The organism is Exiguobacterium sp. s124 (assembly GCF_018617485.1).
GTDB lineage: Bacteria > Bacillota > Bacilli > Exiguobacteriales > Exiguobacteriaceae > Exiguobacterium > Exiguobacterium aestuarii.
Genome location: NZ_JACSKH010000001.1, coordinates 170,149 through 284,730 on the forward strand (window position 1 = coordinate 170,149; position 114,582 = coordinate 284,730).

Consider the following 114,582-nt stretch of genomic DNA (forward strand, 5'->3'; position numbering starts at 1 on the left):
CATGACTGGCAACAACGGTCGTCTCGTGACAATCAATGCAGATGGTTGGGGCGAGTTCTTCGTCAACGGCGGCTCGGTTTCCATCTATACACAGCAATAAATCCATCAGGCTTGTCTCACCAAAATTGAGACAAGTCTTTTTTTCTGAATTTTCACCATATAAGTTTTATACGTGATATAATGACCTAGTGTTAATTCTTGATAGGGACGATTTCCGATCCATGAATTCACATTGAACAACGTCGGTTGTTGGTTTCATTTATATTTTTGCGTTGTGACGCTGTTGAATTCAAGGAGGTTGTGATGAGTAAAGAAAAGATTGCCCAATTAAGAAAGCACGTCTCGCCGTTTGAAAAGTCCGATATCCGGATTAGTGTGCGGCAGATGATCAATACGATTTTACCGTTTCTCGTATCGTGGTTTTTAGCGTATCAACTACTGAGTGTCTCCATCTTCCTGACATTGCCGTTCACGTTGATTGCGGCAGGATTTGTGGTGCGCATGTTTATCATCTTCCATGACTGTACGCACGGTTCGTTCTTTAAAAATAAGAAGGCGAACGCGATTGTTGGAACGATCACAGGAATCTTGACGCTATTCCCTTACGAGAAGTGGAAGCGAGAGCATGCGATTCATCATGCATCGAGTGGGAATTTGGATAAACGAGGTGTCGGGGACATCTGGGTCATGACGATTGAGGAGTACATCGAAGCCTCGAAATGGACGCGATTGCAGTATCGCCTGTATCGCCATCCGCTCGTTATGTTCGGTCTCGGGCCACTTTGGCTCATTCTCGTCACGAGTCGTTTCAACCGAAAGGACGCCCGGAAAAAAGAAAGACAAAACACGTATCTCATCAATATTTCGCTCGTCGTGTTATACGGCGCGTTGATTTATTTGGTCGGTTGGCAGGCCTTCCTGATTGTGCAGGGAACGACGATGTTCATCGCCGGTGTACTCGGGATTTGGTTATTCTATGTCCAGCATACGTTCGAAGATTCATACTTCGAGGATGAGCAGGAATGGGATTACGTGAAGGCGGCAATCGAAGGGAGCTCGTATTACGAGTTGCCGAAAGTGCTTCAATGGGTGACAGGGAATATTGGTTTCCATCACGTCCACCATTTGAGCCCCCGTGTCCCGAACTACCATTTGGAGAAGGCGCATACGTCAACACCGCCATTGCAGCGGGCGACAACGATCGGACTGTTTTCAAGTTTGAAATCGTTACGCTACAAATTGTACGATGCGAACAATAAAACATTCGTCACGTTCCGGGAAGTGCGTCATCTCTTGCGCCGAACGAACGCGGCATAAAAAAAGCTTGTCCCCGTCAAAAGGGACAAGCTTTTTAGCGTTTCCAGACCCATTCATCACTCTCATACTTTTTGACGAGCAAGTCAATTTCGGACTGTTGGTCTTCTGTGAAGACGAGCGGTTCGAACGTCAACGAGAAGGCGTCCTTGAAGCCGGTCTCGAACGCGGCGGCCACTTCGTCAAACGTGACGAAGCGCTGTAGCGTGTCATTCAAGGCGACGGCTTTCTCGCTGAATCGACTTTTGGCTTCACGCTTTTCGGATTCCTCCATCGCGAAACAGTCGAACAATACCTCATCGTCGACAGAAAGAGGAATGGATCCATGTTGAAGGACCGCCCCTTGATGACGCACTTGTGCGCTACCCGCAATCTTTTTCCCATCGACGGCCAATTCATAATAAGAGGCGGCATCGAAGCAGACAGCGGATTTCGGTTTGCGGAGCGCCTCGCGATCCTCTTCTGTCAACGGGACCGAGAATTCGGCGGGTACACCGAGCTCGTGGTAACCACGGCGGACCCCTTCCGTGAGCAAGCGATAGCTCTCGATGATATTTGTCGGCAGGGCCGGTGTCGATTCGGGCAAGATGACGCTATACGTCAACTCGTCCGCGTGCAATACAGCCCGTCCGCCTGTCAGGCGACGTACGACCGGGATGTTGTTCGCCGTGAGGGCGTCACGGTCCAAGTCACGTGTCGCCCGTTGGAAACGCCCGACGCTGATCGCATGAGGTGCCCATGAATAAAAACGGAGCGTCGGTTTGAGTTCTCCCTTCGCGACCCAATTGGCGATGGCTTCGTCAATCGCCATGTTTTCGGCCGGTGAAGTCGATTCGGTTCTAAGTAAGTGCCACGTCGTACCAGTCATAATCTCTCTTCTTTCTGTTAGTCGATTGGCAACATCGTGTGGCGACGTGCCTTGTGTACTTGTTCATCCGCATGGTAAGACGAACGGACGAGCGGACCTGCCTCACAATGTGAGAATCCTTTTGATAGCGCAATCTCTTTCAACTCAGCGAACTCGTCTGGATGATAGTAACGTTCCACCTCGAGGTGTTTCTTCGTCGGTTGTAAGTATTGTCCGAGTGTCAAGATGTCGACGTTGTGCGCACGGAGGTCATCCATCGCTTCAATCAATTCTTCTTTCGTCTCCCCGAGTCCGACCATGATCGACGACTTCGTCGGGATATCCGGATTCAACTCTTTGGAACGCTTCAAGAATTCGAGTGTGCGGTCATATGTCGCTTTGGCACGCACTCTCGGTGTGAGGCGGCGAACCGTCTCTAAGTTATGGTTCATGATGTCAGGACCCGCATCAATCAACGTTTGTAAGGCAGAGAAGTCACCCATCATGTCAGACGGAAGTACTTCGATGGATGTCTCCGGATTCATAGAACGGACGGCGCGAACCGTTTCCGCAAAGACCGTCGCCCCGTAATCGTTCAAATCATCGCGTGCGACGGCAGTGATGACGACGTGCTTCAAGTTCATGAGACGGACCGATTCGGCGACGCGCTTTGGTTCTTCCCAATCGAGCTCGTTCGGTTTACCTGTCGTGACAGCGCAAAAGCGGCAGGCACGTGTACAAATACTCCCTAGAATCATGAATGTCGCAGTCCGACGTACCGCCCAGCATTCATGAATGTTTGGACACTTGGCTTCCTCACATACCGTATGTAGATTTTTCTCGCGCATCATCTTCTTCAGACCGGTATACGTGTCATTCGTGTTCAATTTAATCTTTAGCCATTCCGGCTTTCGTTTCAGTTCCCCTCTTGCCACAATAATTTCCCCCTTTTTGAAAGTTAACCTGTATCGAATTGAGTTTACCAAAAAAAGAATCAAAAACGAACCACGGAAATTATTGGTTTTGCCAATACAGTTTTCTGTGTATCAAAACAGAAACATTATTTCAAAATGGTTACGCTTTCACGCGAGTGATTGTTTCTGAAAAGTGGAGTTGCTATACTGTTGTTGACCACCTGAATAAGAACCAAATGTAACTGATGCGATCAGGCATGGGGTGAACGAGCGTTGATGAGGCAACGCTTCTTCCTCCATGCCTTTTCGTTTGGGGGTCAGTCAAATTGGACGAAGGGGAGTGGGAACATGAACAAGGCATTGAACTGGACGGCAACTCTCGGATTGACGACGGCACTAGTGATCTCATCGGTTCCGGCAGCGGATGCGGTCGTGGCGGAAGGGACGCCGACGATGTCGATTGACCAGCGTGTCAATACGAAGCTAGAGTCGATGACGCTCGAACAAAAAATCGGGCAGATGATCATGCCGGACTTCCGGCTTTGGAACGGGGCGAACCATACATCTCTCGGACCGGAAGTGGCGCGTGTCATCGATCGTTTTGATCTCGGCGGCGTGATTCTGTTTGCGGAGAACGTGAAAGAGACGGAGCAAACGACGAAACTCGTTCACGATTTGCAGGAAGTCGTGAAGCAAGACGACAGCAACGACATTCCTCTCTTTGTCACGATTGACCAAGAGGGAGGCATCGTGACACGTCTCGGGACGGGGACGAACTTACCTGGGAATATGGCGATCGGCGCGACGCGAAACAGTCAATATGCATATGACGCTGGAAATATCATCGGTTCTGAACTACACGCACTCGGGGTAAACGTGAACTTCGGACCGGTACTTGACGTCAACAATAATCCAGGGAATCCGGTCATCGGTGTCCGTTCTTTCTCAAGTGACCCTGAACTAGTCGGTGAACTAGGTTCGGCGATGACGCAAGGCATTCAAGACCAAGGTGTCGCGGCGACGGCGAAGCATTTCCCGGGTCATGGGGATACGGCCGTCGACTCGCATTATGGGTTACCGGTTGTCGATAAGTCGCTCGACGAGTTGCGCGGTCTCGAGTTGCTCCCGTTTAAACGTGCCATCACGGAAGGGATCGATATGATTATGACGGCACACATCGGTATGCCACAAATCGAAGATGAGGTCGTCGAGTCGGATCGCGGCACGTTCCCGCTCCCGGCGACACTTTCGGACGACGTCATTACAGGAGTGCTTCGTGAGGAGCTCGGATATGATGGGATTGTTGTGACCGATGCGCTCAATATGCAAGCCATCACGGACAACTTTACGGAAGCAGAGGCAGTCATCAAGACGTTTGAGGCAGGCGTCGATATCGCGCTCATGCCGACGATTTTGCGTTCAGAGGCAGACGTGATCAAACTCGAAGCTATCTTTGAAGAAGTCATCCAAGCGGTGAAAGATGGCCGCCTATCTGAAAAGACTATTGATGAATCAGTCGAACGTATTTTGACATTGAAGGCAGAGCGTGGCATTTGGGGAGAGACAATCGATTCGACGACACTCGAGGCGAAGCTGACAGAAGCGAACGCCGTCGTAGGTAGTGCGGAGCATAAAGCGAAAGAACGGGAAATCGCGGAAGCGGCCGTCACCCTCGTGAAGAATGAGGACAAGACACTCCCGTTCAAACCGAAAAAAGGGGATACGGTGCTCGTCTTGTCACCAGCAAAAGATCAGACGGATAGCATGGTGAAGACAATCAAGTCGCTCGAGAAGAACGCCGGGAATATGAAAGACGTGAACGTCATCACGGCAAACTATTCGGCGTCAACGCCACACTTGGCGCAGAATCCGGCGCTACAGCAACAAGTTGAGGCAGCCGATTATATCATCGTCGGTTCGAACGTGAACAATAGCGCGAAATTGAAGCCAACGTCAGCTGACCATTACGTGCCGGCCGAAGTGTTCCGTTACGCGAACGAGACAGGGAAGAAGTCGGTCTTACTCAGCTTGCGCAACCCATACGATGTCGCCGTTCAGCCAGACGCTCCGGCGCAGCTCTTGATCTATGGGTTCAAAGGCGACCCGAACGGACCGGACTCAGAAGCAGGGAACTTGAAATCGGCCGGACCGAACTTGCCGGCGGGCATTCGTGCCATCTTCGGTGAAGTGAAGCCGCAAGGGACGTTGCCAGTAGACGTACCGAAATTTGTGGACGGTGTGTTCCAAGACGAGAACTATGCACAGTTTGGAGATGGATTTACGAACTGGAATCGCTAAATGAAAATGAGCTCACCCGATAGAGGGGAGCTCATTTTTTATGCCTCGAAGTAGGCGATGACGAGTAGACCTGGACCGGTATGGGCACCGATGGCAGAGCCGACAAGTGTTTTCGTGATGTGTTTCGGTTGGACATGCTCACGAACCATCTTCTCGAACTGTTCCGCTTTTTCTAGATCGTCACCGTGACCGATGAACAAGTGCCCGTTCTCGACGAGTGGCTTCGATTCCATCGTCCATTCGACCATGCGACGCATAACTTTTTTGTGACCACGTACTTTTTCAATCGGCACGAGCTTTCCGTCCTCGACCGTCAGTAACGGCAGAATCGTCAACAAATCACCGATGAAAGCACTCGCTTTCGAGACACGTCCGCCGCGCATCAAGTATTCGAGTGACTCGACCGTGAACAAGTGACGGATCTTTCCGACGAGCGAAGCGGCATACGCGACCGTCTCTTCGTACGTATGGTCTTGCCCGTACTCCGCGACCGTCTTGACGAACAATGCTTGTCCGACCGAAGCCGTTCGCGTATCGAGAATCTCAAAGGTGCTGTCTGGATACTCCTCTTTGAGCATCTCCCCGACCATGACAGCCGTTTGGTATGTACCGGAGAGTTCTCCGGAAAATGCGAGATATAAAAACGGGATTTCGGCTTCAAGGTGTTGACGGAAACAATGCTCGATTCGCGACGCCTCGATTTGGAACGTCTTCGGCGTCTTGCCTTGACGCATTGCGTCGTACACGTCTTTCGCTTGAATCGTCTCTCCATCTAAAAACTCTTCGTTGTCGATGATGACACCAAGCGGTAAAATCTCAAGACCGTATTCGATGATTTGATCGTGGGTCAAATCGGCCCCGGTGTCTGTGATCAGTTTAAACATTGGATGAATCACTCCTCTGTTAATTGTTGTTCAATCTCGCGTAATGGTTCATTCCGTTTCCACATCCGGTCAAGTTGACTCACGAGTGTCGTTTGTTCTTCAGCCGTCAGTGACGCGTTTTGGAGTGTGCTGACTGTGGAAAGAACGCGGTAGGCCCGTGTGAGGACGTCCTGAACCGTAAGGGGGATACCGAGCAAGTCTTCAAGCGACGCCATCGTTTCCGGTACAATGGTAGGGTACGTAAATTTGGTCGTTTCCCCTTGAATCGCCAAGTCATAGAAGTCGCGGATGATTTCAGCACGTGCGCTGCCACTCTTCCTGACGCTCAAGTAAATTTGAACGGCGACGCCGCCACGGACGCGTCGTTGCGAAATACCGGCGAACTTTTTACCGTCAATCGACAAGTCGAAACTTCCCGGACAATAGGAGCCGACGACTTCCCCTGGGACGATGTCGTTCGTGACGTCTTGGAACATCTGTTGGATGAGTGAGGTCATGGCCTCATAGCCGCTGTCGATTTGAATCCCGTCTTTCTCGGGTAAGATTAAAGATAAGTTGAGGACATCATCGTCTAGGACGACGGCGAGTCCGCCTGAGTTTCGGACGACCGGTCGAAAGCCACGCTCATGTAAATACCGGACCCCATCTTTTAAATGAGGCAACCTTGCATCTTGAATTCCGAGTACAATCGTATCGGTGTGCACCCATGCGCGCAAGACGGCGCCTAGTTGTTGGGTGGAAGCACACAACGTATCATCAGTCGCAAACGATTGTTCCGCTTGAAACATCGGGCCGAGGCTCGATTGGTCGATCACACGATAGCTCGGTTGGTTTAATAATGGATGGATCATATACTTAATTCCTTTTCACAAATAATTTTCCTTCTCATTATAGCATGGAGGGAACGATTCGTTTGAAGTCGAATCTAGAACATAACGAAACGTAGGAGGGCATGTCATGTACTCGTCACGAGGACAATTATCTGGATCGAAAGTGTTTAAAGATCCGGTACACCGTTATATTTACGTCTACGATCATCTGATTTGGGAACTGATTAACACGAAAGAGTTTCAGCGCTTGCGTCGCATCAAACAACTTGGAACGTCCTTTTTAACGTTCCACGGCGCGGAGCACACCCGCTTCCATCATTCTCTCGGCGTATATGAGATTGCGCGCCAATTGATCGACCAGTTCCAACAATATCCGGAATGGGATGACCGCGACCGTGAATTACTGCTAGCAGCGGCGCTCTTGCACGATGTGGGTCATGGACCATTCTCGCACGCGTTCGAACATGTCTTCTCGGTTCGACATGAAGTGTGGACCGAGCGAATCATTCTAGGAGATACCGAGGTCAATCAAGTGTTGTCCGAGATGGGTGTCGGGTTCGCGGAAGAAGTGGCCGCCATCATCAATAAGACGCACCCGAACCGCTTGATCGTCAATATGCTCAGTTCGCAGCTTGATGTCGATCGGATGGATTATTTGCTCAGAGATGCGCACTTTGCGGGCGTCAGTTACGGGAAGTTTGATTTAGAACGTATGTTGCGCGTCCTCAGACCGGATGAAGACCAAGTCGTCGTCAAACAGTCGGGGATGCATACGATCGAAGATTACATCATGCGCCGCTATCAGATGTATTGGCAAGTGTACCTTCATCCGGCGACACGTTCGAGTGATCTTCTCTTAAAAGCGATTCTCGAGCGGGCACAGGAACTGTATGAGAGCGGGTATCCGTTTAAGATGACACCGAAGCACTTCTTACCGATTTTCGAACAAAACGGCATGTCACTTGACCAATATTTGAAGTTGGACGAGACGGTCGTCTACTTCTATTTCCAAGAGTGGATGGAAGAAGATGACGCGATTCTAGCCGATTTATCGAGCCGCTTCGTGAATCGGCGTTTATTGAAATATAAAAACTTCCCGGAGGCGAACCGCGTCCGCTATATGGAACGGTTACGTCAAACAATGGACGAGATCGGATTACCGCCCAAATACTATTTACTCGAAGATCAGCTGAGTCAATTGCCGTACGATTTATATAAAGGACAGGGCAAATATGAAGGCATTTATCTTCAGATGAATGATGGGGAGCGGAAAGAGATTTCGGAAGTGTCCATGCTCGTCCAATCGATTTTGAACTCGAGACAATCCGATGAAAAAATTTATTATCCAGAAGATGTGTTACTGAACTTAAGGGAGCATGCGAATGAGAAATCGTGGCTCTTGTCGACATTGAAATCCGAATAACCCGCAAAGGGGCGTGACACGATGGAGATTGCGACATTGATTGGTGGAATCGGGATTTTTTTGCTCGGGATGACGTTACTCACAGATACGCTCAAAAAGTGGGCCGGTACACGACTGCGTCATCGGTTGAACCAATTCACTGATGGCTCGCTGTCGGGTGCGACACTTGGGGCGACGCTGACAGCCTTATTCCAGTCCTCTACCGTGACGACGTTGATGACGATCGGCTTTGTGAGCGCGGGTCTGATTACGTTCACGCAAGCTTTGCCACTTGTCATCGGGGCGAACGTAGGTAGCGCGACGACCGGATGGATCATCGCCATCCTTGGCTATAACGTAGACGTACGTCAATTATTCTTGCCACTCATCGGAATCGGAATGGCGTTTCGTCTCTCTGCTCCACGTTTTCGCCGAGTCGGGCTTCTATTCGTCAGTATCGGTCTCATTTTTGTCGGGATTGGGACGCTACAGGATGCCATGGGGGATGCGGTGACGTTCTCGTTCGGACCAGTCGGGTCGATGAGTATCACTCAACAAGCACTCCTCATTGGAATCGGTTTTGTGATGACCGTTGTCCTCCAGTCGTCGACAATCGGGCTCGTCTTAACGATGACCGCCCTTGCGACAGCTGCGATCACACTTCCACAAGCCGCTTACTTGGTACTCGGTCAAAGTGCTGGAACGAGTCTCGTCGTGGCACTCGGTTCAATTGGGGGCTGGAAGTCGGCTAGACGTATCGTGTTAGGCCACGCCATCTACCATGTGTCAATCGTTCTCATCGGATGGCTGACGTTCCCGATTCTCTTTTTTGTCGTCAATCGAGTAGCCGATTGGTTCAACTGGAACGACCTGTTACGCCTCGCCTTATTTCATACGACATTCCATGTGTTAGGGGCGCTTTTGTTTTTACCGCTTTATCAACCGTTTGCAAGACGTCTCTTAAAGTGGATTCCGAGCCGCTCAGAAAAATTGACACGCCTGCTCGACAAGAACATGTCTCAACTCCCGACCGTCGCTCTTGAGGCGGCGCGGCGGTCCCTACTCGAAATCGAACGCTATTTAGGAAACGAGACCGAGTTGCTCGTTCGAGAGGGACGTCTCCGTGAAGATGAGTTGACGCTCGTCGATAAGACGCTGAGCGATGTACGTGTCTTTTTGAGTACGATTCGTCTCGACGATGTCGGGAAGCAGAACGATTACGGGCAACATTTGTCCTTGTTGCATACGATTGATCACCTCGAGCGGTGGTTATACGTGTTGCGAGAAGTCGAGCCGGTCCAGTCACTGCGGGACACCGATTTTTTGGCGGCACGTGAACTCGTGTTGCACGAACTCGACCTTGTGCATCAATTGAACCATCATACGCCACCGGAAGACTCGAAGATGTGGAAGCAGGCATCGAAACAGCTGGCGGAGTATCGGAAGGCGCATCGCTCGGAGCTGTTAGAAGAAACGGCTGCGAATCAGCTAGAGATGGAGCAGACGATTCAAAAAGTACAAGTGCTACTCTGGCTCGACCGCATCGGTTACCACATTTGGCGGGCGACGCGTCACTTGATTAAGCCGACCGTACCGAGTGAACGGTTCGAAATGAACCGAGAAGACTGAAGGAAAATGGAGGAATGAGAATGGCAACATGGGTGACTCACTTTCGAATCGCGGAGGAGATTCTCGAGACGGATTCCGCGTTTGAACGCATACCTTTTTTAGTAGGGAATATCGGTCCAGACTGTGGGCTGGTCGGAGCGGATGGACGTCCAGAACCGCCGAAAACGATCACACATTTCAAAACCGAGAACGGAATATCTGCTGACCTGTTCAAACAGACATATTTAGATGGGAACACATCAAAATCTGATGCGGTATGGTCTTATTTGGTAGGCTATTATTTTCATCTGGTCACAGACGAGTATTGGGTGCGGTTGACCCGTGCGAAAAAAGAAGAGCCGATTGTACGAGCAATCGTCGGGACACCAGACTATACCCGTTTAGTCAAAACGGACTGGTATGGAATCGACTTTGAATATCTGGCAAAACATCCGAATCATATCTTTTGGACGGACTTCCGCCACATCCATGGATTCGAAGACGTGTTACCGTTTTTCCCTCAAGGACAGACGGCGCAACAAATTCAAAACATCACATCCTTTTATGAGACGCACCCGTTCGACCCACATCATGAATATGTATATATGTCACCTGAAGAGGTTGATTCTTTCGTCGAGGAAGTGCTGGATGGTCTAAAAACGAAGATTCAAGAAGTTCAACGTATACATAGTTGACGTGGTGCTTAGATGAAAAACGGACTCCGATTCAAGGAGTCCGTTCGTCACTTATTTTTTGTCCGCGTGCATGACGCCGGCTTGCCCGTAGTGCGTCGCATCCATCTCTTCGATGAAGACGGTGATGTTTTCTTTCGGGGCATTCGTCGTCTCGGAGACGGCATCCGTCACTTTTTCGATCAATGCGCGTTTTTGTTCCACGGTCCGGCCCGGGAGCATTTTTACCGTTACGTAAGGCATGGTCATTCCTCCTTAGATGAAGTCTCTTTCATTGTAGTGAATCCCCTTCCTCTAGAAAAGAAAATTCTCATCTACCGAGAAACGTGAGCTCATTTTTACCGGATTTGGGGTAATAAACAAGACAGAGCGAATGTAGGAGGAATCGAGATGAAGTGGAAAGGGAGACAACAGAGCCGGAACGTCGAGGATCGGCGGGGACGTAGTATCGGAGGAAAAGGAATTGCCGGGGTCGGGGGTGGTCTCGGATTAATTCTCGTCATCGTCTTCACGTTATTGAACGGAGGAAACCCGACCGACCTCGTCAATAATATCGGACTCGGTGAGCCTCAATCCGAAGGAACATACACCGGGACAGCACGAGAAGAAGAGATGGCGGACTTCGTTGCGGTCGTCTTGAAAGATACGGAAGAAGTATGGACGGACATTTTTGCGGAGAACGGCATGACGTATCAAGAACCAACGCTCGTCCTGTTTTCGGGACAAGTCGAATCCGCTTGTGGAATAGCCGGGTCAGCGGTCGGTCCCTTTTATTGTCCGGGCGACCAAAAGCTGTACATCGATTTAAGTTTTTATGACGAGTTGAGTCAACGCTTCAATGCGCCCGGTGATTTTGCGATGGCGTATGTCGTCGCCCATGAGGTCGGGCATCATGTCCAGACGCTTCTTGGGACGACGGAAGACATCATGCCGCTACGTAACGAGATGAGCGAGACGGAATTCAATCGCTATCTCGTCCGTTTCGAGTTACAGGCAGATTACTACGCGGGCGTATGGGCGCATCATGCGCAAGGACTTGGTTATCTTGAAGCAGGGGACGTCGAAGAGGCGATGAATGCGGCCCATCAAATTGGTGACGACACGTTGCAACGACAGGCTCGCGGTTACGTGACCCCTGATTCGTTCACGCACGGGACGTCCGAACAGCGGATGCGTTGGTTCGAAAGAGGCTTTGAGAACGGGTCGATTCAAGGTGGCGATACGTTCAATACGAACAACTTATAGGTCGGGCGTGCGCTCGACCTTTTTTAGCCGATTGGAATATGAGGAAAGAATCCGCTATCATAAAGGAACAACAGTTGCAGGAAGGGGATGACCCGATGGAATCCTTACTTACGAAAATCGATTTAGCAAAAGACGATATGACAGCGGTTGAAAAGAAAATCGCGGACTATATTTTGTCCCATTCAACGCTCATTCCAAATATGACGACGAAAGAGCTTGCCCAAAAGACGGATGTGTCTGAGGCGAGTATCGTCCGTTTCGCCCGAGTGATTGGAATTGATAGCTTTAAAGCGTTTAAACTCGCACTCGTGAAAGACTTGGCGGTCACCGAGACGACACTGACGGACTTCAACGTTCTCCAGCAAAAGGATACGCCATATGATTCGTTTCAAAAAGTCATTCATGTAAATAAAACAGCTATCGAAGCGTGCGCCGAAGCGATGGATAAACGGGAACTCGAACATGCGATCGACTTGTTCGCACGTGCGAATCGTGTCGTCTTTTATGGGGTCGGAGGATCATCGACCGCGGCCATCGATGCGCATTATAAATTCACGAAACTCGGGTATGCGGCTACGACGTCACCTGACTTTCATTACATGTTGTCGTTGATTCCGCATTTAGGAAAATCGGATGTCTTCGTCGCCATCAGCACGTCGGGACGGACGAAAGATGTGCTCGAACTTGTTCGTTTCGCTAAGAAGAAACGTGTGCCCGTCATCGCCATCACGAACTTGGACAAGTCCCCACTTTACCGGGAAGCGGACGTGCGACTTTGCACGCCGAACGTCGAGAGTGATTTCCGAATCGCGAGCATCGCCTCTCGGATGACGCAACTGACGATTGTCGATACGTTATACATGGGTCTCCTTCACCGTAAAGGAGAAGGGTTGATCGATCGCTATGCCGAAGCACGAGATGAGATGGTGAAGTTACGCCGATGATTCAACCGTATACGAAAGACGACCGATCGGAGTTGGAAGACTTTTTGATGCGGCAACACACCTTCGCTCTCTTGAATGGACAGTCCATTCAGGAATTTCGTGATGAGAATGTGGCAGATTTTGAAGAAGACGGTACCGTCAGTCTGATTGATCGTGAAGATGGTCAGATTGTCGCAATCGCGGACCTGTTGAAACGACATCCGGTGGACGGCTCGCTTTGGCTCGGACTGTTTGTCGTCGATGAAATCCTTCACGGGACAGGCTTGGCGCAAACGTTGTATGAACAACTCGAAGAACATTTTATGCGTCCGTATCAGACGGTATTTCGGTTAGGTGTCCTTCCGGATAACATTCGCGCCCGTCGGTTTTGGGAACGGAACGGCTATGTATACGAGAAGGATTCTGTCACGAACAAAGGGGTACGCGTTCACGTCCTGAAGAAACAACTCATTCGAACGGAGTGAGTTTTTCTTTCACCCAATTATGAAATTTAGTTTCATTTAATTTTAATAATAAATTGACTTTAAATTTCAATATAGTACGATGAAATCATAGAGAAGAAAGGATGATGGCGATGCTAGAGAAATTGGCTACAGAAAGACGGAATGAACGAACGATGTATCTAGACGAGATGTCGATTGAGGAACGATTGACGATCATGAACAGCGAGGACCGACAAGTTCCGCAAGTGATTCAAGATCAGATTCCAGTCATCGCGCAAGTCGTAGAGCATGTCATCGCATCCTTTCGTAAAGGCGGTCGCTTGATTTATATCGGGGCAGGCACGAGCGGTCGATTAGGGATTTTAGACGCTGCCGAGTGTGTGCCGACGTTCGGGGTGTCCCCGAATCAGGTCATCGGGTTGATCGCTGGCGGCGAACGAGCGCTCATTCAAGCGGTCGAGGGAGCGGAAGACAGTAAGGAATTGGCAGTCAACGATTTGAAAGCGCTTCAATTGACGGAGGACGACACGGTCATCGGCATTGCAGCGAGCGGACGGACGCCTTATGTGGTCGGTGGTCTCGATTATGCACGCGAAATCGGTGCGACAACGGCAGCCATTTCCTGTAATCAGGACGCGATCATCAGCCGACATGCGGATTATCCGATTGAAGTCGAGACCGGACCAGAAGTATTGACAGGTTCGACGAGATTGAAGGCAGGAACGGCCCAAAAACTTGTCCTCAACATGATTTCGACGACGTCGATGATTGGAGTAGGAAAAGTGTATCAAAACTTGATGGTCGATGTGCAACCAACGAACGAAAAGTTAGAAGTACGTGCCAAACGGATGATCGCAGAAGCGACAGGGGTCGACATGGAGACGGCCGCGCGTTATTTTGAGTCATCCAAAGGACATGTCAAAACGGCGATCGTTATGATTTTAGCGGACGTCTCTTACGAGGAGGCCGTCGAACGATTAGAGCGTGCGAACGGATTTGTCCGCGAGTCGCTATAAGGGGGAAAATCGAGATGAAGAAAGAAGAGGTTTTAGCACGGGATATCCTCGCACATGTCGGGGGGAAAGAGAACATTCGTCAACTCGCGCACTGTATGACGCGTGTCCGATTATCATTAAAAGATCCAACGAAAGCCGATCTTGACGCTTTGAAGAAAATTGATGGCGTCATGGGGGTCATCGATGATGAGACGTTACAAATCGTCGTCGGTCCAGGAACGGTGAATCGGGTCGCGGATTATATGAGTCATGAGACTGGTCTCGCGATTGGGGAAGAATCGGTGGATGCGAACTTGACGTTAGAAGAGCGCGCAGCGGTCGAACGTCAAAAAGTAAAAGAGAAGCAAAAGTCACCATTTAAACGCTTCCTTCGACGACTCGGGAACATCTTTATTCCGCTCATTCCGGGTCTCGTCGCTTCAGGAATTATCAACGGCGCGGCAAACTTTGCGGTCAACGCTGGTGTCGACCGAACAGAGACGTGGATGCAGATTCTACTCGTGCTCGGGAGCACGGTCTTCGCGTACTTAGCCATCCTTGTCGGGTGGAACACGGCGAAAGAGTTCGGGGGAACACCGGTGCTCGGGGCGATTGCTGGGGGGATTTTGTTCAATCCGCTCCTCGCAGACATCGTGATTTACGGGGAACCGCTCGTCGTCGGACGTGGTGGATTGTTCGGTGTCATTTTTGCCGGTTGGCTCATGACCTATATCGAGAAACACATTCGTCGCTTCATGCCAGTATCGATTGATATTATTTTTACACCACTCTTCACGGTTCTCATCGTCGGGTTTACGGCACTTTATGCAATCATGCCGGTCGCAGGCGTGTTGTCGGACGGCATCATGCGAGGCATCAATGCGACGCTTGAATTTGGAGGACCTGTCGCTGGAGCACTTTTGGCCGGTTTCTTCTTACCGCTCGTCATGGTCGGGTTACACCATGGCTTGACGCCAATCCATTTAGAATTGTTAAACACCGTCGGGACGACTGCGCTCCTTCCAATCTTGGCGATGGCAGGTGCCGGTCAAGTCGGTGCTGCTCTCGCCATCTTCGTGAAGACAAGCAACCCACGTCTCCGTAATATTATCAAAGGGGCGATCCCGGTCGGCTTCCTTGGAATCGGCGAACCGCTCCTTTACGGGGTCACGCTTCCGCTCGGACGTCCGTTCTTGACGGCATGTCTCGGGGCAGCAGTCGGTGGCGCCTTCCAGGCAACGATGAAGACGGCCGCACTCGGAATTGGCGTATCGGGTCTATCCCTTACGCCGCTGATTGACGACGGGATGTACTTGACGTACGTCGCCGGTCTATTGATTTCCTATACGGCAGGTTTCCTGTTTACTTATTTCTTCGGCTTCAAAGAAGAGATGGCAGACGGGATTTGACAAACAAAGATGGCTCGGTCGAGTCATCTTTTTCTATACGTTTTGTGAGGAGGGAAATAGATGAGAGGGATTTCCGTTTACTTAAGTGAGGAATTGACGCCTGCGTCCATTGATTGGATTGAACGCATGCGAGAGAGCGGATTTACGAGCATCTTCACGTCGCTTCATATTCCGGAAGACGATTCGACGTTATATACAGAACGGCTCCAGCAGTTAGGAGCGTTGGCAAAACGGCTTGAGATGGAACTCGTGGCAGATATCGCCCCGTCGTCTCTACAGGCGCTCGGGAAAGATTGGGATGATGCCCATACATTGTTAGAGTGGGGAGTTACGGGATTACGTGTCGATTATGGAGTCACACCGAAACAAGTGGCAGACTTGTCACGACATATGATGGTCGCACTCAATGCCAGTACGCTCACGGAAGTAGAACTTGATCAGATGTTGCAACATGGATTACTACGTGAGAATGTTGAAGCGTGGCATAATTTTTACCCGCGACCTGAGACGGGGCTCGACCGTCTTTGGTTTGACGAGAGAAATGCGTGGTTACATGCGCAAGGAATCAAGGTACAAGCGTTCATCCCTGGAGATGAACAATTACGCGGTCCCCTCCATGAGACGCTGCCGACACTTGAGGCTCACCGCCATCAGTCCCCCCTTTCGTGTTATATCGATTTAAAAGCCACGGTTGACCGGATTTTGATTGGCGACCCGTGCGTGTCAGAGCAGACGATGCGACAGTTTCAGGCGTATGAGGAAGGGGTAATCGTCCTGCGCGCCACTTCCGAGCATCGTGTCAAATCACTCCCGACACTCCATACGAATCGGATGGACCCGGCCCGGGACGTCCTCCGTTCGGTCGAATCGAGAGCATACGGACGACCGGGAGATCAACTGATTCAACCGCAAAAAACAGAAGGAAGACCGTTTGGAAGCATTACAATCGACAACGATCGTTACGGGCGTTATGCAGGGGAACTGCAAGTGACGAAGCGAGATTTGCCCGCGGATGAACGGGTCAATGTCATCGGTCGGGTCATCGAAATGGACCGTCCGCTCGTTCAATACATCGGACCAGGTGGACGATTCCAAATTGACTGGACGTGACTCAGGATTGCCACCATCCTATATCATTGTGTACAGTAGAGAGGGAGGGTGGAACATGAAAGACATTAATTTTAATATCATTTCAGACGATGCGACGGACGGACACGGCGGTTTTGGTGTCGGTTCGCTTAGCTTAAATAACATGTCCCCGGTCATCATTGACGTCGAGGCAGGCACAGCGACGATTGATATGGGCGCCATGCACGCCAAGTCAGCCATTGAGAAGCGCATCAAGTTTTTGACGGACCAAGAGGCGGTACCGAACGGGAAACCATACTGGATCGTGTGGGTGACGGTCGGTCGGAAACCGGAAGGCTTTTACTATGGTGGCGTCGCGGCATGTGACATGTTGGTAGATGTCGAAGCGAGACGAGGCTATAAACTATTGCCTTATCACGTCAATCAAATGGACAAATCGTTGAAGGGTCGGATTTTAATCGACATGATGGACGCTCCGTCCCGCAGCGTATTGGCGAATTTCTTACAAGAATATCGTCCAGAAATTTGGACGAACTCGACTGAACTTCATGCAGAGCTCGAGCGCTTAGGTGCCGAGTAAAAAGATTGGACGATTTTTTCGTCTCCAATCTTTTTTGTTTCGCATTTTTGGGAGTAACAGGAAATTATGTAACTGAAGAGATATTCATTTGTAATTGTATGAAAATTCAGTATTATGATATACTGACTACATTGTGAAAAAAAGAAAGGGTGATACGATGAGCGAAACGAAAAAAATCTTAATCGGTCTCGCGCTAGGTGTTGTAGTTGGTCTCGGATTGGCGGGATTGCCGGATTCAATTTATGAGATTGTGAATCCGTATATTTTATCTCCGGTAGGAACGGTCTTTTTGAATCTGATTAAAATGTTAGTCGTGCCGATTGTCTTCTTCTCGATTATTTTAGGCGTCATGGGTCTCGGGGACCCGAAAGAGCTAGGTCGAGTCGGGACGAAGTCGATTTTGTTCTTCTTAGCGACGACAGCACTCGCGATTATGTTAGCGATGGGCGTCGCATCTGTTTTACAACCAGGGGAGCGTGGGGACTTCCAAACAACAGGTCTTGAATTTGAATCAACAGCGACTGAGGAATCGTCAAATATCGTACAGACATTCGTCAATATGATTCCGACGAACCCGATTACGGCACTCGCTGAAGGAAATATGCTTCAAATCATCGTCTTTGCGGCATTGATTGGATTCGCATTGATTGCCCTTGGGGACAAAGCGAAGACATGGCGTCAATTCGTCAAACAAGGCGACCGCATCATGATGTACTTGATTCATCTCGTCATGAAGCTCGCTCCATACGGCGCGTTCGCATTGATTGCTTCGGCAATCGGAGGCATCGGTCTCGATGCGGTCGTCGCGATGGCATGGTATATGATTGCCGTCGTTTTGACACTCTTCTTACACGCCACGATTGTATACGGAGCAGCCGTTTACTTCATCGGGAAGATGAGTCCGGTGTTCTTCTTCAAGAACTTCTATGAAGCGATGACGTTTGCGTTCTCGACATCTTCGTCGAATGCGACGCTTCCGGTATCGATGGAAGTCGCACAGAAGAAACTCGGTGTACCACGTTCGATTTCGTCGTTCGTGCAACCACTCGGGGCAACGGTCAATATGGACGGGACAGCGATCATGCAAGGTGTCGCAACCATCTTCATCGCGCAAGTGTTCGCCTCTGACTTAACAATGACTCAATTGTTGACGGTCGTCATTACGGCGGTCCTCGCTTCGATCGGGACAGCGGGTGTACCAGGAGTCGGGCTTGTCATGCTTGCCCTCGTCCTTCAGTCAGTCAACTTGCCAGTAGAAGGAATCGCCCTCATCATTGGGGTCGACCGTATTCTTGATATGCTTCGCACATCTGTCAACATCACGGGGGATGCGGCATGTGCGGTTGTCGTTTCAAAATTAGAAGAAAAACATCTACCACCAGTCGACGAAGACTCGTGGGATGAAGCAGGTGCAACCTCTTCATCATCGCTATGATATAGTAAAGGACCATGACAACGCGTCATGGTCCTTATTTTGTAGATAGAAAGAGTGATGGTTATGGAATGGGAACTGATCCCGCTCCCTTTATTTTTAATAATGAGTATTTTACTCAATAGTGTGATTGCAGTAGCCGGAGTTTTACCGAGTGCCTTTTTAACGGCAATCAACGTGAGTGTCCTCGGTCTCGTACCTGGTATTCTCGTCTCGATTGTCGGTGAGGCGGTAGGCGCCATCGTCAGTTTCATTCTTTACCGAAAAGCGCTGCATCGTTATACGTCCCCGGACGGCGGCCGGTTTCAGCGTCTCCGAGAGGCAACAGGGGCCGAGGCATGGTTTCTCGTCCTGGGCATGCGTCTCATGCCGTTCGTGCCGTCTGGTCTCGTCACGTTATCGGCAGCGTTCAGTCGTATGACTCTCGCTTCATTCGCGGTCGCAAGTACGATTGGGAAAGTGCCTGCCCTCATCATGGAAGGATTTGCGGTGACGGCAGCGATGCAATTGACGATCGGGTGGCAGCTGTTCTTGGTCGGTCTCGTCGGGATTGCTTACCTCGTCTGGCGAATGCGTCAGAGAAGGGGCGAAAAGATATGACAAAACGCCTCGACAAATCGTTTACCGGTCGTTTTTTTCCGCAACACGGCCCAGTCAATTAAAATGGACTCCTCAAAATCTTTTAAAAAGGCTTCGTGAAGTTGCTGAATCGACGTCGTATTGAATTGAGCGATCATCATCTCGTGATTGAGAAACATGCTCCGAAAGTCGAAGTTGGCTGACCCGACAAGGGCGACTTTCCCATCAATCAAGAGTGTTTTCGCATGGATGAAATGGCGATTGTATTTATAAATTTTGATGTTCCGTTTCAGCAACTGTTCAAAATAATACTCACTCGCATGGAAGCTGAACCATTCGTCTCCTTTTCCTGGGACGACGATTCGTACATCGATTCCACTTCGCCCTGCGACTTCGAGAATCGCCAACAGTTCAGGCGGAGGTACAAGGTATGGGGTGGTGAGCCAAATCGACTCTTTTGCCTCCATGAGTAGACGCATCAATCCATCGCGGATGGTCACATCTTTTCCCGGTGACGTGACCCAAAGTTGCGTCGCTCCGTTTTGCCCTTTCGGTTCATTTACAAAGTATTGAGAGAGATGCTCTTCGTCTGCGAAGAGATCCCATGTCTCATCAATGGTCCCTTGACCTGCATATAGCCAGTTCTCGACAAAGAGCTGCTGAAGTTCTCGGACGAGCGGACCTTCGAGGCGTAGGTGGGTGTCACGCCAGAAACCGAGTTTCTCATTTTTCCCAAGATACTCATCCCCGACGTTCAACCCGCCTGTGAGCGCGATTCGTCCATCCACGACAATCAATTTTTGGTGGTTGCGGAAATTGGCATTGAAGACGAGATAAGGGTGTAGGACCGGGTCGAACGCTTGGACGTGGACACGGGACTCCCGTAACGGTTGAATAAAATCTTCCCCGATTTCTTGGCTACCGAGTCCGTCATATAAAAAGCGAACGATGACGTTCTCATTCGATTTTTGGATGAGTGCATCTCGTACCTTTAAGGAAATCTCGTCGGTTCTAAATAAATAGTATTGAATGTGGATATGGTCGGTCGCGCTGTTGATGGCGTCTAACAACGCCTCGAATTTTTCTTCGCCGTTGACGAGGAGAGTCGTCGACGTGTGAGCGTCCGCACCGCTTGCTCCTAATTTTTCGAGTGTACGTGTCAGCGGATAAGTAGATACGAGATCGGGAGAAGTCTCGATTTTTTCACTTTCAATCGCTTGCCTTAGCATCCGGATTTCTGACGAGGTTCGTTTAAAGCGTCGATGGCGACGCGGCGTACGACCGAACATGACCCATGCCAACACACCGATGAACGGTATAAAGAATACGGTCAATAACCAGGCGAGCTTCCCTTGGGGCTGTACTTGGTCAAATAATATCTGCCAACCGACGACGAGCGGTGCGACGATTGCGATTCCGATTAATACGGGAATGAGGACATCGAGCCAAAACAAGAGACCGACGAGCAAGATGACGCTGATGATCATGATGATGAGTTGAATGACGCGACGTTTCAAAGGAAACACCACCTTTCTATAAATGATGAAAACGAGGGGGAATTCCCCTCGTTTTTTAGTATACGCTGTTCAAGACAGCGTTGATTTCGTCCGCGTAACGAACGAAGAAGTATACATTCACTGCGAGAGAGAACAAGACGAGGAAGAGACCGAACTGTGCTTTAACCCGATTCCGATTCCAATAGTAGAAGACGGACAAGAGCACCGCCAGTCCTACGAATAGAGCGATGACTTCAACGATTCCCCAGACGATATCCTTGGATAAAAACATGTCGACGATTGTCATGACGACGTAGATGAAGACGACAATCCCCATAATCACGACTAAAATAGCTAAAATGATGCTAATCCAATCCGAACTAACTGCGTCAATTAGGTTTTCAATGGCCATTTCGTATTCGCTCACAACCGTTCCTCCTTTCGACAGATTGCATAACTATACATTCATTACCCTTTTTTTCATTTCTAAAATCAGGCTTTCACTGGCGAATGGATGAATGAGGGAAGTGGAATTTTAGAAACAATTGCCACGACCGCAAATACATAGAGCCAACTGTTCGGCGGGAAGAAGAGAACGAGTAGCACGATGATGGCTAGCGGTTGTCGCATCGCCGTCGCAAGCAAGGCGCTCGACGTCAGAACGACCGAAAATGTCATATCGATTTCAAATAAGAGGCTGAAAAAATAGCCAAGCGTGAACGAAGAAAAGAGAAGCGGATAAATATGTCCACCACGCCAACCGGTCGCGAGACAGAAGGCCGTAAAGAGAAGTTTCAAAACGCTGTAGAGAAGAAGGGTGTACAGCGGGATGAGTTGCCAGTCTTCTGCATATTCGAGAATCGTTTCTTCTCCAGAGAAGAGGAGATCAGGATATAGGAGAGCCATTCCCCCAATCCCGATACCACCGAGTGTGGTGAGCAATAAGATTGGGATGTTTGAAAAGAGTCGCATCAATGCGTGTTCACTGATTAAATAAAGCCAACCGAGAAGCATGCCGCCAAGAACCATCAGTAACATCGTCCAATCGAGTTGGACACTTTCAATCGCGGGAAATTTAATGATGAACGGTGGACGTTCGTCAAGTTGGTTGAGTAAATAAAACGTCCCGATTCCAGCAAGTGTCGCAAGCAGGTTCAGCATTGGTTGTTTCTTCTGCTCGGTCTCCTCTGCCGCGATTGCTCCAAAGAGCGGCGCATTGAAGACAATCCCGAGAACGACCGCGTGTCCGACTTCTTGCAATTCCGCTAATTCTTGACGGACATGACGAATGCGCTCCGAGAACCACGTTGTGAGCCCGCCGACGATCCCGACGAGCGCTGCCTCAGGACCGAGGCTTGCACCTCCGATGAGCACGAGAAGGGCGGTCAACGTCGTGAAGCCTATTAAACGATAGTCAATCCGGCCAGTTCCTTTTCGTTCTTCTAACACTTCGGGCATGAGACGTGGCATTCGACCGTACCGGCGCTGCAATAGACCGATGCATATACCGGCGATGACCGGGACAAGAAACACATAAAAAGGAAAATCAAATTGTTCGGGTACCGTATGCCATACAACATGAATCCCTTTATACACGACAGATAAGAAAATCCAACTGATTAAACCAATCAAGACCCCAAGTACGATGGCATAACCACTGACAATCCATGATTTCATGTACATCTCCACCTCTTTCGTTCGCATCAATCTTCTATAATATGCTATCTCCTGAACACCTATGACCGAAACCTAAAAATCAATGAAATCCGACAGAAGTGGGGAATAGGTTCTGTTCACCATGGAAAGTAAAAAAGTGCAGGCTTCCGACGAAGTCGATGCCCACACTTGGAATAAAGAAACGGGTTCATGCTGTTTTGATGGCGTGCTCTTTCGCAGGAGCTGGTTTTCCGAAGAAATAACCTTGCGCCAAATCGAATCCGAGCTCACGGCACACATCGGCTTCTTCGATGCGCTCGACACCTTCGGCGAGGAGCGTGATGCCCATCGTGTTTGTCAAAGCACGTACTTTTTTGAGGAACTCCCGCTTCTCAGCATCCTCGTCACAAAATGAAACATACGAACGGTCAATTTTGACATAGTCGGGCTCGAGTCGTTTCAACATATCAATGGTCGAGAAGCCTGCACCGACATCGTCTAATGCAACTTGCATCCCCCGTTTTTTATATGTAGAAAATACGTGCTGTAAATGATCGACGTCATGTACCTTCTCCGTCTCCACGACTTCAAAGATGAAGCGGTCCGGACTTAGTTCATATCGGTCGATGATGTCGAACGTATGCTGGAGGCAATAGTCCGGGTTGTAAATCGTTGAGGGTAAGAAGTTGATGAATGTCTTTTGGTGAGGGGCAACGACTTCGTATGTCGCTTTAATCGCCTCAGCACGAGCCCGCTGATCGAGCTTCGAATGAAGACCGAAACGGTTTGCCGTCCGGAATAAATCATAAGGCGAGATGTTGGCACCGCTACGGAGAAGTGCTTCGTATCCGAACGTTTCCGTAGAATCGAGGAAGATGATGGGCTGGAGATGACTCTCAAACGTGCCGTGCTGAATCTGTTCAATGATATGCCGATTGGCAAGCTGATCCTTTAACACTTCGACCTCAAGCGGCGGGGTCTGACGGTTCGATGCAGGATCAACACAGTAGACCATTCCGTTTGCTTGTGTGAGAAGTGCATCTAGTTCTTCAAACGATGTATACGGGTATTCCTGGAATGTCGTGACGAGTGTCCCTTGAGCAATTAAAGGAATTGTTGTATTACAAGAAGCGCAGGGTGACCACATACTATTCCACCTTTCCATTTAAAATTGGTTCATTCAGTATATCGGTCACGTCTCACAAAAAACTCACATTCGGGAATCATTCTTCAAAAAAATCGTGCAAAATGGGTACAGGTTTTGTATACTTCCTATCGTATGATTAAGAAGCGCCTCAAAACGCCACTCGCATACGAACAACTTTTTGAACAGAAAGGGGTTCTATCGATGGACCAAAAATTAAAATTATGGTTTACGGAGCACCAAACAGAAGATTACGGGATTACGTTCCGTGTAAACCACGTTTATGAGAGCGAACAAACGGAGTTTCAACGACTAGAAATGGTCGAAACGGACGAGTTCGGAACGATGTTGTTACTTGACGGGATGGTCATGACGACGGATAAGGACGAATTCGTCTATCACGAGATGGTCGCACACGTCCCACTTTTCACACACCCGAATCCTAAGCATGTGCTAGTAGTCGGTGGGGGAGACGGCGGTGTCATCCGTGAAATCATGAAACACCCATCAGTTGAAAAAGCGGTTCTCGTTGATATCGACGGGAAAGTCATTGAATATTCGAAGAAATACTTGCCGAACATTGCCGGTGAACTTGATAACCCACGTGTTGAAGTCATCGTCGGTGACGGTTTCATGCATATCGCCAAGTCAGAGAACGAGTACGACGTCATCATGGTCGACTCGACAGAACCGGTCGGACCAGCAGCGAACCTCTTCACAAAAGGATTCTATGCAGGCATTTCGAAAGCGCTCAAAGAAGATGGCATCTTTGTCGCACAAACGGACAACCCATGGTTCACGCCAGAACTCATCCAAACGGTTCAACGTGACGTGAAGGAAATCTTCCCAATCACGAAACTATACACGGCGAACGTACCGACTTACCCGAGCGGCATGTGGACGTTCACGATCGGTTCGAAGAAGTACGATCCGGAACAAGTATCGGCTGAGCGTTTCCATGACATCGAAACAAAATACTACACGCCGAAGCTTCATAACGCGGCATTCGTCCTTCCGAAATTCGTGGAGGATTTGACAAAATGATCAAACGCTTTGATGAAGCATACTCAGGTAAAGTATTTATCGCCAGTCTCCCAGAGGTGACAGAGGCGAAGACGGTTCTTTATGGGATGCCGATGGACTGGACGGTCAGTTTCCGTCCGGGCTCGCGTTTCGGTCCGAACCGGATTCGTGAAGTATCAATCGGACTTGAGGAATACAGCCCGTATTTAGACGGTGATTTGGCAGATGCAGCGGTGTACGATGCGGGAGATATTCCACTTCCGTTCGGGAACGCACCAAAGTCGCTCGACATGATCGAGGCGTTCGTCAAAGATATCGTCAAAGCAGGCAAGTTCCCACTCGGAATGGGTGGCGAGCACCTCGTCACATGGCCGATCATCAAGGCGATGCATGACGTGTACGGTGACGACTTCGTCATCATCCACTTAGATGCACATACCGACCTTCGGGATGAGTATGAAGGCGAGCCTCTCTCACACTCGACTCCGCTTAAAAAAGCGGCGAACTTGATTGGACCATCGAACTGTTACTCGTTCGGAATCCGTTCAGGGATGAAAGAAGAGTTTGAGTGGGCGCGTGAAGTTGGTTACAACATGCATCAATTTGAGGTCATCGAGCCACTCAAACGCGTCTTACCGACGCTCGCAGGGAAAAAAGTATATGTCACGATCGATATCGACGTCCTCGACCCGTCAGCAGCACCAGGGACAGGCACACAAGAAATCGGTGGCATCTCGACGAAAGAATTGCTAGAAGCGGTACACGCGATCGCGAATGCAGACCTCGACATCATCGGTGCAGACCTTGTCGAAGTATCACCGGCGTACGATCAGTCGGATATGACAGCCATCGCGGCAGCAAAAATTCTTCGTGAGATGATGATTGGATTCGTGAAATAAATGCGGAAAAAAGGTCAGCTGGAAATGGAACTGAGCGCCCGGATCACCCAATGGGAGAAAGAATACTTGGGTCGCGGGTCATTGACGTGTAAGGCAGACCTGCTTCGGGACCTGGCCATCGTCACGCTCCAAGGGGTGTTGACGCCGGCTGAGTATGACTTGGCCACCAAGTCGGCAGGTCGCGAGCAACTGAAAAAGTACCGCAACAATCTCGTCGAATCGGGGCGCAGTCAACTTGAAACGATCGTCGGGCAAGTGCTCGGTCGTTCCATTGTCTCGCTCCACACGGACATCAGTACGAAAACGGGGGAGCGTCTCATCGTCTTTCGCTTAGATGCACCTTGGGATCAAACCGATTGACAACGAATCGTCGACTTTTTAAAATAAAAGGCAGAGACGTGAGCGGAGCGAATGGACGAGTCACTATGAAGCGTGCTTTCGAGATCTTCTTACGGAGCTACTGACTAATTTAATTAACCGACAGTTGTCGGCTAGACGGAGCGATTATTCGAGCCGTCGGCATACAGCGCACGCCTTCTTTAGGTGTGCGCTTTTTTGTCGCCAAGGAGGAAAACATATGGAATTGTTTGTATTTCTATTGACGAGCGCTCCCGTCCTTCTATTTGTGACGGGTGTAATCGCCGCAGTCGGGAAATCGAATTTGAAGATTCCTGACTCGCTGAGCACGACGCTCAACATTTACTTACTACTCGCCATTGGATTAAAAGGGGGGATGGGACTCGCCTCGGTATCGCTAGAAGACATCGCCTTACCACTGACCGTCACACTGTTGATTGGCATATTGTTACCGCTCCTCGCGTTTCTTGCAGGAGGTCTCCTGAAGTTCACTTTCCATGAACGAATCGCCATGGCTGCGACGTTCGGATCCGTCTCGCTCGTAACTTATGTGGCCGCATCGACGCAACTCGAGCGACTCGGGATTGGGTATGAACCGTTCATGACGACATTGGTCGTCGTGCTCGAAATCCCAGGATTGATTGTGGCGTTACTGTTGTATAACCAAACACAGGTGATGGGGATCACGGCCACGTCGGGCAAGACGAACTCACTGTCTGTCCTTCGGGATAGCTTATTTTCAAAGAGCATCCTGCTCATGCTTGCAGGTCTTGTTGTCGGACTCGTAACACCAGACGCGACGCCGCTCAAACCATTCTTTGTCGACTTGTTCCCGGGCGTATTGCTCCTCTTTTTACTCGGTTTAGGGGTAAAAGTGGGACAACAATTGAAGACGGTACCGTCATATGGACTGAAATTCGTCGCCATGGGAATGCTGTTCCCATTGATTGGGGCATTGGTTGGCTTTTTAGCGGCGGGTGTCGCTGGTCTTTCGGAAGGAGGAACAATTCTCCTCATGACACTAGCAGCGAGCGGTTCATACATCGCAGCTCCTGCGATGCTACAAGCATCGGTCCCGGAAGCAAAACCGTCCTTTTATTTGACCCTTTCCCTTGCGGTCACGTTCCCGTTCAACTTATTGATTGGTATCCCACTGTATATCGCAATCGTTACATGAATAAGCGCCGACTCAAAAGAGTCGGCGCTTATTTTGCGTTCGTTTTACATCATTGCGTCACTTTTTGCGATTCCATGCATTTGAGAGCGGCCGTCCAGCTTCCAAAGAGGACGTTGATGGTCGATGTACTCGGTACGTTTCGACCTTCCGCCCATTTTCGATAATGAAGGATGCTGAAGTGGGGCAATTCTTTTTTCGCAAGCCGGAGGGCTTCAATCACATCTTCCTCATCCCATTTTCGTTTTGGAGGAGCGATATCTAACACGAAAAGAGCATAGCTCCAAGAACCATACTTTCGAGCGATAGTCGCCACGGTCGGATAGCCGCGTTCTTGCGCCCAAACAGCATAATGTTGGGACGTGAGGCGTTCGAGTTCTTCCGAAGCTTCGATCAATGCTTGGATGATACGTTCCTCACTATTTTTAGCAGCGGTTGTTTGAAGTTTGGCTTCGCGGAGTGCATTCGACCATGAACCAAAACGACTGCTGATGAGTGTGAGAGATGGCGAACGTGTCACTTTTGACCATTCTCGGTACGTTTGACTCGTGAATAGCGTGAGTTCTTCTGCAGCTTTGTTTAACGCACGTAGAATATCTTCGTCTGAATAATAATGAAACGAAAGCTTGATTTGTGCTGCAACAAGGGCTTCGCGCCACGAACCAAATTGGTGAATGACGGTGGAAAGGGAAGGGACATTTTTGTCATGAGACCAAACACTGTATTGTTTGGAGTCAAGTTCTGCGTATTCTTGGGCAGCCAATTGCAAAGCTTGTACGATTTGAGGTCGTGTCCATTTTTTCATCTTGGTGTCTCTCCTTTTGTGTGAACGCTCACGGGCGTCTCAGAAGGTCTCTTGGTGTGAATGAACATGTATGTTGTCAGATTGGTCGTACAGAAGTGAAGCAGCGATGCGTGACGGGTACCTCCTTTTTGATCAAAAACATAGTTGTCAACAACATCCAATTTTATTTGGTATGTTCTTTCCATTCCCGCTCGGGCGAAAATTATTCATTATGTGAAAGAAAAGATGAGAATAACTTTGTGAACTTAGTTGTTACAGCGATTTCATTAATAACAAAAAGCTCGCATTATCCTTAAATTTGTTACAACGACTCGGGTAGTTTACTAGCATCAACGCTTTCTTCGCACACCACACCCAACACGATCAATCAACTAGACATTTGGAGGTGCAATACACGATGGCTACACTCGTCAACGTATATCGAAGAAATCGCAGAAACTTATTATTTTTCTGCGTCGATATCGCAATCGTCTCAATCGTCTTATATATGACGTTTGACATTTTATTTTCGAAAGTGATGCCGTATACCGCAACAACATATGATCTGTTGCTGATGGTATCGATTAAGATGATTAGCTTTATGCTCGTCGGAGCACTTTTGAAAATTCATCGAATCGATTGGCGTTACGCTTCAATCCATGAAATGAAACAAGTAACCATTGCGTTGATCAGTAGCGACCTGATTCTATTCGCCTACAATCAGTTTCAATTCGGACGTGGACTTGGCGTCATGATTGCGGTGCAAGGACTGCTAGCATTTAACCTGATTTTATTCACGCGTTTTTTGGCCCGACATCACGTCCTGTATACGTTCAAACCACATGCTGCTCCCCAAGGACGGAAAACACTGATTATCGGAGCCGGGAACTCCGGACAGCTCATCGTTCGCGAGTTAAAAGAATATCGGACGAACGTACTTCATGTAGTTGGGATTCTCGACGACGATCCGATGCTCGCCTCTTTATATGTACACGGTGTTCCGATTCTCGGAACGACAGAAGATTTAGAACGAATTATTGAGGAGCAAGGAATCGAGGTCGTGATTTTCTCTATCCCGAGCTTGGCGCACGCGAGACGAATCGAGTTGTTGAAGCGGATTGAAAAGACCGGGGTGGAATCACACGCACTGCCGATGTTATCTGAACTGGCGACCGGAAATGTTTCGATCAATGAAATTCGCGAAGTAAAGATCGAGGATTTGTTGGGACGAGAACCTGTACAACTTGATATTTCAGGCATCTCGAAACACGTGGAAGGGGCCACAGTCCTCGTGACAGGAGCGGGAGGTTCGATCGGTTCGGAACTGTGTCGTCAATTGATTAAGTTCAAACCGGCTGAGATGATTCTTCTCGGACATGGTGAAAACAGCATTTATTTAATCGAAAAAGAATTGAACGGATTGGGGCTTGAGACGAAACTGCATCCAGTCATCGGAGATGTGCAAGACCTAGAACGACTCGAACACGTCTTTCAAACGTATCGCCCAGAAATCGTCTACCACGCGGCAGCTCATAAACACGTTCCATTAATGCAAGACAACCCACTCGAAGCAGTCAAAAATAACATTTATGGCACGAAGAATATGGTCGATGTGGCCTCGAAATATCGGGTCGACCGATTCGTGATGGTCTCGACCGATAAAGCGGTCAATCCGACGAACGTCATGGGGTCAACGAAGCGAATCGCAGAGATGATCGTCCAAGAAAAAGCGCGTTCAAGCGATACGATCTTCGCAGTCGTTCGATTCGGAAACGTTCTCGGCAGTCGTGGTTCGGTCGTCCCTCTCTTCAAGGAACAGATTGCCCAAGGAGGACCGGTCACCGTAACAGATTCGGAGATGACACGTTATTTCATGACGATTCCAGAAGCGAGTCGACTCGTCATTCAAGCGAGTGTATTATCCCGAGGCGGGGAAATCTTTGTCCTCGATATGGGAGAACCGGTCAAAATCATCGACTTAGCGAAGAAGATGATTGAACTCAGTGGCTTTACGATTGAGCAAATCCCAATCGAAGTGACGGGAATCCGACCGGGGGAGAAATTATACGAAGAATTGTTAGCCACAAATGAATTAGATCCAGATGCCAACATCTTCCCGAAAATTTTTGTTGGTTGTACGCGTCCTTTCACATCGGTCGCTCCGATTTTACGGTTAATCGAACACTTTCGACCGAACGGTCCAGCATTGACGGACGCTTTACTGTTCGTTGCGAACAGTGACGACATTGATCGCGATCTGCAACGAATTTTTGCAAGTGGATTTGAATTTATCCCGGCTCGGCAAGTGCATATCCGTGTCGCCGATGGAAATTAAGGGGGGAGTGCAATGGATCGTGTCATGGTGATCGGTGTGTCCACGTTCAAGGGATTTCATCTTGCTCGACGACTATTAAAAGAAGGATACGAAGTGATTGGCATTGATGACGAAGGAGAAGCGAAAACGCAACTCGCGAGACAGCGGCTATACGTCTTGTCTCACCCATTGTTCCACCTCATTCGAACAGATGTCTTCCATAAACCACATATGCGCCAAATTGCAACGATGTATGAACCGAATCATATCATTCTATGCAGTGGGTCTTCTAGCACAAATCAGGAGCGAAAAATCGAACGTTACGAGCAAGTGAAGCAACTCGTCATGAATCAAAAAAGTCGAGTACCGATTCAATCATTCATTACGTTCGACCTTCCTGTTGAACAGACTCGTCACTCATCATCAGCTCTTCACCTCATTACAGAGGATGTCTACGGACCTTGGGATGATCCGACGACACTTTTTTCAAAAGCGGTACTCGCTGTCGATCAAGGTCATCGTATGGTCGGATACTATGCAACAGATATTGTAAAAGCTTCTTATATCGATGATGTGGTTGAAACCGTCGTTCGAGTCATCAAATTGATTCAGTCGGGATTGTCGCTTGTTGGACAGTTCCGAATTGACGCCTCCGATTATGTACATGTCCAGACACTATTAGCTGAAATTGGGCATCAGCTACATCGACCCGTCCATATATCTCTTCCGATGCGTGAATATGTCTTCCAAGAAACCGATTTACCTACGCTAGAAGCGATGATTGGATTTCGACCTCTAACCCCACTGCACGAAGGATTGCGACAGACCATTCAATGGTATGACGCCTATCAAACCATGATGAAGGAGGACATGAGCACATGAATATTTTATTATCGAAACCGCACATGTCCGGACGAGAGATGGCATATGTGGAAGAAGCGTTCTCAAGTAATTGGATTGCGCCACTCGGTCCGAACGTCAACGCTTTTGAAGAAGAACTTGGAAAATATGTCGATCATCCGTATACACTCGCGACGAGTTCTGGCACAGCGGCACTCCACCTCGCTCTATTGACGATAGGAATCGAAAGAGGGGACGTCATCTTTTGTCAATCGCTCACATTCGTCGCTTCGGTCAATCCGATTCTGTATGTTGGGGCGACCCCGGTATTCATCGATTCAGAACAAGAGACGTGGAACATGTCACCGGAAGCATTGCGAAAAGCACTTGTCCAAGCCGCTACAAAAGGGAAGTTGCCGAAAGCAGTCATCGTCGTCCATCTATACGGGGTGGTCGCGAAAATTGGCGAGATTCGTCACATTTGCCAAGAGTTTGGGGTGCCCTTGATTGAAGACGCTGCGGAATCACTCGGAGCGACTTGGCAAGGCCAGATGACCGGTACAATCGGTGACATCGGATTCTATTCGTTCAATGGGAACAAAATCATCACGACGTCAGGCGGAGGGATGCTTTTGCTCAGCTCTGACAGTCAACGCCAATATGCGTTGAAACTGGCAACGCAGGCAAGGGAAAACGTCTTACATTATGAGCATGAAGAAGTTGGTTACAACTATCGCTTGAGCAACGTGTCGGCGGGAATTGGCCGAGGGCAGCTTGAGGTCATCGAACAACGAGTCCGGGCACGGCGCAACGTCTTTCGTCGGTATGAACAAATGTTTTCAACGATCGATGTCACGTATCAACAAGAAATTCCATTCTCTCGTGCGAATCGTTGGTTGACCGCCATGCAAATCGGACGAGACATCGCCAGCCGTGATCAGTTGATTCAACGGTTAGGCGATGCAGGGATTGAATCACGGCCAGTCTGGAAGCCGATGCATCTACAGCCCCTCTATCGAGATGCAGAATACGTCACGGTGGACAAAGAAGACGTGAGTCGTCATTTATTTGAAAATGGTATTTGCTTGCCGTCGAGTTCGAGCTTGACGATTGGTGAACAACAGAAAGTGATTCAAGCCGTGCTAGATACACGCCATTTCGTGAAAGAAAAAAGCGTGTAAGGAGGATATGAAATGAAAACGGAAGCAGAGATCATTCAAGCGCTTCAAACCGCAGCATCTCTGACTCCATCTCTCACGGTGACACAATATCAACGATGGAGCCAAGGACAAAATGCTCCCACGTTTCTTGACATTTTATCTGTATATGGGACATGGACGAATGCCCTGAAGGCATCGGGATTGTTAGAAATAAGACGTTATGAATCCCAGGATATGATTCAGGCACTTCGGCTTGCATCGGTAGAAGAAGGAAGGCTAACGAGTGCTCAATATCGGCGATGGGCATCCGGAAGAAGCGTTCCTTCATTAGGCGATATTATTAACCATTTCGGGTCGTGGAGTCTCGCCGTTAAAGCGGTCGAGCGTTTAGAAGAGGAACATTTCACCGTACAACCCTCAAAAGACAAGGCGGAGATTGTACAAGCGTTATATGAAGCCTACCGAGTATTAACACCTTTCAATGCGATTACGTATCAAAAGTGGGCTAAACGTTTTAATAAACCGAGCGTTGCAAAAGTATCGAGACGATTTGGTTCTTGGAAACGAGCGTTATGCGAACTAGGGATTCATGAAATGACGGATCAAAAGTGATCAATGGAGGGATCGAGAGATGACTAGACCGATTGTACTCATGATTAGTGACCATCATACATCCACTTTCGTCTATCACGCTATCCGCGATTTAGGCGTGACACATGTCATACAAGAAGACGGTCCCATCGAACTTCGACCGCAGTCGCTCAAACAATGGATGACTCATCTATATATTCGATGGGCGACACCGCTTATGAAATGGACGAGTCAAGCGCGTATTCGAGAAGTGAGAGAGCGTTATCCATTACAGGATTCTCCGATTCCTCCTCATCACCTCATCCATGTCTCATCCTTGAACGATGACAAAACGCTCATGTGGCTCGAACGACTTGCACCGAAGCTGCTGGTAATTCATGAGACCGGACCAATTGAGCCAAGTCGATTGAATCAATGGACATGTCCAATCGTCACAATCCGTCCATCAACGGCGGAAGGGCAGCTACAAGCCTACTGGGCGATTCAATCCCAACCTTCGTTCTGTGAGGCGACGCTCGAACAGTGGACAGCACAAGGATGGAGTATCCTCGATCGCGCGGTCATCTATAAAGGTGGGACCGACAATTTTGCCACCTATCCTTATCTACAACTCACTACGGTCTTACCAATGTTGCGCCGATACATTCAAACGATGAACAGATCATTACCCGATCGTCGACAAATAAAAGTCCAAGCTTGAGGCTTGGACTTAACTGTTGGCGATACAATAATATTGGATGGCATCGTTATAATACGATGCAAGACCTGGTTCGAAGCGGTCATAATAGGCGGTGAATCGCTCATCCGCTACATACATCTGTCCGAGTCCGCTGAACATGTCGAGCGAGCAATCATAAAAGTGAGTGTGGATGAACAGATGATTGTCTCTGACGACCGATTGAACGCGGTCATCTTCAATTGCGACTTGTGAACGAAACAAATCGACGAGTGGTGCAATCAAATCGAGTTGCATCTGATTCATACGTTCCCAGTCTGCTTTCGAGCGCTTCGCAGCTCGTTCTTGCGCAGTTTCGTAAGCGGAACTGTCTCCCCAACGCTCAATTACCTCGTCTTGATGTTTTGACTCATGTGCTTGAATCTCTTCATAAGATAATCCCTCGAATAATGACATGTCTTCCATTGGAATCCCTCCTTTGAGTGAGGTGAGGGTCGTTTTCGCCGTCTCCGCGAGCTGGGCGAAGTAGGCTGCTTTTTGTTGCAACGCCTCGACATGTTCGTTCAATACTTCGACTCGATCAAACGCCGATGCATCGAGCAACTGTCCGATTTGATCGAGCGGAACGTCTAGTGTTCGATACAGTAAGATAAGCTGTAGACGCTCGGCATCACGTGACGTATAACGGCGGTAGCCATTGTCGTCACGCATGGGGACGAGCAATCCAATCGAGTCGTAATGGCGAAGCGTCCGTGTTGTCGTTCCGGCGAGTGACGCAAGTTGTTGAATCGTATACATCCCTTCACCTCCTTAGAACAAGCGTAAAGGTTGACGTCACGTCAAAGTCAAGCCTGTTTTTCAAACAATGAAAATCCGTTCCGTTCTCCGATATAGCGGAAGCCGAATTGAGGATAGTACCCATTCAAGAACGTGTTGTCTGCGACGCAATCCAATCGAACGGTCGAAGCAGTGTGGGAGAGTGCATATTCCATCAAACGCTCTCCAATCCGTTCTCCTTTGATGCTCGAGTCCGTGACGAGTCGGTGCAAATAGACGGCACCGTCCGCGTCATTCCATAGATTATGATCCCAATCGGTCGGTGGAATCAGACTGACCGCACCGACGACTTGGTGGTCACGTTCATACACAAACACAGTCCCTTTCGTTAAATCGTGTCGCACATAATCCGAGCGACTCGGCTCTAAATATTTGACCCATTGCGACTTCCCGGCTGCCTGAAACTCTTTCGCTTTCCTTACAATCAATTGGTCGATGGCAGAAAAATCATCAAGTGTAGCGAATCGAAACATGATGAAGCACCTCGCTTTCATTTCTTTTCAAAATCGTGTAGGGTACACGTTGAGTATGCTGATGAAACATCTTTGTATCATCGAATGTTTTTTGGTAAGATAAATTTATTGCATCGTGCAAACGATTGCGCTAATGATATAAAGTTCACAGCACGAATAAGATGATTATATATGATGAGCAGTGAGTTTTGGGATAAGGAGTATCTAGATCACATGCAACTTTTACAACGAGAACAACAAACACAAACGCTTAAACGCAACTGGTGGAAAGAAGCCGTCGCCTATCAAATTTACCCGCGTAGCTTTTATGACGCGAACGGAGACGGAATCGGAGACATTCAAGGAATCATTGATAAGCTCGACTATTTGAAAGACCTTGGCATTGACGTCATCTGGATTTGCCCGATGTACAAATCGCCAAACGATGATAACGGTTATGACATTAGTGACTATCAAGACATCATGGACGAATTCGGTACGATGGAAGACTTCGACCGTTTATTGGACGAGGTGCATCAGCGCGGTATGAAACTGTTGCTCGACCTCGTCGTCAACCATACGTCGGATGAGCACCCTTGGTTCATTGAATCGAAGAGCTCTAAAGACAATCCGAAACGGGACTGGTACATCTGGCGTGACGGCAAACCGGACGGATCGAAGCCGAACAACTGGGAGTCAATCTTTGGCGGCTCGGCTTGGGAATTCGATGAAGCGACGGAGCAATACTACTTGCACGTCTTCTCGAAGAAACAACCGGACCTCAACTGGGAAAATCCTGAGATGCGCACAGCTGTGTACGACATGATCAACTGGTGGCTTGAAAAAGGAATCGACGGGTTCCGCGTGGATGCGATCAGCCATATTCGGAAAAACCCGACGTTCGCCGACTTACCGAACCCGAACGACCTCGATTTCGTACCTTCGTTCGAGATGCACATGAACGTAGATGGGATTCACGATTATTTAGAAGAACTTCGTGACGAGACGTTCAATAAACATGACATCATGACAGTCGGTGAAGCGAACGGTGTATCACCTGACGATGCACACCTTTGGGTCGGTGAAAAAGAAGGGAAGATGAACATGGTCTTCCAATTCGAACACATGGACCTTTGGAGTGAAGATGCTGATTCGAAACTTGATGTCGTCCACTTGAAAAACGTGTTGACGAAATGGCAAAAGGGTCTCGAAGCCGACGGATGGAACGCACTTTACGTTGAAAACCATGACCAGACACGTACTGTCTCGAAATGGGGAGACGACGAGCGTTACTGGAAAGAGAGCGCGAAATCGATTGCGATGATGTACTTCCTCATGCAAGGAACGCCGTTCATCTATCAAGGTCAAGAAATCGGGATGACGAACGTCAAGTTCGATTCAATCGACCAATATGACGACATCGCGACACGCAATCGCTACTATATCGGTGTCGAGCAAGGGAAGAGTCATGACGAGATGATGCGCATCACGTGGAACTCATCACGCGATAACACCCGCACACCGATGCAATGGAGTGATGCTCCGAATGCCGGTTTCACGTTCGCAGAGAAACCTTGGGTCGGCATCAACCCGAACTATACGGACATTAACGTCGAATCACAGCTTGAAGATGAGGACTCCATCTTTAACTTCTATAAAGAGATGATTCAACTTCGTAAAGACGATGAGACGTTTGTATACGGGGCGTATGATGTCGTCTTACCGGATCACCCGGAAGTCTATGCGTATACGCGTACGCTCGGTGACACGCAGTACCTTGTCGTCACGAACTTGACGGCGAAAGAGACGATGTTTGATATGGACCAGACACTTCGTGCAAAAGATGTCGTCTTGAGCAACATGCCGATTGAAGGCGATGTTGAATCGACGCTCCTTCACTTGAAGCCGTTCGAAGGTCGCGTATATAAAATGAGCTAATTTTTCAGGACTCCAAGGCCGTGGGCGAAAATTCGTCTACGGTCTTTTTGTGCGAATAAAGGAGATGACAAGGAAGGATGAGAATGCTTTAAAGGGATTCACGGAGAGGGAAAATCAAAATGAAACTATTGCTGACTTCCGCAGGCATCAAAAATGAAAGCATCAAGCAGGCACTTTTGGAGTTATTGGACAAGCCAATTGAAGAGTGTACGGCACTTTGTATCCCGACAGCCATCTATGCGTTGAACGGGGGAACGCAGCACGCATGGAACTTTTTCAAGGGGGATTTCTCGACACCAATGTGTGAGTTGGGTTGGAAGTCGATCGGGGTGCTCGAACTGAGCGCGCTCCCGAGCATCGATGAATCGGTATGGAGACCGACATTTGAACGGGCGGACGTGTTATTGGTGAATGGTGGCGATCCGCTGTTTTTACATCACTGGATGAAACAGTCCGGGGTGGAGGCATTACTCCCATCTTGGGAAGGTGTCTATGTTGGATTGAGCGCAGGTAGCATGGTGATGACGCCACGAATCGGAGAAGCATTTGTCGGATGGCGTTCATCTGATGAGCAGAGCGATGAGACGTTAGGGTTTGTTGACTTCTCGATTTTTCCACACCTCGACCACGAGATGTTACCGGAGAATACGTCACGAGATGCGGCAGAATGGGCGGAAGCGTTACAGGCACCCGCTTATGCGATCGACGACGAGACCGCGATTCGTGTAAATGAAGGGAAGGTCGATGTGATTTCGGAAGGAAAATGGAAGAAGTTTTTCTGACTGTATAAAAGCAATAGGAGGGAGGTATGAGAGGTTGAACCGATTTACTCATCAACGAAACACAAGTCGAATCATCGTACGACCGTTAGAGAAGCAGGATTATGCCGCATGGTTAAGTGGCTTCACAAATCGTCTTGTTTCGCAACATGAGTATGATCCTGGGAAATTAAACATGAGCGACTGTACGTCCGTTTGGTTTGACCAGCTAGTCGACAATCATCAGTCACTTGCGCTTGAAGACCAGGCACATGTCTTCGCCGTTTTCCGACTCGACGATGGGACACACCTTGGTATGGTAGATTTTTCTACTCTTGCGCGAGATGCGTTTCAATGGGGAAGGGTCGGGTATACGATTCATAATCAGCATTGGGGTCAGGGGTATGGCACCGAAGCAGTCGACCTAGCGATGCGCATCGCTTTTGACGACTTGAACTTTCAACGGATCGAGGCACATATCAATCTCGACAATGAGGCGTCTGTTCGTCTCGCGGAACGTGTCGGCATGTCTTACGAGTGCACGAGAGAAGGATTCATCTATGAGAATGATGAGTGGGTAGACCATCTCGTCTATGTCAAAACGAAGCACCGTCGATAGAACGACTCCTACTAGATATGGTACGATGAGTTGACGGAAAGGGGGATGAGCATGGCGATTGAACCACTTCGCGTGCGTGTCCAGCAAACAACACGGATGAGTGACATCCCGGAGCCAATCGAACTATCGGCTGACGGCATATACTATCCATTGAAGACTGGCTTTATTTTAATGTTTGACCAACAACAAGAGGACGGACCAGTCCCGACGACAATCAAGTACACCCCGGAACGATTGGCGCTCATCTGTAAAGGACCGATTGAGATGAACCATTCCTTCATCGAAGGTCGCTTCACGCAAAGCTTATATAAGAATGCCTATATGTCGATGACGATGGCGACGACGACATCACGCCTCGATGTGTCAGAAGAATCGTGTACGTTCGTATACGAATTGTCCATGAATGAAGAAGATGTAGGTATATACGAAGTACATGTCACATGGACATTTGAAGGAGGAGAGGGCGCATGAACTTTACAGAACGCGTAAACAAGATTGAAGAGATGTTGAATGAAGACTGGTTTGAGATGCTTGAAACGAACGAAGAAGAGTATGAAGAGTGGCGAGGTCGCCTCGAAGATCATGCCGAACAAGTCATCACACATTATGACCAGGAGAACGGTGTCGATGTCAATTCAGTCGATAAACTGCTTCAATTGAACGATGAGTTCCCGCTCCTATACGGAGAGGACACCGTTCGCCTGTATATCGCACTCATTGAGGCACGCCCAGAAGACAAAGCGGTCTACGATCGGTACGTCGATTACTTGGCAGCCATCAGCGATGCATCGCACGAACAGTTTTTACATTTCCACACGCTCGTCGAAGCAGGACGGTTGGAGGAAGCGAGACAACTCGCTCCACACATGCCACAACGTCTCGGACTCGAAGAGTAAGTATATCAAAAGTGTCATCTGAACAGGATGGCACTTTTTTTCATGCCTGAAAGGGGGACAAGATTCGAACAGGACGTCCATTTTTATTCGATGATCTGTTCTCTAAGATGAAGGAACAAGGAAATCAATCAGAGAACGCGAATGGAAATGGGTAAAGGGGGAATTGTGGTGTTAAGACTAATCAAAACATCTGTCGAACAAAAAGAACAGATTCTTTCATTTTTACAGGAATGGTACGAACGAGATGAGCGAATCGTTCCGACCTCAGTCGACCGTGAAACGACGGACTTCGAGGCATACGTCAACACGTTACGTCAGAAAGAGTTACGTGAGAATATAGAGGAAGGCTGGGTCCCGAGTACGACGTATTGGCTCACGGACGGCGAAGAGCTTTTAGGCGCGGCGAACATTCGTCACGAGTTGAACGAATCACTCTTAAAAATCGGTGGCCATGTCGGATACGGGGTGAAACCGAGCGCGCGTGGGCGAGGACTCGCCACACTTCAACTAAAACTTGCGCTTGAGAAAGTGAAAGAGCTTGGAATCGAGCGTGCACTCATTACGTGTAATCGGACAAACGTCGCTTCCCGTCAAGTCATTTTAAACAACGGGGGTGTCGCGGACACACCATATACGGAAGAAGATGGGACGATCGTCGAACGGTTTTGGATTGACTTGAGAGGATGAAGATGAGATGGCGAACTGGATCATCATCTATTTGGCGTTGATTAATTTCTTCGGCATTTATTTGTTTCGGGAAGAGACCGTGCCCTCTAAGAAATGGTTCTCATTCTCGAGCGGAATCGCCATCACGTATTTCTTCATGTATCTTTTGCCCTCCCTGAATAAACGCCAGGACACGCTTCGTGTCGATTGGTTGAACCTGGCCTTGCCGTCAGAGATTTACATCGTCAGTCTCATTGGGTTCACGCTGTTCTACGGTACGATGCGGTTCGTTCGAACCCCTCACTTCCAAGATGAGGCGGTCGATCGGGCCGTTTCGTATTGGCTCCAGGTGACGCTTCTCACGGCGTACATGACATTTTCAGCGTATGTGGTGACAGCCGACTCGGTGACGTTCGTCTCGAGAAGCTTCTATGCGACGGCACTCGGTGTGCACTTCTTGGCGCTCGGGCATGACTTGAACCGCCACTATGGCGAACGCTATATGCGACAGGGACGATATTTGTTGAGCGGCGGGATTTTATTCGGAGGTTTCGTTTCGCGTTGGATTGACTTGGCCCCACACGTCGAAGCACTCTGTTTTGCGTTCGTAGCCGGGGCGATGATTCTCAATATCGTGAAGTTTGAACTGCCGTCCGACCGAAATCTACACTTTCGAACATTCGTTTTGGCCGTGTGCAGTTATGGTGGATTATTGCTCATCTTGAAACATCTTCTAAACTTCTGACGAGAACTTCACAAAAATGAATGACTGTTCATTCATCATTTGATATACTGAATTCAAGATTGAATCCGTTTTCATAAGGGGGAGTTTTGGGGATGTCTACATTTTTAATCGTCAACTGGATTCTATTCTTGCTCGTCCTCGGCTATGGTGTGTATTTATTCGCTACGCTGGTTCATCAGCGCTATACATTCATCAAGCTCGGGAAGAAGGCAGAATGGAGCCAAACGAACAAAGAACGACTCGAACAGGTCATGATCAACGTGTTCGGTCAAAAAAAATTGTTGAAGGATAAGAAGAGTGGCGCAATTCACGTCATGATGTTTTATGGCTTCATCCTCGTCCAATTCGGGGCGATTGATTTTATTTGGAAAGGACTAGCGGTCGGAACACGTTTCCCGCACATCCCGCTCGGTCCGCTCTATCCAATCTTCACGTTCATGCAAGAAATCGTCATGCTCATGATTCTCGTCGCGGTCGTTTGGGGATTCTACCGTCGTTACGTCGAGAAGCTCGTGCGCTTAAAACGAAACTTTTTAGCTGGTCTTGCCCTCATCTTCATCGGCGGGTTGATGGTTTCCGTCTTGTTCGGGAACGGGTTTTACCTCGTCTATAAAGAAGAGCTTCCGATGTGGGGTGAGCCGGTCGCAACACTCATCGGTTCAGCGTTTGCTTGGGTACCTGGGTCGGTCGCTTTCGCATTGTTCGTCGTCTTTTGGTGGATGCACCTCTTGTTCTTGCTCAGTTTCATGGTCTACATCCCACAAGGAAAGCACGCGCACTTGATTGCTGGAACACTCAACGTCTGGCTCGGGCGCACGCACAAAGTCGGTCGCTTGGCACCTGTTGATTTTTCGGCGATGGAAGAAGCGGAAGAGTCAGATGAAGAGATTGTGTTTGGGGTCAACAAGATTGAAGACTTTAACCAGAAGCAGCTCGTCGACTTGTACGCTTGTGTTGAGTGTGGACGTTGTACGAATGTGTGTCCGGCAACCGGTACGGGTAAGATGTTGTCGCCGATGGACTTGATCGTCAAACTACGCGACCATATGAATATGAAAGGTGCGGCGGTCACAAGAAAATCACCTTGGGCACCAGCGCTTATGTTCCAAAACACGCAAGGCGCCGAGATTGCAGCTGCGGCGCAAGAAGGTCACATGCTCGTCGCAGACGAGTTGATCGGGAACGTCATCACGGAAGAAGAAATCTGGGCGTGTACGACTTGCCGCAACTGTGAAGACCAATGTCCGGTCATGAACGAACACGTCGATAAAATCATCGATCTTCGTCGTTACCTCGTCATGATGGAAGGGAAGATGGACCCTGAGGCACAGCGCACGGTCGCAAACATCGAGCGTCAAGGAAACCCGTGGGGAATGAACCGGAAAGAACGCGAGAACTGGCGTAAGGATACAGAACTCATCATCCCGACAGCGAAAGAGAAGAAAAAAGCAGGCGAAGAATTCGAATATCTCTTCTGGGTCGGTGCGATGGGTTCATACGACAGCCGTAGCCAAAAAGTCGCGCAAAGCTTTGCGAGCGTGTTGAACAAGGCGGGCGTCTCATTCGCTATTCTCGGCAATGAAGAGAAAAACTCAGGAGACACACCACGTCGAATCGGGAACGAGTTGCTCTTCCAAGAACTCGCCGAAGCAAACATCAAATTGTTTGAGAAGTATGGGGTGACGAAAATCGTCACAGTCGACCCACACGCATACAACACATTTAAAAATGAGTATCCAGACTTTGGACTCGATGGTGTGAAAGTGTATCACCATACGGAGTTGCTCGCCGAGTTGCTCGACACAGGTCGCATCCAACCGGATCTTCAAGTGAATGAGCGTGTCGTTTACCACGATTCTTGCTACCTCGGTCGTTACAATGGCATTTATGACGCACCGCGATTCGTCCTCGAACGCATACCGGGTGTCGAACTCGTCGAAGCGACACGTAACCGTGAAAACGGTATGTGCTGTGGAGCGGGTGGAGGTCTCATGTGGCAGGAAGAAAAAGTCGGGACACGTGTCAACGTGGCTCGGACGGAACAACTGCTTGAGACGAAACCGACCGTCATCGGTTCGGCGTGTCCGTACTGCTTGACGATGTTGTCTGATGGAACGAAGGCGAAAGAAGTCGATGAGACGGTCGGCACGTTTGACGTCGTCGAATTGCTCGATCGCTCGCTGAAAGCCATCGAGATACCAGAACCGGTTGTACAATAATACAGAAAGGCACGGTCCGCGGACCGTGCCTTGTTTGTTTACTGCATCTCAGAGGTCGATAGTAGGGAAGAGGTCAAGTGAGATAACCCTTGTGTCGTCTCGTTGATCGATGAAATGGTCTCAACCATCTGACTGAGGTCTTGTTTATTTCGTTCGAAGGAAAGGACGTATTGACCCATCTCTTCTTGAACGGTCGAAAAACCAGATTTGACGGCATTCAGTTGACGCATCGCTTCATCATTCGTTTGATGCATTTGTCCCATTTGATCGAGGAGTGCTGCAATATTCGTCTCGTTTTCATGAATGAGTACATTGATTTGACTGCTCAGTTGTTTCGCGTTTTCCGCCAGTGTGCGTACTTCGGTGGCGACGACGGCGAATCCTTTGCCGTGTTCTCCTGCACGAGCTGCTTCAATCGAGGCGTTCAAGGCGAGCAAGTTCGTTTGGTTGGCGATTTGTTCGATGCTCTTAGTCATGCTGACGATTTCTTGAGAACCATTTTTTAGAGCGGTGATGCGATCGAGCGAAGTGTCGACGTAGGTGGCCGACTGTTTGAATTCGACTTCCATCTGTTCGATTTGTTCGCCGTTCGTGTGCGTCAACGTCATCAAATGACGGCTCATCTTTTCCGTTTGCTCGGTTTCCGCAAGAACTTGGTGCGCGCGATCACTCGTTTCAGACATCGCTTGTCCCGTTTGCTCCATCGTGGTGGCGACTTCTGAACTGACGCGTGAGACATCGCTTAAAAGCGCGGCACGGGATTGGTTCGCAGACTCGAGTTCGTCGAGACGGGCATTGACGTATTGTTCGGTGACGATTTGCGCATCTAAGTTCATCGCGTGCGATAACGCCAAAAGAGATTCTGTCAAAGTAGCCGGGTCATGTTGATACGTCTCGACGACTTTCGGCACGAGGAGTGTGTTAAAAGCAGAATATGTCGCGAGGAACCAGACGACAGGGACCGCGAAGTGGTGGTGCGTTTGCCCCATCCGTTTCCGCATCGCTAAAAATTTGTCATCGATGTTCCCGGTCAATAAACTACGGAAATAATCGGCGAATACGTTTTTCAAACGCTCTCTCGTTGATGAGGCGTTTGCGATTCGAACCATTTCGGGTTGAAGCATCAAGTGGTCGAGTACGTTTTCTAGTACATCGTCAAGTACTGACTCGACGAGTGGAGCCATATCTTGCAGTCGTTTTACTTGAGAGGCCGTATACCCCATATAGTGAGCACGTCCGCTCAAACTCGAGTCAGCTGGTTTAGCGATTGTTTGGATTTCAGGAAAACCGGTAGTTGCGACGAAGTGATTGGATGTTGTCTTGCGAAAAAGTGCCATGTATTGTTCTCCTTCTCTTTTATATCTAAATTAATGTTCTCTTCTATATCGGCAAAAGATTGAAGAAACTGAGAAGTTAATGTGTTGTGAAAAAGGTTCATAGACGAATGGAACTGGGAAAGGATGATTGAGGACAGAATATCCAATCTCAATGTAAGGAGTGTGTCCCATGAAAAACATGGTTGTCCTATTGACGATTGTCAGTGCCCTGAGTAGCCAAATTCTTCCGCAAATCTTGTTTTTGTCCATTATGGCAGTCGAAGAAGGAGTCGGACGATTGATTCCATTCCTCATCTTTTACGTATCGAGCATGTCAGGTCTTTTATTGTGGGTGTATGTTATCGGACGACGGGGTTCAAAGGATACATTTCTCATTGCCTTGTCTGTGCTCGTCGTCGGTCTCGTTTGCTTTGTGCTTCCCTTTGACAGCGCCATTGAATGGAGCGCATTCTTGGTCGGCGTTGGCTCGATTGGGGTCGGTACAATCATGACGACCATTCTCTCGCAATTGAACGAGCTGAAGCCTGCAGAAGATTCGGAGTCAAAAGAAGAGGGTGGCAGTTCGTGGCCGTTGGTTCTTATGTTAGTCGGTTGGATTGCGGTGTTCTCGTATGCGTTGACGCAGTCGTACAATCTTGCCATTGCCCTGTTCCTAGTGAGTCTCATTTTGCCGTGGCTGTTCGTACGAAAGTTACCGCTCCAAAAATCTGCGACATGGCAGTTTGATACGCGTTCCTTTCTCCTTGCATTTATCGCGGTCACCGTCTTTACATTGATTAGTCGCCTGCTTAGTCTCTTAGAAGGGGCGCGTGGCTATATCGAAGTGTTTGGCTTAATGATCATTTTGCTCGTCTATGTCGGTTGGTTACTGTTGCAAAAGCGGGTTCGTGATTTTATCGGCGCAAGTCGTACCCGGCAGGTTCAATTATTATCGTTTGTGATTGGGTTGTTCGGTGGCTGGACGTTAATCGGAGCCGTCTTTGTCAGTCTTGCTCTATATTCGTTCCAAGTTCTCATCTTTTATGTGTTCGTTCCATTTTTAGCCGGTGTCATCGGTTGGATTTTATTTAGTCGCATCTTTGATTTTGCGCGCCATCCGTACATCGTCTTGTTCCTATCCTCGCTCTTCTTTTTCGTTGGCTTTATCGAGCCACTTGCTTTCATACCGGTATTGTTTGTCAGTGGTTATACGCAGACGATGTATTCGAGTGTCAGTCATACGTATTTGTTTGACCAGTATGGGGAAAACCAAGAGTTCGCGTCGTTACTGCTACAGCTGTGGAAACGATTTGGCATGGTCGTGGCATATTCATTCTTAATGATTGGGTTGCTCGGTTATGGTTTGTACGTCGGTCAAACGGTCAACGAAGAATTGTCGTTCCAGATTCCACGCGCGTGGATGTTTGGTGTCTTAGGGATGACATGGGTGTTTAATATCGGATTGATCAGTCTGTACTGGTTCCGCACTAAAACCGAGACATCACATGAATCATAATTTCCTCTAGCTTTTTTACATCGCTTTTGTTTATAATGAGGAGTGATGTTTAACTAGTGACGGAAAAGGAGTGTCCTTTAATGAATAAATCGTTGATTGATTTCGTTTATGAACTTCTCCAAGAAACTGGCGAGCAGCCTGTTTCTTTTGATGAGATTCGCGAAAAAATCAAGCAAAACTATACGTTTGCGAGTGAAGACGAAGAACTCGAGAAAATCGCACAACTTTACACCGATTTGAACATCGACGGGTTGTTCGTCAATTTGGGAGCAAACCGTTGGGCGCTTCGCGTATGGTACCCATTCGACAAGTCGGATGAAGATCTCGTCATCGAAGCACGTCAACGTGGTGAGCTTGACGAGTTCGAAGAAGAGTTTGAAGAAGCAGACGAAGGCATCGTCGATATCGAAGATGACTTGGATGTATTCGCAAAAGTAGAAGATTACGATTCATCTGAATTTGACGATGAGGACGAAGAAGAAAAAGTAGAAGGCCTTGACGACTTCAAGGACGATGACTTGGACGACGACCTCGATCTCGAAGACGAGGATGATTTATAAGAGACCGCAAAAAGCCGGGCATCGCGCCCGGCTAGGCGTGTCTCTTTTTCTTTTTTAGTCGTTTTCATCGACTTGAAAAAAAGAAAAAATAATATCTTGACGACTGTATCGTCTCTGGCGTAAATTAGTCATGGGCTAGTTTAGCACGTAACGATGCAGCAAAAGTGTCCTCCATTCACGGGGGCACTTTTGCTTTTTTTGTTTTTTCGTTTCCCGATGGTTGGTATTCAAGAGAGGAGAAAGAAACATGACAAAGTACATTTTCGTAACAGGCGGGGTAGTATCTTCGCTCGGTAAAGGGATCACGGCAGCTTCACTCGCGCGTCTACTCAAAAATCGAGGACTCAACGTCACGATTCAGAAGTTTGACCCATACATCAACATTGACCCAGGTACGATGAGCCCATATCAACACGGAGAAGTATTCGTCACAGATGATGGTGCTGAGACTGACCTTGACCTCGGACACTATGAGCGTTTCATCGACATCAACTTGTCGCAAAACGCGAACGTCACATCAGGGCGCATTTATTCGACTGTCTTGAAGAAAGAGCGTCGTGGAGACTATAACGGTGGAACGGTTCAGGTCATTCCTCATATCACGAACGAAATCAAAGACCGTGTCTTCCGTGCAGGACGCGAGACGAACGCCGATGTCGTTATCACGGAGATTGGTGGAACAGTCGGGGATATCGAATCCCTTCCGTTCATCGAAGCGATTCGCCAAGTGAAGAATGACATCGGGAAAGAGAACGTCATGTACGTCCACTGTACACTCGTTCCTTACCTTCGTGCCGCAGGTGAAATGAAGACAAAACCGACACAGCACAGTGTCAAAGAGCTTCGCAGTTACGGGATTCAACCGGACATCATCGTCCTTCGTACTGAGCACGATATCCCAGAAGACATGCGTGAGAAAATCGCACTCTTCTGTGATACGCGCAAAGAGGCGGTCATCGAGGCGCAAGACGCATCGACACTTTATGAAGTACCACTCAACCTTCAAAAACAAGGAATGGACCAACTCGTCAACGACTACTTCGGTTTCAATTCACCGGCTGCTGACATGACGGCGTGGAAAGAACTCGTCCACACGGTCACACACCTTGAGAAGAAAGTGAAAATCGCACTCGTCGGGAAATATGTCGAATTGCGTGATGCGTATATCTCGGTCGCGGAAGCACTCAAACATGCGGGTTATGCGTTCAATGCGGATATCGACATCGACTGGATCAACGCGGAAGACGTGACGACTGAAAACGTCTCGGACATCCTCGGCGATGCGGACGGAATCCTCGTCCCAGGTGGATTCGGTGAGCGTGGAATCGAAGGGAAGATTGAAGCGACACGTTTCGCTCGTGAAAACAACGTCCCATTCTTCGGGATCTGTCTCGGGATGCAACTCGCGACGGTCGAGTTTGCCCGTAACGTCTTGAAGTTGGACGGCGCGCACACGGCTGAAATCGATCCATCGACTCCGTATCCGATCATCGACCTTCTTCCAGAACAAAAGGACATCGAAGACCTTGGGGGTACACTCCGTCTCGGACTCTACCCATGTAAACTTGAAAAAGGGACGAAAGCACATGCGGCTTACGATCAAGAGCTCGTGTACGAGCGCCATCGTCACCGCTATGAGTTCAACAACGAATATCGTGAAGCGTTCGAAGCAGAAGGCTTCAAGTTCTCAGGTACGAGCCCAGACGGTCGTCTTGTGGAAATCATTGAGATTCCAGAACACAAGTGGTTCGTGGCATCACAGTTCCACCCTGAGCTCATCTCACGTCCAGAACGTCCACAACGTCTATTCCATGACTTCATCCAAGCTTCACTTGGAGAATAATGAATTGAAAGCCACGACCCATTACGGGTTGTGGCTTTTTTCTACGCCAAAAGCATGAGAGGGAAGGTGCCTTTGGCATGATACATCACCTTCACTTTGTGGGTACACTAGAAGTAGAACGGGGAGAGGGCGATGGCTTATGAAAGAACGACATTCGATTTATCTAGGGTATGGGCTGGGGCTTATCGCGCTCAGTCTGTTGCCGTTCGTCGTCTTGCCTTCCCTCTTATTGCCGTACCAACTTGGATGGACAGGCGTTGTCTTACTCGCGCTCTCAGTCGGGCTCCTTCGGTCGATTCGCGACGGCTCCAACATGATCTTGAAGCAGATGTGGAAAATCACGTTCTCTCTCTTCTTGATCTTCGTTCTCGTCTATTATGTCTCGTTTGGACTCGTTCTTTATGACACATATGGGTTGGATCGCCTATTAGAACAGTATGAACGGCAAGCGGTATGGGTATTCGCAGCATTCAGTTTTTTACAACCGATTGCGTTACCCGTCCCGGAAGCGGTCAGTGTGCCGATCGGGAGCGTCGCTCTCGGACCGTTTCGTGCCGCTTTAGTCGGGAGTGTGTCGACCACGCTTGGCATCTTTGTCATGTATGGTCTGGCCCGATTCGGCCGTGAGCGAATCATTCGTTGGGTCGATGAGGAGAAGTTAAAGACATATGACCGATATGTCGAAAAGTATGGTCTTGGCATCTTGCTCGTCTTGTTCATTATTCCGATTTTACCGGATGAGGTCATCTGTCTGGCCGCAGGGTTTAGTCGCGTTCCGTTCCCGCGCTTTGCGGGGATTGCGTTCGGCGCAAAAATCGTCACATCGTTCGGACTCGCTTATTCTGTCTCGATTGGGCAATTGTTTATGACGGGCTCGAGTCCGATTGCCATCGTCTCAGTCATGGCAAGTTTGATCGTGTTGATTCTCGCGTTCATTTGGCGCAAACGGAAAAAAGGAGATTCAAACGGTACGCAAGAATAAGGTAAGGACGCTATATAGAAAGGAAGACAAGATGAGACAAGATCAAGAAGTGGTCATTCGACCGATTGAAGAGCAAGACTTATCACGACTATGGGAATTGATTTATCGAGAGGCGACACCGGAATGGAAACAATGGGATGCGCCTTACTTTGAACATAAGGCGATGTCTTATGAGGAATTTCAGCAAATCGAACGGTCGTTTATCCAGAAGGAAGACATGTGGGTCATTGAAGTGAATGGAACGGTATATGGGACCGTTTCTTACTATTTTGAAGATGCCGGACGAGAGTGGCTCGAGATAGGCATCATCTTGCATCAGCCAGACCGCTGGAATCGAGGAGTCGGGACGCGTGCCCTTCGCTTATGGAGCGAGCATTTATTTGAGACGTTACCTGTCGTCCGTGTCGGCTTGACGACGTGGTCCGGGAATGAGCGAATGATGCGAGTCGCTGAAAAAGTGGGAATGCAGCTCGAAGGTCGAATCCGTCAAGTGCGTGTCGTGAACGGGAAGCGCTATGATTCGATTCGGATGGGCATGTTACGAGAAGAGTGGAACGAAAAAACGTTGAGGATCTGAACCTCAACGTTTTTTCTTATGGTGTGATTGACGATACTGTAGGGGAGTCATGTCTTTATATGCTTTAAATGTACTGATAAACGTTGTACATGAAGAGAAACAATACGATTTCGCTATGGAACAAATGGGCGATGAGGTCGCGATTAAATCGTTCATCGAAGCCTCAATCCGACGTCTACGAATGCGTTCTGCAATTGTTTCACCCGTCTCTTGCTTGAACAAAGAAGATAAATAATTGTTAGACAACCCAACTCCAATCGCTACACTTGATAGAGATAAAGAAGAGTCGGTCAAGTGTTCTTCAATCAGTTGAATGGCAGACAAGACGCGATGATCGGAAGAAACTTGTGGTGAAATAAATGACATCATCTTAGCCAATGACTCAGTAATGACAGGGATCGCATAGACGAAATCGAGTGGTGTGTGCAATTCATCGACCAGTTTCAGCAATGCACTCGTGTATGAAAGTGATGTCTGAACATTTAAATTGGAAGCAGGAACAAGGCGACTTACATGATAGGTGAGTCCTCGAAAGTAAAGTCGAATTCCGTGATACTCATCAATCATAGGATGCTTTAACAAATCAAGTGTCAATGTCTCTAACAGTGTATTGGCTAAACGGAGTTGATTACTTTGAAGAGCTCGTATAATTTGCTCATCCAGTTCGTAAAAATTGTCTATATAGCTTTGGTCTGTGAAATGTCTCATCTCTCTCGAGAGATGAGTTAAAAACTGTTGTCGGATTCGATTTTCCATATAACGGTTCACTTCTTTCCTTGCGGGTAGAAGCGATCAAGAATGCTTATTTAGAAGCATGTCGTTTCGTTAGCTGTTTTAGCTCCGCGATTTCTTTAGCAAGTGCTCGTTCATGTGATTCAGAAGAAGTTTGCATCTGTTGCTGAATGGCCTGTTTTTGTTGTCGAAATGCATCTGTTCTTTGCTTAGAATGTTTTTGGTACTGACGGTGTTGTTCATGGTGTAAATTAAAATCTACTGGTTGATCGGCCATAAGATAGAATGCCCCTTTCAACAAAAAATCAAACAGACTGACCCAACGCATCGTCAATACTAGATTAAAATTGTGTGATAAATGTGAAAAGTGGAATACATAAAAATTAGAAGGAAAAACAAATAAAAATGTGGCGAATATGTGTCCAAAATGTGTCCGTGGAAATGAAAAAACGACAGACATAAAAAGTGTCTGTCGTACAACGAAGCATTATTTTACTTTTTGATCTTTAATCGGGAACCAACCGGCACGAGTCGTGATTGCATTCCAGAGTGGGGCTGGCACGGCGAGTTCGGCTTGTTTATCCAAGTCGAGTTCTGTCTCGATTTCGTCTTCGCGGTCTGTTTTCACCTTCTCGAGCCATTCTGGGTCGATGATGAGTTCGCGACCGAGCGCGGCGAGGTCGACAACGTCGAGTGCATCTTCCACTTGCCCAGGACGTTGGAGCTGTCCGACCCCGATGAGTGGGATAGCGCCGTTGATCCGTTTGGCAATCCGATCGATGGAACGCTCTGTGACGTTTTCGTCACGCATCGAAGCTGTGTTGAAGTTCCAAAGAGAAGCGTGAATATAATCGACGCCTTCTTCTAAAATCATATCAAGCAGGACATCTGTGTCATCAAGTGTGATTCCTGGCTCTTCAATCTCTTCTGGTGAGAAGCGATAACCGATTAAGAAGTCTTCTGCATCTGCTGCGGCTTCTTTGACACGGCGAATGACTTCGCGTGGGAACGTCAAACGACCATGGACATCACCGCCGAAGCGATCTTCACGGCGATTCGAGTGTGGTGAGAAGAATTGTTGAATCAAGTATGTGTTCGCTCCGTGAATCTCGACTCCGTCAAACCCGGCTTCGATAGCGCGACGAGTCGCTTCACCGAACGCATCGATGATGGCTTCGACTTCTGACGTCTCGAGCGCACGTGGTGTGACGGCGCCTTCACGAACAGGTGCGACCGCACTTGCGCTCACTGGTTGTTCGTTCGGGACGAGTTCAGGTGGCGACATACGTCCTGCGTGGAAAATTTGAAGAATGGCTTTTGCGCCTTCTGCTTTTAAACTTTCCGCCAATTGACGAAGACCTGTGATGAATTTGTCATCATTGACCCCGAATGCGTTCGGGAATCCTTTCCCGTCTTCTGTCACGTACGCGCAAGCCGTTATGGCGAGCCCGACGTTTTGTGCACGTTTCCGATAATATGCGAGCTCGTGCTCAGATACTTCGCCCGTTGGTTCTGATGAGTAGTGCGTCATCGGCGCCAATACAAGGCGGTTCGGTACTTCAACGCCATTTTTAAACTGAAAAGGTTGTAACATACGTTTCATCTGAAATCCTCCTTCAACATGATACCTTGAAGTCTAAGCTTCTCGATTGCAAAATGCGAGTCGGATGCTTGTGAAACGACACATTGCAGATTGATCAAGCGTAAGAGATGATTGAACTCAAAAGAATAGGGTATAATACAGGAGAAAAGTTGATATTCGGTTCGAGACAATAGAGAGACCACAACAGAAGGGGGAAGCCTTATTTTTGTTGTGGTCTCTTTTTCTATTCATTGAACCGTACTTACTATAGGAGGGAATAAGATGGAGATCAGAAATTTCTCAGCAAAAGAACGAGCGAAACGATATGAACAACTGACAAGTGAACGTCATGACGTTCTTGTTGTCGGTGGAGGGATTACCGGAGCGGGGATTGCGCTTGATGCGTCGTCGCGTGGGATGAAGACAGCCGTTCTTGAGATGCAAGACTTTGCAGCAGGGACGTCAAGCCGTTCGACGAAACTTGTTCACGGGGGACTCCGCTATTTGAAACAATTCGAAGTGGCGCTCGTCGCAGAAGTCGGGAAAGAGCGGGCCATCGTATATGAGAATGGTCCACACGTCACGACGCCGGAGCAAATGCTCTTACCGATGCACAAGGGAGGCACGTTCGGTCCATTCTCGACATCAATCGGACTCATGGTGTATGACTTCCTCGCAGGTGTAAAACGTGCAGAGCGTCGCATGATGCTCAAACCAGATGAAGTCATCAAAAAGGCACCACTCGTGAAAAAAGACGACTTGGTCGGAGGCGGCTATTACGTCGAGTACCGGACAGATGATGCACGATTGACGATTGAAGTGGCGAAAGAAGCAGCGAATCATGGTGCGCTTCTAATGAACTATGCGAAAGTGACAGGATTGATTTACGAAAACGGCAAAGTGGCCGGTGTACACGTCGAAGATCAGATTGACGGGTCGACGTATGACGTATATGCGAAGAAAATCATCAATGCGACCGGTCCATGGGTCGACGAGTTACGAGAAGAAGATAACTCGAAAAAAGGGAAGCAGCTTCGTCTAACAAAAGGGATTCACTTGGTCATCGACCAGTCGAAATTCCCACTCAAACAAGCGATCTATTTCGATACACCAGACGGACGCATGGTCTTTGCGATTCCACGCGGCAATAAAGCATACGTCGGAACGACGGATACGTTCTTCGATAAAAACAAAGCGCATCCACGCATGACGACGGAAGACCGCGATTATATTTTAGAAGCCATTCACTATATGTTCCCAGACGTCAATGTCACAGCGGATGACGTAGAGTCGAGCTGGGCAGGTATTCGTCCGTTGATTTATGAAGAAGGAAAAGACCCTTCTGAAATTTCACGTAAAGACGAAATCTGGCAGTCGGACAGCGGCTTGATCACGATTGCCGGTGGTAAATTGACCGGGTATCGGAAGATGTCAGAAACGGTCGTCGACCTCGTCGCAAAACTGTTGAAAGAAGAAGACGGTGTCGTCTACTTGGCAAGCCGGACGAAGCATATGCCGATGTCTGGTGGTCATGTCGGTGGATCGAAAGGCTTCAAAGATTTCCTTGAGAAGAAAACGAAAGAACTTCAAAATCATGGTCTAGACGCAAATCATGCAGAAGAACTCGTCCGTTTATACGGATCGAATATCGACCGCGTCATCGAACGGATGGACGCGAACGCATATGACCTTCCTGAAATCGTCTATGCGCAGTTGGTGTACGGCATCGAGGAAGAATCGGTCGTTCGTGCCATCGACTTCTTGATTCGTCGCACGGGAGCGATGTTCTTTGACATCGACTTCGTCCGTCAATACAAAGACGGCGTCCTTCGCTGCATGGCCGATGTCTTCAAATGGTCAGATGAGCGTTTGAAAGAGGAACGTGAAGAAGTCGAGAAAGAAATTGAAATCGCAGTTGTTCCAGTGACTGTCGAATCATAAAATACAATGCGTCATACGAGAGGTTCATTCTGAACAGGATGAACCTCTTTTTGTGGAATGGTTTCATGACTTCGGAATAACGGTATATCTCATAAGTAGTGATTCTTATGTTGAAGGAGAACTGTTTATGAAGAGAAATTTTATCGCCGTCTTGTTGATCGGCGTTCTAATAGTAGTAGGCTGGCGCTATGTCGACGTGGATCGCCTGTTAACGGATGTGTATTATGTAAAAGTCCCGAATGCGGAAGTGGCGACACAGACGTCGAACGGGTATCGATATGACCTCATCGGCTACGATGAAGACGGGAAGAAGCGACCGTTAGCCATTTCTACCCCATCATTGTTAGCAGAAGGAGACTTTTTAAAAGTATTTGTGAAAGAAGAATCTCCCGAAGTGACCGATTATGAACGAGTGAATGCACTGGAAGTACCTAAGCAGTTAAAAGAAGAGCAAGAAGAGAGCAAATCCGAGTCATCGTTCCCTTGATTTCAAAAGATAGGCGTCGCGAAAAAGAGACGAGTTTGGTATGGTTAAATTGTTTGATTATGGAAAATGATGAATGAAAGAAGGGACATGCATGTCACGGATGTTGATTGCAGACGACCAGGATGGAATTCGTACGATGCTCGCACAAGTGTTCACGAACATGGGTGTTGACGTGGACACGGCGCAAGACGGCATCAAAGCCTGGGAGTTTTTAGAGAGAGAACGATACGACTTAGTACTTCTCGATATGAACATGCCGCGTATGTTCGGTCATGAAGTATTGCGTCGGATGAGAGAACACGAACTAGAGACACCTGTCATGATCATGACGGCGTTCGGGGAAGAAACGGTGATTGACGAGGTGCGTCGTCTCGGAATTGCTGCGCAATTTGAAAAGCCATTTGATATATACGGAATGATTGAAAAAGTGAAGGAAGTCTTGGAAATTTGACGTTTCGTCACCAAGATGACATATGTAAACGCTTGCGCTAAGCCATTTCTATGCCCGAATAGCATAGGCACATGTTTTACGGTGTGTTATAATGGGAACGAATTGCACGGGGGAACTTTTCCCAAACGTGTATAATAGCGAACAGACAGGAGGATGTCATTATGCCATTAGTATCAATGACAGAAATGCTTAACAAAGCATTCGAAGGCAAGTATGCAGTAGGCCAATTCAACATCAACAACCTCGAGTGGACGCAAGCGATTCTTCGCGCTGCGGAAGACGAGAAATCACCAGTAATCCTCGGTGTATCAGAAGGTGCAGCGAAGTACATGGGTGGCTTCACAACAGTTGTCAAAATGGTTGAAGGTCTCATGCACGACTACAACATCACTGTTCCAGTTGCAATCCACCTTGACCACGGTTCTTCATTCGACAAGTGTAAAGCAGCGATCGACGCTGGATTCACATCAGTCATGATCGACGGTTCACACCACCCGATCGACGAAAACGTTGAAATGACGAAACAAGTTGTCGAGTACGCGCACGCTAAAGGCGCTTCTGTTGAGGCAGAAGTCGGTACAGTTGGCGGCGAAGAAGACGGCGTCATCGGTGGTGTACAATACGCTGACCTCGAAGAGTGTGTACGTGTTGTTAAAGAAGCGAAAGTGGATGCACTCGCTGCAGCACTCGGTTCTGTACACGGACCATACCAAGGTGAGCCGAAGCTTGGCTTCAAAGAGATGGAAGAAATCGCGAAAGCGACACAAACTCCACTCGTTCTTCACGGCGGATCAGGTATTCCTGAGCACCAAGTTAAAAAAGCAATCGAGCTCGGACACAGCAAAATCAACGTCAACACAGAGTGCCAACAAGAGTGGACTCGTGCGGTACGTGAGAAGCTTGACGCTGACTCGAAAGTATATGACCCACGTAAAGTTATCGGACCTGGGATCGAAGCGATCTACAACGTCGTAACTGGCAAAATGCGTGAGTTTGGTTCTAGCAACCAAGCATAATCCTGTTTGATCAAGTCGGTTCTCTATGAGGACCGACTTTTTGTATATTTCGGCTTTCCTCAGGCTCGGAATCTGACAAAGGGTGTAGTAATTCACCTGTTCTTTCCTCATAATAGAGATTGTAAGCGATCACAAATGAAGGAGGAGACACATATGCGTTTTTTCATTGACACAGCAAATGTGCAAGACATTAAACAAGCTCACCAAATGGGCGTCATCGGAGGCGTGACGACGAATCCATCGCTCGTCGCCAAAGAAGGTGTCGACTTCCATACAAGACTTCGTGAAATCTGTGAGATCGTCGGGGATCTCTCGGTCAGCGCGGAAGTTATTGCACTGGATGCAGAGGGAATGGTGGAAGAAGGAAAGGAACTTGCTGCCATCGCGCCGAATATTACGGTAAAGGTACCGATGACACCAGCGGGGATGGAAGCGGTGAAACAGTTCAAAGAGCTCGGGATCAAAACGAACGTGACGCTCATCTTTAACGCGAACCAAGCGTTACTTGCGGCACGTGCCGGCGCTTCGTATGTTTCTCCATTCATCGGACGTTTGGATGACATCGGTCAAGATGGACTCGATCTCATCGAGACGATTGCCAACATTTTTGCGATTCATGGCATCGAGACAGAAATCATTGCGGCATCTGTACGTCACCCGGTTCATGCGACGAAAGCCGCACTCCTTGGGGCTGATATTGCGACAGTCCCTTACAAAGTCATCGAACAGATGATGAAACATCCGCTCACAGACAAAGGCATTGAGCAGTTCTTAGCGGATTGGAACAACGCTCAATCCAAATAAGTCCGTCGTAGAAAGGTTTTGATCAGCGTGGAAATTCTCCATATCGTTGGGCAGCAACAATTAGAAGGAACCGTCGAAATTAGCGGAGCGAAACAAAGCGCCCTCCCTTGCCTTGTGGCTGCACTTCTCACAGAAGAGTCGGTGACCATTGAAAATGTCCCGATGATTGAAGATGTAGAAGTGATGGTCAACCTGTTAAGAGAGCTAGGAGTTCGAGTGGAGCGTGAGGGAGAACGGACGACCATTCATTCGAATGAAGCCGTCGCCATGCCTCTTCTTGGTTCCGAGACGCGGAAAGTTCGTGCCGCTGTCTATTTACTCGGTGTCTTCGCCGCTCGATTCGGAAAAGGAGCGGTCGGGCTACCTGGGGGATATGCGATTGGTCCACGACCGATTGACTTACATTTGAAAGCGTTAGAACGTCTCGGGATTCATGTCGAGAATGAATCCGGTCTCTATCATGTCCGGGTCGAAGAACTCGTCGGGAATCGAATTTACTTGGACTTGCGGTCGTTCGGGGCAACCGTGAGTGCGATGCTCGCGGCGGTTTTAGCGAAAGGGACGACGGTCATCGAGAATGCGGCCTGTGACCCTGAAGTCGTCGACGTGGCAACGATGCTCACATCGATGGGAGCACACGTGAGTGGAGCGGGTACCGATGAGATTCGCATCAAAGGCGTCGAACGTTTGCACGGATGTACACACACATTGATTCCTGATCGCCTCGAGGCCGGCACGTTCATGATGTTCGGAGCGGTATCGGGTAGCGTGACCGTACAACCGGTCATTCCGACACACCTTGAAGGTGTCATTCAAAAACTGTTGGATTTTGGTGCGGAGGTAGAGGTCGGTGAGGAGTCGGTCACTGTGACTGCTAAGAAATTCGTGCCGACAGACATTCGTGTGTTCCATTACTCGGGATATCCGAGTGATTTGCAGCCAATCATGTCAGCGGCTTTATTGAAGGCGGACGGGACGAGCATTGTCACAGACAAATTGTACTCCCAACGATTCCGACATATCGCCGAGATGCGTCGGATGAACGCACAGATTACGCTAGAAGATGCTTCGGCGGTCATTCGCGGAGGGAATCAACTCGCAAACGCAGAGATGGAATGTACAGACGCAAGAAGTGCAGCGGCGCTTGTTTTATCGGCACTTCAGGCGTCTGGAGAATCGACGTTACTTCATGCAGAACGATTGAATGATTCATATGTCGACTTTGTCGGCAAATTAAAACAGCTCGGTGCGCTCGTTTGGGTGGAAGATCACGCCGAGGTATAAAGGGGAGATTTCGGGTGGAACGAAGTTTATCGATGGAACTGGTCCGGGTCACAGAAGCGGCGGCACTTGCTTCAGCCCGTTGGATGGGTCGCGGTTTAAAGGTCGAGGCAGATGATGCAGCGACTACGGCGATGCGAGATGTCTTTGATACGATTCCGATGAAGGGGATTGTTGTCATCGGGGAAGGTGAAATGGACGAGGCCCCGATGCTCTATATCGGGGAGAAGGTCGGGAACGGCTATGGCTCGCGTCTTGATGTCGCGGTCGACCCGTTAGAAGGAACGAACATCGTAGCGACGGGGACGTGGGGAGCGCTCGCCGTTCTCGCTGTCGCCGATGCGGGAGACCTTCTTCACGCACCGGATATGTACATGGAAAAAATTGCGGTCGGACCGGAAGCTGCGGGTCTCGTCAGTCTCGACAACTCGATTGAAGAGAATATCGAAATCGTGGCGAAAGCCAAGAAGAAAAACGTGGAAGACGTCGTCGTGACTATTTTACATCGGGACCGACATGAGGAAATCATTCAGCGGGTCCGGGCGACTGGAGCTCGAATCAAGTTGATTCCAGACGGGGATGTCGCGGCAGCCATTAACACGGCCTTCCCAAAAACGGGTGTCGACTTACTACTCGGTTCAGGTGGGGCACCGGAAGGCGTCATCGCCGCGGTCGCAATGAAGTGTCTAGGGGGAGACTTCCAAGGACGCTTGCTCCCGGAAGACGAGGCACAAAAACAGCGTTGCCATGACATGGGGATCGAAGACACGGATCGAATCCTTTTACTCAATGACTTGGTGAAAGGTGAAGATTGTATCTTTGCGGCGACAGGTGTCACGGACGGTGAATTGTTACGTGGTGTCCAATTCACGTCGCAAGGTGGGCAGACGCATTCCGTTGTCATGCGTGCCAAATCTGGTACCGTACGCTTCGTAGAAGGGAACCACTCCCTTACGAAAAAACCGAAAATGGTCATGAAACCTGAATAACATGGAGTCGCGGATGTGTAAACGTCCGCGGCTTTTTTGTGATGAAAGATTGAGAAAACGGGAATGGATAGTCAGGAGGTGGGTGTGATGATTGAAGTGGAAGGACTCGTGAAGACCTTTAAAGATGTTCCGGCGGTGAACGATGTTTCTTTCTCCGTGAAAGAAGGGGAAATCTTTGCGTTTTTAGGACCGAACGGTGCCGGTAAATCGACGACGGTGCAAATGTTGACGACGCTCGTCCGTCCGACGTCTGGGGTGGCGCGGGTCAACGGATTCGATGTCGTCAAACAAGAAAAAGACGTCCGTCTGTCCATCGGGGTCGCACTACAGGAAACCGGGATCGATAAAGTGCTGACGGGTCGTGAACTGCTCGTCTTACAAGGACGTTTATTTAAGATGTCGAACGAGGAGGCGCGTCGTCGTGCAGATGAATTGTTAGAAGTCGTCTCTCTGACGGATGCCGCGGATCGACGGAGTGGTACGTATTCAGGAGGGATGCGGCGACGTCTCGATTTGGCCCTCACGCTCGTCCATCGTCCAACCGTATTGTTTTTAGATGAGCCGACGACGGGTCTCGACCCGGCGAGTCGGATTGAGATATGGAATGAAGTACGGCGACTGAATCAAGAGTTTGGGACAACGATCTTTTTGACGACCCAGTACTTAGAAGAGGCGGATGAATTAGCTGACCGAATCGCCATCATCCATCATGGGAAAATCGTCAGTGAGGGAACGGCTGAGGAACTGAAACAACTAGTCGGCGGTGAGACGATTGCGATGGACTTTTCAAATGAAGCGGATGCGATGACCGCGGCCACACTCTTCCAGACGACGGCGAACGGGAATCATGTCTCGTTCGAACTACGCGATGTGACGTTGACAGAAATTGTTCGAGCGTTAGATGAACGGGGACTACAACCCGAACGATTGACCGTGAAACAACCGTCGCTTGATGACGTCTTCTTACAAGTGACAGGTGAATCTTATGAAGGGGGCGAGATTCGTGTGGACTGAGACATGGTTATTTACGAAACGGAGCTTAGTGACGACGATCCGAAATCCATTTTCGTTTATCCCGAACTTGATCATCTCTGTATTCTTTTTACTCGTGTACACGAGCGGTCTATCCAGTGTGGCCTCGCTTCCTCAATTTGAAGGGAGCGACTACTTGAACTTCATCTTGCCGGTATCGATTGTCTCAGGTGCCGTCGGCGGGGCAGGAGGAACAGGACAAGCCCTTGTTCGCGATATCGAGAGTGGTTATTTCGCAAGATTATTATTGACTCCGGCGACCCGGACTGCGATTGTGCTCGGACCGATGATTGCGGGGATGTTGCAGCTACTTGTCCAAACCTTGCTCATCTTTGCGGTCGCATTTCTACTCGGTCTCACCATTCCTGTCGGGGCGGTTGGTTTCTTCTTCACGGTATTACTTGCTATTGGATTCGGTCTTGGTTTTGCGGGTTATTCGGTAGGTGTTGCATTGAAGACTCGGAATGCGCAAGCAGCGCAGGCGGGTACGCTTTTGTTCTTCCCACTCATTTTCTTATCGACAACGTTCGTTCCGAAAGAATTGATTGAGGCGGAGTGGTTGAAAGTAGCAGCGACGTTCAATCCGACGACGTATATTTTTGAAGGGATGCGGGCGGTTCTGACGCAACCAGAGATTGACTGGGGTGCTCTATCGGCTGGACTCGCAGTGGCAGGAACGATGAGTGTACTCATGATTGTCTTCGCGGCGACGAATGCGAGAGGTGCGCTCAAGCAAAAATAAAAAACGACTCGGTTCCGATGAACCGAGTCGCATTGATGTTGTATTAAAGGTATGATCCAGCGCCAACGTAACGTGGTGCCCAGTATCCAGAAGTGAAGCTCGCGTATTTTACGCCGCCTGTTTCTGAGTTGATCATTTGTGTTTTGCTAAGGGCCATTCCAACGTGGTGAATCGTTCCGCCTGAATGTGAGAAGAAGACGAGGTCTCCTGCTTGAATCGATGACTTCGAGATTTTCTTCGCACTTGCGTATTGCTGACGTGAAGAACGTGGGAGCGTTTTGCCGATTGCTTTTTTGTAAACATGTCCAGTGTAACCTGAGCAGTCAAATCCAGCAGTCGTTGTTCCGCCATAGCGGTAAGGTGTACCGAGATACTTTTTCGACTCAGCGACGAGTTTCGATCTCGCATCAGTTGGTGCTTTGGAAGTAGTAGCTTTCGTAGTTGAAGTCGAGCTACTTAAAGTTGTGTATTTAGAAGAAGCGGAAACGTATCGCGTCTTCCCTTTATAATCAATTTTATAGAAAGAGCCAGACTTTCCAAGATACTTATATGACTGACCGCTATTCATTTTTCCGACGACTGAAGACTTTAATGAAGCACTTGATCGGATGTTTAACGAATTCACTTTTGATTTTACTGTGTTGTATTTATTAGAAGAGGTTTTACTGACTGTTGTATTTTTGCTCTTCGTGTATGTATATTTTGAAGAGGCCGAAACATAACGGGTGCTACCTTTGTAATTGATTTTGTAGAAAGAACCGGATTTTCCAAGATATTGATAAGATTGTCCTCTGTTCATTTTGCCAACAACTTTAGAAGAAGTAAGTGATGCAGCAGTACGGATGTTTAAAGAATTCACCTTTGAGTAAACCGATGTATTCGAAGCGGCTTCTGCTTGTTCACCTGTTGAGAACATAAGACCCGAGAAAGCGACAGTAGCAGCGACAACGATAGATGCGATACGCTTTAACATTGTGTAAATCCCTCCGTTTTTAAAATGAGTACATTTCTATAGGACAAAATCGAGTAGTGTTTTATCGTAAAGCACAAGTGGCGGATGATACCCGGTTTCCTGTGCAAATAAACTATATCATGCGCAAGACCGATAGCATTTTTCAATAAAAAGTCAAAAAAGCGTTTTCTTGTAACGAAAATGAAACAATATGTGGATATAGCACTTATTTTGTTACAAAATCATCTTTTACTGTGTAAGGATTTGTACAAGAGGGAAACGATTGAGCGAAAGGTGATTTTTGCACGGTGACGACACGACCAAAATGTGGTTAGATGATGGCAGAACAAAAATAACAAAGTTGAATACTTCTTGTAATGAAATGTAGAAAGATAGGTGACTTGAATGAGTCAACAGACAGAACCGACAAAAAATTACACGCTTCGCGAACTCGAAACGAAGACGTTAAAAGAACTATATGAGATCGCCAAAGAAGTCAAAGTTCCAAACTTCCGAGAAGCGCGGAAACGTGAGCTGATGTTTCGGATTTTGAAATCACAGGCCGAATCAAAAGATTTGTACTTCCTCGAAGGTATTCTAGAAATCATTCCACCGAATCCTCAGTCACAAAATGACGGCGGGTTTGGCTTCCTCCGACCAATCAACTACTCTCAATCTTCCGAAGACATCTACATCGCTGCTTCACAAATTCGCCGTTTCAACCTTCGAAACGGAGACCTCGTGACGGGGAAAGTCCGCAAACCGAAAGAGAACGAGCGGTTCCAAGGGTTGTTGAGTGTGGAAGCAGTCAACGGTGAGTCGACAGACTCGACGCGTTCACGTGATTACTTCCCAGCACTCACACCGATCTATCCGGAACAACAGATGGTGCTCGAAACCGAACCGAAACACCTCTCGGTACGCGTCATGGACATGGTTGCACCTGTCGGGTTCGGTCAACGTGGATTGATTGTCGCACCACCGAAAGCAGGGAAAACGTCACTCTTGAAAGAAATTGCGAACTCGATCACGACGAACCATCCGAACATCGAACTGATTATTCTGTTGATTGATGAACGGCCAGAGGAAGTGACCGACATCCAGCGTTCTGTACCAGATGCGGATGTGGCATTCTCGACGTTTGATGAGACACCTGAGAACCATGCGCGTATCTCAGAACTCGTCCTCGAACGAGCGATGCGTCTCGTCGAACATAAGAAAGACGTGGTCATCTTACTCGACTCCATCACACGATTGACGCGTGCGTATAACCTATCTGTCCCACCGAGCGGGCGGACGCTCTCTGGGGGGATCGACCCGGCAGCGTTCCACAAACCGAAAAAATTCTTCGGGGCGGCGCGCAATATCGAAGACGGGGGTAGCTTGACGATTCTTGCGACCGCACTCGTCGATACGGGTTCACGGATGGACGACGTTATTTATGAGGAATTCAAAGGGACGGGTAACATGGAACTTCATCTTGACCGGAAGCTGGCAGAACGTCGCATCTTCCCGGCGATTGATATCCGCCGTTCGGGTACGCGGAAAGAGGAGCTCTTACTCGGCAAGGATGAACTCGATTCGCTATGGACGATTCGTCGTACGATGAACGAGTCTCCAGACTTCGTCGAACACTTCTTACGCCGTGTTCGTGAGACGAAAACGAACCTCGACTTTTTCGCTGCGCTCGAGGCAGATAAGAAAAAAAGACGACCAGTGAAAAAAACGAAAACAGACTTGTAAATCCTATAGTAGGGTGATATTATATTCTAGTGAACTTTCTCTAGGTTGAAAGAATACTTAGGGCCGAAGGAGTTGAAAAGCAATGAAACAAGGAATCCACCCAGAATACCGTAAAGTCGTATTCATGGACTCGACGACAGAATTCAAATTCATCACTGGTTCAACTCGTTACTCTAACGAGACAATCACGATGGAAGATGGAAACGAGTACCCACTCATCCGTGTCGATGTATCTTCTGATTCGCACCCGTTCTACACAGGTCGCCAGAAATTCGCATCTGCAGATGGTCGTATCGAGCGCTTCAACAAGAAATACCAACGTTAATCGTAAAGTTGTATGCTCACCGCCTAGGGATTGCCCTTGGCGGTTTTTTGTTACATCGACGCGGGTAAAGAGACAAAAGACTGTCGTTAGGGGGCCGTTATGGAACTTATACTCATCAGTATCAGCTTGTTGATTGGGGTCGGCATCATGTCACAATGGCTGGCATGGCGTTATCAAATTCCGGCAATCATCATTATGACACTCGCCGGGGTGTTGGCGGGTCCAATCCTCGGGCTGTTTGACCCGCGTGAATTATTAGGGGACTTATATAGTCCGATCATCTCGTTTGCGGTCGCCATTATCTTATTTGAAGGAAGTCTCGGACTTCACTTCAGCGAAATAAATCAGTTCAGACGGTCAATCGTCCGAATCGTCACGGTCGGAGTCGCGCTGTCATTTGTCGGGATGTCGCTACTCATCCAATACGTCGGTGGGTTGCATTGGGTCGTCGCATGGACAATGGGAGCACTCTTCGTCGTGACTGGGCCGACCGTCGTCATCCCATTATTACGACAGGCACACTTGAAAGATCGTGTCGGGGCAATTTTGAAATGGGAAGGAATCATCGTCGATCCGGTAGGGGCGTTGCTCGGACTCTTCGTCGTACGACTCGGCTATATCGTATATGAAGGAATGGATTTATGGATGCAACTCCTGTTTGCGGGTGCCTGTATCATCGGGATCGGTCTCGGATATTTGTTTGGGCATCTCCTCATGGGATGGTTTGTCGCAGAGAAAGTGCCCCGTTACCTTCGAGCTTCGGTCACGTTGACGGCCGTCCTCATCTTGTTCTCACTCAGTGAGCTCATGATGCATGAAGTCGGCCTTCTCGCTGTGACAGCGATGGGGATGACGATGGCCAATACGAAACACCGAGATGAAGAGATTATCGAAGAGTTGCAATCCTTTAAAGAAGATATTTCAATCTTGCTCATTTCGTCTGTCTTCATTTTATTGACGGCATCGCTTTCTCGAGCAGAGCTCTTGAATATCTTCCAATGGCCGCTCCTCTTGACGATTGCGGGTATTTTGTTCTTGGTTCGCCCAGTGGCGATTTACTTGTCGACTATCGGTGGAGGATTGCCGTTAGCGGAACGAGGGTTCATCGGGTGGATTGCGCCGCGTGGGATCGTCGCGATGACGGTCGCCGGATTCTTTGCTGAAGAAGTGGCGCATCTCGGGATTGACGATGCGAAGCAAATGTTACCGCTCACGCTCGGTCTCGTCTTCATTTCCGTGACATTGCACGGTCTCACAATCCGACCGCTCGCACGTAAATTGAAATTAATTGATGTGCAAAAAGAGGCGAAAGCCGACGAGTAAAGGTCGGATTCACTTCTAACAGAAATTGAGAGAAGTCAACCCTTTTCCTCAACTCGAAAGATAGGTATAATCGGAAAGCGATTATCGATGGAGAGGGCGAAGAATAATGATGCATGTGACGAACCGATATGGTTGGATTGAAGTGATTTGTGGGAGTATGTTTTCAGGGAAGTCGGAGGAATTGATTCGTCGTGTCCGCCGTGCTCACTATGGAAAGATTCCGGTCCAAGTGTTCAAACCAGCAATCGACGACCGGTATCATGAGGAGAACGTCGTCTCACATACGGGCAACTCGGTTGTGGCGGTACCCATCGCATCGAGCCAAGACTTATACGATGCGGTACGTGAAGAAACGCAGGTCATCGCAATCGATGAGGTGCAATTCTTTGACGAAGGAATCGTCGATGTCATTGAGCAGCTCGCAAACGAGGATAAACGCGTCATCTGCGCCGGGCTCGATATGGACTTCCGTGGCGAACCGTTCACGATGATGCCTGAGCTGTTGTCGCGTGCGGAGTTCGTGACGAAACTTCAGGCGATTTGCTTGTCTTGTGGCGCACCTGCTTCACGGACGCAGCGTTTGATTGATGGGCAACCGGCTCGTTATGAAGATCCGGTCATCTTGGTCGGGGCTTCAGAGTCGTACGAACCGCGGTGCCGTCATTGCCATGATGTACCGAATAAACCACATCCGGTCCGCCATACGGTGGCAGACTGATGAATCGACGGACCGCCCTCGGCGGTCCGTTTTTTTGCTATAATAGATAGAGTTTGATTTGACGGAGAAAGGACGGATCATCATGTTTGACCGTTTAAGTGTATTAGAAGATCGTTATATGCAATTGAATGAAATGCTCGCCGATCCTGAGGTGCTCAGTGATTCGACGAAGTTACGACAATATTCAAAAGAACAGGCACAGTTAGAAGAGACGGTACAGATGTATCGTCAATATAAAGAAACGAGCGAGGCGTTCAAAGAGGCGAAGGCGATGCTCGAGGACCGGACGCTCGACGCCGAGATGCGTGAACTTGCCAAAGAAGAGATGAATCTCTTGGAGCCGGAAGTGAAAGAGCTAGAAGCGAAGTTACGAATCTTATTACTTCCGAAAGACCCGAACGATGACAAGAACGTCATCGTCGAAGTCCGAGGCGCGGCAGGTGGAGACGAGGCAGCCCTTTTCGCGGGTGACCTGTATAAGATGTACACGCGATTCGCCGAGCGTCAAAACTGGAAAGTCGAGCTGATTGACGCGAACTATACCGAGCTCGGTGGGTTCAAGGAAGTCACGTTTATGATCAACGGGGCAGGCGCTTATTCCAAACTCAAGTTTGAGAATGGCGCGCATCGTGTGCAACGCGTCCCGTCAACCGAATCGGGTGGTCGGATTCATACGTCTACGGCAACGGTCGCCGTCTTGCCTGAAGCAGAAGATGTCGAGGTTCATATCGATATGAAAGATGTTCGCGTCGATACGTTCACCTCGTCAGGTCCAGGCGGGCAGTCCGTCAACACGACACAGTCCGCTGTACGTTTGACGCACATCCCGTCCGGTCTCGTTGTCTCTTGTCAGGATGAGAAGTCACAGCACAAAAACAAAGACAAGGCGATGAAGGTCCTTCGGGCACGCCTGTATGACAAAATGCAAAGCGAGCATATGGAAGAACTGTCGGCACAGCGGAAATCCGCTGTTGGAACGGGGGACCGCTCAGAGCGGATTCGCACATATAATTTCCCTCAAAGTCGCGTCACCGATCACCGTATCGGATTGACACTTCAAAAATTGGATCGTGTGCTAGCGGGCGAACTTGAAGACATCATCGATGCCCTCATCATGGACGAACAGGCACGTCTTATGGAGGACGCGGAGTGATGCGTGTCGCGGCTTTGCTCAAACAGACAGAAGAACGACTTCAAGCAGCCGGGCGCGACCGTGCGGCTGTCGAATGGTGGCTCATGCACGTGCTTCAAGTCGACCGGACGGGTCTCCTCGTTCGCCTCTCCGATGAACTATCTGAAGAGGAAGCGAAGCGATTCGAGGACGGAATTGAGCGCTTGTTGACGGGGGAACCGGTACAACACGTGATTGGGCAGGCACCGTTCTATGGTCGCTCGTTCGAAGTGAATCGGGACGTCTTAATCCCGAGACCGGAAACAGAAGAGTTGATTGACTGGCTTCTCGGGCAAATTCATCATGTAGCGAACGATGAAATCGTCGATGTCGGAACAGGGAGCGGCGCGATTGCCATCACGCTCAGTTTAGAGCTCGGTGTCCGTGTGCAGACCGTCGATATTTCCCCGGAAGCGATTGCGGTCGCGAAACGAAATGCGGAATCGCTCGGTGCGGATGTTCGTTTTTATGAAGGAGATGGGCTCGCCCCGATTGCCGACCGATCGATTCGAATCCTCGTCTCGAATCCACCGTATATTGAGGCAGATGTTCTATTAGATGAGACGGTCGTCGGCTACGAACCGCATCTAGCCCTCTTTGGAGGAGCGGACGGGCTCGATATGTATCGGCAATTGATTTCAGAATCAGTGCGCGTCTTACGTGCCGATTGGCAATTGATTGTGTTTGAAATCGGGTATAACCAAGGACAAGATGTGAAATCATTACTGTCTGAACGTTATCCTGAAGCAGAAACGGGTATTTTAAAAGATATAAACGGCAAGGACCGTATCGTCTATGCCGTAAGGGAAGGGATTGCGTATGGAAACGAAATGGATTAAATCGAATGAGATTGAAGAGGGGGTACGTCTTCTTCAAGCGGGTGAAATCATCGCCATGCCGACAGAAACCGTCTATGGTCTCGCTGGTGACGCCATGAATGATGTGGCGATTCGCAAGATTTTTGAGGCGAAAGGACGTCCGTCGGATAACCCACTCATCGTCCATATCGCTTCAATCGAACAAACGAGCATGTTTGTCGATTCGATTCCTCCCGTCGCCAAACGCTTGATGGATGCGTTTTGGCCAGGCGCTTTGACGATCATCTTGCCTTCAAACGGCCGAGCCTCTTCGCTCGTGACCGCAGGTTTGGATTCTATCGGACTACGGATGCCGAATCATTCGGCGGCACTTGAGTTGATTCGCAAGTCAGGCTTAGGGCTTGCGGCCCCAAGTGCGAACCGTTCCGGACGTCCGTCGCCGACGACCGCTCAACATGTGGCTGATGATTTGGCCGGGCGGATTGCCGGAATTGTTGACGGAGGTCCAACTGGAATCGGCGTCGAGTCAACCGTCATCGATTGTACGGGTGACACGGTAACGATTTTACGACCTGGTGGAGTGACGCGAGAAGAAATCGAAGCTGTCATCGGACCGGTCGCACTAGACGCCAATTTGAGTGACGACAAAGCCGCACCACGATCACCGGGAATGAAATATACGCATTACGCCCCAACGGCGCCCGTCTTTTTAGTCGATGGCACACGTGAAGAGTTACAGCGTGTCATCGAGGAGCGTCAGCAAGCGGGATTGCGTATCGGTGCACTCGTATTCGACGAAGAGCCAACATTGGCTGACGTCACCTATTCCCTCGGTACTTCGATGGAAATGGCGGCGCAACGTTTATACGATGCCCTTCGTCGATTTGATGAAACGGACGTCGATGAGATTTATGTGAACAAGATTGAACCGGTCGGGGTCGCCTTAGCCGTCTATAACCGTTTGTATAAAGCGGCGGGCGGAAGGATCGTACACCCGACGAAAGATGCCTAAAGACATAGAGGAGGACACGCGATGTCAATGAAACGCGTATTATTCATATGTAGTGGCAACACGTGCCGAAGCCCGATGGCGATGGCCTTGCTCCGTTCGAAAATGACAGGGGACGAGTTCGATATTCGCTCAGCCGGTCTACGAACGATGCAAGGATTCGATGCTTCTGAAAATGCACTGCAAGTTCTCAGAGAACGTGGGATTGAGCTCGATCATGTCACCCAGACGTTCGATGAGGTGTTGGGAAACTGGGCGGACATCATCTTGACGATGACACGTGCGCACCGCGAACAAATTCGGGATACATACCCGGATTTGGCAGAGCGGACGTACACGCTCTACGAATTCGTGACAGGGCTTGAGCGAGACATCAACGACCCGTTCGGCGGTTCGATGAATGTGTATCGCCAAGTGCGAAACGAACTCGAGCCACTCGTGAATAGACTTGTGTTAAAATTAACGAATGATGGGTCAAAGGTGACGAAACCACCGAGACGCCTACCAAAGAAGACGGGGGAATGAACGAATGAAAATTGCAATCGGCGCCGACCATGGCGGCTTCAACTTAAAGAGAGACATCGTAGCATTGCTTGAGCAACTCGGACATGAGTATAAAGACTTTGGTACACACTCTGCCGACTCGATTGACTATCCAGACGTAGCCATTCCAGTCGCAGAAGCAGTCGCAGCTGGCGAATTCGATCGTGGAATCTTGATTTGTGGGACAGGGATCGGAATCGGCATCGCAGCGAACAAAGTCAAAGGGATTCGTGCGGCACTCGTTCACGACTCGTTCAGTGCGAAAGCGACACGTCAGCATAACGACTCGAACATCATGACGATGGGCGAGCGTGTCATCGGACCTGGCCTTGCAGTCGATTTGGTGGCGACGTGGCTCGATACAGACTTTGAAGGCGGACGCCATTCAAACCGTGTCGACAAGATGAGCGCTTACGAATCGAAGTGAGCTCAATGAAGACGGAACTTCTCGGATTATTAACGGAGCTTCACGAACGCTTCCCGTTACATGATGAGCGTATTCTCGTCATCGGATGCTCTACGAGTGAAGTGCTTGGGAAAACGATTGGAAAGGCTGGGTCCATCGACGTCGCAGAAGAGTTGATGGAGGCCTTCCTTGAATTCAAAAAGAAAACAGGTGTCCATTTGGCGTTTCAAGGGTGTGAACACATCAACCGTGCGCTCACCGTGGAACGCCGGACGCTCAAGCAATTTGGTCTATCAGAAGTGACGGTCGTTCCTGTCCGCTCGGCGGGTGGGGCGATGTCAGAGAAGGCATATGCGAACTTCGAGGAACCATGTGTCGTCGAATCGATTCAAGCGGATGCGGGGATTGATATCGGCTCGACGTTGATCGGGATGCATTTGAAACCAGTGGCCATCCCGGTCCGATTATCGTCGAAACATCTCGGAGAAGCGTACGTCACCTTCGCTATCACGAGACCAAAACTGATCGGTGGACCGCGAGCTCAATACCCGAACAAATGAAAAAAAGCATCGCATTCAGGTTTTTCGACCGAATGCGATGCTTTTTTTGTGATTATAGTTCTTCGCCAAACAAATACGACACGACCATCGGGAAGCGCTCGCGCCAGGCGAGCTCATTGTGAACGCCCTCCTCGATCACTTCGAAGCGGATGTGCTCGACCTTGTCTTTTAACAAGTTGTACACGCGTTCGCTCGACTCACGATACATCTCGTTCGTCGGTCCGTCCTCCATCGGTTCCTCGACTTCTTTGGCACCGACGTCTAAATAGAGACGTTCGACACCTTTCAGTTCACTCGCCTCAATCAATTGCTCCAGCTCAGTTTGATTGAACCAGAAGGCAGATGATAAGGAAGCAACGCGCTTAAAGATTTCAGGATACACACACGCTGCGTAGATTGAGATGAGTCCACCCATCGAGCTCCCCATCATCGCTGTTTCGTCGGGAAGAGTCCGATAGTCGGCATCGATCATCGGCTTTAATTCTTGGGCGATATATTCGATATATGCCGATCCTTCTCCACCGAGGACGATGTCGCGTCCGAGCAGGCTATCCCCGATATACGGATTTTCCCACGGTCCATACTCATCGAGTCGTTTTTCCCCAGGTGCGCTATCGATGGCGACGACGATCAAGTCGCGTTTCGAGGCGTCTAAGTATTCACTGACGCGCCAACTCATATTGTAGCTCGCTTCCTCGTCTGCGAAACAGTTTTGCCCGTCATGCATATAGAGGACGGGATAACGTTTCTCAGATGTCTCGTAATCTGCTGGTGTGTAGATTCGGACCGTTCGGCTACGTTCAAACGGGGTAATTGTAATGTCTTTTGTCTCAATCATGAAGTGACCTCCTCACAGTTACATTCTTTCTAATGATACCCATCTTTTCACCTGATTATAGCGATACCCAAAAAAAGATGCGTGTGGTACGATGGGGGTGTTGATTTTTAGACATTTAGAGGGGGTCTTCACATGGTAAACACGACGAAGTTAAAAGTGCAGGATGCGGAATTGTTTGAGGCAATGCAACACGAGCTCGGTCGTCAACGCGACAACATCGAACTCATCGCTTCAGAAAACTTTGTTTCAGAAGCGGTCATGGAAGCGCAAGGAGGCGTATTGACGAACAAATATGCCGAAGGATATCCGGGACGCCGTTACTATGGCGGCTGTGAGTTTGTCGACGTCGCTGAAAACTTGGCGCGCGACCGTGCGAAAGCATTGTTCGGTGCAGAACATGCGAACGTACAACCACACTCAGGTGCACAAGCAAACATGGCGGTCTATTTCACAGTGCTTGAAGCAGGAGACACGGTGCTCGGGATGAACCTTTCACACGGTGGTCACTTGACGCACGGTAGCCCGGTCAACTTCTCTGGTGTGCAATATAACTTCGTCGAATACGGTGTAGACAAAGAGACAGAACACATCGACTATGACGTCGTCGCAGCACTCGCAAAAGAACATAAACCAAAATTGATTGTCGCAGGAGCTTCGGCTTACCCGCGCACAATTGACTTCGCGAAGTTCCGTGAAATCGCGGACAGTGTCGATGCATATCTCATGGTCGATATGGCACACATTGCTGGACTCGTGGCAGCAGGTCTTCACCCGAACCCGGTCGAGCATGCGGATTTCGTCACGACGACGACGCACAAGACACTCCGTGGACCGCGTGGCGGTATGATTCTCTGTAAAGAAGAGTTTGCGAAAGCGATCGACAAGTCGATCTTCCCAGGAATTCAAGGTGGTCCCCTCATGCACGTCATCGCAGCAAAAGCGGTCGCGTTCGGAGAGGCGCTCCAACCGGAATTCAAAGAGTATCAGCGTCAAGTCATCGCAAATGCGCAAGCACTTGCGGCTGGTCTTGAAGAAGAAGGGCTCCGAATCGTATCGGGCGGAACGGATAACCATCTCTTGCTCGTCGACCTTCAAGGAATTGACATCACAGGGAAAGCGGCGGAGCACGCACTCGATGCTGCAGGGATCACGGTCAATAAAAACACGATTCCATTCGACCCGGCATCTCCGTTCGTCACAAGCGGGATCCGTCTCGGGACAGCTGCCATGACGACACGTGGATTCAAAGAAGACGATATGCAAGAAGTGGCACGCCTAATCGGTCGTGTGCTCAAACATCATGAAGACGAGTCGGTACTCGCAGAAGCACTCCAAGACGTGCGAACGTTAACTGCGAAGTTCCCACTTTACCCAGAACGAGGCTGAGTCAATGGACATCCGGACACTAGCAGAACGAGAGCTCTCCGAACTCCCATTGATCGATATGACGGAATGGTTGGCTCGTAAAGGGGAACACGATCCGTCTTTCCGTCTTGTCGCCAGCGAGTTCGGGGTCATTACGACGCTCCTCGACCACGGCTATTACGAAGAAGCGAGCGAACGGATCGTACCGCTCCTCGGGATGAAAGTGCCCGCAGCGTTCCATCGACTAGGTCTTGCGCTAGAAGTGAAAGCGAACGGGAAAAAAGCGGCCAAGCGCCGCTTTCGTTCGTTCTCATCGGCCGTCATCCAGCATTCGGATTTAGCCGAGTGGCGACAGGCGTTCAAGTTTGATAAGAAATGGTTAGGTCTTCCGCTCGTCGTCGGGCTTGCTGCCGCCGCGCTCATCTTTTGGCCAGATGCTGAACCTCCGATTGTCCCGCCGAGCGAGACGGACCAAGTCGTCGTCGAGACGGTGACGGAGGAAGAGGCGATGGCGGAGCGTCTGAAGGAACTCGAAGCAGAAGTCGCCCGACTCGAGAAGGAAAATGAGCAGCTACAAGATCAAGAAGAAGCGCCAAGTGATGTGAAGGAAGAAAAGTCGACTCCAGCGCCGGACGTCGTTCCGTTAGCGGAGGTCGAAGCGCTTGTACAAGACAAACAGTACGAGCAAGCTGAACAGTTGCTTGATGGGAAAGCGAAAGCCGGTCAAGAGCAGGCGGTCGGATTTTATCGCCTCCTTGTCGACAACAAGTTAGGTGAGGCGACAATCGCTGACTATGCGGCTTATCTCGAATCCTATCCAGAGTCTGGGTACAAGGCGGACGTCCTATGGATGAAAGGGATCGCCGAGAAAAAAGCGGACGATCCCGCTTATCGGGATACGCTGACGACCGTGTCAGAGATGGAAGGAACGTATTGGGCGCCGATTGCAAAATCTGTGCTCGACGAGTAAGGTGTTGCGCGAGCAACGCCTTTTCTCATGAAATTCTAATGAAGATCACCACGACTTCTCGTTTTCGCATCGTATGATGCGAATAGGAGGGATGCGTGAATGAAACGTTTACTAAAAACAATTGGGACTAGCCTGTTAGCGATTGGTCTGATGGCCATCGGGCTTGCCGGTTTTCTATTCTTTACGTCGCCGGGGCAATCGAGCCTGACACAGCTGTCGCTCGCGGCGATTGATATCGAGCAACGGATTGAACAAGTCGATGCAACGTGGGATCAATGGGAAGACCGTCTCGAAAGACAAGTAGAATCAACAATCCCAGAAGACGTCCGTCTGTTTTTTGCGGATTGATTTCGGGAAATGAATCATAATGCGTCGAGCGGTCCGCTCGGCGTTTTTTCAAAGGGGTGAACAGGATGCAGACGATTCTGGTCGTAGAAGATGATTCAAAAATCGCACGGTTACTGGAGTTGGAGTTGAAGCATGCAGGGTATGAAGTCGTCGTGGCGACAGATGGGCGTAGCGGTTTAGAACGGGCCGTCGCCGACGACATCGACCTCGTCTTGCTCGATATCATGCTGCCTCAAATGAGCGGACTCGAGGTGGTCCGTCGATTGAAGGAAGAGAGACCACTGTTGCCCGTTCTCATGGTGACGGCGCGAGGGGACCGCTATGACAAAGTGAGTGGGCTTGACCTAGGTGCTGATGACTACATCACGAAACCGTTCGAAATAGAAGAAGTGCTCGCTCGAATCCGGGCGTTTTTACGCATGCGCCAGCTTGTTCGACAGGACCATTCCGAACATGTCCTGACCTATGAGACACTCAAAGTCGATGTGAATCGGCATGAGGTGTATTGCGAGGGAAATAAAGTTGATTTGACACGGCGTGAGTTTGATTTGTTGGTCTTCTTTTTAGAGCACCCTGAGCGTGTGTTGACACGAGATCAACTCGTCGAACACGTATGGGGATTTGATTACTTCGGTGATACGAACGTCGTGGACGTGTATGTTCGTTACGTCCGAAAGAAACTGACCGGTTCTTGGATTCAAACCGTCCGAGGCGTCGGCTATATGTTAAAGCGTGGTGAGTGAGCATGTTACGGACAAAAATCGCTTGGGCGATGACGGGCTTCATGTTGTTGCTCCTTCTCATCTCGTTTGGCACGACATGGTTCGTCGCTAGGCAGGAGATTGTCGATTCACGTTTTGACGTGTTACAACAAGCGTTAAACCTATTGGAAGAAGACGTTCGAAACAGTGATGCGGTACTGTCCCTTCACGAAGATAGTGTCGTCTTAGAGCGTCAAGAAAACGGAGAGTGGGGCATCATTGGCGGAGGGGTGCCAGACGGAACGACGTTTCCGATCAATTACGGCGAACCTGCACTCATTGATGACTGGTTTGTCGTCGCCACGACAGATGGATTGGCGTTCGGATTTCAAGACCGGGCGGTGAGTGACACGATTCAAGCATTGGCGACGATTTTTCTTGTCATGTTTTTCCTTGCGGTCCTTTTGACGTTCCTCGGAACATGGTGGATTTTACGCCAAGGGTTGTTACCGTTACGTCGATTGACGGAGACGATGGAGCGCATTACGGAATCGGGCAAGTTAGAAACGATTGCCGTCGATGATGGAAAGGACGAGGTGACGACCTTATCACATGGATTCAATCATATGATTGAACGAGTCGAGGGAACGATGGAACAACAGCGACGTTTCGTCGCCGATGTTTCACATGAACTAAAAACACCGCTGACCGTTATCGAAGGATATGCGAAATTATTGCAACGTTGGGGACAAGAAGATGAGAGTGTACGCGCTGAGGCCATCGATCATATTTTGACCGAGTCGCGACAAATGCGAAACGACTTGATTGAACCGATGTTGGAATTAAATCGCTTCGCCTCACTTGAACAGGTCGACCAGGAAGACATCGACTTAGCCGAACTTGGGGAAGTGTTGACGGAAAGATTCTTACGCTCGCATGGTGTGCACGTTCCAATCAAAGCGGACGGCAGTTGGTACGGGCATCGTGAATCGCTACAACGTATTCTTGTCATCTTGATGGATAATAGTTTGAAATATGCAGAAGAGACGAGCCTCCACCTGACAAGCAATCGTGTCGAAGTGCGCGACAGGGGACCCATTCTAACAGAAGAGATAAGAGCTCGTCTGTTCGACCGATTTTATCGATTGGATGAAGCCAGAGATCGAAGCGGGAGTGGACTTGGGTTGGCGATTGCCAAAGAAGTCGCAGATTTGAATGGGTGGACAATCGGAAGCAAACCGAATGACCCTGACGGCAGTGTCTTTTTCCTCACTCGATGATGAATATTTCGTATTTTCTCATCAACTTCTAATGAAGCCTTAAATGCGTTCTCACGTACGAGGCTTATGATGAAAATAAGAAGAACATATCACGAGGAGGAAATGAACATGAAACGCATCGGCTGGATCATCGGAGCTTTACTTGGCGTCATGGCAATTGTAGGAATCGGATTTTATGTGAGTGGGAATCAGACGGACACAGTCATCGTCCCGCAAGCCATCAATCAAGCAAGTGACGACGCGTCACCCTCAGAAGATTCAAACGTCAACGCATCAGACGATTCATCATCTTCACGAGTAGAAGATGACTATGAACTATACGGCACACTTGTGAGTTTAACAAAAGAGGACGTCACAATCAGCTTCAATGGGAAAGAATCGACGTATCGCTTGGCACAAACGCATGAAATCGACGACGATACACCGCAAGTCGGTGACCGCGTGAAACTCGAATTGAATCGAAGCGATGAAGTGAAAGAAGTGGACCGTGAGAGCGGAGATGACGATGCATACATTACTGGAACGCTCGTCCAACTCACAGATCAAGAAGTCACGATTAACATCGATGGAACAGACGAAACGTATCCACTCGCTTCACGCTCTGAAATTGACGACGACACACCACGGGTCGGAGATCGCGTCAAACTTGAATTGAATCGAGATCAAGAAGTCATCGAAGTGGACAATGAATCTGAGGACGACCAATATGAGCAAGACGATTCCTCACAAGACGATTCCTCACAAGACGACTCATCTCAAGATGATTCTAGTGAAGATGAGCGCGAAAACGATTAATCAAGTGACGAAGAAGAACTAATCTTAACTGATTGGTTCTTTTTTATATGGAAATGCGTTTACGCAAAAGCCTATAAAGAATCGCTGGAAACGTAATAATTCTGAAATCATCACAAAAATAGGTTATATGTTATGATGTACAAGAAAAATTTAGGTGGTTTTCACCGAATTGGGAATGAGGGGAACATCAATGCGGACGTACTGGGGAATCTTACTCAGTTGTATCTTGTTGAGTGGATGTGGGGCCGAGACGTTAAACGCGATTGAATTACGTCCTCTGTCATCTTATCGAGTCGAACAAGACCCTGAGGTGACATTAACCGAACAAACAAAAGAGAAACTTCTTACATACTGTGAGCAACGACCGACCGACGTCTTACCGAAACGTAGGGCGAAGGTGGCGGAAGTGACATTTCGTCATCCTCTTTACGAAGCCCTTGGTTATAAAAATGTGAAATACTTTGCCGCGGGGGAAGAACGATATCTCACTTGTGCAAACAGCAACCAATTGATGGAGCGAACGTTTGCGATTGAACCGATTCAAGAATTCGAAGCACTCGACAAAGAACGGTTCATCGAGTCAGAGGTTGTCTCGACGATTGAATTCGATCGCGTCGAGGACATGAAAGAAATTACGAGCGCTTTTAAGATGAACGATACTCATGAAGCGGTGATTGCGGATTCGGCATTCCGCTACACGACCCCGGATACGGGTGCGCTTTACGTGACATTCGAGACAATTCGGAACGGACGAACGCTCGATCCGATTGTCGAACCGAGACTGTTCCCGTTTCAAAGTGGAGAAAATGAGGGCTATGTCTTTTTGACGAAACGGGCCGACAACCGAATCGCTCTTCAAATCGGGAAGGAACCATCGCTTAAACAACTTGTTCTTCCGAGTATGTACGAAGCACCGTATATGAAAGTCGATGCAAAAGAAGAGGAACTCTCTCTAGAAGGAAATCATCGAGAACTAATGAAGCGGATCATCCTATCCGAGCAACCGATTGAAGAAGATGTTTCTGAACAGACTTCACTTGCGCTATCTAAAACATATGGGACTGTTCTTGAGATTTGGGGACACGTTCGTCGACCTGTCCCGAACAAGATGTCGTCCCGACCAATCGATGACGAGATGCAACTCGCCGTCTTCGAATCAAAGCGTGATACAGTCTGGCTAGACGGACCAAAAACCCAAGAACTATTTGATGAATTGTCTCACGTTCCAATGCGCGAGAAGCCGACTGACGCGGTCAACGTTGGACAGTTACATTTGTACCAAGAATTAACCAAACAGTCGTTTGATGTATGGAAAACGGAAACCGAGCTCTACTTGATCGACCAAAAGACGTCACGGTCTTACGAACTTCCTGTGAACGACTATTTCCAAGCCAATTAACGTTCATGGCGTCTGACCTCTGAGAAAATAGAAGTTGGCTCTACCCATCTCAACAGAGTTAGGGTACAATGCTCGAGAGAGAATGAGAGAGGAGTGAAGCAAGATGGGAAAAGTACATGTTTATGACCATCCTTTGATTCAGCACAAAATGACGATTATGCGAAAAGTAGAGACGGGGACGAAGCAGTTCCGTGAACTCGTCGACGAAGTTTCTTCACTTATGGCATACGAAATCACGCGCAGCCTACCCCTAACAGACGTAGAAATTGAGACACCGGTCTCTGTTTCCACTCAAAAGATGATTGCCGGCAAGAAATTGGGAATCGTCCCTATTTTACGTGCAGGACTTGGTATGGTGGATGGGTTCCTCAAAATGATGCCGAACGTAAAAGTCGGCCATATCGGTCTCTATCGTGATCCGGAAACACTCGAGCCACACGAATACTACTTGAAGCTCCCAACAGACGTAACGGAACGCGACTTTATCGTCGTCGATCCGATGCTCGCTACGGGTGGTTCAGCCGCTGATGCCATCGCTGCTCTTAAAAAACACGGAGCGAAGTCAATTAAGTTGGCTTGTCTTTGCGCAGCACCAGAAGGCGTAGAACGTGTACAAGCAGAACATCCAGATGTAGAAATTTATCTTGCAGCACTCGATGAAAAATTAAATGATCACGGTTATATCGTTCCTGGACTTGGGGATGCGGGTGACCGTTTGTTTGGTACGAAGTAAGATTGAAGCGAGAATCGTCTATGCGATTTTCGCTTTTTTTTCATGATGTATCTCGAATAATATTTGTCATTTGAAGATGTCACAAAATAGACACAAAAGTGAACGGCAGAGAATCGATATGTGAGACGAATAAATGCTTTTCCTTCTTATTTAAATGGAATCGCGCAATTTTCCGTTTAGACGTGGCGTGAAAATGCGTCCAAAAAGAGCTTTGAGATTCCTCACAAAAAAATGGGCAAAATCGCTCGACATGGCAAAAACATCCTCGGTATACTGAAACAGGACGTTGAAAACGATTTCAAAATGAAGTCAACGACCGTTTCGTAACTCTTTGTGAACGTAAACGTTTACGGATTGAAATTTCCAAAACGTGGGGGTATAACTGAACTATTCTTCATCTGATTCCGTTTGTGAAATGTTATAAAGTCAACATTTTTATTTCAACGTTTCTTCACACTTTCTTTAAAAAGTGCATCGATCGTTTACTTTATGAAGTGCGTAAAACTATTGATACGACTTGATTTAAAGCGCTTTTATAATTGTGAAATTCATTGACTTCTTATGCCATTTCTATTACTCTGAACTTGTGTGACTTTTGATGGTCACGCGAGTGTGAATCTGTGAAGAACTGAGAAGCACACCATGTGTGAAAGGGGGACCAGGATGGCGAAAAAAGACAATCGTTACCTATCCTACGCCTCGCTCGCTTCACAAATTTCGACAGCACTTGCTGGACCGATCGTCATCGGTTATCTCGTCGGACAATACGGCGAAAGACGTGAATTTTGGGGCACGTTCGGTTGGAATGTGTCGATCATCCTCGGGCTCGTGCTCGGGATTACGGCGCTAGTTCTCACCCTTCGGAGTTTATTGACAGGAGAGGACGAATGAATACGATTCAAGCAGACAGAAAAGCACAGAAAGAACTGATGAAGCGTTATACGAAATGGTTTACCGTCTGGTTTGCGATTTTGCTAGTCGGCGCATTCATCATCCCGATGTATAAAGCCGTATTTCTCGGGTTGTTCATCGGCGGGGTCGGAAGTCTCATCATTCTACATATGCAGAATCGAAGCGTCATTCGCATGTATGACGTCATCGAGCATGGACGACGACCAAAGTCGCACGGGACCGTTTCAAGAATGGCGGTCGGTGCTTTAGCAGTGATAGTCGGTCTTCTCTATGAGGATCGGGTGTCCGTCATCGCGGTGGTAACTGGTCTAATCGCCGGCCACATCATACAATTTGGCGAGTTCACACTTGCCCAGCTCAGCAGGAAAAGAGGTGAATATTAATGGGTCATGAGTTTCCCACATATTCTCTGAACTTTGGGGACTATACGTTATACGGGAGCTGGACGAACGTCATTACAGTGCTAATAGCAGCGTTACTCGTCTTCGTGTTCGCACTCTGGGGGACAAGACGTTTGGCTATGAAGCCGACTGGCAAACAAAACTTCATGGAATTCTTCGCGGAGTTCGTGCGTGGAATCATCGCAAGTGCGATGGACTGGAAGACAGGAGGACGCTTTATCGGATTTGGGATGACGTTGATTTTGTTCATTCTCTTCTCAAACTTGATGGGTCTACCGTTTAACGTCATTTCCGGACACTATCTGTGGTTCAACTCACCGACGGCCGATCCTTACGTAACCTTGGCGTTGTCGACACTCGTCGTTGCAATGTCGCATTACTACGGAGTGAAGCTACACGGATTCAAGCACTATTCGGCGGAATTCGTGAAACCAGTCTGGTTCTTACTTCCGATCAAATTGATCGAGGAGTTTGCAAACACATTGACGCTCGGTTTGCGTCTATACGGTAACATTTTTGCCGGTGAAATCATGATTACCATCATCTTGGGACTCGCGATTACAGCCGAAGGAGCACTTAACCCGCTCGGCGCAATCTTTGCGGTCTTCCCAATGATTCTATGGCAAGGTTTCTCAATCTTTATCGGGGTTATCCAATCCTACATTTTCCTGACGCTTGCAATGGTGTACATCGGGCACAAAGCTTCGGCCGAACATTGATTCGGACATCTCGCCAAAGCGTTACAAACAAATTATTTACTTAACTTTTAGGAGGAATATACACAATGGAACAACTTAATCTTCTCGCAACAGCACTCGTTATCGGTCTTGGAGCACTCGCAGCTGGTATCGGTAACGGTTTGATCGTATACGGAACAGTACAAGGACAAGCACGTCAACCAGAACTCAAAAACGAACTTCGTCAAACAATGTTCATCGGTATCGGTTTGGTTGAGGCCCTCCCGATCATCGGTGTGGCTGTCGGTTTCCTTCTCCTCAACTCTTGATTCCGAGTTAACGAGAATAGCATGAGAGGGAGCACGTCTCCCTCACTTATTTAGTCAAGAGGAGGGTATGCATGGATACGATGATGATTGCAGCTGGTGGCGGCGGCGAAGGCCTCCGCATCCTAGATATGATCTTTACAATTTTCACATTCCTCGTACTCTTGGCCCTGTTGAAGAAATTTGCTTGGGGACCACTCCTTGGAATGATGAGACAGCGTGAAGAGTATGTAGCGAACGAGATTGAACTCGCTGAAAAGAGCCGCAAAGATGCGGAAAACTATGTCGTCGAACAACGTGATGCACTCAGTGCGGCACGTACAGAGTCGAAAGAAATGCTCGACGCAAGCCGTCGACAAGCAGAAGCAGAACAAGCACGCTTGGTGGAGCAGGCGCGTTTGGAAGCTGAACAAATTAAAATCGAGGCAGAGAAGGCGATTGAGCGTGAGCGCGAGCTTGCGAAACAATCACTTCAAACCGAAGTCGTCACACAGGCGCTTTCGGCAGCACGCCACGTCCTTCAATCAGACCTTAAAGGCGATGAAGCGAAACAACGTGCCCTCGTCACAGACTTCCTGTCTAAAGCGAAAGGTGCGAACTGATGAACGCATCACTAGCAAAACGCTATGCCAAAGCGCTCTTCGACTTAGCACGGGAACAAGGCACGCTCGACCAAGTCGAAGCGGAAGTGCGTCTGCTCGATGAAGTGCTCCACGCGACTCCTGAACTCATGGATCTCTTAACGAACCCTGCAGTCAGTGACAGCGAGCTTGCACAGCTTTTAAAAGACAGCTTTGGTGATATGACGGCGATTGTCGTGAACACACTTCTCGTCATGGTCGAAAACGACCGTGCGGCAGAGGTTCGCGCTTTGCCACGATACGTCCGCGACTACATCAACGACTACCGTGGGATTGCAGAGGGTATTGTCACAAGCGCCTACCCGTTGTCGGCAACAGACTTGAAAGACGTCGAACTCGTCTTCGGACAGAAGCTCGGGAAGACGCTCCAATTGAAGAACGTCGTCGATGAAGAAGTCATCGGTGGACTCCGTGTCCAAGTCGGATACACGACGTACGATGATACGATCGAAACGAAATTGACACGCCTCGAGCGTGAATTGTTGAATGCGTAAGAAATAGGGGTGAATTCAATGACAATCAAAGCTGAAGAAATTAGCGCCCTGCTAAAAGAACGAATCGCTTCGTACGGTTCTGAAATCGAAGTCAGCGAGACAGGTACAGTCATTCAAGTAGGTGACGGTATCGCTCGTGCACACGGACTCGATAACGTTATGGCGGGGGAACTCGTAGAGTTCTCTAACGGCGTAATGGGCTTGGCGCAAAACTTAGAAGAAGGTAACGTCGGGATTATCATCCTTGGCGATTACAAAGGTATTAAAGAAGGCGACTCTGTCAAACGTACAGGTCGCATCATGGAAGTTCCAGTCGGTGAGGCACTCCTCGGACGTGTCGTGAATCCGCTCGGACAACCAATCGATGGTCTTGGACCAATCGTGACTGACAACTATAACCCGATCGAGCGTAAAGCTTACGGCGTTATGGCGCGTAAATCGGTTCACGAACCACTTCAAACAGGAATTAAGGCGATTGACGCCCTCGTTCCAATCGGTCGTGGTCAGCGTGAGCTCATCATCGGTGACCGTCAAACAGGTAAAACATCTGTTGCCATCGATGCGATCATCAACCAAAAAGAAGAGAACATGATTTGTATCTACGTTGCAATCGGTCAGAAAGAATCGACTGTACGTGGCGTAGTAGAGACGCTTCGTCAAAACGGCGCGCTCGACTATACAATCGTCGTTTCGGCATCGGCATCACAGCCGGCACCACTTCTTTACCTCGCACCATTCGCAGGGGTATCGATGGGTGAGTACTTCATGGACCGCGGACAACACGTCCTCGTCGTTTATGATGACCTTTCGAAACAAGCGGCAGCTTATCGTGAGCTCTCGCTCCTTCTCCGCCGTCCTCCAGGCCGCGAAGCCTACCCAGGGGATGTCTTCTACCTCCACTCACGCCTTCTTGAGCGTGCAGCGAAGTTGAACGACGAACTCGGCGGTGGTTCATTGACAGCACTTCCGTTCATCGAGACACAAGCATCGGATATCTCAGCATATATCCCGACAAACGTTATCTCGATCACAGACGGTCAAATCTTCCTTCAATCGGACCTCTTCTTCTCTGGGGTACGCCCAGCGATCAACGCCGGTCTCTCGGTATCGCGTGTTGGTGGTTCGGCACAGGTGAAAGCGATGAAGAAAGTTGCTGGTACACTTCGTCTTGACCTCGCGTCATACCGTGAGCTCGAAGCGTTCGCTCAGTTCGGATCCGATCTCGACAAAGCGACACAATCGAAGTTGAACCGTGGTCAGCGTACAGTTGAAGTCTTGAAACAAGACTTGAACGCACCGCTTTCTGTAGACAAGCAAGTTATCATCATCTACGCACTCACGAAAGGTCATCTCGATGACATCCCAGTCACAGACATCCGTCGTTTCGAAACAGAAATGAACGCATGGCTCGACCAAAACCGTAAAGACCTCTGCCGTGAAATCCGTCAGACAGGAAACCTTCCTTCAGACGAGGCAATGGTCGACGCAATTACGGAATTCAAAAAGACGTTCTCGCCATCGGTTTAATCCGGTGACGAGCGTCTATTAAGGTGGTGAATCGAAATGGCATCATTACGTGAGATCCAGATGCGGATCACCTCGACCCAAAGCACGAAGCAAATCACGAAAGCGATGAACATGGTGTCGGCATCGAAGTTGAACCGGGCCCAAGGGAACAACGCCAACTTCAAGCCGTACATGGACAAGTTGCAAGAAGTCATCTCGTCGATCGCCGGTGGTACATCAGGCGCGACACACCCGATGCTTCAAGTACGTCCCGTCAAACGGACTGGTTACATCGTCATCACGTCAGACCGCGGACTCGCAGGTGGATATAACGCCAGCGTCTTGCGTGACGTGTACCGTGAACTGAAAGACAAGCACACATCAACAGATGAGTATCGTCTTTACGTAATCGGAAAAGTCGGTGTCCAGTTCTTCAAGTCACGCAACATCCCGGTGTATAGCGCGATGACAGGGCTAAACGACCAACCAACTTTTGTTGAAGTCGCAGAAATCGTCAAACAGACGGTTGGTGCCTTCAGCGAGAGCGAGATTGACGAATTGAAGCTTTGCTACAACTCGTTCATCTCGGTCATCAGCCAAGAAGTGAAGATTCAACAATTGCTCCCGCTTGGGGATATCGAACAGTCCGCATCCAATGTGATGTATGAATACGAACCAGAAGAAGAAACGATCTTAGCGGCGCTCCTCCCACGTTATGCGGAAGGACTCATCTACGGCGCATTGCTCGATGCGAAAGTATCGGAGCACGCAGCACGGATGACGGCGATGTCGAGTGCGACAGACAATGCGGATGAACTCATTCGCGGACTCAAGCTCAAATTCAACCGCGCGCGTCAAGCAGCGATCACACAAGAAATCACAGAGATTGTCGGAGGTGCGTCGGCGCTTGAATAAGCGCACGCTCTCTAGATTGTAGGAGGCTAACACGATGAACGAATACGGCATGAAAGGCCGCGTAGTCGCAGTCATGGGCCCAGTTATCGACGTTAAGTTCGACAACCACTTACCGAACATCTACAACGCTCTCAAAGTCACTCACGTGGCAGCGACAGCAGACGATGTTAGTGTCGACTTGACGCTCGAAGTAGCTGTTCACCTTGGTGACGACACGGTCCGTACGATTGCGATGGACTCAACTGACGGCGTTCGCCGCGGTATGGAAGTACTTGACTTAGGATCACCGATTTCGGTACCAGTTGGAGAAATGACACTTGGACGTGTCTTCAACGTTCTCGGTAACCCAATCGATGATAAAGAAGTGGCAGCTGACGTGCTTCGTGCACCGATTCACCGTCAAGCGCCAACATTTGACGAATTGTCAACGAAAGTTGAAATCCTTGAAACAGGGATTAAAGTCGTCGACCTTCTCGCACCATACATCAAAGGTGGTAAAATCGGCCTCTTCGGTGGTGCCGGTGTAGGGAAAACCGTCCTCATCCAGGAACTCATCAACAACATCGCGCAAGAGCACAGCGGGATTTCTGTATTCGCAGGAGTCGGTGAGCGTACGCGTGAAGGAAATGACTTGTTCCACGAGATGACGGACTCAGGCGTTATCAAACAAACAGCGATGGTATTCGGTCAGATGAACGAACCACCTGGCGCACGTCTCCGTGTTGCCTTGACTGGTTTGACAATGGCAGAATACTTCCGTGATGAGCAAGGACAAGACGTTCTTCTCTTCGTTGATAACATCTTCCGTTTCACACAAGCAGGTTCTGAGGTATCGGCCCTTCTCGGACGTATGCCATCGGCGGTAGGTTACCAGCCGACACTTGCTACTGAAATGGGTATGCTTCAAGAGCGAATCACATCGACTGCAAAAGGATCGGTAACTTCGATTCAAGCGGTTTATGTACCAGCCGATGACTATACGGACCCGGCTCCGGCAACAACATTCGCCCACCTTGATGCAACAACAAACCTTGAGCGTCGTCTCTCGGAGATGGGTATTTACCCAGCCGTTGACCCACTCGCATCGACTTCACGTGCCCTCTCTCCTGAAATCGTAGGGAAAGAGCATTATGAAATCGCGCGTAACGTTCAACAGACGCTTCAGCGCTATAAAGAACTTCAAGACATCATCGCAATCCTCGGGATGGACGAGTTGTCTGAAGACGACAAACTCACGGTTCACCGTGCACGTCGTATTCAGTTCTTCTTATCACAAAACTTCCACGTGGCTGAGCAGTTCACGGGCCAAAAAGGTTCGTACGTGCCAGTCAAAGAGACAGTACGCGGCTTCAAAGAGATCCTCGAAGGTAAACACGATGATCTTCCTGAAGATGCATTCCGTCTCGTTGGTCCAATCGAAGACGTCATCGAAAAAGCGAAGACGTTGGTCTAAGACCTACGCGGAAGGGGGAAACTAGACGATGAATACTGTTCACGTCAACGTCGTCACCCCGGATGGTGCAGCCTTTGAAGGGGACGCACGAATGGTCATCGCCAAATCGGTCACTGGTGAGCTCGGTATCTTACCGAAGCACATCCCGATGGTGACACCACTCGACGTCTCAGTTCTCAAACTGCGCCACGAAGATGGTGGACGCACGCTGATCGCAATCAGCGGCGGTTTCATGGAAGTTCGTCCCGATACGGTGACGATCTTAGCTGAAACAGCCGAAATGGCGGATAAGATCGACTATGACCGCGCTTCTGCGGCGAAAGTTCGGGCCGAGCGCCGTCTCCAAGACACGAAGCTCTCAGAACTCGAATTCCGTCGTGCGGAACTTGCGCTCAAAAAAGCGATCAACCGCTTGAGCATTCGCGATATGAAAGAATAACAATGACTCTCACACGAAAGTGTGGGAGTTTTTTTGTGTTTGATGGACAAGATAGGTCTTTCGTCACAAACCTAAATCATGGAAATAGTAAAAAATATAGAGAGGATGACCGATAATAAAAGTGGGAATGGATCGTAAAGGAGAGTAGGGAATGAAAGTTTACGTTGCGCGACAACCGATTTTTGACCAACAATTACGCGTTTGCGGCTACGAACTGTTGTATCGCCGCAGCGAAAATAACGTGTTCGAGAATGTCGATGATTCGTTAGCAACGGCTGACGTGATTCATAACGCTTATCTCGTCTTTAATTTTCGGGAATTAACAGAAGGGACGAGGGCATTCATCAATTTTCCACAGACGTTGATTGAAGGGGAAGTGCCATCGTTATTGCCTCGTCAATCACTCGTCGTGGAAGTGCTCGAGCACGTTGAACCGACCGAAAAAGTGTTAGAGTCTCTTCGTTCGCTCAGACGCCAAGGGTACACGATTGCACTCGATGATTTCGTGTTTGAAGAGAAGTATCGTCCATTAATCGGCTTGGCCGACATCATTAAAATCGATTATCAAGCCACACCGGTGGAGCAACAGCAGAAGCTAATCGATGCACTCGGTCACCGCGTCGAGTTTTTAGCGGAAAAAATTGAGACGCCTGCAGAGTATGAGATTGCGAAACGATTAGGATATAAGATGTTCCAAGGTTATTTTTTCAGCCGACCGATTGTCATACATGGAGCAGAGGTGCATCCGCTGCGCCACACGCTTATCGAGGTGTTGAAAGAACTAGATCGTCCAGAACCGAGTTTTCGTCGCATCTCAGCCCAAATCGAACGTAGTGTAGATTTATCCTATAAGATGCTTCGGTCGGTCAATACGGTGTATCAGAAAGGACGTCGAACGATTCAATCGATTGAGCAAGCTGTCGCACGAATCGGGCTCGATGAATTGAAGCGATGGTCTTATTTGATGTTACTTCGCGAGATGCAGACGTCCGAATCAAAGGAATTGATCAAACAGAGTGTCATTCGAGGAAAAATGATGGAATTGATTGCAGAGGATACGAGCAGTGATGTCTCTCCGTTTGATGCCTTCATCACGGGCATTTTCTCATCGCTCGACGTCATTCTCGATGAAGCGATGCAAACGTTGATCGCAGAGCTTCCTGTAGCGCCTCCTGTGAAGTCTGCGTTACTCGGAGAACCTAATGGGTTGCGGATGTTACTCGAGGATGTCATCGCCTATGAGCGGTTGACAATCCCTATTCATAACACAGATTCAGATTGGGCTCAATACTATGTCGAAGCGATTCGATGGTCACGTAGCCTTGACGAATCGAGTGAATAATGTTTGAAATATGTGAGGGGCGTCAATTACTGTAGTAAGACCTTACTGCGGATGACGTCCCTTTTGGTGTGTTTGTGGAGAAAGTGAGTTGGTCGAATGGTCTAAACCGCTCGAAGCTTGAGACACTGTGTCTTTTTTTCTCTAACATGACATGATATGATTGAAAATGGTACGAATTTTAGAAAAGAGGGGAATCGTCGATGGTGAATACCGTACTTTCGCTAGCGATTTATGTCATAGCGATTTACGTCGCTTGGTGGGCACTCTTACCCGTCAAATGGGACAAGTTGCTCAATCAGGTGAGGAGCCCGCAAGCAGCTGTCTTGCGCGTTCTCGTAGCGGTCGTCTTCGGTTCGTTGATTGCTCAGTTCTTTTTGGAGTATATCCGATTGGCACAAGAGCTCGCACCGATACAGTAGCCACAGAATATTTAATAAACTGTAATCCTGCTGTAACGACTCCTATATGTTTATCATGTAGGATAAATTCGTCTGACATGATGTTTTTTCATTCCGTTCGCATTTATTTATTACGTTTTTTATTTATGAATGAAAAACTCATCACGTTTTGAAAACCATTCTAATAATCGACATCATCACATCCGAGATTGGATATCGACGCACTATATAAAAAAACAATGAAGTTGGAGGACAAAGAGAGATATGAAGGATTTGATTGTAGTCCGTGGAGGACGTAAACTGTCAGGTACTGTGCGCGTTGAGGGAGCAAAGAACGCTGTACTCAAAACATTGGTTGCCACTCTGTTAGCTAGCGAAGGAAAGTCAATTTTACAAAACGTACCACGTCTTGCTGACGTGTACACGATTAATAAAGTACTTCGTCACCTCGGTGCAGAGGTGTCATTCAATGAAGAGAATAATGAAGTAACTGTCGATGCGTCGGGCGACATCAAAGATGAAGCACCGCTTGAGTACGTTCGTAAGATGCGTGCTTCAATCCTCGTCATGGGACCTCTTTTGGCTCGCCTCGGTCATGCGCGTGTCGCAATGCCGGGCGGATGTTCAATTGGCTCACGTCCAATTGACCTCCACTTAAAAGGATTCGAAGCGATGGGTGCGAAGACGGTCATCGGAAACGGATTCGTAGAAGCTTCTGTAGAAGGTCGTCTCCAAGGCGCAAAAATCTACTTGGACTTCCCATCAGTTGGTGCGACGGAGAACATCATGATGGCAGCTGTGCTTGCTGAAGGCACAACAATCATCGAGAACGTCGCGAAAGAGCCAGAAATCGTAGACCTTGCAAACTTCTTGAACGGAATGGGCGCACACGTACGTGGCGCAGGAACAGAAACGATTCGCATCGAAGGCGTGGAAACACTCCGTGGTGCAGAACATTCCATCATTCCTGACCGTATCGAAGCGGGAACATTCCTCGTCGCGGGTGCAATCACAGGAAGTGACATCGAAGTCATCGGTGCAGAGCGTGAACACCTTCGTCCACTCATTTCAAAAATGGAAGAGATGGGCGTACACTTCGAAGATACAGCGGAAGGCATGCGTGTCTCAGCGCCGGATCAGTTGAAGCCGGTTGATGTGAAGACGATGCCACACCCAGGATTCCCGACAGACATGCAGTCACAAATGATGGCTCTCGTCTTGAAAGCAGGCGGCACATCGGTCATCACGGAAACTGTGTTTGAGAATCGCTTCATGCACGTGGAAGAATTCCGCCGCATGAACGCAGATATTAAGATTGAAGGTCGTTCAGCAATCGTCAAAGGTGGCGTTCGCCTTCAAGGAGCGGAGGTCGTCGCAACTGACCTTCGTGCCGGAGCAGCACTTATTCTAGCGGGTCTCATCGCTGATGAAGAGACACGCGTTGGAGATTTATATCATATCGACCGTGGATACGTAGACTTCCACAAAAAACTTCAAGCACTCGGTGCAGATATCGAGCGCATTCAAGGAACTGTTGAAGTTACGAGTGAAATGGTTCAGAACTAAGAAACGAGCACGAATTAGAGAGCGAGGAGAGACTCTTCTCGCTCTTTTCAATGAAGAAATGAACGGAGGAACCTATACATCATGTTTTCAAAAGATATCGGGATTGATTTAGGGACAGCAAACGTTGTCATTCACGTAAAAGGGAAAGGAATCGTCTTAGACGAGCCTTCAGTCGTTGCGATGAAACGCTCTACAGGGAAAGTGCTAGCAGTCGGTTCAGAAGCGTATGAGATGGTTGGTCGTACACCTGGTGATATCGTGGCGATCCGTCCTCTTCGTGATGGAGTCATCGCCGATTTCGCCACCACAGAAGAAATGCTCCGTCACTTCATCGAGAAAATTCAAGTCCGTGGGTTCTTCGGAGGCATTCGCATGTTGATTTGTACACCTGCGAACGTGACACCGGTCGAAGCGAAAGCAATTCGTGAGGCTGCTGAAAAAGCAGGTGCGAAAGAAGTCTTCCTCGCCGTAGAACCAAAAGCTGCAGCTGTTGGTTCGGGCATGGACATTTGGAAGCCGGTCGGTCACATGATCATCGATATCGGTGGTGGGACGACCGACGTCGCCATTTTATCAATGGGAGACATCGTCTGCGGTGAAACCATCAAGATTGCAGGGGATCGCTTCGATACGGACATCCTTCGTGCTATCAAAGAGAAGCACAAGCTCATCATCGGTGAACGTACGGCTGAACAAATCAAGAAAGAGATTGCGACGGTCTTCCCAGGTGGACGTAACGAATCGATGGATATTCGCGGACGTGACATGGTACGTGGATTGCCACGTACGGTGACAATCACGTCAGAAGAACTTCGTGAAGCGATGGCCGAGTCAGCGAACGAAATCGTGGAAGCGACGAAACGTGTCCTTGAACAGACACCACCGGAGCTTGCGGCTGACATTATCGACCGTGGCATCATCATGACAGGTGGGGGATCACTCCTTCACGGCCTCGACCAACTCGTCGCCGAGCGTGTCATGCTTCCAGTCATGATGGCTGAAGAGCCGACGCTCAGTGTCGCGCACGGGACAGGAATCATGCTCGAGAACTTAGATCGATTGAAATAAACAAACAGGCGACCGTGCGCGGGCGCCTGTTTTTGTATGGACAGAAGTTCACTGCCAATCATTGGATATATAGGTATATAATGAAATCAACGATAATGGAGAGGGGAATCATGATGGCACCGATAAACTAACGAACGAAACAGAAAACATTAGAATCGGAGGACATCATGAACAAACCACTTACACTGATTACCGGAGTCAGTCGCGATCAAGGTATAGGGGCTGCCATCGCACGAAAATTGGCCTCTGAAGGGCATGACTTATATTTGACACATTGGAGTCCGTTTGACGCGACCGAAGGCGTCGGGGAAGAGACTGGATTCATTGAACGGTTGGTTGAAGAATTGACGATAAAAGGCGCTCGTGTCGAGCATGAGGCGTATGATTTAGCCTCGGGTGACGAAGTCGCACTACTCAATCGAATCGAAGCCAAACTTGGTGTAGCGAGTAGGCTGATTCATAACGCCACCTATGAGCGACATGTCAACACTGAAAACTTTACGACTGACATCTTGAGAAAACACTATATGGTGAACAACGAAGGGGCACTCGGCCTCACCTTTGCGTTTATCGAGCGTTATCAACAAGCGGGACATCAAGACGGACGCATCCTGTTTTTAGTATCGGGTGGAGCCGATGCGAATAACTTAGCGTATATCGCGACAAAAGGGGCACTGATCGCCATCACGCCTGCACTCGCGAACGGAGTAGGGAAGTATGGGATTGCGGTGAACGCACTCGACCCAGGACCGACAGACACGGGATGGATCAACGAGGAGCTTCGTCAGCACCTGCTCCCATTGTTCCCATACAATCGGGTGGGAGCACCTGAAGATACGGCCCGCTTCGTCGCTTTCTTGATGGGAAAAGACGGGGCATGGGTGAACGGACAGCATTTGCATGTGGATGGTGGGTTCACAGGGCGCTAATACACAAAAGCATCTCGCTTTTTACGCGAGATGCTTTTTCTTAGTGCCATGTATAGTCTTTATCGACAAGTAATCGATTTTTAAGTTCGGTCTTAGAAGTCGAAGGTTGTGCCGAATCAAGCCACTCATAGTAGTCACAAGCACACGATTCACCGAGTTCAATCGAGTAGCCGTTATTGATTGTCTTCACGGTGATATCGAGTTCATGCTCCGCTAACGTCTTTTTCAAGCGATAAATCGAATTATATACGTTGTGCAGGGCGCGTTGTGGCTCATCGATATCCGGGTACAGTGTTTCTGCGAGTACCCATTTATTGATAACCTGTTTGCGATGGTAGACCAAGTAGGCGAATAACTCCTCCGTTTTTTGTGTTGGCCACTTCACCAGATTCCCATCCTGTGTTCGTACTGAAAAACGATCGAGAAATTGAATGCGACAAGATCGGTGCGGATTTTTTTGCTGGATGGATTCGTAACGTTGCACAATTCGTGGAATGACACTATGAATCATCTGCTCCGTGATGGGCTTCAACAAGTAATGGGTCGCATGTAGGTTAAACGCTTCGACGGCATATTGTTGATGAGCGGTCGTGAAGACGACCTGCGTCCGTTCCGGAAGATAGGTCGCAAGCTCCAGTCCCGTCATTTCAGGCATTTCAATATCCAAGAAGACGAGGTCGACCGGATGTTCTTGAATAAATGTGAGGGCTTGAGTCGGACTTTGGAACGAACCGACCCATTCGAGAGACGGTTCCTCTTTCACAATCCGCTCCATCATCCCTAAAATATGATGTTCATCTTCAATTAAAATCGTACGCATTTATGTGATTCGTCCTTTCTTGTTTTGGGAGTCGCAAGTGAACGGTAGTCCCTCGTTTTAATGTAGAGGTTAAGTCAAACGTTGCACCCTGAAGGTGTTGAATCCGTCTTTTAATATTGCAAATTCCGATACCTGATGATTCATTCGACTCTTTCGATTCAAATCCGCTCCCAGTATCGCGAACACGGATATCAATCTTCCCGTTTTGTTCTTGAATGGAAATCATAAGTCTCTTTTGTCCGGGGTGCCGATAAAGACCATGACGAACTGCGTTTTCAACGAGTGGCTGAATCAGCAGTGATGGAATGGTGCAATCTAAAAGAGAGTCATCGATTTCCTTCACGACCTCGAACGAATCACGGAACCGAGTCTGTTCGATGGCGAGGTATGAGTCAATCATATCGACCTCTTGTCGAATGGAAATATCGTGATCCGTTCGACCATTTTCGAAAATAAAACGGACGTACGTACTTAAATGACTAAGCAGACGAGCGGCATCAGGTGGTGACGTATAGCAGAGTGCAATCACGTTCCCGAACGTATTGTAGAGGAAGTGTGGTTTGATTTGAGCGTTAAAGAACGACATCTCGTGTTGTGAGGCCAGTGCTTCGACTTGTTGCTTTTTCCTTTTATCCGTAGACAAATGGATTGGTAACAGAAGAAACATCAACAAGAAGTAAATAATCATAAACGTATTGGCGTACAACTGTTGATTGGACGACACGATAAACGTCGACATCATAATCCCAATATACCCGATGATCTGGGCGAGTGTGAACGTTAGTAATTCAAGCGTATTCATACTTTTGTGTTTTTCAAGAAGCCACCCAATGTTTAAGCCGACCCAGAAAAACGTAATGAACAACACAACGATCCATACAAAGTATTCGAACACGTTGTAAACAGAACCAGGCAGAACGATGGCTAAGGCGGTCAGACCATAAAGTGGGTATCTCAAAATCGCTAAGAACCGATCGAAGGAGACACGTTCTAAACATCTCGCAAATTCAATCAACATGATAATACTCAAGAGGGCCAAACCTAACGTCAACTTGTCACTATCCGAGATCCATACCCCGTCCCGAGACATAATGGAGAAGCTCGTTAAGAGGAAGAAGGCTGTCCCGTAACCATACAACCGTTCATTTCGATGGAATAAGTAAACGATGGCATAAAACATGGCAATCAGAAGTGAAATGAGCAACATGAAAAATTCATAGCCCGTGTAAGCATTTTGAGCCGTCATGATTTGATGTAACGGTCCGACCAATATACTTTCTTCGACGGGCAGAGAATTCCCTGCCTCAGATGTATGTTGAATCGTCAATCGGAACTCTCTCGTTTTATCGTTTAGTAACAAAAGTGAAGGTTGTTCACCTAAACGATTGTTGCCGATTCGTGTAGTGTCAACAGATGATCCATCAATCAAAATCGTAGAGGAGGAGAGCGATGCAGGAATGAGTAATGCGTACGTCCCTTCTGGAAGTGAGAGATCAATTTCATATGTGGATTCCTTGTAAGGTGTCGTAAATGGGATAGTTCGATAAGAGCGGCGATCGACGTTCGAGACAATCCCGGATTCGTAACGCCATGATCCATCGAGGCGGAGAATTTCTTCGTCGATAGAGGAAGAGAGAAGCGAGGCTTCACCTTGTTTCACGGTGACGATTGGATTGATTGACTGATGTCGAATCAATAAAGTGAGGCCGATGCCAATCAACATCACAAGGATGAAGATAAACGTCATTCGATTTCGAGTCATGCGCACATTCCCTTCATTCTTTGTGAGTTTCTTGTGAGGACACTACGTTATTCTTCCTATTAGGTGAATGGATTTTTGCAGTGACTCTCCGTCTCATCATCGTACCCGAACTTTTTTTGTTTGAACAGAAAAAGTCATTCACCGTACGAAATGAGGCATTCCAGGAGTAAAGGAAGAAGGCATTCCATGAAACGTTGGATTGAACAACGAATTAGTCGACAAGTGATGACCATTTTTTATATATTGATCGCCTTAGTGACGCTCACTTCGGTTGGGACTTATTTTTACACACAACAATCGATTCAACAGACGACCGTTCAATTGGAACGGATCAGTGAGCAACGCGCACGGGCAACAGATTTATTTGAAACGTGGCAATCGATGCAATACGAGTTGCGAGGCCATGTATTGCTTGGGGAAAACGCCCTTTTAGAGGAAGTACGAACGGCTCAGGGGAACATCGATGAGCAAACGACCTGGTTCGAAGAACAGGCAAACAATGAAGAAGAAGCACAGTTCGCAGAAGATGCAAGACTCCTCTTTTCGATTTATACGACACGCGTCATGCCGGCGCTTGAGCAGTATGTGATTGCAAAGCAAGCAGGGGAAATAGACGAATCCTTCCTGCAAATGCGTACGGTCGGGCAATTCATGCCGAAAAATGAAACGTCGACCCAGACGCGATTTAAACTCAACTCAAGTAGTGCCGCGGATATGAGTGCAAGTATCGTCGATATGGAGTCGGTCTTTACCGATTATCGGGCGAATCTTGATTTTCAGGAAAGTGAATTACGCAACGCACTCTCGAAACAGTTAGTGAAAGCACAGTGGATGTGGCTCTTGATCTTACTCGGGGCGCTCTTCTTGTTGTTCGTCGGTCTACAACCGTATATTTTACGGCTGACGAATCAGTTGCAGACGCTCATGGTCAACAGTGAGCGACTCGCGACGAATCCAAGTGCGACCCTTATTCCAATCAAACCGCTTCAAAATGAGGTTGGACAATTATCTAAGTCGTTCAATGAGATGGCAACCTCGCTACGCACTCAACAAGACCAAGTCGACCTAGAGCGTGAAAAGACGGCTCGGATTCTGCACACGATGCGTGACTCGATTGTGTATACGGAACTCAAGACGAATGAACGGTTTGCGAATAGCGCGCTCTTTGATTTGTATGAACATCCGATTCCATCAACGGAGCGGGGCAGCCTCTATCCGATTGCGATGTACTACCCGATGTTCATGAATCAGATCGATGACAAAGAAGGGCTGAACCAATTCACAAGACGGGCCAAAGAAGAAGGCATGTTCGATGAGACGTTCACGTACACGATGCAAGAAGGTCAGAAGACGATTCGAATGTATGCCGAACCGATTGATTTGCAGAATGAACGAGTCGGAGTCATCTTCGTATCACGAGATATTACCCAGGAAACAGAGATCAATCAAATGAAGACCGAGCTGGTCGCTACCGTATCCCATGAGTTGCGAACGCCACTCACGTCGATTCTCGGATTTTCAGAGCTCCTGAAGAGTCGTCAGCTAGATGAGACGAAACGAGAGCGTTACTTGGAAATGATTGCGAGTGAAACGAAACGTCTCGAACGTCTCGTAAGCGATCTGTTAGACGTTCAAAAAATGGAGGCGGGCATGGGGACGCCTGAGTTTAAAGTTGAGAGTTTATACGACTTACTATCTGACTTACTCGAGATTCATGCAGGGTCAACCGAACAGCATCTCTTCCACTTTGACTGTGATGAAACGCTCTTTGTCGCAGGGGATCCGGCACAGCTACGGCAAGTGTTCTCCAACATCTTGAACAATGCCATCAAATATTCTCCGGACGGCGGAAATGTGACGGTCGATGTGACGTGTGAAGAGGACACGATTCAAATCGCGATTACCGATGAAGGTCTTGGGCTTTCTGAAGAAGACATGACTCGAATCTTCGATAAATTTTATCGGTCCGCATCGGAAGCGAGTAAGCGAATCGGTGGAACCGGCTTAGGGCTGGCCATCTGTAAAGAAATCGTCCAATTGCATGGTGGTACGATTGGTGTGCGCTCTCAACTTGGAGAAGGAACGACGATGATTGTCGAGTTACCGATGGTCGATCATGTTAACGAAGAAAGTTCATCCTAAATCGTAGGATGAACTTTTTTTGAAAAAACGGTGAATGCAACGCTCGTTTGGTACGATATATAGAGTGAATCATGTTATAGGATGAAAGGAAGACGACTATGCTACGCGGATTATATACAGCGGCAGGCGCAATGAATGCCCTTCAGCGCCAACAAGAAATTTTAAGCAATAATCTCGGTAACGTCAGAACACCTGGCTTCAAGGCGTCTGATGGCGTCGTCCGATCGTTTCCGGAGATGTTGCTCGCACAGGTCAGCAATTCCGATAATGGGAAGTCGCGCGTGAACGGCGAAGTGGGTACCCTTTCAATGGGCGTCTATCTTCAAGAGACGATGCCACGTTTTTCAGCGGGGAGTATCACAGAATCGGGAAGTCCAACAGATCTTTATTTGAAGGCTCCTACTGATTTTACGGGTGCGCCGATGTTCGCGGTCGAACAGGCAGGCGAGACGTTGTATTCGACGAACGGACGTTTCTCGATCGATGAGGCGTTATTCCTTCGTTCGGCAGACGGTGGCTATGTTCTCTCAGATGAAGGAGAGCGCATCCAGCTCCCATCGAGCGAGTTTCAGGTAGGCAAAGATGGTGTCATCACGTCACTCGGTCAAAACGTGGCGACACTCGGTGCCTATCAAATCGATGATTTGACGACGCTCGAGCAAGTGGGGAACGATTGGCGCGTGACAGGTGACGCACCTGCACCGGCACAAGTAGATGTGTTACAGGGCTTCATCGAAGAAGCGAACGTCAACCTCGATCAGACGATGGCCGATCTCATGATGACGTATCGTCAATTCGAAGCGAACCAAAAAGTCGTCCAAGCGTATGATAAAAGTGCCGAGCGAGCTATCGAAATCGCTCGCGTTCGTTAAGGAGGAACACCATGCAGTCCATTTATAACTCGATCAACTCCCTGTCCCAACTTCAACGTCAGTTAGATGTGACAGGTCATAACATCGCGAACGTCGATACGGTCGGCTTCAAACGTCAGCAAGGACACTTCGCATCATTGTTATCGCAAGCGTATGACAACCAGCCGCGTCCTGAATTTGAAGTCGGGAGGGACACACCGAACGGAATTCGCATCGGGGTCGGTGGCCACGTCGCTGATATCACGCAACAATTCAATATCGGACAAGTACGCATGACAGATCGCGGTCTTGACGTCTTCTTGAAGGCGAGCCGTCAGTTCTTCGTCGTGGACACGCCGAACGGTGTCGGGGTGACACGTAGCGGGAACATGCAACTGTCTGTCGGTGATGAGACGACACTCGTCGATGTGAACGGAAACCCACTTCTCGGCGATGATGGCAATGCAATCACGATGCCGAATGAGGCGACGAAGCATCGCATTCGTCAGGACGGTGTGGTCGTGGCGAGCGTGAACGGTGTTGAACAGGAATTTGGACGACTCGATATCGTGGAAGTCCGAAACACGTCTGAACTGCGTCCGCTCGGCGATAACGTCTTCGCAGCCGATCTCGAGACCGAAGTCGATCGTCCGCTCGGTAACTTATTGATGGAAGGGACGCTCGAGTCCTCAAACGTCGATTTGACGAAAGAAATGACGGATATGACCATTACGCAGCGTGCGTATCAAATGAACTCTCGTGCCCTTTCGATGAGTGATCAAATGATGGGGCTTGTCACAGCACTACGACCTTAAGGCTTTACCGCTTCTCCGTGGGAGAGGCGGTTTTTGCTATAGAAAAAGGAGGACAGACAGATGCGAATCGTCGTCGCCATGGATTCATTCAAAGGCTCGCTATCTAGCATGGAGGCGAATCAAGCCGTACATCGTGCGTTAGAGGGACACGACGTGATCACTATCTCAATTTCGGACGGAGGGGAAGGGTTTCTCGATGCGTGGCTTGCGACACACGTGGATGCGGCGGTGGTAGAAGAATCTGTTCAGTGTCTGGATGGGACAAAGCGTATCGCTCGGTTTGGGTTCGAGCCGTCGACGAAACATGCAGTCATTGAAGTAGCAGAAACGACTGGATTGACCCTCCTCACGCACGTCGATCCGTGGCGCTATAGTTCGATTGGGGTCGGAGAACAGATCATCCAAGCGCTAGATTATGGTGCGACTTGTATCACCGTCGGACTTGGCGGGAGCGGGACAATCGATGGTGGGAAAGGGATGCTTGAAGCGCTAGGCGCTCGTTTCCTAAATGTGAACGGTACTGTATTACCGTCAATTCCACATCAGCTTGCGGACGTCGTATCCATCGATTGGTCTGGGCTCGATCGGAGAGTGCGCGACGTTGAATGGAGGATGGCCTCTGATGTCCATAACCCGTTGACGGGAGAACGAGGGGCCGCGCATGTGTTCGGCCCTCAAAAAGGGTTGGCGACGGATGACGTGGTGCGTTATGATCAGCTCCTCGACGTTTACGCAAGCTGTTTTGATCAGGACATGAGGACATTTGACGGAGCCGGAGCGGCAGGCGGCATCGGATTTGCACTCTTGCAGCTTGGGACGAGCTATGTGAGTGGCATCGAAGAAGTCGTCCGTTGGTCAAGGTTCGAAGAGCACGTGAAGGGAGCAGATTGGCTCATCACGGGAGAGGGGAAGTTTGATGCACAAAGTTTAGAGGGGAAGGCACCTTATGGATTGGCGCGTCTTGCCCACACATACGGTGTACCGACGCTCGTGTTCGCCGGACAATCTGACTTGACCGCTCATGTGGAGTCTGGGATTGTCGCCGTCTTTCCGATCGTGTCACGCATCATGACACTAGAAGAAGCGATTTGGGAAGCCGCCCCGTTACTGACAAATGCGGTCCAACGGGTTCGCCATGTTATCGAAGAAGCGCTTTGACGATCGTCAAAGCGCTTTTTGCTTGTTACGGACGTTCTTTTAATAAGTCACGAATCTCGGTCAACAACTGCTCTTCTTTCGTAGGAGTCGGCGCGGCGGCCTCTTCGACTTCCTTCTCACGTTGTAGACGGTTGATGATTTTTACAATAAGGAAGAGTGCGAAAGCGATCAAGATGAAGGATACAATCTGTTGAATGAAGTTCCCGTATAAGACGTCCACTCCAAGCACGCTCGCTTTTAAGTTAGAAAAATCGATTCCTCCGATCATAATTCCGAGAAGCGGCATAAAAATATCGTTGACGAGCGAGTTCACGATGGCCGTGAACGCCGCACCGAGTACGACAGCGATTGCGAGATCGATGACGTTCCCGCGCATCGCGAACTTTTTAAATTCCTTTAACATAAATGAACCTCCTGACGTTGAATAGCATAAGCGTAGCATATTTTGGAGGAAGACAGAAAATCGTTCAGCTTCTGTCAGGGAAGGATGCTTGTTCGACATTTGTGCATAGGGTACACTAAAAAGGTAGCAATTTACGCATTTTAATACCAGGTACTAATATGATATAATCATTTTAGCTGAAAGGATGGTTGAACGTGGCGAACGATGAACAAACGAGTTCGGAAGAACAAAAGGGTTCACCAGAACAAGAGACGGAGCAGAAAAAGCGATCACGATTATCGAATCATCGTCGATTCCCGATTTTACTGCGTGTACTTGTCGTTTTAGTGTTGGCGATCGCGATGCTCGCCCTCGGAGCGATCATTGGATATAGCGTCATTGGCGGAGGAGAATGGAAAGATGTGTTTGACATCGAGACGTGGCGCCATATCACCGATTTTTGGCTAACCTCTTAAAGGCGGTGGATGGATGTATACAATTGAACAAATTAAAGAAGTAATCCCACACAGATACCCGTTTCTGTTAATTGATCGAATTCTCGAAGTCGAGGAAAAGAAGCGTGCTGTCGGATTAAAAAATGTCACGGCGAACGAAGAGTTCTTTAACGGGCATTTCCCAGACTATAACGTCATGCCAGGCGTCTTAATTGTCGAGGCACTCGCACAAGTCGGTGCTTTCGCGATGTTGAAAGACGAATCGAATCGAGGCAAGCTCGCCTTTTTCGCAGGGATTGACAACTGTCGTTTCAAACGACAAGTCGTCCCGGGTGATCAGCTTCGCCTTGAGGTAGAAATCATGAAAATTCGTGGGCCAATCGGTAAAGGACGTGCCGTGGCCACGGTCGATGGAGAAGTTGCTTGTGAAGCAGAACTCACTTTCGCCTTGAAGTAAGGAGAAATGGGATGCGTGCTTTAGTAATTGTTTTACTAGTAGGCTTAATGACGATTGTGGGCTGTCAGCAACTGCAAACAGAAGAGTCGAACGAAGAGAACATTGTGTACGAACAGGACGTGAATGAGGCGATGATTGAGAAGCGTGCGGGTCAATCTGATGCGATTGCCGTTTCGCTCGAGCGGACGAACAATACGACGATGCTCTTCACAATTCGTATGCTTGAAAATCGGCGCCTCGACCCGACGACAGTCATGAGTTATGAGGTCGACGGTGAGCGGATCGCCATTCCGTTCGGCGAACTGATTGCAGAACGGGAAGAAGACATTCGGACGTATGAATATCAGACCGACGTCGACCCTGATCTTTTCGTATCGGATACACTTCCGCTCTTTCATTTAGTAGAAGAAGGCGAGACAGAAGTCACGATTCCGCTTGAAGTCGTCGATTCGACAAATCTTGAATAAAAACAGACGATTTTGTCGAAAATCGTCTGTTTTTTTGTTGAGATTGATACATTTTGTCCGATACAAAGAGTAAGGACAGAATGGAGGAAATCGAGATGAAACAGAAATCACAGTCGTTACAGACACGCATTTTAGCAGCGATGCTAGTCTTCGTCACCTTGCTCATCGTTTCGTTCGGGGCGGTGCAGTACTTCAGTACGAAGCATTCCGTACTCAGCACGTTGCATGCGACGATGATTGAAGACGGTGAACGGATTAGCGAGACGTTAGATGCGGATACATATGCGTCTTTCATGGCCAATCCGTCAAAAAACGAGCAGTATGAACAGTTGCGAGAATATCTCGATACATATCGCCAACAAATCGGGGCCATGTATGTGTACACGATTGCTACGGAGGGCGAAGAAGTTCAAATTATCGTCGATGGCTTGAGTCAGGCGGATGCGGCCGATATCGGCACACCGACTACGGCGATGACGTATGAAGGGGCAATGGATGCATTTGAAGGTGAGACCGTCACAACAAACGTGATTGACGATCCCGATTACGGGAAGTATGTGACGGTACTCGTTCCAATCAAACAAGGTAGCGAGGTTATCGGAGTACTCGGGGTTGATAAGGCAGCAACAGAAGTCGAGGCAATCACGGGAGATGTGTTAACCGAAAGCTTGCCGCCAATCCTAATCGGACTTCTCGTCTTACTCGTCGTTGCAGCCGTCATTATTTGGCGGTACCTTGGCTGGAAGTTACGACCGCTCCAAGCACTAGAGCGCGTCGCGACATCGATTGCAGAAGGAGACTTGGCGACGGCATCGAAGGATGTAGAAAAGATTCAATTGAAATCGAATGATGAGATCAAGCGTCTGACGGTATCAATGGATAAGATGACCCATATGTTAAAAGATCTCATCTCTGGTATCCAAACGTCGGCGCAGACGGTCCGGGATGAGAGCGGGAACGTCTCGAGCATCTCGGAAGAAGTGAATGACGCCTCTCGTCAAATCGCCTATACGATGGAAGAGATTGCGAGCGGTGTCGAAAATCAAAGTGTGTTGACGATGCGTCTGTATGGTCATATGAATGAATTCTCGACACTCGTCGAGCAAACGACGTCAGATGGAAATCAAGTGAGCGAACAAGCAGAAGTCGTCAGTCGGGTGACAATGGATGGGCTTCGCTACATGGAGAGCGCGGTCAGTCAGATGACACACATCCATGAACAAGTGAAGACGTCGCAAGGACAAGTTCGTGATTTTGAACAACAAGCGGATGAAGTGACGGAGCTCGTCACGATGATTCGTCAAATCTCACAACAGACGAATTTACTCGCATTGAACGCAGCCATCGAAGCGGCACGTGCGGGTGAGCATGGAAAAGGATTTGCGGTCGTCGCCTCGGAGATTCGGAAGTTGTCGGACAGTGTCGCAGAATCGGTCAGGGAGATTTCGGAAATTGTCGGAAGCGTCAAACAAAATTCGATCGCACTCGGTCAGACGTTCACGGAAAGCATGACGGCGGCCGAGGAAGGAAAAGAAACGCTCGAATCGACGAAGCGTGCCTTCACGGAAATCGAACAGAGTGTCCGGCATATGCAGCAGTTGACTCATTCGATGCGTGGGCAACTCGATCGGGTGAAGACGAACCAAGACCATATCCAACACGGTCTATCCGAGATTGCTTCTATCTCTGAAGAGAGCACGGCTGGAAACGAGGAAGTGGCCGCTTCAACAGAACAGATGTCAGCGACGAGTGAGACGATGAACCGTCTCGTCAAGGACTTGTCGACGACAGCCGAATCGATGCAACAGATGAGCCGACAGTTCAAGTTGTAAGCAGTCTCACATCAGACAGACCTCTCGCGTGTCCGCTATAATGGGCGCAAGGGAGGTTTTTTCATGCAACAATTCTCTAGTGAACTGACACAATTTCGCGGAAATCATTATGACTTCGGTCGATTTCAAGGGAAATATATAAAACGAAGTCAACTGCTTGAGAATCGGACGGACCAATGGAAGCTACGCGCCCCCCGTTTTGAGATTGACGCGGCAGAGGCGAAGGCTGCCTTTGATGCGGTGGCTCCGAAGATTTGGGAGGAGTTGATCGGGCTTCAAGACGAGCTCAAACTGTCCCTCAATGATACGTTGCTCCATTTCGGACATTTCCGCGTCAATAATCCAATCAGTGGCTGCTCGATTCTGACCGGCGACAACTTCCTCGTCCGGAACTATGACTATCATCCGATGACGTATGACGGACGCTACAACGTCTTTCAACCGGACGACGGGTATGCCTTTATCGGACCGGTGTCTCGTGTCACGGGGCGCATGGACGGGATGAACGAGAAAGGTCTCGCGATGGGATACAACTTCATCAATCGTCGTCGACCGGGGGACGGGTTCGTCTGTCAAATGATTGGACGCATCATTCTTGAGACGTGTGCGACGGTAGAAGAAGCGGTCGATTTATTAAAAGAGATTCCGCATCGTGGCTCCTTCACGTACGTCGTCCACGACAAGTCGTCGAAGACACGCGTGATTGAGGCGACACCGCGGGATATTCAAGTGCGGGAGTCGAATATATGTACGAACCATTTCGAACTGTTGCAACACGAGAATCGTTACCATCTTGATGATTCCACCCGTCGCATGATGGAGATCAAAGTGGTGCAACATTTGATTCAAGACGCGGAGAGCGCGTTTCGTCTCATGAACGATACCGACAAGGGCGTCTTCTCGGAACTATACAAGAGCTGGGCGGGAACGATTCATACGGCTGCCTATTTCCCAGAAACGCTCGAGACATGGTTCGCGCTCGGTGGAGACCGCGATCCGGTCATCTTTGATTTCCAAAAATGGCTCGATGGGGAAGACTTTGACTTGCACGCACTTGACGGTGAACTCGCGACCGATATCGAGTTTGCGAACACTGTCCAACTTTGGCGCTGACGTTTGTCAGTGCTTTTTTTGTAGAAACGGGAATACACATAACAGGAGGGATGAAAGATGAAACGATTTGGCATCATACTCATTATGCTCACACTCGTTACACTACTCGGTGGGTGTGTGCCTGGCGACGGGACGTATACGACGGACCCGGCAGGCTTTTTCTGGGGCATCTGGCACGGATGGATTGCACCGATCTCACTCATTTTAGGGTTATTCAATGATACGTATCGGGTGTACGAAGTGAACAACACCGGCTGGTTTTACGATCTAGGATTTTATATCGCTGTTATCAGTGGATTTGGAGGATTGACGTTGACGCGGAAGAGTCGGGGATAGATTACTACCCCGACTTTCTACCATTTATCGCAACCGTACGATAGTCACGGGAGTCGGGACCGCACCGCACGGACACTTCCTGAAAGCCGAGTTTCGTCGCCTCAGGGATGAATTGTTCATTGATCAAGTCAGTAATCCCGTTCCACTGCATATCGCCTTTCCCATCGCAATAGGTAATCACAAACGTGCCGTTCGGTTTCAAGACACGTTCGATTTCAGATAGGACAGTCGCCACATCTTGCCAAAAATACAGTGTGTGAACGCTGAACACGTGATCAATGGATGTGTCGTCGATCTTGAGCTGATGCACGTCTCCTTGCATCAGGTGAGCCCGTCCAGTTCGAATGGACGTGGCATTACGTTTTTCGGCAGAAGCAAGAACGGTCTTCGAACGGTCGAGACCAATCACGGTCACATCTTCACGCTGTTGAAGGATGGTCGCTAGCGCATCACCCGCCCCGCATCCGAGTTCAAGCACGGTCGCATTTGGATGCATATGTAGTTGATTGATTGTCCATTCGACTTCGATTCGATGTTGGCGCACCATCTTTTCCCCGATATATTTTCCGACAGGACCGCGTGGGTTTTTATATTGACTGTCCACCCAGTTTTTGAACACTTGTGGGAGCATACTGTCACCTCACTTTGAAAGTAGCTCGATTGTAGCACATTGATGAGACAAAGGAGTCAACAACATGCGTTCATTTTGGATACTTGGCAATCAACTCTCACATGAACTCGAGATGTTGAAGCAGATGAAAGAAGATGACGTCATCGTCATGATCGAGGCGACGTCTCGCGCGACGTGGCGTCCGTATCATAAACAAAAGCTCGTCCTCATTTTCTCGGCGATGCGACACTTTGCCGAAGAGTTGCGCGACAAAGGGTATACCGTCGATTATCAGGAGGCGGATTCGTTCCAAGACGCGTGGGATGAACATTTTAAACAGTATCAACCGGACGAGATTCATGTCACCGCCGTCACGGATGAACCGATGGCTAAAAAGCTGAAACAGTTCGGCAAAAAACATAAGCTTGTCGAACATGCAGATGTTCCGCTCTTTTACTTATCGAAAGAAGAAGCGACAGAAACACTCGGAGACGAACCGTGGCGGATGGACCGGTTTTATCGCCACATGCGGAAGCGGTTCGATGTCTTGCTCGAAGACGGGAAGCCTCGCGGAGGGAAATGGTCGTTTGATGCGGAGAATCGAAAGCCACCGAAAAAAGGATTATCGTTCCCGTCCGCCATTCATTTTCGACCGGATGCCATCACGAAAGACGTCATCGAAAAGGTCGAGTCGACGTTCTCAGACCACCCAGGGGAGGTGACTCCGTTTCACTGGCCAGTCACACACACCGAGGCGAGACGTGCGCTCAAGCGATTCGTGGAAGAACGACTCGAGACGTTCGGTCCGTATCAAGATGCAATGGTGACGGATGAACCCGAGATGTCACACAGTCTGTTGTCGGCTGCCATCAACATCGGTCTGTTGACGCCACATGAAGTGGTCGAGGCGGCGTGTCAGGCGGATGCCCCATTGTCATCGATCGAAGGATTCGTCCGTCAAATTCTTGGATGGCGGGAATATATGCGCGCCGTCTATCTCGCTGTCATGCCGGGGTATGAAGAGGTGAACACGTTCAAGCACGAGCGCGACTTACCATCCTTCTTCTGGGACGCGAAGACGGATTTGAACTGCCTGCATCAAAGTCTGAAGCCGGTCGTGGCGCATGCGCACAACCATCACATCCAGCGACTGATGGTGCTTGGAAATTATGCGACGCTGTTTGAAATCAATCCAAAACAGACGAGCGACTGGTTCAATGAGATGTATATCGACGCTTACGATTGGGTCGTCTTACCGAACGTGCTCGGAATGGCACTCCATGCAGATGGCGGGAAGCTCGCCACGAAACCGTATGTCGCCTCCGGAAAATATATCGACCGGATGAGTGACTATTGTCGAGATTGCCCATATAATCCGAAACACACGACCGAAGAGGATGCTTGTCCGTTCAACGCCCTTTACTGGCGGTTCATCGATCGTCACGAGGAACGCTTCTCGAAAAATCAACGGATGAAGATGATGGTCCGCAATTGGCAAGGACGGGACGATGACGTGAAAGCAGACATTTTAGCGAAAGCCGAACAGACGTTGACCGATTCCCCGTGAATCGGTTTTTTTACGTTGTCTTCATGAAACTTAGCGATTCCTTTATCGTAGCTTTACAATCGTTCGCTACGATAGGAGCTGTGAGACCCCCTCACTTCCAAGTGAATAATTACCGGTAGAACCTTTGAGAGACCAACAGAAGCCCGTACGTCCATGACGTGTCGTTTCTGTTGGTCCTTTTTTTCAAGAAAGGATGATTCAAGTGAATGAAGCGATTGCACGAATCGGGCAGGACCGGATGATTGCCTCGATCAAGAGTCCAAAACAAATCGAAGCGTTTTTGCAGACAGATGTGACGACGACGTTCCTCATGATGGGGACGCTCAGCACGCTCGACCGCTATGTGGCGCATTTGAAACGAGAGAACCGAACGGTCTTCCTCCACGCCGAGCGAATCAACGGGATCAGTCTCGACCGGGATGGCATCGATTATCTCGCCAAACGCGTAGGAGCAGACGGGATTGTCACGACGAAGGCATCGGTTCTACAGCACGCGAAACGGGCAGGGCTCTTGACGGTCCAACGCTTGTTCCTCGTCGACTCAGACGCGGTCACGAGCGGCCTCAAACTCGCAGAGGCCCAGCAACCGGATGCGATTGAACTCATGCCCGGATTGATTCCAAGTGTCGTCGAAAAGATTTCCCAGGATGTCTCGTTCCCGATTGTGACGGGTGGCATGATTCGGCAACCGATTGATGTACATCGCGCCCTCGACCATGGGGCATTCGCGGTATCGACCGGGGATGAACGACTTTGGAAAGTCCAAAGTCAGAAGGAGGAAATGGCATGAAAACGATTCAACTACAACAACTGACGAAATCATTCGGGGAGACGGAAGTCATTCGGGGCATCGACGTGACGATCGAAGCGGGAGAATTCTTTGCGCTCGTCGGACCGTCCGGGTGTGGCAAGAGTACGATGCTTCGCATGATCGCCGGGCTCGAATCGATCACGAGCGGAACACTTCGCATCGACGGGGTGGCGGCAAACGGGATGAAGCCGAGCGAGCGTCACTTATCGATGGTCTTCCAAAACTATGCGCTCTATCCACATATGACGGTCGAGAAAAATATCACGTTCGGATTACATACGAAAGGACTGACGAAATTGGAGCAGCGAGAGCGTTGCCTCATGGCGGCCGACACGCTCGGACTTACCGATTATTTGAAACGGAAGCCGCGTGAACTCTCAGGTGGTCAAAGACAACGCGTCGCCTTGGCACGCGCTATCGTGACCGAGGCACCGATTTGCCTCATGGATGAGCCGCTCTCGAACTTAGACGCAAAACTACGGGCGAAGATGCGATCGGAGATTCGTCAGTTGCAGCGGAAACTCGGGCTGACAATGATTTACGTCACACATGACCAAGTCGAGGCGATGACGATGGCGGACCGCATCATGCTTCTCAACGAAGGGGAAGTACAACAAGTCGGGAAACCGCTCGACCTGTACAACAAGCCGGCGAACACGTTCGTCGCCTCATTCATCGGGTCGCCTCCGATGAACTTAGCCGAAGTCACACGACAAGAAAAAGGGTGGATGGCGTCGGACGGACGCATGTTTCATCCGAACGCGATGACAGACGTTTCAGCGGCAACACTTGGCGTCCGTCCAGAACAAATCAAACCGGCAAATGAGGACGTGACGTTTTATGCGGAGTTGAAGAACATCGAAGTACTCGGGACCGAGACGATTCTCGCATTCGATGTCGGTGGGAATGAATGGCTAGCCAAGTGGCCGGGACAATGGCCACTCAACGTCGGCGAAAAAGTGGCGTGCTACGTGGAACCGAAACAGATGTCGCTATTCGATGCGGATGGGCAACGCATCGAGCCGAAGCACCCGAAACTGTTTGAGGCGCTGGAGGTGTTCCAATGACGATCGCCTTACCGAGGGAGAAAGTCCGCGCGAGACTGTCGGACGCGGCGAGTGGACTGTTGTACTTGTCCCCGTCGATCATCTTGTTTGGTGTCTTTCTCGTCTATCCACTCCTCCGGACGATGTATTTAAGCTTCTTTCGAACGGATACACAAGGAACGCCACTTGAATTTGTCGGAATCGGTCATTACAGCAACCTGTTCACGAGCGTGGCGTTTTGGCAAAGCATCCAAGCGACCGTGGGGTTCGTCCTGTTGACCGTTCCACTCACGATTCTCATCGCGCTCGGTCTCGCATTACTCGCCAATGAAAAATTGAAAGGCATCGGCATCTTCCGTACGGCGTTCTCGGCGACGATGGGGATGAGTGTCGCCGCGTCATCGGTCATCTGGATGTTCATCTACAACCCGTCGATCGGGATTTTCAACCGCTTCCTCGAAGCGATTGGTGCTAGCGGCGTACAGTGGCTCCTCGACCCGCAATATGCGCTCCTTTCCGTGTCGCTCGCGACCGTCTGGATGAATATCGGCTTCACGTTTTTGATTCTCCTCGGCGGTCTGCAAAACATCGACCGGACGCTATACGAGAGTGCGGACATCGCGGGGACGAGTTACTGGACGCAACTTCGTGCCATCACGATTCCGATGTTGTCCCCGACGCTCTTCTTCGTCGGCATCATCTCGCTCATCAACGCCTTCCAGACGTTCGGGCAGATTGACTTGTTGACGAAAGGCGGACCGACGAATGCGACGAACGTCATCGTCTATGCGATCTATAAAGACGCGTTCATCAACTACAACGTCGGAAGTGCCAGTGCACAAGCGGTGCTCTTATTCATCGCCGTCCTTCTGTTGACATGGCTTCAGTTCAAACTGGTCGAAAGGAAGGTGCATTACCAATGAGATTACGGAATGTAGGCGTGTATGTGCTTCTCGTCTTGAGCGCCGTCGTCATGCTGTTTCCAATCGCGTATGCGTTCTCGATCAGTCTGATGGACGGGAAGGAAGTACTCCAAGGGCATTTGCTCCCACGCGACCCATCCTTTGAGAATTACGTGGGCGCGTTCGAACGAATTCCGATGATGACCTACTTAGTAAACAGTTTGATTGTCGCACTCCTCGTGATGGTCGGGCAGGTCGTCTTGTCGAGTCTTGCGGCATTCGCGTTCGTCTTCATCGACTTCAAAGGAAAAGGGCTCATCTTTATGCTTTTCCTCGCGACGATGATGGTGCCGTGGGAAGCGACGATGGTGCCGAACTTTTTGACGATCCAGTCGCTCGGCTGGCTCAACACCGTCTGGGGACTATCGGTGCCGTTCTTCGCACTCGCGTTCGGGACGTTTCTACTCCGGCAACAGTTCAAGACGATTCCATATGAAATGTATGAGGCATCACAAATCGCTGGGATCAGCCGGTTCCGCTTCTTCTGGAACGTTGTGATGCCGGTCTCGAAGACACCGCTCGTCACGTTGTCGGTATATAGCTTTTTGACGACTTGGAATATGTACTTATGGCCGCTTCTCGTCACGAATACGGAACAGGCGCGGACGGTCCAAATCGGGATTAAACAGATGCAGTCGAACGAGGTCGCCTCGGACTGGGGCGTCGTCATGGCAGCCGTCATCTTGATCATCATTCCGACACTTTTATTGTTATTCGCAGGGCAAAAACATCTACAAGAAGGATTGACGCAGGGCGCGATCAAATAATAGGGGGACATGACAAATGAAAAAGTTTGGATTATTCGCAGGGTTGGCAAGTTCGGTATTATTACTCGGGGCATGTGGAAGTGAAGAAGCGGCACCGGTCGCGGCAACGACGGAAGACGGAAAGACAGAAGTCGTCTTTTGGCACGCGATGAGCGGCGACTTGGAAACGGCGCTCAACACGCAGGTCGACGCGTTCAACGCGTCGCAAGACGACTATGAAGTGAAGCCGGTTTTCCAGGGGACGTACGAGGAAGCACTCACGAAGTTCAACGCGGTCGCCGGTTCGGAAGACGCGCCTGCCATCATGCAGACGTTCGAGGTCGGGACGAAATACATGATTGACTCAAATAAAATCACGCCGGTCCAAGAGTTCATCGACAAAGAGAATTTTGACACGAGCGTATGGGAAGAGAATATCTTGAGCTATTACCAAGTGGATGGGAAGCAATACTCGATGCCGTTCAACTCCTCGACACCAGTCCTCATCTACAACAAAGATGCGTTCAAAGAAGCGGGGCTCGACCCGGAGAAGGCACCGCGCACGTATGACGAGTTGAAAGAGGCGGCGAAGAAATTGACGACGGACGACCAGACCGGATTCACGATGCTCAACTATGGCTGGTTCTTCGAACAGCTCGTCGCTGCGCAAGGTGGGCTATACGTCGATAATGACAACGGACGAAGTGGTAATCCGACGAAAGCCGTATTCGATGGAGAAGAAGGACAGAACGCCTTCAACTTGATCAAAGAGATGTACGATGAGGAGACGTTCCTGAACGTCGGTCAAAACTGGGATGACATGCATGCGGCGTTCCAATCTGGAAAAGTCGCGATGTATCTGGACTCGTCGGCCGGTATCCGTACCGTCGCAGACAATGCAGACTTTGAGATCGGTGCCTCATACTTGCCGGTACCGAACGAAGCAGACCGTCAAGGCGTCGTCATCGGTGGCGCATCACTCTGGATGGGTGATGGTATCGCTGAAGAGACGAAAGAAGGCGCATGGGAGTTCATGAAATACGTGTCATCGACAGAAACGCAAGCGCAATGGCATGTCGATACAGGCTACTTCGCCATCAACCCTGACGCTTACAATGAGCCGATTGTCGAAGAAATGTGGGTGACATATCCACAGCTCAAAGTGACGGTCGACCAATTGAGTGAGACGAAACCTTCACCGGCGACACAAGGAGCGCTCATCTCGACATTCCCACAATCTCGCCTTAGTGTTGCTAATGCAATCGAGAGTTTGTATCAAGGTGTTTCAGCCGAAGACGCATTGAAGCGTGCGGCAGAAGAGACGACCACGACGTTGGTACAGTGATATGATGATTTTTGCACATCGCGGCTATAGCGCCAAGTATCCAGAAAATACATTGACTGCCTTTAAATCGGCTCTTCCTTTTGTGGATGGGATTGAACTGGACGTCCACTTGTCGAAAGACGGACGACTCATGGTCATTCATGATGAGACGGTCGACCGCACAACGAACGGAACAGGATGGGTGAAAGATATGACCATCCACGAACTACGTCAATTGAGGATTAAAGGGTATGAACGGATTCCGACGTTAGAAGAAGTATTTGCCTTGATTAAGCGAAACGACGCTACACTGAACGTCGAATTGAAGACAGATCAATACGCGTATCCAGGCATTGAGCGACTTGCCTTGGAGGCTGTCGATGAGTTTCAGTTGACTGCCCGAGTCGTCTTCTCTTCGTTCAATCGGGAAACGCTCATTCGGATTCGGGACATCTCTCCGACCGCACGTCTCGCAGTCTTGACGCAGGAAGGTGATTCCGACATTGTCTCATTTGCTGAAACGATTCGAGCCGAAGCGATTCATGCTCAGGCTGCATTCGTTGGTTCAACAGCGTGGGAGGAGATGGGACGAACGACCATGCAGACACGACTCTACACCATTAACAACGTGCAGGATGTTCCAGAAGTACCTGTGGCAGCTATCATGACAGATGAGGTCGAACGATTCGCGAAACAAGTATACAACAACCCCGTTTTCATATGAGAAAACGGGGTTGTTTCATGTCATGATCGGTTCAGGTGATTCATAGGTTGAGATGACGACTTGGTTACGCCCCTCACTTTTGGCTTGATAGAGCGCCGAATCGGCGAGGTCGACCATCCGTTTGATTGGAAGGGCGGTACCATGTGCGACCCCGACGGACGTCGTGATGTGAATCGGTGGGAAGTCGTCTAAGTGGAACGTTTCAGCGGCAATCCGTTCCCGAATCCGGTTCGCCACTTTATCCACTTTTTCTGGCGTCAAGTCGTACATCAAAATGACGAACTCTTCTCCACCGATACGAGCGACCGTGTCGTGTGCACGCGTCTCTACTTTCAAAATGTCAGCGAACTGTTGTAACACGAGGTCTCCGTTCCCGTGACCATATGTATCGTTCACCTGTTTGAAGTGATCGATATCGAGCGCAAGAACATTGTACGTCCGATTCTCTTGTGCGATGGAAGCTGTGTACCGATCCCATACGCGTCGATTATAGAGACCGGTCAAGTGGTCTCGCTCTGATGACTGTTTGTATTCGATCGCACGCCGGGTCGTCTGTTCTAAATCGATGGTGAGGATACTCGAGAGTAGACCGACGAGCATGCCGACCATCCAAATGGTCAAGACGAGGGACACATACGCCGTATTCCATCCCATGTTGATGTAGACGGCAATTGAGATGACGAATAGCGCCCAGACGTTTAAAAAGATGCTTTGTAAGAACAGTCGCTCCCGAAGCAACCGATGAATCCAGAGCATCCCGATACTGACCACGAATGTCGCGACGAAGGCGATAAAAGCTTGTTCCGTCATCCCGAACAAAAAGCGCGTACTCGCAATGACGAGTGTCGCAATGAACAAGGGTGCCCGAGCGCCGTAAAATGCGAGGAGGACGAGCGGTAAATGACGTAAGTCCACACGTACCGTATCGTTGGCCTCGACGGCGTTGTACATCAAAAAAAGACCGAGCGCACCGGCCAACAGACCGATGATCAAGCTACGGAAAAAGTGTGAGTGGAATAGCGTAGAATGATAAATCTTCGAGATGATGTAAAATCCGGTGAACGCAACACAGGCGTTCAGTAACAAGACGGTGAGCGTCATTCCTTCACGACCTTTTCGATAGACTATACATTAACCGTAGCAGTCTTCAAAATAATGTCAATCGGAGATGTGTAAAAATTCATCTCATCTTCACGCTTTTTTCTTCGTTCCCCGAAATGCAAAAAACATGGCAATCCCGATACCGATTCCGAGCCACCAGTTATCGAGGGTCAGACCAAAGACGACGGCGAACACGATGGCGACCGGGATGGATAAGTATCCACGTTGTTTCATCTTCATTTCCTCCTCTCTTCATCACTTCTCTATTCCCAAAATTGAATCGCTTTACATCACGAAATGAAAAACATCCGACTGATCGAATCAGTCAGACGTCAATGGAAAGGAGGTTTGTGGCAAAGGACAACTCGTTCGGGTATGAAGCTCGATTGTGAAAGTCGTGCCCTCCCCGTAAACGGAATCCGCGTGGATGCCCCAACCATGGGCTTCTGCGATTCGTTTACAGATCCGCAGACCGAGCCCCGTACCTTTGATCGATTGGTGGGCGGCGGAGTCGACACGATAATACTCATCAAAGACATATGGGAGCGCATCAGCCGGAATTCCAATGCCGGTGTCTGATACGGACAAGACGACCGTATCGCCACATTCCTCGACTTGTGTATGGACCGTGCCCCCGTCTGGAGAATATTTGATGGCATTGCCAATCAAGTTATGGAGCAATTGCCGCAACTTTTCTTCGTCGGCTTGAATCCAGACGTCATTCGTCTGAAACGTCACCGCATGAAGCGGTGAGGTCGTTTGATAACCCGACATGAGATCTTCTAATAACGGACGGAGTGCGAATGTCGTCACGGACAATTGTTCGGCCGTATAACTCTCTTTTTGATAATCGAGGAAGTTATCGACGAGCCGCTCGAGCCGCTCCGATTCTTGTATCACTTGCTCTAGCATGTGATACGACTTTTCAGAACCCTCATGTCGCGCCATCAGTAATTCGGTATAGCCATGGATGGCGGTCAAAGGAGTACGGAAGTCGTGGGACAGCTCAGCAAGGAAAGCATCTTTTCGTTCTTCAAACCGAACGGCTTCCGTTTGGTCCCGCCACATGATGAAGACGCCCCGAGGTGTCCGAGTGAAGTTGAAGATGAGGTGGAGCGTTCGGTCATCGAATTGAAGACGACGTGACGTCATACTTGGCCATTTCTCTGTCTCGCACTCCAGCAATTCTTGAATCAAATGGGTGACTTGCGACATGTCTGCGCCGTGCGCTTCAAACGTCGTATAGAGAAAACGCGTCAATGCTTCCGTTGTGGGGAAGGATTGAGTCGTCATGGATGGACACCAGTGACGAAGGAGATGATTCGTATAGAGACGGTGTTTCGAGAAATCGATATAACACATCGCATCCTGTACTTCTTCCACAATGGAAGCGATGGAGAACGTATGACGGTCCTGTTTTTGACGAGCGGATCGCTT

General features: G+C 49.0%; 121 protein-coding genes (2 of these 121 cut by a window edge). 96 read left to right on the forward strand and 25 right to left on the reverse strand.

Annotated features, from left to right (window positions below):
• Positions 1-100: the 3' end of an alpha-amylase gene (gene amyS, locus KNO85_RS00970; RefSeq protein ID WP_376778000.1), read on the forward strand. Its footprint begins 1,442 nt before the window's first position; the window shows 100 of its 1,542 coding nt (coding positions 1,443-1,542); its start codon lies beyond the left edge, outside the window; it ends in the stop codon at positions 98-100.
• Between the two features lie 203 nt (positions 101-303).
• Positions 304-1,317 (forward strand): Delta(5) desaturase DesA, encoded by a 1,014-nt coding sequence (gene desA, locus KNO85_RS00975; protein ID WP_214786149.1) that lies wholly within the window; start codon positions 304-306, stop codon positions 1,315-1,317.
• Between the two features lie 34 nt (positions 1,318-1,351).
• Here the strand turns inward: desA and KNO85_RS00980 are convergent, their stop codons facing one another.
• Positions 1,352-2,182 (reverse strand): lipoate--protein ligase family protein, encoded by an 831-nt coding sequence (locus KNO85_RS00980; protein ID WP_214786151.1) that lies wholly within the window; start codon positions 2,180-2,182, stop codon positions 1,352-1,354.
• A gap of 17 nt (positions 2,183-2,199) precedes the next feature.
• Complete coding sequence (gene lipA / locus KNO85_RS00985; protein WP_333781802.1) at positions 2,200-3,102, reverse strand: lipoyl synthase; 903 nt, start codon at positions 3,100-3,102, stop codon at positions 2,200-2,202.
• A 321-nt stretch (positions 3,103-3,423) separates the two neighbouring features.
• On the opposite strand from lipA, the gene KNO85_RS00990 reads away from it, so the two are divergent.
• Positions 3,424-5,373, forward strand: a complete 1,950-nt coding sequence (locus KNO85_RS00990) for a glycoside hydrolase family 3 protein (protein ID WP_214786153.1) — start codon at positions 3,424-3,426, stop codon at positions 5,371-5,373.
• A gap of 38 nt (positions 5,374-5,411) precedes the next feature.
• On the opposite strand, the gene KNO85_RS00995 is transcribed toward KNO85_RS00990, so the two are convergent.
• Together KNO85_RS00995 and KNO85_RS01000 are read right to left on the reverse strand one after the other, a co-directional pair.
• Positions 5,412-6,257, reverse strand: coding sequence for a DegV family protein (locus tag KNO85_RS00995; protein ID WP_214786155.1), 846 nt, complete (start codon positions 6,255-6,257; stop codon positions 5,412-5,414).
• Positions 6,258-6,265: 8 nt separating this feature from the next.
• Positions 6,266-7,108: a lipoate--protein ligase family protein gene (locus KNO85_RS01000; RefSeq protein WP_214786157.1), complete on the reverse strand. Its 843-nt coding sequence runs from the start codon at positions 7,106-7,108 to the stop codon at positions 6,266-6,268.
• Between the two features lie 106 nt (positions 7,109-7,214).
• Here KNO85_RS01000 and KNO85_RS01005 point away from each other — a divergent pair, with 106 nt between their 5' ends.
• Genes KNO85_RS01005 through KNO85_RS01015 form a run of 3 tightly spaced genes read left to right on the forward strand, consistent with a single transcriptional unit; the run spans position 7,215 to position 10,792 of the window.
• Complete coding sequence (locus KNO85_RS01005; RefSeq protein ID WP_214786159.1) at positions 7,215-8,510, forward strand: HD domain-containing protein; 1,296 nt, start codon at positions 7,215-7,217, stop codon at positions 8,508-8,510.
• Between the two features lie 21 nt (positions 8,511-8,531).
• Positions 8,532-10,118 (forward strand): Na/Pi cotransporter family protein, encoded by a 1,587-nt coding sequence (locus KNO85_RS01010; RefSeq protein ID WP_214786161.1) that lies wholly within the window; start codon positions 8,532-8,534, stop codon positions 10,116-10,118.
• 20 nt (positions 10,119-10,138) lie between these two features.
• Entirely contained in the window at positions 10,139-10,792 is a 654-nt protein-coding gene (locus KNO85_RS01015) for a hypothetical protein (RefSeq protein WP_214786163.1), read from the forward strand.
• Positions 10,793-10,843: 51 nt separating this feature from the next.
• On the opposite strand, the gene KNO85_RS01020 is transcribed toward KNO85_RS01015, so the two are convergent.
• The gene (locus KNO85_RS01020) at positions 10,844-11,032 is read right to left on the reverse strand and encodes a 2-hydroxymuconate tautomerase (protein ID WP_012727443.1); all 189 of its coding nucleotides are present in this window, start codon (positions 11,030-11,032) and stop codon (positions 10,844-10,846) included.
• Between the two features lie 147 nt (positions 11,033-11,179).
• On the opposite strand from KNO85_RS01020, the gene ypfJ reads away from it, so the two are divergent.
• From ypfJ to KNO85_RS01065, 9 genes are all read left to right on the forward strand, one after another.
• Positions 11,180-12,034 (forward strand): KPN_02809 family neutral zinc metallopeptidase, encoded by an 855-nt coding sequence (gene ypfJ / locus KNO85_RS01025; protein ID WP_214786165.1) that lies wholly within the window; start codon positions 11,180-11,182, stop codon positions 12,032-12,034.
• Between the two features lie 95 nt (positions 12,035-12,129).
• On the forward strand, positions 12,130-12,978 hold the full coding sequence (locus KNO85_RS01030; RefSeq protein ID WP_214786167.1) for a MurR/RpiR family transcriptional regulator: 849 nt from the start codon (positions 12,130-12,132) through the stop codon (positions 12,976-12,978).
• Positions 12,975-13,442, forward strand: coding sequence for a GNAT family N-acetyltransferase (locus KNO85_RS01035; RefSeq protein ID WP_214786170.1), 468 nt, complete (start codon positions 12,975-12,977; stop codon positions 13,440-13,442). Before KNO85_RS01030 ends, KNO85_RS01035 begins: the two co-directional genes overlap by 4 nt.
• Positions 13,443-13,543: 101 nt before the next feature.
• Positions 13,544-14,437, forward strand: coding sequence for an N-acetylmuramic acid 6-phosphate etherase (murQ, locus tag KNO85_RS01040; RefSeq protein ID WP_214786172.1), 894 nt, complete (start codon positions 13,544-13,546; stop codon positions 14,435-14,437).
• 14 nt (positions 14,438-14,451) lie between these two features.
• Positions 14,452-15,825: a PTS transporter subunit EIIC gene (locus tag KNO85_RS01045; RefSeq protein WP_214786174.1), complete on the forward strand. Its 1,374-nt coding sequence runs from the start codon at positions 14,452-14,454 to the stop codon at positions 15,823-15,825.
• Between the two features lie 60 nt (positions 15,826-15,885).
• The gene (locus KNO85_RS01050; protein WP_214786175.1) at positions 15,886-16,935 is read left to right on the forward strand and encodes a DUF871 domain-containing protein; all 1,050 of its coding nucleotides are present in this window, start codon (positions 15,886-15,888) and stop codon (positions 16,933-16,935) included.
• A gap of 55 nt (positions 16,936-16,990) precedes the next feature.
• Positions 16,991-17,494 (forward strand): YwhD family protein, encoded by a 504-nt coding sequence (locus KNO85_RS01055; protein WP_214786177.1) that lies wholly within the window; start codon positions 16,991-16,993, stop codon positions 17,492-17,494.
• 157 nt (positions 17,495-17,651) lie between these two features.
• Positions 17,652-18,929 carry a dicarboxylate/amino acid:cation symporter gene (locus KNO85_RS01060; protein WP_214784869.1) on the forward strand — a complete coding sequence of 426 codons (1,278 nt, stop codon included), beginning with the start codon at positions 17,652-17,654 and terminating at the stop codon, positions 18,927-18,929.
• A gap of 63 nt (positions 18,930-18,992) precedes the next feature.
• Complete coding sequence (locus KNO85_RS01065) at positions 18,993-19,526, forward strand: TVP38/TMEM64 family protein (protein ID WP_251130557.1); 534 nt, start codon at positions 18,993-18,995, stop codon at positions 19,524-19,526.
• On the opposite strand, the gene cls is transcribed toward KNO85_RS01065, so the two are convergent.
• From cls to KNO85_RS01085, 4 genes are all read right to left on the reverse strand, one after another.
• Positions 19,502-21,031 carry a cardiolipin synthase gene (gene cls / locus KNO85_RS01070; protein WP_260569909.1) on the reverse strand — a complete coding sequence of 510 codons (1,530 nt, stop codon included), beginning with the start codon at positions 21,029-21,031 and terminating at the stop codon, positions 19,502-19,504. The two genes, KNO85_RS01065 and cls, sit on opposite strands and share 25 nt — an antisense overlap.
• Positions 21,032-21,077: 46 nt before the next feature.
• The gene (locus KNO85_RS01075; protein ID WP_074035622.1) at positions 21,078-21,428 is read right to left on the reverse strand and encodes a hypothetical protein; all 351 of its coding nucleotides are present in this window, start codon (positions 21,426-21,428) and stop codon (positions 21,078-21,080) included.
• A 65-nt stretch (positions 21,429-21,493) separates the two neighbouring features.
• Positions 21,494-22,678 (reverse strand): chloride channel protein, encoded by a 1,185-nt coding sequence (locus KNO85_RS01080; protein WP_214786183.1) that lies wholly within the window; start codon positions 22,676-22,678, stop codon positions 21,494-21,496.
• Between the two features lie 187 nt (positions 22,679-22,865).
• Positions 22,866-23,804: an EAL domain-containing protein gene (locus KNO85_RS01085; protein ID WP_214786186.1), complete on the reverse strand. Its 939-nt coding sequence runs from the start codon at positions 23,802-23,804 to the stop codon at positions 22,866-22,868.
• A 201-nt stretch (positions 23,805-24,005) separates the two neighbouring features.
• Between KNO85_RS01085 and speE the strand changes: the two genes are divergently transcribed.
• From speE to KNO85_RS01105, 4 genes are all read left to right on the forward strand, one after another.
• On the forward strand, positions 24,006-24,845 hold the full coding sequence (gene speE / locus KNO85_RS01090) for a polyamine aminopropyltransferase (protein WP_012727429.1): 840 nt from the start codon (positions 24,006-24,008) through the stop codon (positions 24,843-24,845).
• Entirely contained in the window at positions 24,842-25,723 is an 882-nt protein-coding gene (gene speB / locus KNO85_RS01095) for an agmatinase (RefSeq protein WP_214786188.1), read from the forward strand. The genes speE and speB overlap by 4 nt, the downstream gene beginning before the upstream one ends.
• A complete protein-coding gene (locus tag KNO85_RS01100) occupies positions 25,724-26,083 on the forward strand; it encodes a Na-translocating system protein MpsC family protein (RefSeq protein ID WP_214786190.1) in 360 nt (119 codons plus the stop codon).
• Positions 26,084-26,300: 217 nt separating this feature from the next.
• Positions 26,301-27,257 (forward strand): sodium-dependent bicarbonate transport family permease, encoded by a 957-nt coding sequence (locus KNO85_RS01105; RefSeq protein ID WP_214786192.1) that lies wholly within the window; start codon positions 26,301-26,303, stop codon positions 27,255-27,257.
• 49 nt (positions 27,258-27,306) lie between these two features.
• Here KNO85_RS01105 and KNO85_RS01110 read toward each other — a convergent pair whose 3' ends face one another.
• Positions 27,307-28,059 (reverse strand): homing endonuclease associated repeat-containing protein, encoded by a 753-nt coding sequence (locus KNO85_RS01110; RefSeq protein WP_214786195.1) that lies wholly within the window; start codon positions 28,057-28,059, stop codon positions 27,307-27,309.
• A gap of 397 nt (positions 28,060-28,456) precedes the next feature.
• Here KNO85_RS01110 and KNO85_RS01115 point away from each other — a divergent pair, with 397 nt between their 5' ends.
• The 5 genes from KNO85_RS01115 to KNO85_RS01135 are packed head-to-tail and all read left to right on the forward strand — an operon-like array spanning position 28,457 to position 33,643.
• Positions 28,457-30,373, forward strand: coding sequence for a polysaccharide biosynthesis protein (locus tag KNO85_RS01115; RefSeq protein ID WP_214786197.1), 1,917 nt, complete (start codon positions 28,457-28,459; stop codon positions 30,371-30,373).
• A gap of 12 nt (positions 30,374-30,385) precedes the next feature.
• Positions 30,386-31,234: an NAD-dependent epimerase/dehydratase family protein gene (locus KNO85_RS01120; RefSeq protein WP_214786199.1), complete on the forward strand. Its 849-nt coding sequence runs from the start codon at positions 30,386-30,388 to the stop codon at positions 31,232-31,234.
• Positions 31,231-32,373 carry an aminotransferase class I/II-fold pyridoxal phosphate-dependent enzyme gene (locus KNO85_RS01125; protein WP_214786201.1) on the forward strand — a complete coding sequence of 381 codons (1,143 nt, stop codon included), beginning with the start codon at positions 31,231-31,233 and terminating at the stop codon, positions 32,371-32,373. The genes KNO85_RS01120 and KNO85_RS01125 overlap by 4 nt, the downstream gene beginning before the upstream one ends.
• A gap of 12 nt (positions 32,374-32,385) precedes the next feature.
• A complete protein-coding gene (locus KNO85_RS01130; protein WP_214786202.1) occupies positions 32,386-32,964 on the forward strand; it encodes a hypothetical protein in 579 nt (192 codons plus the stop codon).
• Between the two features lie 19 nt (positions 32,965-32,983).
• Positions 32,984-33,643 (forward strand): hypothetical protein, encoded by a 660-nt coding sequence (locus tag KNO85_RS01135; protein WP_214786204.1) that lies wholly within the window; start codon positions 32,984-32,986, stop codon positions 33,641-33,643.
• A gap of 9 nt (positions 33,644-33,652) precedes the next feature.
• Here the strand turns inward: KNO85_RS01135 and KNO85_RS01140 are convergent, their stop codons facing one another.
• Complete coding sequence (locus tag KNO85_RS01140; RefSeq protein ID WP_214786206.1) at positions 33,653-34,417, reverse strand: MerR family transcriptional regulator; 765 nt, start codon at positions 34,415-34,417, stop codon at positions 33,653-33,655.
• Between the two features lie 47 nt (positions 34,418-34,464).
• A complete protein-coding gene (locus KNO85_RS01145; RefSeq protein WP_214786208.1) occupies positions 34,465-34,929 on the reverse strand; it encodes a GNAT family N-acetyltransferase in 465 nt (154 codons plus the stop codon).
• 213 nt (positions 34,930-35,142) lie between these two features.
• Here KNO85_RS01145 and KNO85_RS01150 point away from each other — a divergent pair, with 213 nt between their 5' ends.
• From KNO85_RS01150 to KNO85_RS01185, 8 genes are all read left to right on the forward strand, one after another.
• A complete protein-coding gene (locus tag KNO85_RS01150; RefSeq protein ID WP_214786210.1) occupies positions 35,143-36,846 on the forward strand; it encodes a glycoside hydrolase family 13 protein in 1,704 nt (567 codons plus the stop codon).
• A 119-nt stretch (positions 36,847-36,965) separates the two neighbouring features.
• The gene (locus KNO85_RS01155) at positions 36,966-37,628 is read left to right on the forward strand and encodes a Type 1 glutamine amidotransferase-like domain-containing protein (RefSeq protein WP_214786212.1); all 663 of its coding nucleotides are present in this window, start codon (positions 36,966-36,968) and stop codon (positions 37,626-37,628) included.
• A gap of 34 nt (positions 37,629-37,662) precedes the next feature.
• On the forward strand, positions 37,663-38,223 hold the full coding sequence (locus tag KNO85_RS01160) for a GNAT family N-acetyltransferase (protein WP_214786214.1): 561 nt from the start codon (positions 37,663-37,665) through the stop codon (positions 38,221-38,223).
• 51 nt (positions 38,224-38,274) lie between these two features.
• Entirely contained in the window at positions 38,275-38,694 is a 420-nt protein-coding gene (locus tag KNO85_RS01165) for a YwiB family protein (protein WP_214786216.1), read from the forward strand.
• Entirely contained in the window at positions 38,691-39,119 is a 429-nt protein-coding gene (locus tag KNO85_RS01170; RefSeq protein ID WP_214786218.1) for a hypothetical protein, read from the forward strand. Before KNO85_RS01165 ends, KNO85_RS01170 begins: the two co-directional genes overlap by 4 nt.
• 168 nt (positions 39,120-39,287) lie before the next feature.
• Positions 39,288-39,806 carry a GNAT family N-acetyltransferase gene (locus tag KNO85_RS01175; protein WP_214786219.1) on the forward strand — a complete coding sequence of 173 codons (519 nt, stop codon included), beginning with the start codon at positions 39,288-39,290 and terminating at the stop codon, positions 39,804-39,806.
• Between the two features lie 7 nt (positions 39,807-39,813).
• Positions 39,814-40,530, forward strand: coding sequence for a hypothetical protein (locus KNO85_RS01180; RefSeq protein ID WP_214786221.1), 717 nt, complete (start codon positions 39,814-39,816; stop codon positions 40,528-40,530).
• A 92-nt stretch (positions 40,531-40,622) separates the two neighbouring features.
• The gene (locus KNO85_RS01185; protein ID WP_214786223.1) at positions 40,623-42,749 is read left to right on the forward strand and encodes a (Fe-S)-binding protein; all 2,127 of its coding nucleotides are present in this window, start codon (positions 40,623-40,625) and stop codon (positions 42,747-42,749) included.
• Positions 42,750-42,787: 38 nt separating this feature from the next.
• Here the strand turns inward: KNO85_RS01185 and KNO85_RS01190 are convergent, their stop codons facing one another.
• Positions 42,788-44,086, reverse strand: a complete 1,299-nt coding sequence (locus KNO85_RS01190; protein ID WP_214786225.1) for a methyl-accepting chemotaxis protein — start codon at positions 44,084-44,086, stop codon at positions 42,788-42,790.
• 169 nt (positions 44,087-44,255) lie between these two features.
• Here KNO85_RS01190 and KNO85_RS01195 point away from each other — a divergent pair, with 169 nt between their 5' ends.
• From KNO85_RS01195 to KNO85_RS01215, 5 genes are all read left to right on the forward strand, one after another.
• Positions 44,256-45,581 (forward strand): hypothetical protein, encoded by a 1,326-nt coding sequence (locus KNO85_RS01195; protein WP_214786227.1) that lies wholly within the window; start codon positions 44,256-44,258, stop codon positions 45,579-45,581.
• Positions 45,582-45,661: 80 nt separating this feature from the next.
• Complete coding sequence (rpoE, locus tag KNO85_RS01200) at positions 45,662-46,141, forward strand: DNA-directed RNA polymerase subunit delta (RefSeq protein ID WP_214786229.1); 480 nt, start codon at positions 45,662-45,664, stop codon at positions 46,139-46,141.
• 247 nt (positions 46,142-46,388) lie between these two features.
• Entirely contained in the window at positions 46,389-47,984 is a 1,596-nt protein-coding gene (locus KNO85_RS01205) for a CTP synthase (protein WP_214786231.1), read from the forward strand.
• A 139-nt stretch (positions 47,985-48,123) separates the two neighbouring features.
• Positions 48,124-48,966, forward strand: coding sequence for a TVP38/TMEM64 family protein (locus KNO85_RS01210; protein ID WP_214786233.1), 843 nt, complete (start codon positions 48,124-48,126; stop codon positions 48,964-48,966).
• 31 nt (positions 48,967-48,997) lie between these two features.
• Complete coding sequence (locus KNO85_RS01215) at positions 48,998-49,543, forward strand: GNAT family N-acetyltransferase (RefSeq protein ID WP_214786235.1); 546 nt, start codon at positions 48,998-49,000, stop codon at positions 49,541-49,543.
• Between the two features lie 3 nt (positions 49,544-49,546).
• Here the strand turns inward: KNO85_RS01215 and KNO85_RS01220 are convergent, their stop codons facing one another.
• The 3 genes from KNO85_RS01220 to KNO85_RS01230 all read right to left on the reverse strand — a co-directional run bounded on the left by KNO85_RS01220 (position 49,547) and on the right by KNO85_RS01230 (position 51,878).
• Positions 49,547-50,299, reverse strand: a complete 753-nt coding sequence (locus KNO85_RS01220; RefSeq protein ID WP_214786237.1) for a helix-turn-helix transcriptional regulator — start codon at positions 50,297-50,299, stop codon at positions 49,547-49,549.
• A 46-nt stretch (positions 50,300-50,345) separates the two neighbouring features.
• Positions 50,346-50,552 carry a hypothetical protein gene (locus tag KNO85_RS01225; RefSeq protein ID WP_214786239.1) on the reverse strand — a complete coding sequence of 69 codons (207 nt, stop codon included), beginning with the start codon at positions 50,550-50,552 and terminating at the stop codon, positions 50,346-50,348.
• Positions 50,553-50,762: 210 nt separating this feature from the next.
• On the reverse strand, positions 50,763-51,878 hold the full coding sequence (locus KNO85_RS01230; RefSeq protein WP_214786241.1) for an NADH-dependent flavin oxidoreductase: 1,116 nt from the start codon (positions 51,876-51,878) through the stop codon (positions 50,763-50,765).
• Between the two features lie 261 nt (positions 51,879-52,139).
• On the opposite strand from KNO85_RS01230, the gene KNO85_RS01235 reads away from it, so the two are divergent.
• From KNO85_RS01235 to KNO85_RS01275, 9 genes are all read left to right on the forward strand, one after another.
• A complete protein-coding gene (locus tag KNO85_RS01235) occupies positions 52,140-53,798 on the forward strand; it encodes a glycerol-3-phosphate dehydrogenase/oxidase (RefSeq protein WP_214786243.1) in 1,659 nt (552 codons plus the stop codon).
• A 127-nt stretch (positions 53,799-53,925) separates the two neighbouring features.
• Positions 53,926-54,285: a YxeA family protein gene (locus tag KNO85_RS01240; RefSeq protein ID WP_214786245.1), complete on the forward strand. Its 360-nt coding sequence runs from the start codon at positions 53,926-53,928 to the stop codon at positions 54,283-54,285.
• Positions 54,286-54,376: 91 nt separating this feature from the next.
• Positions 54,377-54,736 (forward strand): response regulator, encoded by a 360-nt coding sequence (locus tag KNO85_RS01245; protein ID WP_214786247.1) that lies wholly within the window; start codon positions 54,377-54,379, stop codon positions 54,734-54,736.
• A 161-nt stretch (positions 54,737-54,897) separates the two neighbouring features.
• Positions 54,898-55,752, forward strand: coding sequence for a class II fructose-1,6-bisphosphate aldolase (gene fba, locus KNO85_RS01250; protein ID WP_214694578.1), 855 nt, complete (start codon positions 54,898-54,900; stop codon positions 55,750-55,752).
• 153 nt (positions 55,753-55,905) lie between these two features.
• Entirely contained in the window at positions 55,906-56,556 is a 651-nt protein-coding gene (gene fsa, locus KNO85_RS01255) for a fructose-6-phosphate aldolase (protein WP_214784819.1), read from the forward strand.
• 27 nt (positions 56,557-56,583) lie between these two features.
• A complete protein-coding gene (gene murA / locus KNO85_RS01260; RefSeq protein WP_214786249.1) occupies positions 56,584-57,840 on the forward strand; it encodes a UDP-N-acetylglucosamine 1-carboxyvinyltransferase in 1,257 nt (418 codons plus the stop codon).
• A gap of 14 nt (positions 57,841-57,854) precedes the next feature.
• A complete protein-coding gene (gene glpX / locus KNO85_RS01265; protein WP_074035838.1) occupies positions 57,855-58,826 on the forward strand; it encodes a class II fructose-bisphosphatase in 972 nt (323 codons plus the stop codon).
• Between the two features lie 87 nt (positions 58,827-58,913).
• Positions 58,914-59,840, forward strand: coding sequence for an ATP-binding cassette domain-containing protein (locus KNO85_RS01270; protein ID WP_214786250.1), 927 nt, complete (start codon positions 58,914-58,916; stop codon positions 59,838-59,840).
• Complete coding sequence (locus KNO85_RS01275) at positions 59,830-60,600, forward strand: ABC transporter permease (RefSeq protein WP_012727390.1); 771 nt, start codon at positions 59,830-59,832, stop codon at positions 60,598-60,600. The genes KNO85_RS01270 and KNO85_RS01275 overlap by 11 nt, the downstream gene beginning before the upstream one ends.
• 43 nt (positions 60,601-60,643) lie before the next feature.
• Here the strand turns inward: KNO85_RS01275 and KNO85_RS01280 are convergent, their stop codons facing one another.
• On the reverse strand, positions 60,644-61,573 hold the full coding sequence (locus tag KNO85_RS01280) for a C40 family peptidase (RefSeq protein WP_251130560.1): 930 nt from the start codon (positions 61,571-61,573) through the stop codon (positions 60,644-60,646).
• 384 nt (positions 61,574-61,957) lie between these two features.
• On the opposite strand from KNO85_RS01280, the gene rho reads away from it, so the two are divergent.
• The 10 genes from rho to KNO85_RS01330 all read left to right on the forward strand — a co-directional run bounded on the left by rho (position 61,958) and on the right by KNO85_RS01330 (position 70,168).
• Positions 61,958-63,295 (forward strand): transcription termination factor Rho, encoded by a 1,338-nt coding sequence (gene rho, locus KNO85_RS01285; RefSeq protein WP_214786253.1) that lies wholly within the window; start codon positions 61,958-61,960, stop codon positions 63,293-63,295.
• Positions 63,296-63,377: 82 nt separating this feature from the next.
• Positions 63,378-63,620, forward strand: coding sequence for a type B 50S ribosomal protein L31 (locus KNO85_RS01290; protein WP_012727387.1), 243 nt, complete (start codon positions 63,378-63,380; stop codon positions 63,618-63,620).
• Positions 63,621-63,719: 99 nt separating this feature from the next.
• The gene (locus KNO85_RS01295; protein WP_214786255.1) at positions 63,720-64,943 is read left to right on the forward strand and encodes a cation:proton antiporter; all 1,224 of its coding nucleotides are present in this window, start codon (positions 63,720-63,722) and stop codon (positions 64,941-64,943) included.
• A 106-nt stretch (positions 64,944-65,049) separates the two neighbouring features.
• Positions 65,050-65,661 (forward strand): thymidine kinase, encoded by a 612-nt coding sequence (locus KNO85_RS01300; RefSeq protein ID WP_214786257.1) that lies wholly within the window; start codon positions 65,050-65,052, stop codon positions 65,659-65,661.
• 82 nt (positions 65,662-65,743) lie between these two features.
• Positions 65,744-66,814 carry a peptide chain release factor 1 gene (prfA, locus tag KNO85_RS01305; RefSeq protein WP_214786259.1) on the forward strand — a complete coding sequence of 357 codons (1,071 nt, stop codon included), beginning with the start codon at positions 65,744-65,746 and terminating at the stop codon, positions 66,812-66,814.
• Complete coding sequence (prmC, locus tag KNO85_RS01310) at positions 66,814-67,671, forward strand: peptide chain release factor N(5)-glutamine methyltransferase (protein ID WP_214789759.1); 858 nt, start codon at positions 66,814-66,816, stop codon at positions 67,669-67,671. The genes prfA and prmC overlap by 1 nt, the downstream gene beginning before the upstream one ends.
• Positions 67,652-68,662: an L-threonylcarbamoyladenylate synthase gene (locus KNO85_RS01315; protein WP_214786261.1), complete on the forward strand. Its 1,011-nt coding sequence runs from the start codon at positions 67,652-67,654 to the stop codon at positions 68,660-68,662. The genes prmC and KNO85_RS01315 overlap by 20 nt, the downstream gene beginning before the upstream one ends.
• A gap of 21 nt (positions 68,663-68,683) precedes the next feature.
• Entirely contained in the window at positions 68,684-69,184 is a 501-nt protein-coding gene (locus KNO85_RS01320; RefSeq protein WP_214694549.1) for a low molecular weight protein arginine phosphatase, read from the forward strand.
• Between the two features lie 4 nt (positions 69,185-69,188).
• A complete protein-coding gene (gene rpiB / locus KNO85_RS01325) occupies positions 69,189-69,629 on the forward strand; it encodes a ribose 5-phosphate isomerase B (RefSeq protein ID WP_214786263.1) in 441 nt (146 codons plus the stop codon).
• Entirely contained in the window at positions 69,626-70,168 is a 543-nt protein-coding gene (locus KNO85_RS01330) for a TIGR01440 family protein (RefSeq protein WP_376777882.1), read from the forward strand. The genes rpiB and KNO85_RS01330 overlap by 4 nt, the downstream gene beginning before the upstream one ends.
• Before the next feature lie 52 nt (positions 70,169-70,220).
• Here the strand turns inward: KNO85_RS01330 and KNO85_RS01335 are convergent, their stop codons facing one another.
• Entirely contained in the window at positions 70,221-71,006 is a 786-nt protein-coding gene (locus KNO85_RS01335) for an alpha/beta hydrolase (protein WP_214786267.1), read from the reverse strand.
• Between the two features lie 132 nt (positions 71,007-71,138).
• On the opposite strand from KNO85_RS01335, the gene glyA reads away from it, so the two are divergent.
• The 23 genes from glyA (at position 71,139) to KNO85_RS01450 (ending at position 91,664) form a co-directional block, all read left to right on the forward strand.
• Positions 71,139-72,392, forward strand: coding sequence for a serine hydroxymethyltransferase (glyA, locus tag KNO85_RS01340; RefSeq protein ID WP_214786268.1), 1,254 nt, complete (start codon positions 71,139-71,141; stop codon positions 72,390-72,392).
• 4 nt (positions 72,393-72,396) lie between these two features.
• Positions 72,397-73,341 carry a hypothetical protein gene (locus KNO85_RS01345; RefSeq protein ID WP_214786270.1) on the forward strand — a complete coding sequence of 315 codons (945 nt, stop codon included), beginning with the start codon at positions 72,397-72,399 and terminating at the stop codon, positions 73,339-73,341.
• A gap of 99 nt (positions 73,342-73,440) precedes the next feature.
• Complete coding sequence (locus KNO85_RS01350; RefSeq protein WP_214786272.1) at positions 73,441-73,689, forward strand: hypothetical protein; 249 nt, start codon at positions 73,441-73,443, stop codon at positions 73,687-73,689.
• A gap of 65 nt (positions 73,690-73,754) precedes the next feature.
• Positions 73,755-74,432 carry a response regulator transcription factor gene (locus tag KNO85_RS01355; RefSeq protein WP_214786274.1) on the forward strand — a complete coding sequence of 226 codons (678 nt, stop codon included), beginning with the start codon at positions 73,755-73,757 and terminating at the stop codon, positions 74,430-74,432.
• 2 nt (positions 74,433-74,434) lie between these two features.
• Positions 74,435-75,670: a HAMP domain-containing sensor histidine kinase gene (locus KNO85_RS01360; protein ID WP_214786276.1), complete on the forward strand. Its 1,236-nt coding sequence runs from the start codon at positions 74,435-74,437 to the stop codon at positions 75,668-75,670.
• A gap of 108 nt (positions 75,671-75,778) precedes the next feature.
• Positions 75,779-76,465 (forward strand): S1 domain-containing protein, encoded by a 687-nt coding sequence (locus KNO85_RS01365; RefSeq protein WP_214786278.1) that lies wholly within the window; start codon positions 75,779-75,781, stop codon positions 76,463-76,465.
• 190 nt (positions 76,466-76,655) lie between these two features.
• Positions 76,656-77,864, forward strand: coding sequence for a hypothetical protein (locus KNO85_RS01370; RefSeq protein WP_214786280.1), 1,209 nt, complete (start codon positions 76,656-76,658; stop codon positions 77,862-77,864).
• 103 nt (positions 77,865-77,967) lie between these two features.
• Complete coding sequence (upp, locus tag KNO85_RS01375) at positions 77,968-78,597, forward strand: uracil phosphoribosyltransferase (protein ID WP_074035874.1); 630 nt, start codon at positions 77,968-77,970, stop codon at positions 78,595-78,597.
• A 663-nt stretch (positions 78,598-79,260) separates the two neighbouring features.
• On the forward strand, positions 79,261-79,488 hold the full coding sequence (locus KNO85_RS01380) for an AtpZ/AtpI family protein (protein WP_214786282.1): 228 nt from the start codon (positions 79,261-79,263) through the stop codon (positions 79,486-79,488).
• Positions 79,485-79,892 (forward strand): ATP synthase subunit I, encoded by a 408-nt coding sequence (locus tag KNO85_RS01385; RefSeq protein WP_214786284.1) that lies wholly within the window; start codon positions 79,485-79,487, stop codon positions 79,890-79,892. Before KNO85_RS01380 ends, KNO85_RS01385 begins: the two co-directional genes overlap by 4 nt.
• Positions 79,892-80,629 carry a F0F1 ATP synthase subunit A gene (gene atpB / locus KNO85_RS01390; protein WP_214786286.1) on the forward strand — a complete coding sequence of 246 codons (738 nt, stop codon included), beginning with the start codon at positions 79,892-79,894 and terminating at the stop codon, positions 80,627-80,629. Before KNO85_RS01385 ends, atpB begins: the two co-directional genes overlap by 1 nt.
• 65 nt (positions 80,630-80,694) lie before the next feature.
• Positions 80,695-80,916 (forward strand): F0F1 ATP synthase subunit C, encoded by a 222-nt coding sequence (atpE, locus tag KNO85_RS01395; protein WP_012727360.1) that lies wholly within the window; start codon positions 80,695-80,697, stop codon positions 80,914-80,916.
• Positions 80,917-80,987: 71 nt separating this feature from the next.
• Positions 80,988-81,515 carry a F0F1 ATP synthase subunit B gene (gene atpF, locus KNO85_RS01400; RefSeq protein ID WP_214786288.1) on the forward strand — a complete coding sequence of 176 codons (528 nt, stop codon included), beginning with the start codon at positions 80,988-80,990 and terminating at the stop codon, positions 81,513-81,515.
• Complete coding sequence (locus tag KNO85_RS01405) at positions 81,515-82,048, forward strand: F0F1 ATP synthase subunit delta (RefSeq protein ID WP_074035886.1); 534 nt, start codon at positions 81,515-81,517, stop codon at positions 82,046-82,048. The genes atpF and KNO85_RS01405 overlap by 1 nt, the downstream gene beginning before the upstream one ends.
• Positions 82,049-82,066: 18 nt before the next feature.
• Positions 82,067-83,575 carry a F0F1 ATP synthase subunit alpha gene (gene atpA, locus KNO85_RS01410; RefSeq protein ID WP_078147660.1) on the forward strand — a complete coding sequence of 503 codons (1,509 nt, stop codon included), beginning with the start codon at positions 82,067-82,069 and terminating at the stop codon, positions 83,573-83,575.
• 36 nt (positions 83,576-83,611) lie between these two features.
• The gene (atpG, locus tag KNO85_RS01415; RefSeq protein ID WP_074035890.1) at positions 83,612-84,469 is read left to right on the forward strand and encodes an ATP synthase F1 subunit gamma; all 858 of its coding nucleotides are present in this window, start codon (positions 83,612-83,614) and stop codon (positions 84,467-84,469) included.
• A gap of 34 nt (positions 84,470-84,503) precedes the next feature.
• On the forward strand, positions 84,504-85,922 hold the full coding sequence (gene atpD, locus KNO85_RS01420; RefSeq protein ID WP_159562971.1) for a F0F1 ATP synthase subunit beta: 1,419 nt from the start codon (positions 84,504-84,506) through the stop codon (positions 85,920-85,922).
• Positions 85,923-85,950: 28 nt separating this feature from the next.
• Positions 85,951-86,361: a F0F1 ATP synthase subunit epsilon gene (locus KNO85_RS01425; protein WP_012727354.1), complete on the forward strand. Its 411-nt coding sequence runs from the start codon at positions 85,951-85,953 to the stop codon at positions 86,359-86,361.
• Positions 86,362-86,512: 151 nt separating this feature from the next.
• On the forward strand, positions 86,513-87,703 hold the full coding sequence (locus KNO85_RS01430) for an EAL and HDOD domain-containing protein (RefSeq protein ID WP_214786291.1): 1,191 nt from the start codon (positions 86,513-86,515) through the stop codon (positions 87,701-87,703).
• A gap of 200 nt (positions 87,704-87,903) precedes the next feature.
• Positions 87,904-88,122: a DUF1146 family protein gene (locus tag KNO85_RS01435; protein ID WP_214786293.1), complete on the forward strand. Its 219-nt coding sequence runs from the start codon at positions 87,904-87,906 to the stop codon at positions 88,120-88,122.
• 243 nt (positions 88,123-88,365) lie between these two features.
• Positions 88,366-89,667, forward strand: coding sequence for a UDP-N-acetylglucosamine 1-carboxyvinyltransferase (gene murA, locus KNO85_RS01440; protein ID WP_214786295.1), 1,302 nt, complete (start codon positions 88,366-88,368; stop codon positions 89,665-89,667).
• An 81-nt stretch (positions 89,668-89,748) separates the two neighbouring features.
• The gene (mreB, locus tag KNO85_RS01445; RefSeq protein WP_074035900.1) at positions 89,749-90,735 is read left to right on the forward strand and encodes a rod shape-determining protein; all 987 of its coding nucleotides are present in this window, start codon (positions 89,749-89,751) and stop codon (positions 90,733-90,735) included.
• Between the two features lie 167 nt (positions 90,736-90,902).
• Positions 90,903-91,664: an SDR family oxidoreductase gene (locus KNO85_RS01450; protein WP_214786297.1), complete on the forward strand. Its 762-nt coding sequence runs from the start codon at positions 90,903-90,905 to the stop codon at positions 91,662-91,664.
• Between the two features lie 40 nt (positions 91,665-91,704).
• Here KNO85_RS01450 and KNO85_RS01455 read toward each other — a convergent pair whose 3' ends face one another.
• The gene (locus tag KNO85_RS01455) at positions 91,705-92,484 is read right to left on the reverse strand and encodes a response regulator (protein ID WP_214786299.1); all 780 of its coding nucleotides are present in this window, start codon (positions 92,482-92,484) and stop codon (positions 91,705-91,707) included.
• Positions 92,465-94,246, reverse strand: coding sequence for a sensor histidine kinase (locus KNO85_RS01460; RefSeq protein WP_214786301.1), 1,782 nt, complete (start codon positions 94,244-94,246; stop codon positions 92,465-92,467). Before KNO85_RS01460 ends, KNO85_RS01455 begins: the two co-directional genes overlap by 20 nt.
• 186 nt (positions 94,247-94,432) lie before the next feature.
• Between KNO85_RS01460 and KNO85_RS01465 the strand changes: the two genes are divergently transcribed.
• From KNO85_RS01465 to KNO85_RS01480, 4 genes are all read left to right on the forward strand, one after another.
• Positions 94,433-96,388 (forward strand): HAMP domain-containing sensor histidine kinase, encoded by a 1,956-nt coding sequence (locus KNO85_RS01465; protein WP_214786304.1) that lies wholly within the window; start codon positions 94,433-94,435, stop codon positions 96,386-96,388.
• A 98-nt stretch (positions 96,389-96,486) separates the two neighbouring features.
• Positions 96,487-97,260 (forward strand): flagellar hook-basal body protein, encoded by a 774-nt coding sequence (locus tag KNO85_RS01470; protein WP_214786306.1) that lies wholly within the window; start codon positions 96,487-96,489, stop codon positions 97,258-97,260.
• An 11-nt stretch (positions 97,261-97,271) separates the two neighbouring features.
• Complete coding sequence (locus KNO85_RS01475) at positions 97,272-98,054, forward strand: flagellar hook-basal body protein (protein ID WP_214786307.1); 783 nt, start codon at positions 97,272-97,274, stop codon at positions 98,052-98,054.
• Positions 98,055-98,114: 60 nt separating this feature from the next.
• The gene (locus KNO85_RS01480) at positions 98,115-99,212 is read left to right on the forward strand and encodes a glycerate kinase family protein (RefSeq protein ID WP_214786309.1); all 1,098 of its coding nucleotides are present in this window, start codon (positions 98,115-98,117) and stop codon (positions 99,210-99,212) included.
• A gap of 25 nt (positions 99,213-99,237) precedes the next feature.
• On the opposite strand, the gene mscL is transcribed toward KNO85_RS01480, so the two are convergent.
• Positions 99,238-99,615 carry a large conductance mechanosensitive channel protein MscL gene (mscL, locus tag KNO85_RS01485; RefSeq protein ID WP_214786312.1) on the reverse strand — a complete coding sequence of 126 codons (378 nt, stop codon included), beginning with the start codon at positions 99,613-99,615 and terminating at the stop codon, positions 99,238-99,240.
• A 194-nt stretch (positions 99,616-99,809) separates the two neighbouring features.
• Between mscL and KNO85_RS01490 the strand changes: the two genes are divergently transcribed.
• From KNO85_RS01490 to KNO85_RS01515, 6 genes are all read left to right on the forward strand, one after another.
• Positions 99,810-100,070: a DNA-directed RNA polymerase subunit beta gene (locus KNO85_RS01490; RefSeq protein ID WP_214786314.1), complete on the forward strand. Its 261-nt coding sequence runs from the start codon at positions 99,810-99,812 to the stop codon at positions 100,068-100,070.
• A 13-nt stretch (positions 100,071-100,083) separates the two neighbouring features.
• The gene (fabZ, locus tag KNO85_RS01495; protein WP_214786316.1) at positions 100,084-100,506 is read left to right on the forward strand and encodes a 3-hydroxyacyl-ACP dehydratase FabZ; all 423 of its coding nucleotides are present in this window, start codon (positions 100,084-100,086) and stop codon (positions 100,504-100,506) included.
• 11 nt (positions 100,507-100,517) lie between these two features.
• Positions 100,518-100,973, forward strand: a complete 456-nt coding sequence (locus KNO85_RS01500) for a hypothetical protein (protein WP_214786318.1) — start codon at positions 100,518-100,520, stop codon at positions 100,971-100,973.
• 95 nt (positions 100,974-101,068) lie between these two features.
• Positions 101,069-102,805 (forward strand): methyl-accepting chemotaxis protein, encoded by a 1,737-nt coding sequence (locus tag KNO85_RS01505; protein ID WP_214786320.1) that lies wholly within the window; start codon positions 101,069-101,071, stop codon positions 102,803-102,805.
• Between the two features lie 63 nt (positions 102,806-102,868).
• Entirely contained in the window at positions 102,869-103,918 is a 1,050-nt protein-coding gene (locus KNO85_RS01510) for a C45 family autoproteolytic acyltransferase/hydrolase (RefSeq protein WP_214786322.1), read from the forward strand.
• A 57-nt stretch (positions 103,919-103,975) separates the two neighbouring features.
• Positions 103,976-104,254, forward strand: coding sequence for a hypothetical protein (locus tag KNO85_RS01515; protein ID WP_012727334.1), 279 nt, complete (start codon positions 103,976-103,978; stop codon positions 104,252-104,254).
• Between the two features lie 4 nt (positions 104,255-104,258).
• Here the strand turns inward: KNO85_RS01515 and KNO85_RS01520 are convergent, their stop codons facing one another.
• Positions 104,259-104,885 (reverse strand): class I SAM-dependent methyltransferase, encoded by a 627-nt coding sequence (locus tag KNO85_RS01520; protein ID WP_214786324.1) that lies wholly within the window; start codon positions 104,883-104,885, stop codon positions 104,259-104,261.
• 64 nt (positions 104,886-104,949) lie between these two features.
• On the opposite strand from KNO85_RS01520, the gene KNO85_RS01525 reads away from it, so the two are divergent.
• The 7 genes from KNO85_RS01525 (at position 104,950) to KNO85_RS01555 (ending at position 112,044) form a co-directional block, all read left to right on the forward strand.
• Positions 104,950-106,431: a cryptochrome/photolyase family protein gene (locus KNO85_RS01525; RefSeq protein WP_214786326.1), complete on the forward strand. Its 1,482-nt coding sequence runs from the start codon at positions 104,950-104,952 to the stop codon at positions 106,429-106,431.
• 193 nt (positions 106,432-106,624) lie between these two features.
• On the forward strand, positions 106,625-107,221 hold the full coding sequence (locus tag KNO85_RS01530) for a glycerol-3-phosphate responsive antiterminator (protein ID WP_214786328.1): 597 nt from the start codon (positions 106,625-106,627) through the stop codon (positions 107,219-107,221).
• Entirely contained in the window at positions 107,218-108,309 is a 1,092-nt protein-coding gene (locus tag KNO85_RS01535) for an ABC transporter ATP-binding protein (protein WP_214786331.1), read from the forward strand. Before KNO85_RS01530 ends, KNO85_RS01535 begins: the two co-directional genes overlap by 4 nt.
• The gene (locus tag KNO85_RS01540) at positions 108,306-109,211 is read left to right on the forward strand and encodes a carbohydrate ABC transporter permease (protein ID WP_214786333.1); all 906 of its coding nucleotides are present in this window, start codon (positions 108,306-108,308) and stop codon (positions 109,209-109,211) included. Before KNO85_RS01535 ends, KNO85_RS01540 begins: the two co-directional genes overlap by 4 nt.
• Complete coding sequence (locus tag KNO85_RS01545; RefSeq protein WP_214786335.1) at positions 109,208-110,017, forward strand: carbohydrate ABC transporter permease; 810 nt, start codon at positions 109,208-109,210, stop codon at positions 110,015-110,017. Before KNO85_RS01540 ends, KNO85_RS01545 begins: the two co-directional genes overlap by 4 nt.
• Positions 110,018-110,033: 16 nt before the next feature.
• Positions 110,034-111,341 carry an ABC transporter substrate-binding protein gene (locus KNO85_RS01550; RefSeq protein WP_214786337.1) on the forward strand — a complete coding sequence of 436 codons (1,308 nt, stop codon included), beginning with the start codon at positions 110,034-110,036 and terminating at the stop codon, positions 111,339-111,341.
• Position 111,342: 1 nt separating this feature from the next.
• Positions 111,343-112,044 carry a glycerophosphodiester phosphodiesterase gene (locus KNO85_RS01555; RefSeq protein ID WP_214786339.1) on the forward strand — a complete coding sequence of 234 codons (702 nt, stop codon included), beginning with the start codon at positions 111,343-111,345 and terminating at the stop codon, positions 112,042-112,044.
• 15 nt (positions 112,045-112,059) lie between these two features.
• Here the strand turns inward: KNO85_RS01555 and KNO85_RS01560 are convergent, their stop codons facing one another.
• The 3 genes from KNO85_RS01560 to KNO85_RS01570 form a co-directional block, all read right to left on the reverse strand.
• Entirely contained in the window at positions 112,060-113,145 is a 1,086-nt protein-coding gene (locus KNO85_RS01560; protein WP_214786341.1) for a GGDEF domain-containing protein, read from the reverse strand.
• A gap of 90 nt (positions 113,146-113,235) precedes the next feature.
• Complete coding sequence (locus tag KNO85_RS01565; RefSeq protein ID WP_214786343.1) at positions 113,236-113,379, reverse strand: hypothetical protein; 144 nt, start codon at positions 113,377-113,379, stop codon at positions 113,236-113,238.
• 87 nt (positions 113,380-113,466) lie between these two features.
• Positions 113,467-114,582: the 3' portion of a sensor histidine kinase gene (locus tag KNO85_RS01570; RefSeq protein ID WP_214786345.1), read on the reverse strand. It continues 27 nt past the right edge of the window; only the last 1,116 of its 1,143 coding nucleotides appear in the window; the start codon falls outside the window, past its right edge — the gene reads right to left on this strand; it ends in the stop codon at positions 113,467-113,469.

What these genes read in the sequence shown, in the direction of transcription:
- desA (WP_214786149.1), top strand. Translation starts at nt 304, where the DNA reads ATGAGTAAAGAAAAGATTGCCCAATTAAGAAAGCACGTCTCGCCGTTT.
- KNO85_RS00980 (WP_214786151.1), bottom strand. Translation starts at nt 2,182, where the DNA reads ATGACTGGTACGACGTGGCACTTACTTAGAACCGAATCGACTTCACCG.
- KNO85_RS00990 (WP_214786153.1), top strand. Translation starts at nt 3,424, where the DNA reads ATGAACAAGGCATTGAACTGGACGGCAACTCTCGGATTGACGACGGCA.
- KNO85_RS00995 (WP_214786155.1), bottom strand. Translation starts at nt 6,257, where the DNA reads ATGTTTAAACTGATCACAGACACCGGGGCCGATTTGACCCACGATCAA.
- KNO85_RS01000 (WP_214786157.1), bottom strand. Translation starts at nt 7,108, where the DNA reads ATGATCCATCCATTATTAAACCAACCGAGCTATCGTGTGATCGACCAA.
- KNO85_RS01005 (WP_214786159.1), top strand. Translation starts at nt 7,215, where the DNA reads ATGTACTCGTCACGAGGACAATTATCTGGATCGAAAGTGTTTAAAGAT.
- KNO85_RS01010 (WP_214786161.1), top strand. Translation starts at nt 8,532, where the DNA reads ATGGAGATTGCGACATTGATTGGTGGAATCGGGATTTTTTTGCTCGGG.
- KNO85_RS01015 (WP_214786163.1), top strand. Translation starts at nt 10,139, where the DNA reads ATGGCAACATGGGTGACTCACTTTCGAATCGCGGAGGAGATTCTCGAG.
- KNO85_RS01020 (WP_012727443.1), bottom strand. Translation starts at nt 11,032, where the DNA reads ATGCCTTACGTAACGGTAAAAATGCTCCCGGGCCGGACCGTGGAACAA.
- ypfJ (WP_214786165.1), top strand. Translation starts at nt 11,180, where the DNA reads ATGAAGTGGAAAGGGAGACAACAGAGCCGGAACGTCGAGGATCGGCGG.
- KNO85_RS01030 (WP_214786167.1), top strand. Translation starts at nt 12,130, where the DNA reads ATGGAATCCTTACTTACGAAAATCGATTTAGCAAAAGACGATATGACA.
- KNO85_RS01035 (WP_214786170.1), top strand. Translation starts at nt 12,975, where the DNA reads ATGATTCAACCGTATACGAAAGACGACCGATCGGAGTTGGAAGACTTT.
- murQ (WP_214786172.1), top strand. Translation starts at nt 13,544, where the DNA reads ATGATGGCGATGCTAGAGAAATTGGCTACAGAAAGACGGAATGAACGA.
- KNO85_RS01045 (WP_214786174.1), top strand. Translation starts at nt 14,452, where the DNA reads ATGAAGAAAGAAGAGGTTTTAGCACGGGATATCCTCGCACATGTCGGG.
- KNO85_RS01050 (WP_214786175.1), top strand. Translation starts at nt 15,886, where the DNA reads ATGAGAGGGATTTCCGTTTACTTAAGTGAGGAATTGACGCCTGCGTCC.
- KNO85_RS01055 (WP_214786177.1), top strand. Translation starts at nt 16,991, where the DNA reads ATGAAAGACATTAATTTTAATATCATTTCAGACGATGCGACGGACGGA.
- KNO85_RS01060 (WP_214784869.1), top strand. Translation starts at nt 17,652, where the DNA reads ATGAGCGAAACGAAAAAAATCTTAATCGGTCTCGCGCTAGGTGTTGTA.
- KNO85_RS01065 (WP_251130557.1), top strand. Translation starts at nt 18,993, where the DNA reads ATGGAATGGGAACTGATCCCGCTCCCTTTATTTTTAATAATGAGTATT.
- KNO85_RS01080 (WP_214786183.1), bottom strand. Translation starts at nt 22,678, where the DNA reads ATGAAATCATGGATTGTCAGTGGTTATGCCATCGTACTTGGGGTCTTG.
- KNO85_RS01085 (WP_214786186.1), bottom strand. Translation starts at nt 23,804, where the DNA reads ATGTGGTCACCCTGCGCTTCTTGTAATACAACAATTCCTTTAATTGCT.
- speE (WP_012727429.1), top strand. Translation starts at nt 24,006, where the DNA reads ATGGACCAAAAATTAAAATTATGGTTTACGGAGCACCAAACAGAAGAT.
- speB (WP_214786188.1), top strand. Translation starts at nt 24,842, where the DNA reads ATGATCAAACGCTTTGATGAAGCATACTCAGGTAAAGTATTTATCGCC.
- KNO85_RS01100 (WP_214786190.1), top strand. Translation starts at nt 25,724, where the DNA reads ATGCGGAAAAAAGGTCAGCTGGAAATGGAACTGAGCGCCCGGATCACC.
- KNO85_RS01105 (WP_214786192.1), top strand. Translation starts at nt 26,301, where the DNA reads ATGGAATTGTTTGTATTTCTATTGACGAGCGCTCCCGTCCTTCTATTT.
- KNO85_RS01110 (WP_214786195.1), bottom strand. Translation starts at nt 28,059, where the DNA reads ATGAAAAAATGGACACGACCTCAAATCGTACAAGCTTTGCAATTGGCT.
- KNO85_RS01115 (WP_214786197.1), top strand. Translation starts at nt 28,457, where the DNA reads ATGGCTACACTCGTCAACGTATATCGAAGAAATCGCAGAAACTTATTA.
- KNO85_RS01120 (WP_214786199.1), top strand. Translation starts at nt 30,386, where the DNA reads ATGGATCGTGTCATGGTGATCGGTGTGTCCACGTTCAAGGGATTTCAT.
- KNO85_RS01125 (WP_214786201.1), top strand. Translation starts at nt 31,231, where the DNA reads ATGAATATTTTATTATCGAAACCGCACATGTCCGGACGAGAGATGGCA.
- KNO85_RS01130 (WP_214786202.1), top strand. Translation starts at nt 32,386, where the DNA reads ATGAAAACGGAAGCAGAGATCATTCAAGCGCTTCAAACCGCAGCATCT.
- KNO85_RS01135 (WP_214786204.1), top strand. Translation starts at nt 32,984, where the DNA reads ATGACTAGACCGATTGTACTCATGATTAGTGACCATCATACATCCACT.
- KNO85_RS01140 (WP_214786206.1), bottom strand. Translation starts at nt 34,417, where the DNA reads ATGTATACGATTCAACAACTTGCGTCACTCGCCGGAACGACAACACGG.
- KNO85_RS01145 (WP_214786208.1), bottom strand. Translation starts at nt 34,929, where the DNA reads ATGTTTCGATTCGCTACACTTGATGATTTTTCTGCCATCGACCAATTG.
- KNO85_RS01150 (WP_214786210.1), top strand. Translation starts at nt 35,143, where the DNA reads ATGCAACTTTTACAACGAGAACAACAAACACAAACGCTTAAACGCAAC.
- KNO85_RS01155 (WP_214786212.1), top strand. Translation starts at nt 36,966, where the DNA reads ATGAAACTATTGCTGACTTCCGCAGGCATCAAAAATGAAAGCATCAAG.
- KNO85_RS01165 (WP_214786216.1), top strand. Translation starts at nt 38,275, where the DNA reads ATGGCGATTGAACCACTTCGCGTGCGTGTCCAGCAAACAACACGGATG.
- KNO85_RS01170 (WP_214786218.1), top strand. Translation starts at nt 38,691, where the DNA reads ATGAACTTTACAGAACGCGTAAACAAGATTGAAGAGATGTTGAATGAA.
- KNO85_RS01180 (WP_214786221.1), top strand. Translation starts at nt 39,814, where the DNA reads ATGGCGAACTGGATCATCATCTATTTGGCGTTGATTAATTTCTTCGGC.
- KNO85_RS01185 (WP_214786223.1), top strand. Translation starts at nt 40,623, where the DNA reads ATGTCTACATTTTTAATCGTCAACTGGATTCTATTCTTGCTCGTCCTC.
- KNO85_RS01190 (WP_214786225.1), bottom strand. Translation starts at nt 44,086, where the DNA reads ATGGCACTTTTTCGCAAGACAACATCCAATCACTTCGTCGCAACTACC.
- KNO85_RS01195 (WP_214786227.1), top strand. Translation starts at nt 44,256, where the DNA reads ATGAAAAACATGGTTGTCCTATTGACGATTGTCAGTGCCCTGAGTAGC.
- rpoE (WP_214786229.1), top strand. Translation starts at nt 45,662, where the DNA reads ATGAATAAATCGTTGATTGATTTCGTTTATGAACTTCTCCAAGAAACT.
- KNO85_RS01205 (WP_214786231.1), top strand. Translation starts at nt 46,389, where the DNA reads ATGACAAAGTACATTTTCGTAACAGGCGGGGTAGTATCTTCGCTCGGT.
- KNO85_RS01210 (WP_214786233.1), top strand. Translation starts at nt 48,124, where the DNA reads ATGAAAGAACGACATTCGATTTATCTAGGGTATGGGCTGGGGCTTATC.
- KNO85_RS01215 (WP_214786235.1), top strand. Translation starts at nt 48,998, where the DNA reads ATGAGACAAGATCAAGAAGTGGTCATTCGACCGATTGAAGAGCAAGAC.
- KNO85_RS01220 (WP_214786237.1), bottom strand. Translation starts at nt 50,299, where the DNA reads ATGGAAAATCGAATCCGACAACAGTTTTTAACTCATCTCTCGAGAGAG.
- KNO85_RS01225 (WP_214786239.1), bottom strand. Translation starts at nt 50,552, where the DNA reads ATGGCCGATCAACCAGTAGATTTTAATTTACACCATGAACAACACCGT.
- KNO85_RS01230 (WP_214786241.1), bottom strand. Translation starts at nt 51,878, where the DNA reads ATGAAACGTATGTTACAACCTTTTCAGTTTAAAAATGGCGTTGAAGTA.
- KNO85_RS01235 (WP_214786243.1), top strand. Translation starts at nt 52,140, where the DNA reads ATGGAGATCAGAAATTTCTCAGCAAAAGAACGAGCGAAACGATATGAA.
- KNO85_RS01240 (WP_214786245.1), top strand. Translation starts at nt 53,926, where the DNA reads ATGAAGAGAAATTTTATCGCCGTCTTGTTGATCGGCGTTCTAATAGTA.
- KNO85_RS01245 (WP_214786247.1), top strand. Translation starts at nt 54,377, where the DNA reads ATGTCACGGATGTTGATTGCAGACGACCAGGATGGAATTCGTACGATG.
- fba (WP_214694578.1), top strand. Translation starts at nt 54,898, where the DNA reads ATGCCATTAGTATCAATGACAGAAATGCTTAACAAAGCATTCGAAGGC.
- fsa (WP_214784819.1), top strand. Translation starts at nt 55,906, where the DNA reads ATGCGTTTTTTCATTGACACAGCAAATGTGCAAGACATTAAACAAGCT.
- KNO85_RS01270 (WP_214786250.1), top strand. Translation starts at nt 58,914, where the DNA reads ATGATTGAAGTGGAAGGACTCGTGAAGACCTTTAAAGATGTTCCGGCG.
- KNO85_RS01280 (WP_251130560.1), bottom strand. Translation starts at nt 61,573, where the DNA reads ATGTTAAAGCGTATCGCATCTATCGTTGTCGCTGCTACTGTCGCTTTC.
- rho (WP_214786253.1), top strand. Translation starts at nt 61,958, where the DNA reads ATGAGTCAACAGACAGAACCGACAAAAAATTACACGCTTCGCGAACTC.
- KNO85_RS01290 (WP_012727387.1), top strand. Translation starts at nt 63,378, where the DNA reads ATGAAACAAGGAATCCACCCAGAATACCGTAAAGTCGTATTCATGGAC.
- KNO85_RS01295 (WP_214786255.1), top strand. Translation starts at nt 63,720, where the DNA reads ATGGAACTTATACTCATCAGTATCAGCTTGTTGATTGGGGTCGGCATC.
- KNO85_RS01300 (WP_214786257.1), top strand. Translation starts at nt 65,050, where the DNA reads ATGATGCATGTGACGAACCGATATGGTTGGATTGAAGTGATTTGTGGG.
- prfA (WP_214786259.1), top strand. Translation starts at nt 65,744, where the DNA reads ATGTTTGACCGTTTAAGTGTATTAGAAGATCGTTATATGCAATTGAAT.
- prmC (WP_214789759.1), top strand. Translation starts at nt 66,814, where the DNA reads ATGCGTGTCGCGGCTTTGCTCAAACAGACAGAAGAACGACTTCAAGCA.
- KNO85_RS01315 (WP_214786261.1), top strand. Translation starts at nt 67,652, where the DNA reads ATGGAAACGAAATGGATTAAATCGAATGAGATTGAAGAGGGGGTACGT.
- KNO85_RS01320 (WP_214694549.1), top strand. Translation starts at nt 68,684, where the DNA reads ATGTCAATGAAACGCGTATTATTCATATGTAGTGGCAACACGTGCCGA.
- rpiB (WP_214786263.1), top strand. Translation starts at nt 69,189, where the DNA reads ATGAAAATTGCAATCGGCGCCGACCATGGCGGCTTCAACTTAAAGAGA.
- KNO85_RS01335 (WP_214786267.1), bottom strand. Translation starts at nt 71,006, where the DNA reads ATGATTGAGACAAAAGACATTACAATTACCCCGTTTGAACGTAGCCGA.
- glyA (WP_214786268.1), top strand. Translation starts at nt 71,139, where the DNA reads ATGGTAAACACGACGAAGTTAAAAGTGCAGGATGCGGAATTGTTTGAG.
- KNO85_RS01345 (WP_214786270.1), top strand. Translation starts at nt 72,397, where the DNA reads ATGGACATCCGGACACTAGCAGAACGAGAGCTCTCCGAACTCCCATTG.
- KNO85_RS01350 (WP_214786272.1), top strand. Translation starts at nt 73,441, where the DNA reads ATGAAACGTTTACTAAAAACAATTGGGACTAGCCTGTTAGCGATTGGT.
- KNO85_RS01355 (WP_214786274.1), top strand. Translation starts at nt 73,755, where the DNA reads ATGCAGACGATTCTGGTCGTAGAAGATGATTCAAAAATCGCACGGTTA.
- KNO85_RS01360 (WP_214786276.1), top strand. Translation starts at nt 74,435, where the DNA reads ATGTTACGGACAAAAATCGCTTGGGCGATGACGGGCTTCATGTTGTTG.
- KNO85_RS01365 (WP_214786278.1), top strand. Translation starts at nt 75,779, where the DNA reads ATGAAACGCATCGGCTGGATCATCGGAGCTTTACTTGGCGTCATGGCA.
- KNO85_RS01370 (WP_214786280.1), top strand. Translation starts at nt 76,656, where the DNA reads ATGCGGACGTACTGGGGAATCTTACTCAGTTGTATCTTGTTGAGTGGA.
- upp (WP_074035874.1), top strand. Translation starts at nt 77,968, where the DNA reads ATGGGAAAAGTACATGTTTATGACCATCCTTTGATTCAGCACAAAATG.
- KNO85_RS01380 (WP_214786282.1), top strand. Translation starts at nt 79,261, where the DNA reads ATGGCGAAAAAAGACAATCGTTACCTATCCTACGCCTCGCTCGCTTCA.
- KNO85_RS01385 (WP_214786284.1), top strand. Translation starts at nt 79,485, where the DNA reads ATGAATACGATTCAAGCAGACAGAAAAGCACAGAAAGAACTGATGAAG.
- atpB (WP_214786286.1), top strand. Translation starts at nt 79,892, where the DNA reads ATGGGTCATGAGTTTCCCACATATTCTCTGAACTTTGGGGACTATACG.
- atpE (WP_012727360.1), top strand. Translation starts at nt 80,695, where the DNA reads ATGGAACAACTTAATCTTCTCGCAACAGCACTCGTTATCGGTCTTGGA.
- atpF (WP_214786288.1), top strand. Translation starts at nt 80,988, where the DNA reads ATGGATACGATGATGATTGCAGCTGGTGGCGGCGGCGAAGGCCTCCGC.
- KNO85_RS01405 (WP_074035886.1), top strand. Translation starts at nt 81,515, where the DNA reads ATGAACGCATCACTAGCAAAACGCTATGCCAAAGCGCTCTTCGACTTA.
- atpA (WP_078147660.1), top strand. Translation starts at nt 82,067, where the DNA reads ATGACAATCAAAGCTGAAGAAATTAGCGCCCTGCTAAAAGAACGAATC.
- atpG (WP_074035890.1), top strand. Translation starts at nt 83,612, where the DNA reads ATGGCATCATTACGTGAGATCCAGATGCGGATCACCTCGACCCAAAGC.
- atpD (WP_159562971.1), top strand. Translation starts at nt 84,504, where the DNA reads ATGAACGAATACGGCATGAAAGGCCGCGTAGTCGCAGTCATGGGCCCA.
- KNO85_RS01425 (WP_012727354.1), top strand. Translation starts at nt 85,951, where the DNA reads ATGAATACTGTTCACGTCAACGTCGTCACCCCGGATGGTGCAGCCTTT.
- KNO85_RS01430 (WP_214786291.1), top strand. Translation starts at nt 86,513, where the DNA reads ATGAAAGTTTACGTTGCGCGACAACCGATTTTTGACCAACAATTACGC.
- KNO85_RS01435 (WP_214786293.1), top strand. Translation starts at nt 87,904, where the DNA reads ATGGTGAATACCGTACTTTCGCTAGCGATTTATGTCATAGCGATTTAC.
- murA (WP_214786295.1), top strand. Translation starts at nt 88,366, where the DNA reads ATGAAGGATTTGATTGTAGTCCGTGGAGGACGTAAACTGTCAGGTACT.
- mreB (WP_074035900.1), top strand. Translation starts at nt 89,749, where the DNA reads ATGTTTTCAAAAGATATCGGGATTGATTTAGGGACAGCAAACGTTGTC.
- KNO85_RS01450 (WP_214786297.1), top strand. Translation starts at nt 90,903, where the DNA reads ATGAACAAACCACTTACACTGATTACCGGAGTCAGTCGCGATCAAGGT.
- KNO85_RS01455 (WP_214786299.1), bottom strand. Translation starts at nt 92,484, where the DNA reads ATGCGTACGATTTTAATTGAAGATGAACATCATATTTTAGGGATGATG.
- KNO85_RS01460 (WP_214786301.1), bottom strand. Translation starts at nt 94,246, where the DNA reads ATGACTCGAAATCGAATGACGTTTATCTTCATCCTTGTGATGTTGATT.
- KNO85_RS01465 (WP_214786304.1), top strand. Translation starts at nt 94,433, where the DNA reads ATGAAACGTTGGATTGAACAACGAATTAGTCGACAAGTGATGACCATT.
- KNO85_RS01470 (WP_214786306.1), top strand. Translation starts at nt 96,487, where the DNA reads ATGCTACGCGGATTATATACAGCGGCAGGCGCAATGAATGCCCTTCAG.
- KNO85_RS01475 (WP_214786307.1), top strand. Translation starts at nt 97,272, where the DNA reads ATGCAGTCCATTTATAACTCGATCAACTCCCTGTCCCAACTTCAACGT.
- KNO85_RS01480 (WP_214786309.1), top strand. Translation starts at nt 98,115, where the DNA reads ATGCGAATCGTCGTCGCCATGGATTCATTCAAAGGCTCGCTATCTAGC.
- mscL (WP_214786312.1), bottom strand. Translation starts at nt 99,615, where the DNA reads ATGTTAAAGGAATTTAAAAAGTTCGCGATGCGCGGGAACGTCATCGAT.
- fabZ (WP_214786316.1), top strand. Translation starts at nt 100,084, where the DNA reads ATGTATACAATTGAACAAATTAAAGAAGTAATCCCACACAGATACCCG.
- KNO85_RS01500 (WP_214786318.1), top strand. Translation starts at nt 100,518, where the DNA reads ATGCGTGCTTTAGTAATTGTTTTACTAGTAGGCTTAATGACGATTGTG.
- KNO85_RS01505 (WP_214786320.1), top strand. Translation starts at nt 101,069, where the DNA reads ATGAAACAGAAATCACAGTCGTTACAGACACGCATTTTAGCAGCGATG.
- KNO85_RS01510 (WP_214786322.1), top strand. Translation starts at nt 102,869, where the DNA reads ATGCAACAATTCTCTAGTGAACTGACACAATTTCGCGGAAATCATTAT.
- KNO85_RS01515 (WP_012727334.1), top strand. Translation starts at nt 103,976, where the DNA reads ATGAAACGATTTGGCATCATACTCATTATGCTCACACTCGTTACACTA.
- KNO85_RS01520 (WP_214786324.1), bottom strand. Translation starts at nt 104,885, where the DNA reads ATGCTCCCACAAGTGTTCAAAAACTGGGTGGACAGTCAATATAAAAAC.
- KNO85_RS01525 (WP_214786326.1), top strand. Translation starts at nt 104,950, where the DNA reads ATGCGTTCATTTTGGATACTTGGCAATCAACTCTCACATGAACTCGAG.
- KNO85_RS01530 (WP_214786328.1), top strand. Translation starts at nt 106,625, where the DNA reads ATGATTCAAGTGAATGAAGCGATTGCACGAATCGGGCAGGACCGGATG.
- KNO85_RS01535 (WP_214786331.1), top strand. Translation starts at nt 107,218, where the DNA reads ATGAAAACGATTCAACTACAACAACTGACGAAATCATTCGGGGAGACG.
- KNO85_RS01540 (WP_214786333.1), top strand. Translation starts at nt 108,306, where the DNA reads ATGACGATCGCCTTACCGAGGGAGAAAGTCCGCGCGAGACTGTCGGAC.
- KNO85_RS01545 (WP_214786335.1), top strand. Translation starts at nt 109,208, where the DNA reads ATGAGATTACGGAATGTAGGCGTGTATGTGCTTCTCGTCTTGAGCGCC.
- KNO85_RS01550 (WP_214786337.1), top strand. Translation starts at nt 110,034, where the DNA reads ATGAAAAAGTTTGGATTATTCGCAGGGTTGGCAAGTTCGGTATTATTA.
- KNO85_RS01555 (WP_214786339.1), top strand. Translation starts at nt 111,343, where the DNA reads ATGATGATTTTTGCACATCGCGGCTATAGCGCCAAGTATCCAGAAAAT.
- KNO85_RS01560 (WP_214786341.1), bottom strand. Translation starts at nt 113,145, where the DNA reads ATGACGCTCACCGTCTTGTTACTGAACGCCTGTGTTGCGTTCACCGGA.
- KNO85_RS01565 (WP_214786343.1), bottom strand. Translation starts at nt 113,379, where the DNA reads ATGAAACAACGTGGATACTTATCCATCCCGGTCGCCATCGTGTTCGCC.